This is a genomic window from Xanthomonas euvesicatoria (genome assembly GCF_013112235.1).
Classification (GTDB): domain Bacteria; phylum Pseudomonadota; class Gammaproteobacteria; order Xanthomonadales; family Xanthomonadaceae; genus Xanthomonas; species Xanthomonas euvesicatoria.
On the sequence record NZ_JABFFS010000001.1, the window covers coordinates 857908 to 973250 of the forward strand.

The following is a 115343-nucleotide window of genomic DNA, read 5'->3' on the forward strand; positions in this document are numbered from 1 at the left end:
CATGCCGATCGGCCTGCAGGTGCCAGATGGCGAAGATGGAAACGGGCGCCCGCGCTGGGAGGCGATTGCCAATGGCGACCCCGGCGTGCCACGTGGCCGCGAACAGGAAATCGCCACGCTGTTGCGCTTCATCAGCCGCGCACGCATCCGCAATACGGTGTGGCTCACCGCCGACGTGCATTACTGCGCGGCGCACTACTATCACCCCGATCGCGCCGCGTTTCAGCAGTTCGAACCGTTCTGGGAATTTGTCGGCGGCCCGCTCAATGCCGGCAGTTTCGGGCCCAATGCACTGGATGCCACGTTCGGCCCGAGCGTGGTGTTTCAAAAAGCGCCACCTGCGCCCAACACCTCGCCGCTGGCCGGTTACCAGTTCTTTGGCGAAGTGGACATTGATGGCCGCAGCGGCGTCCTCACGGTGACGTTGCGCGACCTGGATGGGGTGGCGCAGTTCCGTCAACCGATTCTGCCGCACGGCGTGGCGTAGGAACGCGGCGGACGGATTACGCGCCCGCCAACGGATGGAACGCCAATGCGGCGCGGCACTCTGGAGTGGCCCACCATTCGTGCAGCTGCCAGTGTTCGGCCTGGCCAAGTTCCGGATCGCACCACTGCAGGCGCAGTGCGCCGTCGGGCGCGGGCGCATACGCAAGCCGGTGCAAGCCGAACGACAGGCCATGCCCATGGGCCTTGAGCAAGGCTTCCTTGGCGCACCACAGCCGGAAGAACAACGCGTGCTGTGCGTCCGGCGCCAGCGCAGCGAGCAAGGCGATTTCATCGCGATGGAAGAAGCGTTGCGCGATCTCCAGCACACGCGGGCGCGCACGAATGCGCTCCAGATCCACGCCCAGTCGCACGCCCTGGCCCAGCCCTACCAGCAGATAGTCGCCGCTGTGGCTCCAACCGGTATCGCGGTCGGGCAGCGCCGGCTGCAACGAGGGACGCCCGCGTGCATCGCGCTGCAATGGCACCACTGCCGGGTCGATGCCCAAGGCCGGGCCGAGCAACTGACGCGCCTGCGGCTCGCCACGCTCGCCGGGGCGGTGCGGGCGTAGCCACAGCTGCACCGGGCCAACCTGCCAGCTCGCATGCGCTGTCACGCGCCGTGCACCAAGCCGAACATTCGGCCACACCGTTCATCGCGCTCGACAGCTGCTTCACGCGCAGCTGCGTCCAATGGCGCCCATGCACCACTTCCGGTGCACGCGAACATGGAGATCAGCAACATGGGCATCATCATCTGGTTGATCGTCGGCGGCATCGTGGGTTGGCTGGCCAGCATCATCATGCGCCGCGACGCGCAGCAGGGCATCATCCTCAATGTGGTGGTGGGCATCGTGGGCGCACTGATCGCCGGTTTCCTGTTTGGTGGCGGCATCAACCAGGCCATTACGCTGTGGACCTTCGTGTGGTCGCTGGTGGGTGCGGTGATCTTGCTGGCCATCGTCAATCTGGTGACCCGCGGCCGCCTGCGCTAACGCAGCGCCTCACACAGCTCTCGCGTCGCGCAACGCCCGGGCCTGCCCGGGCGTTGTCGTTTCAGCCTTTCGCGGCAATGCGATCGGCCGGGTGGTGCACGCCGTCTTCCACCGGCACGGCGATGTTCAACGCATACGGATTGACGCCTTCCAGGCAACCGACGTTATAGCCGTATTCGTTGGGATTGGAGCGGCGCCGGTGATGGGTGTAGATGCCGCACACGCCGCAGAAATAATGCGCTGCGGTCTGCGTGTTGAATTGATACAGCTGCAGCACTTCCTCGCCCTGCACTACATGCAGGCCATCGAGGGTGACCGACGCGACGATGGCGCCGCGCCGGCGGCACATCGAGCAATCGCAGCGGCGTGGATCGAGCAGGCCATGCGGCAGATCCAGATCGATTTGCACTGCACCGCAGTGGCAACTCAGGCGATGCACCGGCCCCAGCGTGACATCGCCCACCTTGTGCGTGCTACGACGCAGATGCCGCTCGCTCATGCGCCGACCTCCGCCAGCCGCACCCACGCCGGCGCATGGTCACTGGGCCGCTCCCAGGTCCGCGGTTCGCGGTCGATGCCCGATTCCACCGCGCGCGTGCGCAACGCGTCCGAGACCAGGGTCAGGTCGATACGCAAGCCCAGATTGCGGCGGAAACCGGCCTGGCGGTAATCCCACCAACTGAAGTGCTCGGCGTCCTGGTTGTGCAACCGGAATGCGTCGTGCAAGCCCAGCGCCAGCAGTTTGTCCAACGCGGCGCGCTCGTCGGTCGAGGTGAGGATGTGGTGCTCGTTCCACACCGTTGCATCGTGCACGTCGCGCGCGTCCGGGGCGATGTTGAAGTCGCCCAGCACCACCAGCTGCGGGTACCGCTGCAGCTCCTGCGCGATCCAGTCGTGCGCTGCGGCGAGCCAGCGCAACTTGTAGGCGTACTTGTCGGTGCCCACGTCCTGGCCATTGACCACATACAGATTGATGATGCGCACGCCATCCACCGTGGCGGCGATGACGCGCTGCTGCACATCGTCGAGCCCGGGGATGCCCATCTGCACGTCAACTGCCGGCGAGCGCGACAGGATCGCCACGCCGTTATAGGTTTTCTGCCCGCAGAACACGCTGCGGTAGCCCAGTGCCGCCAGCGCTGCATCGGGGAACTTGTGGTCTTCCAGCTTAGTTTCCTGGATGCCCACCACATCCGGCGCAAACGCGGCGAGCCACTGTTGCAGGTGCGGCAGGCGCACATTGAGCGAGTTGACGTTCCAGGAGGCAATCTTCATGGCGCGGACCGTGGTTCAAACCACCAATGGTACCGCGCCATGCGTCGCCCTCAGGACGGTGGAGCCCGGCGTGGCGGAACCGGGCTATTCCGCCACGCGCTGCCGTGCCGTGTGTGGGAAGGCGCGCGTGCCGGCCTGGCGTGCGTCATCGGCGCCACCCTGTGAGCTGGCGCACTGGATCAGCGCAACAGACGCGCTTGCCGCCGACCGTTGGCGAGCGGCCTGCGCCTATGCGCGGGCGCTGCCGGTCGGGCGCCGCCGCCCGTGAGCGAAGGCACGAGGCGGGCACCTGCACCGGACAGCCGCCATCATTCAATCACTTGGCGTGAAGCAACCCGCCCGGTCGAAGTGGATAAGTTGGCCTGACCCCCATGAGACCGCCGGCCATGCCGTCATCCGCCGCAGTCGCGTCGCCACCGCAGTCGCCTGCCTTCCCCGGCCTGAGCCTTGACGAGCGCGACATGCGCGACCGCCTGCGTCTGGCCGGCCTACTCACCCGTGCCGACCTCAGCCGTGGCACCGGAGTATGCGCGCACCACCGCGAACACGCGGCCACCTGGGCCAGGGCCGTGCGGGCATCTCGCACATGTCCCTGGCCGGGCCGCCCCAACAGCGGCGGCATCGCCAAAACGCAGAACGCCGGCACTGGGCCGGCGTTCTGCGATCACAGCAACCATCAACCCGTCGATCAGTGACCGGAGGCGCCACTGGCACCCAGGCCGGTTTCGGCACGGATCTGCTGCGCCTTGAAGGCAGCGCGTTCGTTGGCTGCCTGCGGGCTGCGATCCAGCACCGAGAACAACCAGATGCCGACAAAACCAATCGTCATCGAGAACAGCGCCGGCGAGGTGTACGGGAACGGCGCCGAGCCGGCCGCGTTGCCCAGCGTGTCCACCCACACCGACGGCGACAGGATCGTCAACACCAGCGAGGAGATCAGGCCGAGGAAACCACCGGTCACTGCACCACGGGTGGTGCAGTTCTTCCACAGCAACGACAGGATCAGCACCGGGAAGTTGGCCGAGGCGGCGATGGCGAAGGCCAGCGACACCATGAAGGCCACGTTCTGCTTCTCGAACACGATGCCCAGCAGCACCGCGATCACGCCCAGCACCAGGGTGGTGGCACGCGAGACCTTGAGCTCCGAACCAGGCGCCGGGTTGCCCTTCTTGATCACCGTGGCGTACAGGTCATGCGACACCGCCGAGGCGCCGGACAGGGTCAGGCCGGCCACCACCGCCAGGATGGTGGCGAAGGCCACCGCCGAGATGAAGCCCATGAACACGTTGCCGCCCACCGCGTTGCCGACCAGCACCGCCGCCATGTTGGCCGCGCCCTTGCCGCCGTGGATGGTGCCGGTGGCGACATCGGCGAACTGCGGGTTGGTCAACACCAGTGCGATCGCACCGAAGCCGATGATGAAGATCAGGATGTAGAAGTACCCGATCCAGGTGGTGGCCCACAGCACCGACTTGCGTGCCTGCTTGGCATCGGGAACGGTGAAGAAGCGCATCAGGATGTGCGGCAGGCCGGCGGTACCGAACATCAGCGCCATGCCGAAGGAAATGGCCGAAATCGGGTCCTTGACGAAACCGCCCGGCCCCATGATCGACAAGCCTGCTTTTGCTGCATCCTCGGGCGAAGCGCCACCGCTGGCCGCGACCGCGGTTTTCACCCGCACGCCTTCGGCAAACAGCGCCTCGAAGCTGAAGTTGAAATGCCACATGATCGCCACGGCCATGAAGGTCACGCCGGTCAGCAGCAGCACGGCCTTGATGATCTGCACCCAGGTCGTTGCGGTCATGCCGCCGAACAACACGTAGATCATCATCAGCACGCCGACCAGGGTCACCGCCACCCAGTAGTCCAGGCCGAACAGCAACTTGATCAGCGCACCGGCACCGACCATCTGTGCGATCAGATAGAACAGCACCACCACCAAGGTGCCCGACGCCGCAAAGCTGCGGATCGCTGTGGGCGCGAAGCGGTAACCGGCCACGTCGGCGAAGGTGTACTTGCCGAGGTTGCGCAGGCGTTCGGCCATCAGGAAGGTCAGGATGGGCCAGCCGACCAGAAAACCGATCGCATAGATCAGGCCGTCGTAGCCGTTGGCCATCACCGCAGCGGTGATGCCCAGGAACGAGGCCGCCGACATGAAGTCGCCAGCGATCGCCAGGCCGTTCTGGAAACCGGTGATGCCACCGCCAGCGGTATAGAAGTCGGCGGCCGACTTGGTCTTGGCCGCCGCCCATTTGGTGATCCACAGGGTGGCCAGCACGAAGAAGCCGAACATGGCAATCGCCACCCAGTTGGTGGGCTGCTTGTCGACCTGGCCCAGGTCGCCGCCGGCGGCCAGCGCGATGCCGGCAGGCACCAGGCCGGCCAGGATCAGGAGAAGGCGCGAAGTCTTGCTCATTTGCGGGCTTCCTCCAGGATCTGCGCGGTCAGCTGGTCGTAGGTGTTGTTGGCGCGACGCACGTAGATGGCGGTGATGACGATGGTGAACACCATCACTCCGATCGCGATCGGGATGCCGATCGAGGTCACGCCGGCACCGATCGGCTTGGCGAGGAATTCCTTGTCGAAGGCAATCAGGCCGATGTAGCCGTAATAGGCCAGCAACATCAGTATGGTGAGCGTCCAGCCCAGCGTGTTGCGCTGACGCTTGAGTGCGTGGTACTTCGGATTGGCATCGATCTTGGCGATCAACGCGTCATTCGAGACGGTCATGGTCTGTCTCCTGGTAGAGCGCTGGTAAGACATAAGGCGGCGATGCCCGCTCCACCGCAGTGGAGCAGGCCGCCAGTGGCAGAACGCTAGAAGCTGTACTTGGTGGTGAACTGCAGCCGCGAAATGTCGCCGCTGTCGCCGTTTTCGGCTTCGCGGCGGCCGTACATCAGCTCGGCGCCCACATCCACCTTCGGCAACGGCGAATAGAACACGTTGGCGCGAATGCTTTGCTGGGACTTGCTGGCAAGCCCACCGGTATTGGCCAGCGAATGGTCGTAATTCACGCGCGAGTACATGAGGGTGCTGCGCAGCTTGGCGTTGTAGTCGTGGCGCCAGGCCACCCAACCGGCAACCGTGGTGACGGTCTGGATATTGCCGTCGATGTCGATCTCCACATCCGAGCCGTTGCCCAGGCCCAGATAGCGTCCCAGGCCCTCGCCGTAGCTGAGCTGGTAACGCAGATCGTTCTTGGAGTTGATGATCCAGCGGCCGCCGCCGGCGATGGCACCGCCGAAGTCGGTGTCGTTGGTCAGCGCGCTGCGGGTGCGGTACTGGCGCGCAATGGCCGACAGACCGAAGGTGCCCCAGGTGCCCTTCCAGTTGTAGCGTGCAGTCAGGTCCGGCATCGCGCCATGGTCCGAGGCCAGGATGGTGTTGCCGCCCTGGTACGGGGTGGTCAGCGTCTCGGGGTTTTCGGCCGACACGCTGAAAGCGCCGCGGGTGTACCGGATCTGGGTCTGACGGCTGAACAACGCACCGTCGGTCGGCCCGACGATGTCGGCCGCTTCCGGCAGGATGGTGGGATCGATGAAGTTGGACCAGGTCTGACCGGCCAGCCAGTTGTTCCAGCTCATGTAGGCGTGCCGCAAGGTACCGCCATACAGATTGTTGACCTGGTTGGCCAGCGCGTTGCCGAAGAAATCCAGTTCGATGAAGGCGGTGAGCTTGTCGCCGTTTTCGGTGACGGTGTCCACGCCCAGATTGAAGCGCGAGAACTTGGCATGGAAGTCGGTATCGGTGCTGGACGCCTGCCCGCCGACCGGCGTCTGGGTCGGGATATACAGGTAACGCCCCACCGCACCCTCAGGCAATGCGCCGTCGCTGGTACGGGTGGTCATGAAGTCGGCCTTGATGAAACCACCGTAACGGAACGTTGTCCCCGGCAACGCGTTCGGCGTGATGCTGGTCAGCTGGATCGGCTTCTTGCCGGCCGGCACCGCCGGTGCAGGCGGCGTCTGCGCCTGCAAGGTGCGCACTTCGGTGACCTGCGTCTGCGTCTGCGCGATCTGGCCCTGCTGCTGTTGCTGCGCGGACACCAGCATCTGGACCTGACGCTCGAGCTCGGCGATGCGCGCTTCCAGTGCCTTTTCCTTGGACGTCTGGGCGAACGCAGCGCCCGGCAAAATGGTGGCCACGAACAAGGCGGCCGCCAACGGATGGCGCACCAGCGGTGCAATACGGTGTTTCATGGAACCCTCTCCCCAATGAAGGCCTCGCGCTTGATGGCGATGCTGTGCGGAGCGTGAGGCAGTCCGCGCTTCGGAGCCTATTCGCCTTTGGTCGTAGCTGCAACGCAGCATTGCGCAAGATGACCGATGGTCGCACCGCAGCACGTCTGGCATGTGCGTTGGCGCACTCACCCCGGTTACGACCATGGTCTAAGGCGCCGTTGACCGCCGGGACAGAATGGATGCGGCACACTGATTGTCTACCGAGGGCAGCCGCAACGCCCTCTTCCGACAAGTTCATCGCAAGTGAGGGTGCCATGGCTGATGTTTATCCCGTCGATCCCGCGTTCGCCGCCGATGCGCGCGTGACGCGCGAGCAGTACGCCGCGCTGTACCGCGAATCGATCGAACACCCCGAACAGTTCTGGGGCAAGGCCGCGCAGCGGCTCGAATGGTTCAAGCAACCCACCCAGATCAAGGACGTCAGCTACGCGCTGGACGACTTCCATATCCGCTGGTTCGGCGATGGCGAGCTCAACGCCAGCGTCAACTGCCTGGACCGCCAGCTGGCCACACGCGGCGACAAGACCGCACTGCTGTTCGAACCCGACAGCCCGGATGCGGCCTCCTACCCGGTCACCTACCGCGAGTTGTACGAGCGCGTCTGCAAGCTGGGCAATGCGCTGCGCAACCTGGGCGTCAAGAAGGGCGACCGGGTCACCATCTATCTGCCGATGATCGTCGACGCCGCTGTGGCCATGCTCGCCTGCGCGCGCATCGGTGCGGTGCATTCGGTGGTGTTCGGCGGCTTTGCTGCCAACTCGATCGCCGACCGCGTGATCGATTGCCAGAGCAAGCTGATCATCACCGCCGACGAAGGCCTGCGCGGCGGCAAGAAGATTCCGCTCAAGGCAAATGTCGATGCAGCGCTGAAGATTCCCGGCACCGATACGGTGGAAACCGTGCTGGTGGTGCGCCATACCGGTGGCGCAGTGGAGATGCAGGCACCGCGCGATCGCTGGTTCCACGATGTGGTCGACGGCCAGCCGGCCGAGTGCACACCCGAGCGCATGAACGCCGAAGACCCGCTCTTCATCCTCTACACCTCCGGCTCCACCGGCAAACCCAAGGGCGTGTTGCACACCACCGCCGGCTATCTGTTGTTTGCCAGCTACACGCATGAAGTGGTGTTCGACCTGCGCGAGGACGACATCTACTGGTGCACCGCCGACGTGGGCTGGGTCACCGGCCACAGCTACATCGTCTATGGCCCGCTCGCCAATGGCGCCACCGCGGTGATGTTCGAAGGCGTGCCCAATTACCCGAACGTGTCGCGCTTCTGGGAAGTGATCGACAAGCATCAGGTCACCATTTTCTACACCGCACCCACCGCGATTCGCGCGCTGATGCGCGACGGTGCGGAACCGGTCAAAAAGACCTCGCGCAAGAGCCTGCGCCTGCTTGGCAGCGTTGGCGAGCCGATCAATCCGGAAGCCTGGCGCTGGTATTACGAGGTGGTCGGTGACAGCCGTTGCCCGATCGTGGATACGTGGTGGCAGACCGAAACCGGCGGCATCCTGATTTCGCCGCTGGCCGGCGCGGTCGATCTCAAACCGGGCTCGGCCACCTTGCCGTTCTTCGGCGTGCAGCCGGCGCTGGTCGATGCCGAAGGCAAGATTCTGGAAGGCGCCACCGAAGGCAATCTGGTGCTGCTCGATTCCTGGCCGGGCCAGATGCGTAGCGTGTACGGCGACCACCAGCGTTTCATCGACACCTACTTCCGCACCTATCCGGGCAGCTACTTCACCGGCGACGGCTGCCGTCGCGATGCCGACGGCTACTACTGGATCACCGGCCGCGTGGACGATGTGATCAATGTTTCCGGGCACCGCATCGGCACCGCCGAAGTGGAAAGCGCGCTGGTTTCGCACCCCAAGGTCGCCGAAGCGGCCGTGGTGGGCTTCCCGCATGACGTCAAGGGCCAGGGCATCTATGCCTACGTCACCCTGATCGCCGGGCAGAGCCCGAGCGAAGACCTGCACAAGGAATTGGTCAGCTGGGTGCGCAAGGAGATCGGCCCGATCGCCTCGCCCGACCACTTGCAGTGGGCGCCCGGCCTGCCCAAAACCCGCTCGGGCAAGATCATGCGCCGCATCCTGCGCAAGATCGCCGAGAACGCGCCCGACCAGCTCGGCGACACCTCCACGCTGGCAGATCCGTCGGTAGTGGATTCGCTGGTCAACGAGCGCTTGGCGCGCTGACGCGCCGGGAATGGGGAATCGGGAGTAGGGAATCGGTAGAGCGGTTCCCTGATTGCCGAGAGGGGGATGGCGAGGGGGTTCGCAAGCGGCTCCGTTCTGCCAGCCCTCGCCATCGGCCGATGTCCTTCAACGCTGTCCAATTCGCTCCTGTGTTCTTTTGCTGTCGTTTGCTGCTCGTGCGGTTCGTTGCCCCTGCTTTCTTTGCTGCCTGCTTGCCACGTCTGGCGTTGCTGTTTCTGTTGCCTTTGCCATTCCCGATTCCCCACTCCCGATTCCCGGCCCCCCAATGACCACCCTGCTCATCGCCGACGACCATCCCCTGTTCCGTGAAGCCTTGCGCGGGGCGGTGCAGCGCGTGATGCCGGGGGTCGAACTGTTCGAAGCCGATAACGTGGATGCGCTGTACACCCTGGCCGATGCGCAGCCGGACGCCGATCTGCTGCTGATGGATCTCAACATGCCCGGCGCACAGGGATTCAGCGCGTTGGTGCACATGCGCTCGCTGCATCCGCAGTTGCCGGTGGTGGTGGTCTCCGCACGCGAAGAGCCCACGGTGATGCGGCGCGCGATCGACCACGGCGCGTTCGGCTTCATTCCCAAATCCGCCGATTCGGACACCATCGGGCGGGCGCTGGCCACCGTGCTCGATGGCGAGCGCTGGATCCCGGCCGAAGCGCAAAACCTGCCGCCGACCGACAGCGAGGAACGCGAGGTTGGCCAGCGTCTGCGCGATCTCACGCCACAGCAATTTCGCGTGTTGCAGATGCTGGGCGCGGGGCGCCTCAACAAACAGATCGCCTACGACCTGGGCGTATCCGAAGCCACCATCAAGGCCCATGTCACCGCAATCCTGCGCAAGCTCGGCGTCACCAATCGCACCCAGGCAGTGCTGATGGCCGGCAAGCTCGCCATCGATGCCGACGGCATCGTGCTGCCGCCGCCGGAAGAAGACTGACGCGCGCAGGTGTAGGACTGCGTGCGTTGGGGTTGATCGGTGAGGCTTGGTCGCGTCCGGGTGCGCTCGTGCCCGTGCTCCCGCCACCTCGGCCGTCATCGGTGGTGGGCAATCGACGGACGTGCCATGCAACGCAGCGTGGCACCAACGTAGAAGCGCACCTGGGCACGATGCGCGTTCTCGGCAACGCTTTACAGAAGACAACCGATGCGCGTTGGCGCATACGATCGTGGTGAGCGTTGCAGAACGCTTCGTCGCGCCCGGCTACCCTGCTGCTTGTCCGGTTTATTCCGGTGCGCGCACGAACAACACGTTCAAATCGCGCATCGGCACGAAGTTGGCCTGCTTGAACTGGAAGGTCAGCGGGTCGATCTTTTTCAGCTCGCCGTCGAAACACAGGCTCAGGATGTCGCTGGCCGCCTGCTTGCGGATGGTCAGCTGGAAGTCCTTGATCGGGCCGTTCCAGTTCTTGCCGGTCGTGAGCACGTAGCGCAGATTGGCCCATCCCAACCCGTACTTGCCCTCACGACGCTGCATGCTGGCTTTGGTCGCCGGTTCGATGCAGGTGTCTTTTGCATACGCCTTCAGCAAATAGCTGCTGGGCTGCGGGACGCCGGTAGACAGGCTGGGTGTATAGGTGTGGCGGATCTGCACGCTTGCCTTGGCAGGAAATTTCTGCTGCCAGACGAAGTAGGCGTTGAGCGTGAAACGCGGTTGCCCATCGCCATCGACCCAGCGCGCGGGCAGCGGCTTGCGCCCCTTCGGTGACGTGGCCGATTCGGTGAGCGCGGCGACATCGTCCTGGGTCCAGCCGGTGGCGGCGAACGCGGTGGAGATGTCGCTGCCGTCATCCAGCAACACCACCAGCTTGCGCGTGGTGGCAACCGGTTTGCCGTCGGCCCAGAGCTTGAAATCGCTCAGCGCATTATGGTCGGCCATGCCGAAGTACATCGGCGGCATCGGGAAGGCCACTGGCACGCTCAGGTCGCGCTCGCTGGTGTTGGTGAACACATAGTCCACTTGCACGCGTTCTTCGCTGAGCAACAGCGCTTCGCGGTCCATGCTGATGTCGGGCTGATGCAGCAGGCGGATGGTGCCATTGTCGTCGCCGAAACTGCTGTCATTGGCCTGTGCAGCACTGCAGGCACACAGTGCCAGCACACACAGCGGGACGGAAAACGCCATTGCACGCATGAGGTGATCCTTGAAAGGCCGGCGTACCCGCGCGCCGGGCCGCACAGCATGCCACGCGCGGGCTCGACCGGATGGTGGGCAGCGCGTCGCGCGACGCGTGCGGCAATGGCGCAGGGTCTGATGTGTTTGTGGTGCTGTCGTGCTTGCTGGTGGCGTTGGCCTGGCCTACGGATCAGCCTGCACGCGAGGCGACGCACCTCGACCGTCCGCATGCGCTCGCTCGCCTTGGTGGCGGCGTTGCTGTGGGGCCCGCTTAGCGTGCTGGGTGATTTGAACGCGCCAGTGCGCTCGCACCGTCATCCGGCCTTCCCTACGCTTGCCACGCCAATGCCGCATGCACGCTTCCATGGCGCGCTGATTGCGCAAATGCCAATCGCGACACCACGCGTCAGTGACAAGCCCAAGCGCGGGGGCGTGATCGCATCCACAACCGCAGACCGTGCGACATCGCAGTTGTCGATATCACCATTGACCATGAGCTGATGCCTGGGCAAGGCTCGAGCACCAAGGACGCTTTGGAGCTGGCATGGCGCGACGTTTCCCCTGGCTCTGGATGGGCCTGCTGGTGGCCTGTGCATTGATTGCGGTGCTGGCGTGGCAGAACCGGCAGCTACGCGTGCAGCAACACTGGCTGCAGACGCGCATCAGCACGCCGTATGACGGCATGTACGTGCCGCGTATCGAAGCGACCGATGGCGATGGCCGACGGCATCTGCTCGGTGCGCCGCATGGGCCGGCGCAGGTGCTGTTCTTTTTCACCACCACCTGCCCGTACTGCCAGCGCTCGGCACCGACCGTGCTGCGGGCAGCGCGGCAGCTGCAGGCCAACCTGCCCGGCCGGCCGCAGCTGCTGGGCGTGTGCCATTGCGATGCCGCGCAGGCTGCGCGCTACGCACATGTGCACGGTTTCGATTTCCCGGTGGTCACGTTGACCGATCGTCGCGCGTTGATGCTGTTCCGCGCACGCAACGTGCCGCTGCTGATGGCCATCGATGGGGAGGGGCGCGTGCGTCATTCGCATCTTGGCGTTTTCGATACCACGGAGCGGGTGCAGGATCTCGTTGCCGCCTTGCGCCGCACGGACGCGCCAGCGGCTTTTGCAACGGTGAAGGAGTAATGCATGAAGAAGCGTTGGGTAAGCTTGCGTAGTGCGTTGATGGCAGCGACCTTTCTGGCCAGCACCGGCTTCGGTGCCTTCCAGGTGATGGCGGTCGATAACGCACAGCCGAAAGTCGAATCGTGTAGTGCATGGGCCTGCAAAGCCGAGTGTCCGGAATTCGGCGGCGACCTGGGCCAGGGCAACGTCTGCTACTGCTGCGGTTAACTGCGATCGATAGAGCGGCTGCGTGGCTGCCAGATGGAGCGGGCCGGCGTACGGAATCGGCATGTACCGCGTATCCATGTCGATTCTTGACGCCGTCCGCATCCCGCTGACGCTGTGCGCAAGGCCTCGATGGTTGCTGTTACGCCTGACGGCGAGGTCCCCCCGGGCCTCGCCGTTTGACTGTCACGCTGGGTGGCGTGATGCGCGCTCAGCTCAGCGCGCGATAGCGGAAATCGCGCAATACCACCTCGCCTTGCTGCGCGGCATACACGCCAAGCTGCAGGCTGAGAAAACCGCCGAACACGTTGTGATGGAATCCGGACACTTCCATGCGGGTGGGGTGGCGCGTCCATTGCCGGCCCTCATCGACCGAATACTCGAACCCTACGACCTGGTGATCGTTGGTCAGCCGCACGCGAATGCGCCGATGCGTGTTGGGTGCGCGCGCCCACACCAGTTCTTCGGAATATTCGTAGGTCTTCATGCTGTCGGCAGTGAAGCCGATGCCGACGAAGGCCTTGTGGTTGTAGAACAACACCATGCCGCCTTCGGCATTGCCGACCAGTTCCAGCGTTACCTCTGCCATGTAGGCGCGATCGGGCACGCCGCAGGTCAGTGGCGTGCTGTCGATCGGCGAGCTGCCCGCACAGGCCAGCGTCAGCGCCTTGTTCGCGCGCCGCACCCGCGCCTGTTCGCCGGGCTTGGGCGCATGCAGGCTCCATTGGGTGCCGAACCTGTCGCTGGAAAAATCGTCGGACAACGCCAACCCCGTCGCCGGCACCATGCCGGCGGCAGGCACGCGTGCCGGTGTGCGTAGTGGTTTGGACAGATCGCCGCCAGTGGCGCGAAACCAGCCGTCGGCCGTCCACTCGATCGGCTCCAGCAAGGTCTGCCGCCCCAGCGTGCGAAAGCCGTTTTCGTAGCCGTGATAGACCATCCACCAGTCGCCGCGCGGCCCTTCCACCAGCGTGGCATGCCCACGCGACCACCACGGCTCCTGGTCCGATTGGGTGCGCACCAGCGGGTTGCGCGGGCAGTGTTCCCACGGCCCATGCACCGAGCGCGAACGCGCGGCGATGACCATGTGCCCGGTCACCGGCCCGGCAGTGCCGCCAACGGCGGTGACCAGGTACAGCCACCCATCGTGCCAGGTCAGCTTGGGGCCCTCGGGCGCGAAATTCTCCACCACCCAGTGGTCGGGATAGCGCCACGGCGCGTAGGCCGGTTCCAGCTGTCCGTCGGTGGCCAGGCCGTCATCGCGCAGGCGTACCTTGCGGATGCCGTTGACGAACAGATAGCGCTTGCCGTCTTCGCCGACCACGTGACCGGGATCGATGCAGCCGGCGATCTTCAGGTCGATCGGTGCGCTCCACCGCCCGCGGATGTCGTCGGCCCAGATCACGAAGATCGACCAGCCGGTGTCGTCCGGATTGGCCGGGATGTAGATGTAGTAGCGACCGTTGTGCTTGCACAGGTCCAGCGCCCAGATCGTGCCCAGCCCCTGATGCAACGCCGGGCCGATCGGGGTCCAGTTGACCAGATCGGTGGAATGCCACAGCACGATGCCCGGGTAGGAAAAGAACGACGAAAACGTCATGTAGTAGTCGTCGCCATCCTTGAGGATGGTGGGGTCGGGGTGATCGCCGGCCACGATGGGGTTGAGATAGGTGCCGTTGCCCAGATCCGCCTTGCGCTGCCCCTCCACACCGCGCGCCCACGGCGGGGTGCCTGCGCACTGTGGCGTCGACGCCTGGGCCGCGGCCGCCAGCGGTGCGACCAGTGCGCCGGCAGCCAGTCCCTTGAACAAGTCCCGCCGTGTCGTGTCTGCCATGCGTCAGCTTCGTCGAAGAAGGCAGGTATCTAGCCGCACCGGCTTTCATGCCGCAACCGCAGGCCGGGCGTTATAGGAACTGGTCATGCCAGTTGCGAAATCCGACATAGCGCCGCCGGCCTCACGACGGTGTGCAGACCCGGGCACCGCAATGCTGCACTGCAGCGTGATCTGTTCATTGATGATTGCCATATTCATATGCGAACAGTCCGGCACCTGCCGGATGGTGGACGTTGCAATGCTCAGCTTCTGCTCGACGGATTCTTCAAGCCCCCGCACCTGCGCCCTGCTCGCGGAGCGGCGCGCATGAGCGGCGTGGCGCGGCAGCGTCTGGGCGGCACGGACGTGCAGCTTTCTGCACTGGGCTTCGGTGCCGCCCCGATCGGCAACCTGTACACGGAAGTGGACGAAGCAGACGCACTGGCAGCGGTCGCAGGCGCGTTCGAGGCCGGCATTCGCCATTTCGATACCGCGCCCTACTACGGCTACGGGCTGAGCGAAGCGCGTCTGGGTCGTGGCCTGGCCGGTGTGCCGCGCGCGGACTACACGCTGTCGACCAAGGTTGGCCGTTGCGTCTACGACGACGCCCACGCCGTTGCCGGGCGCGACGGTTTTGCGGTGGCCGGGCGGCGTGCCGAGTTCGACTACAGCGCCGACGGCGTACGCCGGGCGTTCGACTCCAGCCTGCAGCGCCTGGGCACCGACTACATCGACGTGCTGCTGCTGCACGACATCGGCGCGCTGACCCACGGCGACAACCACGCCAACGTGCTGCGCCAGGCCTTGGAGGAGGCCTTGCCGGCGATGGCGGAGCTCAAGGCGGCCGGTGCCTGCGGGGCGATCGGGCTGGGCGTCAACGAGCAGGACGTAGCACTGGAGGTGTTGCCGCGTTTTCCGCTCGACTGCGTGATGCTGGCCGGCCGCTACACCCTGCTGGAACAGCACGGCGCGCGCGCGTTGCTGCAGCAGGCGCAGCAACGCGATGTGGCGATCCTGTCGGCCGGCCCGTACAGCTCCGGCCTGCTCAGCGACGCACGCGGCCCCGGCGCCACCTACAACTACGCCCCGGTCGATACCGCCACGCTGCAGCATGCGCAGCGGCTGTACGCGGCCTGCGCGGCGTTCGGGGTGGATATCGGCGCGGCCGCCTTGCAGTTCCCGCTGGCGCACCCGGCGGTGACCACGGTGGTGGCCGGCATGCGCACCGTGGCCGAAGTGCGATCGGCTGCCACGCGGCTTGCGGCTCCGGTGCCATCGGCACTGTGGCAACGCCTGCGCAATGAGGGCCTGCTCGCAGCGGAGTTGCCCACGCCATGAGCCGGGTCGACGCGCACCTGCATTTCTGGCACCTGGCCCGTGGCGATTACCACTGGCTGACGCCCGAGCTGGCACCGCTGTACCGCGACTTCGGCCCGGGTGACGTCAACGCTGCGCTGGACGCGGCCAATGTCGGTCAGGTGGTGGTGGTGCAGGCGGCCGCCACCGAAGCCGAGACCTGTTACCTGTTCGAGCTGGCCCGCGACGATGCGCGCATTGCCGGCGTGGTGGGTTGGGTGGACTTCGCTGCGCCCGATGCCGCTGCACGCATCGGCGCACTTGTGCATGCCGGCGGCGGCGTACTCAAGGGCCTGCGCCCGATGGTGCAGGACATCACCGACGTGCACTGGCTGGCCAGTCCCGCCCTGGATGCCGCCTTCGATGCACTGCTGGCGCACGATCTGGCCTTCGATGCGCTGATTCGTGCCGTGCATGTGCCGGCACTGCAGGCGCGCTTGAAGCGCCATCCGGGCTTGCGCGTGGTGGTCGATCACGGCGGCAAGCCGCAGATTGCGGCCGGCGAGTTCGTTGCCTGGGCCGCCGGCATGGCGGCCCTGGCGCAGCATCCCACTGTGCATTGCAAACTCTCCGGCCTGCTGACCGAAGCCGCGCGCGGCGCGGGCGTGGACGCGCTGGAGCCGTATGTGGCGCACCTGTTCGCCCGCTTCGGCGCGCAGCGGCTGCTATGGGGCAGCGACTGGCCGGTGCTGACCCTGCGCGCCGACTACGCGCACTGGTTCGCGCTCGCCCAGCAACTCGTCACCCGGCATGCCGCCGAGCACGCGGCAGCCATCTTCGGCGACAACGCACGCACGTTCTATCGTCTGCCACGGCCGGCGGCCCCCACCCACGGAACCTCATCGGTATGACTGTCTCGATCTCCACCACACCCAACACCCGCCTGCAGGGCAAGCGCTGCCTGATCACCGCCGCCGGCGCCGGCATCGGGCGCGAAAGCGCGCTGGCCTGTGCACGCGCCGGTGCACAGGTGATTGCCACCGACATCGACGCCGCGGCCTTGCAGGCGCTGGCCGCCGAATCCGATGCCATCACCACCCAGCTGCTCGACGTCACCGACGCCGCCGCGATCAACGCATTGATCGCCGCACACGGCCCGTTCGACGTGCTGTTCAACTGCGCCGGCTTCGTGCATCAGGGCAGCATTCTCGACTGCGACGAGCCGGCATGGCGCCGCTCGTTCTCGATCAATGTCGATGCGATGTACTACACCTGCAAGGCGGTGTTGCCGGGCATGCTCGAACGCGGCCGCGGCAGCATCATCAACATGTCCTCGGTGGCTTCCAGCATCAAGGGCGTGCCCAACCGCTTCGTGTACGGCGTGACCAAGGCCGCGGTGATCGGCCTGAGCAAGGCGATCGCGGCCGACTACGTTGCGCAGGGCGTGCGTTGCAACGCGATCTGCCCGGGCACCATCAAGACGCCGTCGCTGGGCGAACGCGTCAAGGCCCTGGGCGGCGACGAACAGGCGGTGTGGAAGAGCTTCACCGACCGCCAACCGATGGGCCGCCTGGGCGACCCACGCGAGATTGCGCAGCTGGTGGTGTACCTGGCTTCGGACGAATCGTCGTTCACCACCGGCCAGACCCACATCATCGATGGCGGCTGGTCCAACTGAGCACGGCAACGACGCATGCGGCCGCCCGCCACACACGCAGGCGCAGCGATCGCGTGACGCGATCTGTCGCATGTGTCTGCGTCAGGATGCGCACACCGTCCTTACCCACCCGATGCATGCGCGCTAGGTTTGCTAGCCGCTCCCCTTCTCATCTGCAAAGGAAGACCGCATGAAACTCGTACGCATTGGCGCCGAAGGCCACGAACGCCCTGGCCTGATCGACAGCGAAGGCCGCATCCGCGACCTCAGCGGTGTGATCGACGACGTGGCCGGCGAGCATCTCACCAACGCCGGATTGGACAAGCTGCGCGCGCTGGATGTCTCTGCGCTGCCGGTGATCGAAGGCGAGCAGCGTTACGGCGCCGCCGTGGGCCGCATCGGCAAGTTCATCTGCGTAGGCTTGAACTATGCCGACCACGCCGCCGAATCGGGCATGGAAGTGCCCAAGATGCCGATTCTTTTCATGAAAGCCACCACGGCGGTGTGCGGCCCCAATGACACGGTGATCATCCCGCGCGGCTCGGTGAAGAGCGATTGGGAAGTGGAGCTGGGCGTGGTGATCGGCGATGTGGCGCGCGATGTATCGGTGGAGCAAGCGCTGAACCATGTGGCTGGCTACGCGGTGATCAACGACCTGTCCGAGCGCGAGTTCCAGCTCGAACATGGCGGCCAGTGGGTCAAGGGCAAGAGCGCGGACACCTTCGGCCCGATCGGCCCGTGGCTGGTCACCCGCGACGAAATCGCCGACCCGCAGAACCTGTCGATGTGGCTGGAGGTCAACGGCCACCGCTACCAGAACGGCAGCACGCGCACGATGGTGTTCGGCGTGGCCGAACTGGTCAGCCACATCAGCCGCTATATGACGCTGATGCCGGGCGATGTGATCAGCACCGGCACGCCGCCGGGCGTGGGCCTGGGCCAGAAGCCGCCGGTCTACCTCAAGCCCGGCGATGTGATGGAGCTGGAGATCGAAGGCCTGGGTCGTCAGCGCCAGCCGGTGGTGGCGCACCCGCGCGATGCGGCTTGAGGTTCTCTAGAAGGATTGAGGTAGCACTGCACTACATTGCGTACCACCCCTAAGAATTTTTCTTGCGCGAAAGCCGAAGGACTCACGCAACTCGAATCGCACGACAACGCAAAGCCCCTCTCCCATCGGGGCGCCAAGGCACAGCTTGCGCGCCATTGGTGCGCGTGCCTTGAAGCGCCCGCGTTGCTGGCGCGGGCCGGGGCGCGGAGCGGGGGTTGGGGTGAGGGTACGTAGCCACGGAGTCGCGCAATTCGATGTCATGCCGTCTGTTGTTTGGTCTGACATGTAGACGCTCATGCTGACGCATCACAAGCACGTTGCTCTTGCGGAGTTTGCCGCCGCGTTGCATTTCAAAAACGGTGTAGCGCTTCGATGGCAATACACAGCTGGTTGTGCGATCGATTTATTGGGCTGCGTTGCAAAGGCATGAGTCACTGCAGCGCCTCCACATCCCTGGCGCTACGCATTCGTACCCTCACCCCAACCCCTCTCCCAGGTGGGAGAGGGGCTTAAACGCACTTCTCCGCTCACGTATTTCTTCGTCACTTAGTTCTTCCAGCCACTTTTTCCCATCCGTTCCATTTCCCGCCATCCACCGCCAGGACTTTCATGCGCACCATCATCGCCCTCGAAACCCATGACGTCCGCTTCCCCACCTCGCGCGAGCTCGATGGGTCGGACGCGATGAACCCGGATCCGGATTACTCGGCCGCCTATGTGGTGCTGCGCACCGATGCAGCCGATGACCTGGCCGGTTACGGCCTGGTGTTCACCATCGGCCGCGGCAACGACGTGCAGACCGCCGCGGTGGCGGCCCTGGCCGAGCATGTGGTTGGCCTGTCGGTCGACGAGGTCATCGCCGATCTGGGCGCATTCGCGCGCCGGCTCACCAACGACTCGCAGCTGCGCTGGCTGGGCCCGGAAAAGGGCGTGATGCACATGGCCATCGGCGCGGTGATCAACGCCGCCTGGGACCTGGCCGCACGCGCGGCGAAAAAGCCGCTGTGGCGCTTCATCGCCGAACTCACGCCCGAGCAGTTGGTCGACACCATCGACTTCCGCTACCTCACCGACGCGCTCACCCGCGACGAAGCGCTGGCCATCCTGCGCGCTGCGCAGCCGCAGCGCGCGCAGCGCATCGCGCGGCTGATTGAGCAAGGCTACCCCGCCTACACCACCTCGCCCGGCTGGCTCGGCTACTCGGACGAGAAGCTGGTGCGGCTGGCCAAGGAAGCGGTGGCCGACGGCTTCCGCACCATCAAGCTCAAGGTTGGCGCCAACGTGCGCGACGACATCCGTCGCTGCCGCCTGGCGCGCGAAGCGATCGGCCCGGATATCGCCATGGCGGTCGATGCCAATCAGCGCTGGGACGTGGGCCCTGCGATCGACTGGATGCGCCAGCTGGCCGAATTCGACATTGCCTGGATCGAAGAACCCACCAGCCCGGACGACGTGCTCGGCCATGCCGCCATCCGCCAGGGCATCGCTCCGGTGCCGGTGTCTACCGGCGAACACACGCAGAACCGCGTGGTGTTCAAGCAGTTGCTGCAGGCCGGTGCGGTGGACCTGATCCAGATCGATGCCGCGCGCGTGGGCGGGGTCAACGAGAATCTCGCCATCCTGCTGCTGGCCGCCAAGTTCAACGTGCGCGTGTTCCCGCATGCCGGCGGTGTCGGTCTGTGCGAGTTGGTGCAGCATCTGGCCATGGCCGATTTCGTGGCCATCACCGGCAAGATGGAAGACCGCGCCATCGAATTCGTCGACCACCTGCACCAACACTTCCTGGACCCGGTGCGCATTCGCCACGGCCGCTATCTCGCCCCGGAAGCGGCTGGTTTCTCCGCAGAAATGCACGCCGCCTCGATCGCGGAGTTCAGCTATCCGGGTGGACGGTTCTGGGTTGAGGATCTGGCGGCCAGCGCCAAGACCTGAGCCCGCGTTCCCTCATCCGCCCTTCGGGCACCTTCTCCCGCGCGCGGGAGAAGGAGCGGTCCGGGACCGCTCGGCAATTCGGATTGACACATCTCGGCCTGAGCTTTCGGCCATGCAGAACAGCCAACAGCTGGCTAAACCTGCCACGCCTGGATCAACGCGGAGCATGCCCTTCTCCCGCCTGCGGGAGAAGGTGCCCGCAGGGCGGATGAGGGCGCTCTTAGCGCTGCGCGTGGATCGCCTCGCCCAGCGCAAAGATCCGCCCGGCCTGCCGCCATTTCTCGCCTGGGGCGCTGCCGGGCAGCGGTTTCTGAAACCGCCACATCAACTGCTCCCACGCCTGGATGCGCGGGTCGGCGGCATCGCGCGCGGCTTTGGCGGCCGGGTCGTAGTCCTCGCTGACCTCCATCAGCATCACCAGCCGGTCGCCGCTGCGAAAGATCTCCAATTCCAGGATGCCGGCCTGCTGCAGCGAGGCCACTACCTCCGGCCACACCTCGGTGGGCTGATGCCAGCGCTCGTACTCGGCGATCAGCGCTGCATCGTCGTGTAGATCCAGCACATAACAAAGACGCGGCATGCTCAGGCTCCTGCAACGACGGGCGCCGCGCGACGTGCGCGCAACGCGAACGACAAAATCACCGCAAAGCACGCACCCGGCACCACCATCGCCCAGTGGATGCCGGCCATATCCGATACCGCGCCCATCGCCGCCGTAAGCAAGGCACCGCCGATGATGGACATCACCAGCATGGACGAGCCCAGCTTGCGGGCATCGTCGTGCATGCCGTCCAGGCCCAGCGCAAAAATGGTCGGGAACATCACCGACATGAACACGCTGGCCGCCACCAGCGCGTACAGCCCGGTCCAGCCGGGTAGCGCGATGGCCACCGCGCACAAGACCAGATTGATCACGGCAAAACTTGCCAACAGCTTCGCAGGCGCCAGGTAACGCAACAGCGCAGTGCCGATGAAGCGGCCGGCCATGAACAGCACCAGCGAGATGGTCAGATAGGTCGCAGCGGTTTTTTCCGGCGTGCCAGGCACTGCGTCCTGCAGATAGCGGATCAGATAACTCCAGATGCCGACCTGCGCGCCCACGTAAAAGAACTGCGCCACCACCGCAAACACGAACAAGCGGTTACGCAGCAGTTCGCCGAAGCGTGCGCGCCTGGGCGCAACGCCGGTGTCTGCCTCCGGCGCGCCGCTGGGAAAACGCACCAGCGCGATCAGGATCGCCCACAGCACCACCACCGCACCGATGATCAGGTAGGGCATCTGCACGGCCGCCGATTCGGTCGCGAAGAACGCCTCGCGCGCGGCCGGCGCCATCGCTGCCAGTTCGGCCGGGGTGTGCTCCACGCCAGAGAAGATGAAGTGCTGGCCGACCAGCACGCCGGTAATCGAGCCCAGCGGGTTGAACGCCTGCGCAAGATTCAGGCGTCGCGCCGCGCCATCGGCCGGACCGAGGACGGTCACCAGCGGGTTGGCCGTGGTTTCCAGGAACGCCAGGCCGCTGGCGATCACGAACAGCGCCAGCAGGAACAGCCAGTAGGTGTGCACCTGCGCGGCCGGATAGAACAGGAACGCACCGCAGGCGTACAGCAGCAGGCCCAGCACTACCGCGGCCTTGTAGCTGTAGCGGCGCATGAACATCGCCGCCGGCATCGCAAACACGAAATAGCCCATGTAGAACGCGCTCTGCACCAGCCCGGCCTGCAGGTCGGTCAGCTCGAACGCCTTCTTGAACTGCTTGATCAGGATGTCGTTGAGGTTGTTGGCCATGCCCCACAAAAAAAACAGGCTGACGATCAACAACAGCGGAACCATGGCGGTGCGCGCCAGGCTGCCGCGCGGCGACGCGGCAATGTCACTGTGATGCATGCGACCGTTCCCCTCCCAAGGCTGTGGCGCTTGCGTTGCAATCGGGCGAGCGTACTGCGCAGACCAGCGCCATGCAAATATAAAATCTTTGTTTATATTTGCACGAAGAGACCTCCACCGCCGCCGTGCCTGCGATGCCTGTACCCTGGCGCGCCGCACCTTGCCTGGACCCGCAAACGGATGAGCACCGAACCCGCCAAGTACCGCGCACCCGCCCTGGACAAGGGGCTGGACATCCTGGAATTGCTCGCCCGCCAGGCGCAGCCGATGAGCATGGGCGCGATCTCGCAGGGTATCGGGCGCTCGCGCGGGGAGATCTTTCGCATGCTGCAGGTGCTGGAAGAGCGCGGCTACCTCACGCGCGATGGCGAAGGCGATTACGTGCTGACCAACCGGCTGTTCATGCTCGGCATGCAGCAGCCGCACGTGCAGAGCATCAGCGAGGCCGCGTTGCCGGTGATGCGGCGGCTGTCCGATGCGATCTCCCAGCCCTGCCACCTGGTGGCGCCGTCCGGCGACCAGATCGTGGTGATCGCGCAAATGGACGTGCCCAGCGACCTGGGCCTGGTGGTGCGCCCGGGGCATCGTCGCCCGTTGACGCATTCCAGCTCCGGGCTGGTGCTGTTCGCCTTCCAGCAGCCGGAGGTGCAGGCGCGCTGGCTGGACATGCTCGAAGCCAGCGACGTGCCATTCGAGCGCGCGCAGTTCCTGGCCGCCGCCGCGCAGGCGCGCCGCGATGGCTATGCCATGCAGCCCAGCGAGGCAGTGGTGGGCGTGGTCGATCTGACTGCACCGATCCTGCAACGCGGCAGCGCCAGCTACACGCTCACGGTGCCCTTCATCGAACGGCGCCCTGCGCTGGTGAGCCCGCAAGCGGCGTTGCAGGCCCTGTGTGCGGCAACCGCCGAGATTTCCAGCGCGCTGCACTAGCCACTTGCACGCCCGGCGCACGCGCGCCGTCGCCTGCCATACGCGTTTCCAGGCGCCCGGCTCCTGCGCGATGCCGCATCGCCCGTGCTGCCACTGCGCCGCACGTCGATGCCTGCGATGTAAGAAATACACACTTGTTGGGCAGCTCGAAGAAGCGGGCAGGCCGCACGCATGGCGCCCGGATAGCCACGGCTATAAAGATCAGACCGACCTTCGCGTGCAGTGCAAACGCACCGAACGCGGCAATGCGTTGGTACACTGCGCGCCCCTTGGGGAGTAGCCTGCTTTCGTGCATCGAAAGCGCCTGCATCAACATACTCGGCCAGTGCGCCGTGGTGCAGGCAACCAGTTCGGTTTGGCGAGACCAGCGGCATGCGTGCACGACGACGGTTGGCGCGGGCGCATGCCGTTGTGACCGTGCCCAACCCGAGAGTGTCGATGTCTCCTTTTTCCATTGTGTTGATCGGTTTTGCGATGTCGACCGATGCGTTTGCCGCGGCGATCGGCAAGGGCGCGGCGATGCGCAAACCGCAGTGGCGCGATGCGCTACGCGCCGGCCTGATCTTCGGCTGCATCGAAGCCATCACTCCGGTGATCGGCTGGCTGCTGGGCCGTGCCGCATCCAGTTATGTGTCTGCCTACGATCACTGGATCGCCTTCGTGCTGCTGGGCGCATTGGGCACGCACATGATCGTTGCCGGCCTGCGCGACGGGCCGGATGATGCCGAAGACGCAGCCTCCGACACGCCAAAACGGCATGGCGTGCTGGGCTTGGCCACCACCGGCTTTGCCACCAGCATCGATGCGATGGCGGTCGGCGTCAGCCTAGCGTTTCTTGATGTGCATATCGGCGTGGTGGCGGTGGTGGTGGGCCTGTGCACCTTCAGCATGGTCACTGCCGGAGTGATGCTGGGCCGCGCGCTGGGCAATCTGATCGGCAAGCGCGCTGAAATGCTGGGTGGACTGATTCTGGTGATCGTCGGCAGCGTGATTCTCTACGAGCACCTGAGCGGCGCGGCGTAAGCACCTCTCCTCGTAGGAGCGTGCCTGCGCGCGACGGAGCGTTATCGGTAATGCCCAATCGCGCGCAGGCACGCTGCTACGCTGCAGTCGCACCTGTCAGCGTGTCTTTGCATCGTGGTAGGCGCTCAGGAACGCGCGTAACGAGGCCGGTTTCACCGGCTTGGTCAGCAGCCGGTAACCGCGTTCGCGCGCAAGCTGCTTGAGTTCGTCGCGGCCGTCGGCCGTGAGCAGGGCGCCGGCGATCGGCGCCGGTGCGGCGGCTTGCACGGCATCGAGCGTGTCCAGGCCATCCATGCGGTCGTGCAGGTGGTAATCCACCAGCATCAGGTCCGGCTGTTCGCGCGCACGTTCCAGTGCCTGGTCCACGGTGCTGGCGGTGATCACCTCCACCTGCCAGCGACCGAGCAGCGCGCGCATGCCATCGAGAATTTCGCGGTCGTTATCCACGCACAGCACGCGCAGGCCGGCCAGCGAATCGCCACTGGGCGATGCACGTGCGGCCGTCACCGGCAACAGCGGTGCCACCGGAACCGGCGCCACACGCGGCAACAGGATCGAGAACATGCTGCCTCGGCCGACCTGGCTACGCGCGCTCAGGTCGTGGTCGAGCAGGCGCGAGATGCGTTGGCAAATCGACAGACCCAAGCCCAGACCCTGCTCGCCCCAATCGAAGGGCTGCTGATAGCGGCGGAATTCTTCGAAGATCTGCCGCATGTGGTGCTCGGGAATGCCAGGGCCGGTGTCCCACACCTGCAGCTCCACCTGCTGCCCACGCCCGCGCATGCCCAGCACGATGCGGCCCTGGCGCGTGTAGCGCAGCGCATTGGCCAGGAAGTTCTGCATCACCCGGCGCAGCAGGCGGCGGTCGCTGCGCACCCAGATCGGGCGCACATGCACCTGTAGCTGAAGACCACGGCTGGCCGCCACCGGCGCGTATTGCGCGGCCAGCTCGTGCATCAGCGCGCTGGCGTCGAAATCCTCGACCGTGGGACGCAATCCACCGGCATCCAGGCGCGAGACGTCGAGCAAGCCGTCGAGCAATTCTTCGGCCGCACGCAGCGAGGCATCCACGCGTTCGGCCAGATGCCGCTGCTCTTCGTTGTTCTGATGGCTCTCGCGCAAGGCCGAGGCGAACAGGCGCGCGGCGTTGAGCGGCTGCAACACGTCATGGCTGATGGCCGCCAGAAAGCGGGTCTTGGATTGTTGCGCCAGCTCGGCTTCGCGCGAACGATCGGCCACGCGTTGTTCCAGGTTTTCGTTGGCGTCCAGCAACGCGCGTTCGGCGCGCTTGTAGTCGGTGATGTCGTTGTAGCTGGTGACGTAGCCACCGCCCGGCAGCGCCTGGCCACGCATCTCGATCACCTTGCCGTCGCTGCGGGTGCGTTCGAACACATGCGGCGAGCCGGCGCGCATATGCCGGATACGCCGGTCGATCTGGTCTTCGATATCGCCCTCGCCCAGTTCGCCGCGCTCGGCGTTGTAGCGGATCAGATCGGCCACCGGCCGGCCCACATACAACATGCCATCGGGATAGCCGAACAACTGCTGATAACGCCGGTTCCAGGCGGTCAGGCGCATGTCCGGGTCGACCACGCTGACCGCGGCGCTGATGTTTTCCAGCGTGGTGGACAAGATCTCGCGATTGAAGCGCAGCTCCTGGCCGGCTTCGTCCAGCACTGCCACCACTTCGCCCAGTTCCATGCCCGAACCGCGCAACAGGCTGGTCAGCACCAGGCGCGCGGAGGCGGCGCCGATGGAGGCCGCGAGCAGGCGTTCGGTGAACTGTACCCAGGCGCGGTCGGCCACCACGGTGGGCTGCAGCTCGCGTTCCAGCAGCACCGCCTGGTCGACGAAAGCGCGATGCGCGTGCCGCTCGCCCACCACACGCTCGGCCAGCGCCTGCAGATCGGCCACGCGCACATGCCCCGGCCAGTCGCCGGCCACCGCCGGGCGCTGCGCGTACGGGTCCAGGAACGGCGCTGCACGCAACCGTTCGTCCACGCCGGGACGCCAGCGCGCAGAGACGAGCATCATCGCGCCCACGTTGATCAGCAGCGACCAGAACGTGCCATGCGCCAACGGGTCCCAGCCGCGCATGCCGAACAGCTGCTGCGGCTGCAGCCAGGCGATACCGAACGGCCCGTCCACCAGCCAGTCGGTCTGCAGCCAGCCGGCGCGCGTGGCCGCCGGCAGCAGCAGCGTGTAGATCCAGGTCATGAAGCCGAGCGCCATGCCGGTCTCCACGCCCTTGCGGCTGGCACCGCGCCAATACAGCCCGCCGATCACACCGGGCGCAAACTGCGCCACCGCGGCAAATGCCATCAACCCGTACGCAGCCAGCGTGGTGTCGTTGGCCACGCTGCGGTGATACCCATAGGCAATGAGCGCCAGCAGCAAGATGGCAACACGTCGGATCCACAACACGCGCGAGGCCACCGCCGCGCGCGCATCGGCGCTGCCGCGGCGACGCAGCAGCACCGGCATCACCAGGTCGTTGCTGACCATGGTGGCCAGCGCGATGCTGGCCACGATCACCATGCCGGTGGCCGCCGAGAAACCGCCCACATACGCCACCAGCGCCAGCACCGTGTTGCCCTGGCTCAGTGGCAGGGCCAGCACCACCGCATCGTCGACCACCGCACTGCCCTTGCCGAACAATGCGATGCCTGCCGAGGCGATCGGCACCACCATCGCCGAGATGATCACCAGATAGGCGCCGAAGAACCAACGCGCACGGCGGATATCGCCAACGTCGCTGCATTCGACCACCGCCACATGGAACTGGCGCGGCAGGCAGATCACGGCCAGAAAACTCAGCAGCGTCTGCGAAATGAAGCCCACCGACGGCGTGTGCTCGAACAGCGTGCGCGCCGAATCGGCGATATGCAGTTGGTGCTCGCTCAACCATAGCCACGCGAACAGCCCCACCGCCACGATGGCGACCAGCTTGATCACCGACTCCAGCGCGATCGCCAGCATCATGCCGCGGTGGTGTTCGGTGGCGTCGACCTGGCGGGTGCCGAACAAGGTGGCGAACAAGGCCATCAGCAATGCCACATACAACGCCGGGTCGGCGAAGATGCCGCGCCCGGCGCTGCTATGCCCGGTCAGCACTTCCAGGCTCATCGCCACCGCTTTGTATTGCAGCGCCAGGTACGGAACGATGCCGATCAGTGCGATCACCGCCACCAACGCGGCCAGCCGGCGCGAACGGCCGTAGCGCGAGGAGATGAAATCGGCGATGGACACGGTATTTTCGGCGCGCGCGATCAGCGCCAAGCGCTCGATGATGCGCCAGCCGAACAGCAGCAACAGCAGCGGGCCCAGATAGATCGGCAGGTAGCCGATGCCATTGCGCACCGCCGAGCCAACCGCGCCGTAAAAGGTCCACGACGAGCAATACACCGCCAGCGCCAGGCTGTAGACCGCCGGCCGCAGCCACGGCCGCTCCGGATACAGCGGGCGGCGGTCGCCCCACCACGCCACCCCGAACAGCAGGGCTGCGTAACCCAGGGACACCAGCAGCAGGATCCAGCTCGAGACCAACATGTCCTCCGACGTGGCGCAGCGCCAGCGGTGGAGTTTACGCAGTCGCGCACATCGGCGTTGCAAGCGCGGCATCCGGGCCGGGCAGCTCTGCCGTGTGGGTGCATCGGCATGCGCGTTGCGTCCTGCCGGGCTGCGCAAGACCTTGGTGGCCTGCACTGCGCCCCGCCTTGCCGGGCATAGGCATCGCAGATTGCGCAAACATGCCCGCGCGGACTGGGGCATATCTGCGGTTGGTGTGCGGCCACCGGCACGGGGCCCGTGGCCCATTCACACATGCCGGCACGGTTGAGCCACACCGCGACCATCGCCGCGCTCGGCGAAACCATGGCCGCGCAAGACGTGACCTGCGCAGGGCTGCGGAGCGTCTACCGAGCAGCCGGGCTTGCCGGCGGGCTTGATGTTAGCGCTAACACAACATACTGTCTGTCCACCTTGAATCGGACGATGTACCCAAAGCATTTCGTTGCTCGATGGCGTCTTGCATGACAGCAATGCCAGGCACAAGGTCATCGCTTGCGTCACTGCGCCAGTGCGATCGACTGTTGCAGTGCAACGACGGCAGTCAACGCACCCAGTTGCGCGTTCATCACCACGCGATGGAACGCGACCCCTCGTGCAGGCGTGGCGCAGACCGGTGCGGTGCATCGGCCGCGCCCGCCGCTTGGCAGTGCCGTCGATCCGTGTGTCGCACCCATCCAGAAATCAGCACCGCATGTGTGGAGAGCCCATGTCCGTTCAAGCAAAAAGCCAGATCTCGTCTAGTGCGCCGTCGGGCGTGCGATCCCTGCTGCTCATCGTGGCCGGCCTTTTCGCCGCCGACGGTGTCTGGGCCTGTCGCACGCCGGTGTCGGTGTGCGAACGCGACAGCGCCGGTGCGCTTGCGCTCATCCGCTCGGACGTACCCGCCACGGTCGTGGTCGATGCCTCGGCCGATTCCGCCGTGCGATCGGTGGCCGACAATTTCGCAGCCGACCTGCAACGGGTTGCCTGCCGCACCAGTGGCGTGAGCACCGATCTGGCAGGCGTCCGCGGAACGGCCGTGATCGTGGGCACGCTCGGCCAGAGCCCGATCATCGATACGCTGATCGCCGCCGGGAAAATCGACAGGCGCGACTTGCTGCAACGCTGGGAGGCGTATACGCAGATTGTCGTCGATCGCCCCACGCCGCAGATCGATCGGGCGCTCGTCATCGTCGGCGCCGATCGCCGTGGCGCGGTCTTCGGTACCTACGATGTCTCCGAGAAGATTGGCGTGTCGCCGTGGTACTGGTTTGCCGACGTCGCAACGGCGCATCGATCCAGCCTGTTCATCACCCGCGGCAGCGTGTCCGATGCGCCGAAGGTGCGCTACCGCGGATTCTTCATCAACGACGAAGACCCTGCCTTGAAGGGCTGGGCGACGAAGAAATTCGGTGGCGTCAATGCGAAGATGTACGCGCATGTCTTCGAGCTGGGCCTGCGCATGAAGGCCAACTATCTGTGGCCGGCGATGTGGGGCAAGGCATTCAATGTCGATGATCCCAACAACATGGTGCTGGCCGATCAGATGGGCATCGTCATGGGCACCTCCCATCATGAGCCGATGATGCGCGCGCAGAAGGAGTGGCACCTCAAGAGCATCCCCAACAGCGGCGGCGCCTGGGACTACACCCGCAATGCCGCCAACCTGCGCGCCTTCTGGAAGGGCGGCATTGCGCGAATGATGTCCAAGGGCGGCGGCCAACGCTACGACAGCCTGGTGACCGTCGGCATGCGCGGCGATGGCGACGAACCGATGGCCGAGAGCACGGCCAGCCATTTGCTGGAACAGGTTGTGGCTGACCAGCGCGCCATCATTGCCGATGTGACGAAGGCGCCGGCCGCGCAAACGCCGCAGGTGTGGGCGCTCTACAAGGAAGTGCAGGACTACTACGACCACGGAATGCAGGTGCCCGACGATGTCACGCTGCTGTTTTCCGACGACAACTGGGGCCAGATCCGCCGCCTTCCGGTGACCGACCTGCAGCGCGCCGGTGGGTATGGCGTGTACTACCACTTCGATTATGTGGGAGTGCCGCGCAACTACAAATGGATCAATACCAATCAGGTCGAAAAGATCTGGCAGCAGATGGATCTGGCCTATCGGCGCGGCGCACGGCAACTGTGGGTGGTCAACGTCGGCGATATCAAGCCGATGGAATATCCACTGAGCTTTTTCCTGAAGATGGCCTGGAATCCGGAGGCGATGACGCCCGGCGCACTTGCGGCGTATCCGCAGCAATGGGCACAGGAATCGTTCGACGCGGCACATGCAGCACGCATCGGAGAGCTGATCACCCGCTACAGCATGCTGGTTGCACGGAGAAAGCCGGAATTGGTCGATCAGGACAGCTTCGCCCTGGGCGAAGGTGCGCCGGCCAAGCTGGATGGCGGCGAGTTCGGCGCAATCGTTGCGCAGTGGCAGGCGCTCGAGCAGCGCATGCTCGGCGTCAAGGCGAGCCTGCCTGCCGACCAGCAAGATGCCTATTACCAGTTGATCGAATACCCGATCGCGGCGGTTTCCAATCTCTACCAGCTCTATTACGCGGCCGCATGGAACAAGCGCCTGGCCGCTCGCAACGATGCACGTGCCAATTACTTCGCCGACATGGTCGAAACCACCTTCGAGCGCGACAAGGCCCTGACACAGCGCTACCACGCGATCAACGGCGGCAAATGGGACGGCATGATGAATCAGGTCCACATGAGCTATGTGATCTGGAACGACCCGACCCAACAGTCCATGCCCTCGATCAGCCGCGTTGGCGGCGATACGCCGCCCGACCGGATCGCGCGCTCGATCGCATTCGCCCCGCCTGCCCCGCAAACGCCAGGGGTGCTTGCGCTCGAAGCGCCCATGTTCTCGCGGGTCATCGCCAACAAGGGGCTGCAATGGACGGCGATCCCCGCGCTGGGACGAACGCAAGGCGCCCTGGTCGCGCTGCCGCAGGGACAGCCTGCCACCACGGCCGAAGACCGTGTCGCAGTGGAGTACGACGTGGTGGTCACCACGCCGGGCCCTGCGACGCTCGGCCTGTATCTTGCGCCCACACTGGATACGTCCAACCGCGGGCCGCTCCGCCTCGGCGTCTCCATCGACGACGGTCCGGTGACCACCGTCAATTGGGAGCTGCACCCGACCGGCGGGGCACAGAACACGCCCGCCGAAAAAGCCTGGGCAACCGCGGTACGGGACAATGCGGTGTTCGTCTCGGCGCAGATGGGCGCGTTGGCGAAGGGTCGGCACACGATCAAGGTCTTCAGGGATCGACGACAACATCGTCCTGGAGAAGCTCGTGCTGAGCACCGTGCCGGTGCCTGCCTCCTATCTGGGGCCAGCGCCGACACGCTGACGCAAGCCAGCTGGAGGGCGTCGCAAGCGCGCTCCAGCCGCTTCAGCCGTCCATTGCCGCCGCCAACGCCGAGGCGGCGACCGGCCCGCGGACTCATCCGGGCAACCGGACCTCGACCCGATACACCTGCCCGCGCGCGATGTTGCCGATGCGCTGCTCCGGACAGAGCGCGCCATCGACCAGTACCTCCATCGCGGTGCGACCCGGCTCGCGCGTCAGCGTGACGTCGAAGTCCGCACCACGGAACTGGCGCCTCGCACGCGCGTGCGGCCAATGCGACGGCAGCTGCGGACGGATCGCCAGCGTATCGCCCTGCCCGACCAGTCCGAACAAGCCCTCCAGCACGCAGCGATACACCCATGCCACCGTGCCGGTGTTGAACAGCTGGCTCGAACGCCCGGCCGTGCGCGGGTATTGATGCCACGCGCCACGGTAGTAGTTGGGCAGCGACACCGGCAGGTGGCCGCGTTGCAGCACATCCTCGCGGGTCGGCCCCGGCAGCAATGCGCGCAGGATTTCCCAGGCGCGGTCGGCCTCGCCAATCTGGTACAGGCTGTACAAATAGAATGCCGCTGCGTGGTTGTACACCGCGCCGTTTTCCGCCGCGCCCGGCCATTTCTGGGTCAGCCGCCCCACGTCATCGCGCATGTGCGTGTACGCCGGCGCCAGCATCACCGGGCCATACGGTGTGTGCAGCTGCTCGCGCACCGCCTCCAGCAGCGCCGCACGTTGCTGCGCATCGGCAGTGCCGGCCAGCAGCGCGAAACTCTGCGGATTGAGATAGATGCGCCCCTCCACATCGTCGGCGATGCCGAAGCGCACCCCGTCGTCGGTGATGCCGCGCGCGTACCAGTTGCCGTCCCACAGCTCACGGTTGGCGTCGGCGTTGATGACGGCAACCGCCTTGCCGAATGCCTGCGCCTGCGCGCTGCGCCCTTGCGCGGTGCAGATCTCCGACCACAGGCGCACTGCATACGCGGTGGCCACGGTAAGCCAGCCGGACACGCCCTTGCCGCGCCAGCCGACCATGTTCATCGGGTCGCACCAGTCGCCCTGCGCGATGAAGCTCAACCCACGTGCATCGCGCGCATCCAGTAGCCACTGCATGGCCGCATCCAGGCGCTCGGCCACGCTCAGGCGCTGCCCGTCATGGGTTTCCACGAGCGCGTCCAGGATGCTGGTATCGCCGGTTTCGGCCAGATAGGCGCTCAAAAAGATCGGCAACCACACGCAATGATCGGTATGCGGCACCTGGTTGATGTATTTCAGCTCGGCGCCTTCCACCAACAAGATGCCGTCCGGCATTGCGCCGCTGGGCTCCTGCTGCGACAGGGCGTGCAACAGCGCCGCGCGTGCGGTGGCGGGCTGCAGGTAGGCCATGCCCATATGGTCCTGCAGATAATTGCGCGTCTGCGGATCGGTGGTCAGGCGATTGACGTCGCCGTGATAGAACACCTGGCGCGGCAACCAATGGTTGACCAGATTGTCCAGCGCCGCATCGGGTGTTGCGATCTGCACGCAGCCACGACCGGCCTGCAGATACTCCGCATATTCACGCGCCGCCTGGGCGAAACCGGCTTCGGAGAGATAGCGCGCACGCAGCGCAGCGATTTCGGCATCATCCTTGGCCGGCCCGAATGCGAAGCGATACACGCTGGCCGCATCGGCGTCCAGTGTCAGCCGGTATTGCAACGCGGCGGCAGGCGTTTCGTAGTGCGCATCGTGGTTGCCCAGCTGCTCGGCCTGCACGGCCGAAGGCGCGTGCAACCCGCCCTCGCCTTCGAATGCCATCTGCTGCGCGTCCCAGGCCACCGGCGTCTGCTCGTGCAGCAGGAAGGTGCAGTCCTTGAAATCGCGCTGGCGGAAGTAATCGTCCACCTTTTGATACGGCGCCACGCTACGGCAGACGATTGCGCCCAAGGCCGGCTCGTAACCGCCGGACTGATGCATCCACGACATGTAGCCGACCGGGAAATAGGCATACAGGCTCAGCCTGCGTGCGCGCCCGGACAGGTTGTGCACACGACATTCCCACAGCTCCACCGCATCGTCGGTGGGTAGAGACACGCACAACTCCACCACGATGTCGTCGTGGCGCACCCGCCAGCGCACATCGTGCTTGCCTGCAGAGAATTCAAACGCTTGCGGCTGCGCGCGCACCGGTTCATGCGGCACCGAGTACAACGCGCCGGTGTCTTCGTCCTTGAGATAGAAAAAGCGACCGGGATGATGCGCGTAGTACGGCTGCTCGGGCATCATGAAATTGCGCGCTTCCAGCATCGGCGCATGCGCGTATTTCGATGGCTCCGGCTGCATGAACTGGCCGGTGGCATAACCGCGGCAGGTCAGCTGCACCATCATGCGGCGGTTCCACAGGAAGCCGCCGGCATTGGGCATTGCAGTAGGGCTGTAGAGCGCATAGCGCGCACCATCGGCGCTGGGCGCCATCAGGCTGGACAGCGCATCGGACGTGGCGGGGGGCGTTGCAGACACGGTCAGGGGTGCTCCGGTTCGTCGCGCTTGCGCGCGGCCAGTTCGAGCTGGATGCGGTTCAACAGCCCGTCGTCCAGCGGATAAAAGCGCATGGTCCAGGCCGCCAGCAGCGCAACCGCGCCCGGAATCACTGTCAGCAACAGCACGATGCCGGTCAACGACCCGGTGGACTGCGCGGTATTGGCAACATAGCCCATTGCAGCCAGCACCCAGGCAATGCCGGCCGAGGCCAACGCCCCGCCGAGCTTTTGCGAAAACGTCGCCGCGGCGAACGTCATCGCCGTGGCACGGCGGCCGGTGCGCCATTCGGTGTAGTCGGCGCTATCGGCATACATCGAAAACGCCAACGGCGATTTCGGCCCCAGCGCCAGGCCGATCAGCATGTTCAAGACAAACACCGCCCACACCGCATCGGCCGGCACGAAAAACATCGCACAACTCAGCAGGCCAACAAGCACCATCAGCCAGAACATCAGCTGGCGCTTGTCCCAGCGCCGCGTCAGCAGCGGCGTGATGGCCGCACCCACGCCCAGGGCCACCGAGTAGCTGCCCAGAAACAGGCCGACCAGATCCGGACGTTGTACGTAGTACTTGAGGTAGTACACGCCCGCACCGCCGCGCATGGTGATCGTGATCATGATGATCAACGACAGCACGAACAGTACGCACCACGGTTTGTTCTGCAGCAGGTCGGCGATGTCACGACGAATCGGCGTGCGTTGTTGCGGCGGCGGCTGCACGCGTTCGCGCGTGGTCAGCGCCACGGTGACGAACAACGCCAGCGCCACTGCGCCATACAGCAGCATCGTGCGTTGCCATCCCAGCGCATCGTTGCCTGCGCCGAACCAGCGCACCAGGTCCATCGTGAAGTAATTGACCAACGTGGTCCCTGCAAATGCACCGATGAAACGCAGGCTGATCAGACCGGTACGCTGCTGGCTGTCGGCGGTGATCACGCCGGATAGTGCCGAGTACGGAATGCTCACCACCGTGTAGGCCAGCATCATCACCAGGAAGGTGATCGTGGCCCACCACATACGCCCATGCTGGTCCAGATCCGGCGTGGTGTAGGCAAGCACGCCGGCAGCAGCCATCGGCAACGCACCCCACAACAGGTACGGGCGGAACTTGCCCAGCCGGCTGCGCGTACGGTCGGCCAATGCGCCCATCGCCGGGTCGGCGATCGCATCGGCGATCTTGGTCAACAGGATCATGGTGCCGACTGCAGCCGCCGGCAGGTGCATGGTGTCGGTGTAGAAGATCAGCAAGAACGCCGAGATGTTGGCCCAGTACAGATTCAGACCCAGATCGCCGGCACCATAGCCCAGCTTTTCGCGCCAGCGCAGGCGCGCCGATGCAGGAGACGTTGCGGGCGATGACGTCATCGACACACCTTCAAATGCGTTGTACCCGGCCGAGCACGCCGTTACGCTGGGTGCCCGCGCACCTGGCGAGGAGCGCCGACGCTACACCACGCATCGGCTGCCGCCAACGTGAAATCCATTCGAATGCCGAATCGATCCAGAGATATAACCTGACGTGATGGACACCGCCACACATGCCACGCCCGCGTCCGCTTCGCCGCTTGCCATCGTGGTGATGGGCGTGTCGGGCAGCGGCAAGACCACCATTGCACACGCGCTGGCAGCGCATTACCGCTTCCGTTTTCTGGATGCCGACGACTACCACAGCGTGGCAGCACGCGCGCAGATGGCGGCCGGCCAACCGCTCACCGACGCGATGCGCCTGCCCTGGGTAGAACTGCTATCGGCCACGCTGCGCGATTGCGTACAGGCCGGCGAATCGGTGGTGCTGGCCTTCTCCGGTTTGCGCAGCGCGCATCGCCAACTGCTGCGCAACAGCGGCGTGCCGATGCGCTTTGTGTTCCTGCATGCGGCCCCGCACGTGATCGCCGCCCGCCTGAGCAACCGCGCCGGCCACTTCATGCCACCCACATTGCTCGACAGCCAGCTGCAGACATTGGAGCTGCCGTTGGACGAAGCGGACGTGGTGTCGGTGGACGTGGACGCCAGCGTGCCAGCGGTTGTGCAGGATGCGATCGCACAGCTAGCCGCGATCGATCCCGCTGCAGTGCAACACGCTTCGCGCGCGTCGGAGCGGGTGTAAGCGGACGCAGACCATTTGCGTGATGCGTGCAGTGGGTGCCGTCTAGGCGTTGTGCGTCGTGCGTTGTGCGTTGTGCGTTGTGCGTTGTGCGTTGTGCGTCGCGAGGCTGCCGCTTCCGTGTCGAGATGGATAACCTGCAGCGATGCGCGGCGCGCAGCGTTACCGCAGTGCAGATCGGTGGTACCCATCACGGCGTAGCGCGCGAAACATCTGCTGTCGCGCTGGCTTGCGTATCCAGCGCGCAGCCGCACGGCCGCACGCCGCTGCGAAGTGCCCGCATCTGCAACGCGCCATGCCCTTCTCCCGCCGGAGAAGGTGTCCCGAAGCGACGGATGAGGGTACGGCCACCCGCATCGCGCATCCCGCCACCGCCGCACGCGGCACGACACGCAACGCGCAATGCAATCGGCCACAGCGCCGATCCCAAACGCCCCATTCGGTACATACCGCAGGACGCTGCCATCGACCGGAGACGCTGCGCACCGGGTTCTCCTCGCGCCCTTCCCCATCGCGTCCATCCGTTGCAAAGACCCACCACACAAGGTTGCGCAACATTTCCTGGTTACTTCTTGCAAACCGCCGTCATCGGCGCATCCTGGGCCAAGCCCGCATCAATCATTTTTTCTATCGCAACCCAGGAAATAGTGATGAATCATCACGATTGGTGCGAATAACGAACCGATTGAACGTAAATTTTTCAAGCTGGTCGCACCAGATGCAAACGGACCCGACCGCTGTCTGAATGCAGGGCCGCGCAGGTGTTGCGCAGTCACGTCAATCGTCCATCGTTCGGTCAGCAGATCCGGGGGGATCCAGCGCTTCCTTCCATCTAGGACATGCCGTGATGACCAATCCCAAACGCCGTTTGCGATTTTGCAGTTTGACGCTCGTTCCTTGCCTGCTCGTCAGTGCCGTGGCTTTCGCGCAGTCTGGCGCCACCACCGCGCAACAGCCGGTATCGTCCCTGGATACCGAGGCATTCGCACGCTCCGGCCAGGTCTGGCGCAGCTTCGGTCAAGACCTTCCCTTCGCCAGCCCCACCAACTGGACCACCGCCGGTGGCGGCTACTTGAACTCGCGTTTCGCACCGGGCGAGTGGAAGATCAATCGCACCACCGCCAAGACGCTCAAGCCGGCGTGGACGCTGACCACCACCGGCGACATCTCGGCCACGCCCAGCGTCGAAGGCGGCACCCTGTATGTGCCCGACTGGGGTGGCACGCTGTATAGCGTGGACACGCAAACCGGCAAGCCGAACTGGCAAGCCAAACTGTCCGATTACACCGGCAACGCCAACTCGGTGACGCGCAATACGCCGGCCATCAGCGCCAAGAGCATCATCGTTGGCGACCAGGTCGCCGGCACCTTGCTGGCGCTAGACAAGAAGACCGGCAAGCTGCTGTGGAAGACCACGGTGGAAGCCAACCCGCAGGCGCGCATCACCTCCTCGCCGGTCATCTACGGCAACCGCATCTACGTCGGCGTCTCCTCCGGCGACTGGGGCAACCTGGCGGCCAACCACACCTTCAGCTTCCGCGGCAGCGTGGTGGCGGTGGATCTGAACACCGGTAAGAAGGTATGGCAGTTTTACAACGTGCCCGAGGGTTACACCGGCGCATCGGTGTGGGGCCAGGTGGCCATCGATCCGATCAACCGTCGCCTGTATTTCGGCACCGGCAACAACTACAACATTCCGCAGGGCGTGGGTAACTGCATTTCAAACGCGCGCTCTTATCGCGGCAGCGAACTCACCGTGCAGGATGAGCTCAACTGCATGGCGCCGGACAACTACGTCGATTCGGTGATTTCATTGAATCTGGATACCGGCAAATTGATCTGGGCCAACCGTGCACAGGGGTACGATGCGTGGAACCTGTCCTGCATCGTGGCGCCAACCAACGGTCTGTGCCCCAACACGCAGGCAACCAACCTGACCGGCCCGGATTACGACTTTGGCGGTGCCGGCGTGCAACTGTTTGCCGTGCCGCGCAACGGCAGGTTGCAGCAGTTGGTCGGCGCTGGTCAGAAGAGCGGCATCTACTGGGCCTTCGACGCCAAGACCGGCGCCAAGGTCTGGTCGACCCAGGTCGGCCCCGGCGGCACCACCGGTGGCGTGGAATGGGGTACCGCGTTCGACCCGTACAAGTCGCAGATCTACGTGGCCATCAACAACAACTCCAACGCGACCTATACGTTGGGGCCGGCGAACGTGCAGACCCATAACGGCGGTTCATGGGCCGCGCTTGACGCGGCAACCGGCAAGATCAAATGGCAGGTCAAGGTGCCCGGCGTCAACCCGGTGAATCCGACCGTGCCGGCGGGCGGCCAGGGCTCGCTGACGGTGTCGCCGAACCTGCTGTATGCCGGCTCGATGGCCGGCAATATGGTGGCACTGGACGCCGACACCGGCGCCACCGTGTGGAACTACAACGCCAGCGGCTCGGTGATCAGTTCGCCGGCCATCGCAAACGGCGCGCTGTATTGGGGCGCCGGCTACGGCCGCTTCAACTTCGGCACCGCGGCCACCGGCAACCAGCTGACCAAGTTCGTGCCGGACAACGCAGCAGCCAAGTGAGCGGAGTTAGCAGGACGGCAGTGACGCGTCCTGTCTGCAACACGACACTGCCGCCTTCGGGCGGCAGTGTCTTTCAGTGATTGTTGTTGGGCTGGTATGGCTGCAAACGCTGCACGGTGTGAGCCGCAATGCGGTGCGGGATCGTCTGCAGCGATGACGCCGCGTCCACGCGCCAAACACAGCGCGGCAAACTAAACGTCGCCAGCGGTTGCCAGGCGAGTACGGACGGCGTGCAGCAACCGCAGCGTCCACAGGCCATGCCGGACGAGCAGAGGCCGCACCCGCCGAGTGGCTGCTAGTGGCTGCGCACACGCGGTTGTAGCTGCTCCAAGCTCCCAGCTACAACCGCGTGACCTGGCATAGGCGAATCTGCCCTGCTTCCAGGCCGTGCGCCTCGGCCGCACGGCGACGCAGCGCGCGCACCAGCGTGGCTGCGTCCAGTTCACCATCGGCCGGCACGTCCACGCTATGCGCCAGTTGCCCCCATAGCACCGGCCGACCATCGCAGTAGCCCTCGTAATCGGCGAAGTAATGCAGCTGGCGCCGCTCAGGTCCCGACGTGGACATCGCCTTGAATCTCCGTGCAGCCCAGATGTTCCAGCGCGATCTCCAGCCCCAACAGATAGCTCTGCGCGCAGTAGCCACGCACCGTGGCGATGCACTGCCCCAAACCGTGCGGCAGGCAGCGTTCCGGACGGTCCACGCTGTCGTCGTGCGTTTCGACATAGGGGTAAGGCAATTGGCTCAACACGCGATGCAACCGCGTACTGTCCACGCAGCTGCCCGGATCGATCAGCGCAATCTCCATCCGCGCCTGGCCGGCCACACGCAGCGCATCCAGCAGTTCCTGTTCCGAGCCACAGGCACGCAAGGCCACCGTCTTGCCCGCGTCCCCGGCACACGCCACCAATTGGCGAATGACGGCGCGCGGCAACGGCTGCGGCCCACGCACCGGCGGCATGGCCGCCTCCGGCCCACGCATGATCATGATCGACATGGCGACCTCCTCAGGCAGCAACGCGCAGTGGCGCGTGTATCGGCGGCAGACACCGCGCGGCAATGCCGAGCGACATCGCATATGCACGCGGCGCATCGTGCGGCGTGATCACCACTGCCAATGGCGCATGCTGCGCATGCAGCCACGGCTCCAGTTCCTGATCGGCATCGGTATGCAGCTCGATATACGGCGTAGGCAACGCGTCCACGGCAGCACGCAAGGCTCGCGCACAACTGCGCTCGGACAAGGGCAGATCGCCCGAATCCAGCAACACCAGCTCCACCTCGGCATCGCCACCGGCCGCATGCAGCTCGGCAATCAAGCGATCCACATCGGCACACGCCAACGTGCGCAACGCACGGCCAGCACACTCAGGCAACTGCATCGTCACCGACGGTGCCGGATCGGCCTGAGGACCGCGCAAAATCAGGATACACATCGTGTTCGACTCAACGCACCACAGTGCGGGAGTGCCAAGGTAGGCCCGGCGGGCATAAAGGAGCTATTCGCGCGCCGGGGCGCGAGCATAAAGAGTGCGTAATTGCCGGAATCACCTGGAAGGTAAGCCTCGCGTCACCTTTCACGTTATGGCAGCATGTTTCAAGCGCGTCCATATGGTGCGCCAAGCAAAGGCTGGGGAAGCAACTGAGATCAACACGTGCTGTCTTGTTCTTGGCCCTATCGCCGAGGTCTTACAGGACGGTCGCAATGAATGCCAAAGATATCTTTGTCGTATAAATAACTAAAACTAAGGGGAACTGATGATATGAAGTATATTTTATTGGCACTGACTCTTGTTAGCGCGAATAGCTTTGCGGCCGCTTACACGGTTGGAGGAAATACAATTAAGTCGCTTGCTACCGGCTGGGTCGGAGAGGGCTTCTTTGTAGACACGGAGGGCCCCCTGCCTACTGGCGCAAACTGTGGGGCTGGCAATCGCTTTCTGATACAACCAACTACACCTATGCAGAAAGAGATGGTTTCTCTTTTACTCGTCGCATTGCAGAATAAGTCACCGATCTTCCTGTATGTAGACGGTTGCGAAGGCAATATAATGAAGTTAAAATCTGTAACTATTTCTAGTCAATGAATATCTGTCTTTGTCTAGGCTCACCTGCCAATAAGGCTCGTCATAGTCTTCACTCCGACGCAATCTAGAGTTAGGGATGGCCTGATCGATGATACCTGATGACGCGGGACGTGCGTTTCTCCAGGGAGCTGCGTTTGGATCTTGGGAATCTGTGCCAATTTCGGCGCGATCCGCAGGTCATCTCCCAATCACAGGCGCACGCTAACCGCGGCGGACAGTAACTGCTTTGGCTTCATCCACAGGTTTGACAGCGCAGACAATGTCAGCACTTGCGCCGTGTTCTTGGCCAAGCCGCGATAGCGCACCTTGGTATAGACGAACTGGCGCTTGATCACGCGAAACGGATGTTCCACCTTTGCACGTACACTGGCTTTGAAGTGTTCCGTAAGCTCCCCCCGTCAAGCAGACACTCCAAAAGTGGACCTTCTGGCGTGTGGTTGCGGTATTCGGTCGTTAGGCCGCCGAGCGAGTCATGGGATCGCTCTTCGTTGTAATCGATCATCCACCAATGGGTGGCTTCGCGGATATCGTCGAGGCGGGTGAAAAGGTGCTGGTCGAGCACTTCTTCCCAGAAGGTACGGTTGAAACTTTCGATGAAGGCGTTCTGGTTCGGTTTGCCGGTTGGGTGTATTTTATCGCCACGCCATTGACTTTCAGCCAGGTGGTAAATGCTTCGCCCAGAAACTCTGACCCATTGTCGGAACGCACGACCTGCGGCAGGCCATGATCAGGCAACCTTGGGACATACAGCGCGACACGCTCGCGCTTGGGAAGACGCCGCTTCGCAGCGCGGCGCAGGTTGAGCGGCATGGCCTTGTACACGCGATAGATTCTCTTCGTGTTCCAGTCAATACGCGTCCTGCGCAGCCCGTCGCTGAATTCCCAGAAACCGCGACACGGTGTCTAGTTCACCTAAAAAGTCAACCTGACCCCATTCCGACCCCATTCCGTGCGGTGTCTGCGGATCGGGGGAGCTTACGTTTCCAGACGTAGTACGTCGCGTCGGAAATACCCAGTTGTCGACAAACATCCTTGACCTGTCTTCCGGCTTCAATGTCGTAACGATCGTGCTCTAGATGAATTTGCTCTTGCGCATCGGTTGACCCCTCGGGACTAGTTTGCCTGGAGACCTCTATTAATACATTGATCAAGGGTACGTACGGGCGACAAAAGCAAGCCGCCCTCATTTCACTAGTTCGGCTTCGACAAGATCGTCTAGCCCTTGTTAGGCTTGTTTGGCAAGCGCGTCCGCAACATTCATCTATAGCTAAAGGGCTTCTCTGGAAGCGGACAGTCAACGCAGTACTCAAAACCCGACTCCTACTCGGACGGCGGCCTCGGAACGATCGCCAATGTGGAGTGAATCGGAAGACCTGTCTCCGCTAGCGAGCGGATAATGGATGCGTCTGAAAAAAGCTCAAATGTTCCGCCACCAAATTCATCGGAATTTTTTACCAAAAAAATATCTAGAAACGCCTCAGTTACTCCAGGGATCGTGGAGCACGGAACAATACCCCTGACGGCGACTTCGCATACGCTCGCTATAATCTCGGAATATTCTTCAGCCGCTCCTCGCAATGAGAATTTCCAAAGACCTATTTTTTCAACAACCTTTTTACCGCTAGAAGTTAGCCAAATTTTTCCTTTTGAATGTGACTTAGTTGGTTCAACACCCAACACCTCAGTCACCACGCTTGGTTCAAGCTCATCACCTTTGAGGTAAAGAGCTACTTCAATAGAAAATTCATTTCCGTTCATATTTTACCCGTTTTCCAAGTTGCCGATGACCTCACCCTCGGGATTAACTATGTCACCGGTATCGGGATTTACCCCATAATTGTCTAGTCCCTTGCCGCCACCCTGGCCTTTATCCTTCTGCTTTATACCATGAAATATTCGCCGCCCCTCGATTGCTCCAACTCCCCTACGGCGTCCCCATTCCTCTGAACCTCGATCCGCAGGCCAATAGCCCGGCGGATGCCGACGAGACTCTTGCCAGCTCAGCTCACCACAGCGTGCTCCACCGCAAGCATCGGGCGACGCAAAATATAATACTGGCGCCAATACTATTGAGCCCATAATTGGCGAAACCCAGCTTACGGCAGCCGGCGCAGTCCTTTCCACCAGGACCGCACCCAAAGTTAATATAGCCGGCTGAAATGTAGGGGTTGGCGGAGGAGCAACAGCTGTTACTGGCTTCATATCCTGAACTACTTTTGACTCTCTACCGTCCAAATCATAAAATCTGTAAGGATTATTATCAGCGTACCAATATCGGTTAAAAGATTTTTCCGGACTATCATAGGCTTTGATAGGATCTACCGATAGAAATCTTCCAACGTCCGCATCGTAATATCTTTGTTGCATGTATGTCAGCCCGGTCACAGAGTCCATCACATGCCCTATATAGCCACTCCCACCTTTGGTCTCTCCTAAAGTCGTTCCATAAGGCTCGTACTCACGCCGCTCAAGAATATTACGATTCGCATCTGTCACTACTGAGACAGAACCAAGTCCGTCCGTGTGTATATAACGGATCACTTGAGCCGAAGCACTTGTGCAAAACAAAGTATACATAAAGAATACAAATAAAGTACGCAAATAAATACCATAAGCATCCGAACATTTATTCATTTCCCCGCCCCAGTGCAAATGTAAGCCGCGACTTAACTTCTGCCAAATCCACTACGTACAAATCAATTTTGTCGCAACAAAACTAGCTCATTAGCTATCATTAGATTATTTAAGATAGACCTCAACAATGTCGCATCCGGCAGCCTGATAATCCACTTTTCTTTTATTTATCAGTGCAGCGGTCAGTACCGCCATTAACGCTTTCCCACCTGGTTTCGCGTCATCGAAATACATTGTTGGGGAGCTCTTACATTCTTGAGAAAGAGATCCAAACCAGACGAAGTGTATTGTTGAGGCCTGATACGTACCGAGTTGCACAACCTCCACATCTCGCACCGATTCGTTCGCTGATGCCCGGGGCGACGCAAAAATGATTAGCGCCAACAGGCTAATTCGGTAAAACCTCATATCATCGCCTCTTATTAATATAGACCGCTTTCAGTCTCATCGCACTGTTTACGCATCCATCTACATAGAGGTCAACCGGAAAGTCATTCTGCATAGCCATCATTAATAAGGATGTCATCTCTTTATTCATCGAGCCTCCTTGCTCTATGAAAAATATATTGCCCGTACCACATCCTGTTGCGCTCTGGGAAGCTCCGGTTGTTTCGACATACAAACCCTCAGCACCCCAGCCTGTATTGAGACGGGTTACGATATTTCCCATGACAACGTAAGGTGCTGCGGACGCTTTAGCACATAGAAGTGGCAAAAAAATGCACAGCGTCATAAATAGCTTTTTTTGGCTAAATTGTGGATACCGCGTGTGAAGCACTATCATTGGGCGTTAGCTCTTTCGAAATGAAAAACTTGCGCTAGTCAGTTCAGCAAAAGCTGATAGAGCAGCGGAATGATATCTGCGGCAGAACGCTTGACATGCGAAACCCCCGGCAGCGCTGTGCATGTCCCGTCCTGTGTACAGGCAAGTACACGATAAGAATAGGCTCCAGAGGGGCGGGACAATGAGGTCCACGTGGTTTGATCACCTTCGTAAACGGACGTCCACGTCAGTCCGTCGATACTTTCCTCGACCACATAGCGCACGCTTCCAGAAGTGGCGGCCCAGGTCAAAGCGTCCTTCATTGCAGGTACTTGTCCAAACGTCCACTCAACTTCCGCAACGTTGCTGCCGCCCAGCAAAACATACTCCGTCATTCTGGAAAGGCGTTGATTTTTCTGAAAGCGCAAAACTCCAGCCTGGTCATACATCGACCCAACGCTGCCGCCCGACTGTATCGCTTGGGTTCGCCTGCCGTTACCGTCGTACCGGTAGCTTTCCTTATTTGTTGCTGCACGCAGACGATTCCCGAAGTCGAAGACGTACGCCTGCCCATTCTTGTTGGTGAGATTGCCCTGCAAATCGTAAGCGAGACCGACGACGGTGCTTCCTGAGCACTCATTGATCTTGATATTGGTAAGATGCCAATACGGATCGTAACAGTAGTAATGCTCCCGTCCTGGTGCTCTTACGTAGGTCAGATTATCCAGGGAGTCGTAGCGGTACTCCGCGGTGCCAAACATTGGAGATACCGTAGATCTCAAACGATCTAGCCCGTCATACGTCATCGTTCGGTTGCCGCGCTGATTGCGACCGCTTGCCCCGTCTGTTATGGCCGCAACATTACCGTTTGCGTCATAGTCATAACCATCGCTTAATACTGCAGTGCCACCGAAGGCATCTTCACTGGTGTCAGGCAGCTGGCGTGCGTTTTGCACCATGCTGTGCACAATGCCATTTCCATATGTAAACTGCCTGAGCGCTCCGTTCGGATAATAACTGGCGCCCGTCGCGTAGCCGCCGGCTTGCGTGGCTTGGCCCAGCGCGTTTGGCGCGTAGTCGACCGTCATCCCAGTTGGATAACGATGCATCGCCAAGTCACCGTTCGCGTTGTAGATGGAGTTGATCGCCCAGGTTTCTCCATCTGCTTGCCCTTGACTCTCGCCAACAAGAAGACGACGCTTGTTATAGGCATAGCTGTTGTAACTGGCTACACCGCTGTTGATCGTAGTTATTTGCTTGACTAAACCATCCGGCCAGTACGTCCAGCGCTGGTTTCCGTTGCCATCAGGGAAGAACAATGCATTTAAACGGTTGCGCGAATCATAAGCTCGATCCACGCGACGCGTTGCGATTGTCGCACTTGCGCCAGTCTGATCACACCCGATATCCGAGGCCAAGCCTGCAGCTGACCACTTCATGTTTCCGGCAGCGTCGTATCCCATCAAAGTAGCACCCGTTTCAGGCTCCACCGAACGACAAAGCTCCTGATTGCTGTTGTAAGCATAAGTACGAGTCAACGCCTGGGAAGCATTGGCGTTGCGGCGGGTTATCGATATTGGCTTGCCGAAAATATTTCTAGCTATATCAGTGTAGGTGCCTTCTGGATGTTGGATCCAGACAGGCGTGTCATACGCGGGTTGGTCGAATACCTGATAGCCAGTCACGGTGACCTGCCCACGCGGGTCAGTAACGCTAGTTTGATTTCCTGACAGATAGTTCGTGGTCGTGGTTAATGAGCCGAGCTCTGAATCTTGAGAAGAAGAAATCGATCGGCCTAGAACGTCATAACTGTTTCGATAACCTGTACTCAGCGAGCTGTTATTTCCCGGATAGGAAGAGAATGTTAGTTGACCCATGGTGTCGTAGGAAAGGCGCTGGAATCTCTGTGTCCCGGATTCATTTGCTACGTCATATTCGCGCGTCAGAAGCGGCTGCAACATTGCATCAAAGTACGTAATCTTACGAGCGTTTCCGTTGATCACTGTTTGGCGCCAATGATCTGCCGCAATATCGTATTCAGCATTGCCGACTCTCTCAAAAGATTGCGACTTTATATTCCAAGCCGTGCTGTCATTCGCAGGATACGCAATTGTTGAGAGACGGCCCATCTGATCATAACTATAGTTCGTTTGATAACCATTCTGATCCGTTACGGAACTAATCCAGCCATTGTCGTTGACATTTGCAGAAATTGAGGTCCCGTCCGCAAAACGAACAGATTGCGGCACGCCTCTCTTCCAGGAGCCAAGCGTAGTCGAGTTATTATTCGCGTCGGCAACATAAGCAACTGTCCCATCACTGTTATAACCAATGGTTTGTCTTAGCTTTCCGAAAGCCGTGATGGAGATTGGCTGGGCATTACTATTATAAGTAATCTGCCGCTCCATTAAACCGGTATCGCTGTTTGTAGAGCTTGCTTCTTGGCCCAGCACCCACTTTTGCGTATTGTCATAATACGAAGTAACATCGGTACGTCCATGCCACGGGGTATACCTCGCAACCGCTGTCGGTCTTGCAAAAGCGTCGTAGCTGCGTACCGAATATGTATATGCCGTACTGTCCTGACCTATCACTTGTGAGCTGAGTGGGGAGACACGTGTCGTCTGATCCGAATTTAGATTACTCGCAAAATTTAAACCGTAACGAGCAGGCCAAGGACCATTGGTAGCAGGAGCGTACGAGTTTTGCAGAGTTCTCACCAAGGTAGTTCCCACAGTTCCTGAGAACTGCTCAGACCTAAGCAGTTGGCTCTCGCTCACATCAAATCTATTGCTATACGTATAGCGGGTTGCGCTACCGTTAGGAGCCACAACATCGGTCCAAACTGTGGAGGCGCAGCCAGCACTACAGTCTTTACTCCAGCTATTGTTTGGCGGTGAGTAAGCGTATGACCAAACCCGAGATGCGACCCCCGGACCATAAAATTCTTTCCTTGCAAGGGTGCGAGAAGGGTAGACATTTGGATGGACGAGCGTTCTGCGATTAAATGAATTATCACAAACGTAAGGAACGTACGAACGGCCTCTGATTGTCGACCCTACTGTAAATATGCCTGTCAGCCCCGACGGGTGGCGCATGGTTCCTGTAGCGGTAACCGCGCTTGTATTCGTAACAAAGGAACATCCATTATCGGTTGGATACACGATGGCCGAGTATCCAGGCGCGGTGTTAAAGCCTCCGACATCAAATGCCCATGAGGAACCGTCAGGCTGTGTAAGCGCCACAAGATGCGTACGCCCATCTGCAAGCACGCCGTATCGGTATGACCACGTCCTAGGTGGGGTGTCTGTGGTCTGCAGCACCGCCGACGTGATGCGTGCCCCAGATTCGGTTGCACCAGATGCCAGTCGCTGGGACCACGACTCGTAATTTATGGAAAGTACTCGGCCGTCACTAGAGGAAATTCTGGTCAGATTTCCGGCAGCGTCGTATTGGTAAGTTAGCGCGTTGCCGAATTTATCTTCTATCCTGGAAACAAGCCGCATCGCCATATTTCGCGCAACGCCACCGAAGTTGGGTTGAGCGAAGCCGACGTTGTCGTACCGCCTGGTGACTGCCCAGTCCATCCAGTATTTCGTACCTTCCGGGGAAACCACGAAGAATCCGTCGCTTCCCGCCAGACCGTTAGAGGTTTTTTGGAGGCAACCGATCATCCATTGATTTTTTGTCAGGACCGGAAAATCGACGACGCCACCGTCCACACTCATGGGTTGCGGCGCAAGTCCGTTCGATGCATCGCGCTTTAATAAATCTTGGCGGCCACTTCCAGGAATGACCAGCTGATAGCCGCCCCACCACTGCTCAGGGGGATAGAAAATCGGACTAGAAGAGGCACTGCTATTCAACACTATAGTCGGTGCGCCTGAAATGTTCGCGCATCTCAAATTGAATCTATCAGCAATTATCGTTTCAATTCGCGGGACTTCCAGACGCCAGTCCGTAAAAGCACGCGAATCAGTTTGCGCGAAACTGCGATCATTGATTTCTAACGTTCTAGAAAGCTCAATGGGAAGACCCTGTCCTTCTAGAACTATGTCCACCTGCCTAAATGAGACTGCCCCCGTATAAAGATCAACCAGCTCGCCAAAGGGCTTATCGCCAAGTGGCTGCACCGATTGAGAGCTACGTACGCGTTTGTCGAACTCTGATTCGGGAGAAACCATCTGTGCCTGCAAGGGCAGCGCTGAAATCAAAAATATTAGCGCAACGACGCTTTTATAATTTACGCCCGACATATTTTCTTGGTCCCCCGGATACTTAGGCTGTATTGAAGACTGCAGGATAAAAATGCAATTATCTAAATTTTTCTAGGTTTTTTATTATGGAGCGATATCTTTGAGTCGCATGCTAGATTTGGATGCGCCTGTTAGTCTTCAAGATATAAGAAGCGCCCATTGCATGACACATCATTATCATCAATGATGAATGTTATTTTTTTGCCGGTCGTTAAAGAAGTTACTAAAGCTGCGTAAATTGCTTTGTTGTTATCCAAGTTGGGATTTGCCCAATAAACTGGCTTTCCAGCAGGGCATGCTGCATTGCCAGCCGTTAGAACAAAAGGGATTTGCGCAGGCATGTATGTCGCCTCGATAGATGTCACTCGCCCAGAAATGTACTGGAGTGCTTCAGCCTTGCCACAGAGGAATGCGAACCCAAACAGCGTTAGAGTTTTTGATATATTTCTCATTTTCGATTTATCTCCAGGCGCCTAAGATAGGCTCGGCTATCAAGCCATCTGCTAGAATATTTATTTGGATACTGGCTTATAGAGCGAAAGATTTTTAAGTGACTTCATTTACTGAGTCGCATCGCCAGTATCTTCGTGCGCCCACCAAATCCGCAGACGCCCGGCTCCACGATCAGCTTGACATCAAGTTCGCGGGTGTATGCGGTCAATGCGATCGCAAGCAACTCCTGGTAAGACGGATGGTTCTTATCGATGACGTAATTGTTTGCGCCACCGGTGCAGCCTGCTACGGGCGCGGAGTGTGCGAGGGACAGCCCCTCTCCATACCAACCGTTTTCCACGAAAGCGATTTTGCCGTTGGCGGTTACTTCAACAGCGCTGGCGCCGCCGCTGACCAACGTCGCTGTTAGCAACAGGTACCGCAAACCCGAGCGTCCTTGGTAAGACACTTTTCCTTCCCCTGATTGATTGGCGGCAGGCAACTCTCTTCAATCCCCTGAAGAAGCCTGCGTGACGGATACCACACTTGTCAGCCAGCATGAACAGCTGAGTCAGCTTTGTCAATCCGCTGTAGTTTGCCGATAGCCTACTTCTCCCGCCGCCAGTTCACCGACCCCTTGGTCTCGATGGTGCTGGATTCGGCTTCGATATCGAAGCCGCGGCTGAGCAGGTACTTGAGCGTCAGTACCGAGCCGCCGCCGACCATCGACACGCCGTAGCCGACGTAGAGTTTGGGCGAGAGATATTTGCCGAAACCCACCACCGAGCCCAGCGTGCTTGATTGACTGACGCCGGCTTCGTCCAGGCCGAGCTTGGCGCCGATCTGCGAGGCGATCAGGCTGCTGCCGGCCGACAGTGCCGCCGAGGCGGCGCTGACCTGCTGAGTTTCGTCGCTGCTGGCAGTGGACAGCCCGCGGCCGAGGACCAGGTACGAAAGCGCCTCCGATTGCGACATCGCCGGCTCGGACCACACATCGGCACGCGGCGATTCGGCGCGGCCGCTGACGTCGATGCCGGCGGTGACATCGCCGATCTTGCGTTCGGCGCGCAGGCTCACGCGCGGGTCGGAGACGATATTGTTGTTCCAGGTCAGCTGGCCACGGGTGATGGTCAGGTCCTGGCCATAGGCCTTGTAGCGCCCACGCACATCCAGCCCGCCATTGGCGGTCATTTCGCGGCCAGGGCGCGCGCGGATCTGCATCTGCCCGCTCAGTCCACCCTTGAGGCCGAAGCCGCTCATGTTGACCTTGTCGCCGAGCACGATGGCCAGGTCCATGTCCAATGGCGATGCGGGCGTTTGTTCCGGGTCCACCGGGTCCAGCACCACCACGTCTTCGGACACCGAGGTGCCACGGTCCAGGCGTTCCAGGTCGATGTCCGCTTCGGGCACGGTGACCTTGCCGCGCAACTGCATGGTGTTGTCGGTAATGCCGAACTGCATGTCCGGGTTGGCGATGATGCGCAACTCGCTGGTGTTGTAGGCCAGCACGTTGTCGCCGCGGATATTGAGCAGCAACGGGGTGCTGGTTCCGAACCACGACAACCCACCATCGACGGTGAGCGTGCCGGGGCCGGACTTGGCCGAGGCGGTGATCTTGGCCGAGCCGTCCGGCAGCGCATCGAAGCGGCCCTTGCCCTCGCTCAGCGTCAAACCCATCGACGGGTATTCGGCAGTGAAATCGCTCAAGGTGGCATCGCCGCCGAGCAGCGGTTTGTCGCGGGTGCCGCGCAGGCTCACGTGGCCCTCGACCAGCCCCTTCGGCCGCACCACGTCGGCAATCACCAGCTCCAGCCAGTACAGCCGCGACATGTTCAGATACAGCTCGCCGTTGAGCGGCGCGTACGCATCCCAGCCGGTATTGAACTTGGCATCGACAAAGCCGGCGCCCTGGAAACCGATACCGAGCTTGCCCTGGATCTGTTGCTGGGTGAAATCGGCCTGCACGCTGAATTGGTCGTAGCGCAGCAACTCGCCGCGATTGGGATTGCCGGCCACTGCCGCGTAGCGGGTTTCGCCCAAGCGAATGCCGCCTTCGGGCGAGGCGATGCGCAGGCTGCCTTCCCAGGCGTTGCCGCGCGGCTTGAAGCTGCCGTCCAGCGACAGTTCGCCGCGCAGATAGATCTGCCGACCTTCCTGCTTGGGCAGCCACGGCTGCACCAGCGACAGCGGCAACGCGTCGCCGTGCACCACCATGCCCTCGCGCGGCCAGTTGGCGCTGGCGCACAGCGCGCCGCCGGTGGCCGCGCCCAGGCAGGTGTCGGAGAAGGTAAACGCGGCGCCATCGGTGCTGAACTGCGCCGGTTTGCGCAGCGCCCAGGCATCGCCCTTGGCCGGTGCGATGCGCAGCGTGGCGACCTGCCCCTGCCAGCGCTCGCCGTTGCGCCGCACATCGCCCTGCAGGGCGACGCTGGCCATGCTGTTGGCGATGTCCGCATCCAGTCGCAAGGCCTCCACCGCGCCGCGCGCCTGCACGCGCACGCTATCCAGCACCACGCCGGCTTCGATGGCGGTGCCTTGCAGGGCCAGTTGCCCATCGCTGCCACGCCACGGCAGCCGGCCACGCAGGCTGATGCTCTGGGCGCTATAGGTGTCCCAACGCAGGCCGTTGCCGGCAATGTCGGCGGTGATGTCGGGTGCGTCGCGCTTGCCGCTGACCTGCAGTTGCCCGCGCACGATGCCGGTGGCGCCAGGCAGCACGTCGTCCAGCTGCAACGGCTGCAGCTGCGCGGCGATATCGAGCTGGTCGCCCACCTTGCCCTTGGCGTTGATGCGGCTATTGCCCAGCGCCAGTTGCAATTCGCCTTCGCCCTGTTCGCCGCGCAACGCGAACTTGCCGTTGCCCGACAGCGCGCGTTGACGCAGCTGCCCGGTCAGGCTGGGTATCTCTGCAGTGGCCTCGAACCCCGGCGAGACACCGCCGGCAGGTGCCGGCAATTGGCGACCCTTGGACGCGATCTTGCCGGACAGGTTGCCGTTCCAACCCGGCGCGAAATAGCCCGGGTCGAACTTGGCCAGTTGCGCGCTGACATCCCATTGCAGCTCCGGCGCCCAGGCCACTTCACCGGTGAGATCCAGCGCGCCGCCCGGCGTTTTTGCCTGCACCTGCTTGAGCTGTGCACGTTGGTCGTTGCCGCGGCTGTCGAAGACCAGCTCGGCCTGCTGACCATCGCGCTCCAGGGAGGCGCGGCCGATCGCGGCCCAGGCCTTCAAGGTGCCGGCCACGCCCAGGCGTGCGTCTTGCAACTCCACCGGCACCAGCGGGGCGTCCGGCGTGGCCGGATCCGCGGCCGGGGTGAAGCGCAGGCCGCTGGCGTTGACCGCAAACCGGAAACTCGGATTCTGGGTGTCGCGGAAATCGGCGGTGCCACGCAGTTGCGTGCGGCCTTCGAAGGTGTCGATCACCAACGGTTCGACAGTGAGGACCTGCTCGGCCAGGCGGACATGCGAGGGTTGCAGCGTGGCGCTCAGCTCTCCTTGCTTGAGGCTGCCGTGCAGATCGGCGTTGCCGCCCTTGCCGGACGCCTGCAGGTTCAGCGCGATCGGCGTGGCCGGCGGGTTGGCTTGCCCCTCCGCGGCCGGAATCAACAACGAGGTATCCAGCGCCTCGGTCACGGCCTTGAATGCCCAGGTCGGGTCGTCGCGGCCGGTGAACACCAGGCTGGCCTGCAGCGGCGCCGGCGCCCGGCCGGCAATGGCCACTTCCATCTTGTCCAGATCCCCGCGTGCCACCAGCCCCAGGCTGGCCGGGGTACGCCCGCGTGCGGCCGGCAGCACGGCAGTGGCAGTCAGATCGGCACGGTAGTCGTCGTTGGGCAGGTAATCGCCGTGCAGGCGGAAGTCGCCCATGTCGGTGTCGATCACCAGATCGCGCGTGCGCAGCTCGCCGGTGGCGACCTCGAGCCCGCCCTGCACCTTGTGCAGCACGATCATCGGCTGCTGCAGCTGGGTGATGCGCAGGTTCTGCACATCGATCCTGTCGGCCTGGATCGCCAGCGGCACGTTGATCTGCGGCAGCGACTCGGGCCAGCTGGGCAGGGTGAACGGTTCCTCGCTCTTGCCCAGGTTCAACGTGGCATTGCTGACCTGCACCGCGTCCAGCTGCAGCTTGCGCCCCAGCAGCGGGCGCAGGTCCGGTTCCAGATACACGCGTTCTGCAGTGAAGTGGATGTCCTGATAATGGAAATCCACATCGCGCAAGGTCAGCGGGCCGGCCACCGGGCCTTCGACGGTGCCGTAGGTAAACGTGGCGCCCACCGGCAGGCGCGCCACGACCTGCGCCAGCAACACGTCACGCCCGGCCACGGTCTGCAGCAGCCAATAGACCGCGATCAAGGCCAGCAACACCAGCCCGAGCACGGTCAGGCCCGAGCCCACCCAGAACCGGCGCCGGTGATAAAAGCGCGGACGCGGTGCCGGCGGCGTAGGGGAAGGTGCGCTCACAGGTTGGCCCCGATATCGATGTAGAGCTGAAACTGCGAGTCGGGATCGTTCAAGCCATGTGCGATATCCACCCGCACCGGGCCCACCGGCGAGCGCCAGCGCAGGCCGAAGCCGACGCCGGTATGCCAGTCGGGCCGGTCATCGAAGGCGCTGCCGCCATCGACGAACACTGCCCCGCCCCAGGGGCCGCCCTTGAGGTAATGCTCGTACTCGGCACTGGCGGTGACCACGTTCTTGGCACCCAGCGCGAATTCGTCGGGCTTGGGCGTACGCGGGCCGACTTCGCGAAACGCATAACCGCGGATGCTGTTCGCGCCACCGGCGAAAAAGCGCAGGCTCGGTGGCATCGCCACCAGGTCGCTGGTCCAGGTGGTGCCACCTTCGCCGCGCAGGATCAACCGGCTGTTGTCGCCGGCGCCCAGAAACCAGCGCAGCTGGCCATACAGCTGGCCGAAGTTGGTATCGGAGCCGGCACCTTCGGCGCCGCCGCGGATGAACATCTGCGCCGACACGCCGCTGCGCGGAAACAGCCGGTCGTCGACATTGACGTAGTTGGCCTGCAACTGCGGATAGATCAGGGTGGAGGTCTCGTACACTGCGCCTTCGAAATCGTCGCCGCTGCTGAAACGCCACCGCTCGCGCAAGGCGTTGATCGAGGCGATCGCGCTCCAACGCTCGTTGATCTGGCCGCTGCGGCTGCCGGTGAGTTTGACGTTGCGCAGGTCGATGTAATCGGTCTGCTCGTCGTACAGCCGCGCCGAGGCGGTGTACCAGCCATCCAGCCAACGGAACGCCGGCACGCGATAACTTGTCGTCAGGCTCTTGCGGTTCTGCGCGTAATCCAGCTGCGTGTCCATCTTGTGGCCGCGCGAGTTCACGTAACGCCGCTCCACGCCACCGCGCACACCGGCACCGCTTTCGCTGCCGTAGCTCAAGCCGGCGGTGTAGACCGTGCGCTTGGCGCGGGTAAGTTTGACGTCCACCGGCACGCGGCCCTGGTCGTCGGCTTCTTCGGGCTTGGGCTGGATATCTATGGTGCTGAAGTAATCCAGCTTGGTCAGCGACTCGCGTAGCCGATCCAGCTTGCCTTCGTGGTAGTAGCTGCCCTCCTCCCAGTACACCAGCGGGTCGAACAGGCCGTCGCGGAAGTAGTCGTAGTCGAAGCGCACCTTGCCCATGTCGTAGCGGCGGCCGCTGTCCCAGTTCAGATCGATGTCGGCCGCATGCTCGGCACGCGTGATCGCAACGCGGCGCTGGGTGAAGTCGGCATCGAAGTAGCCACGCTCGGCCAGGCGCCGGGTGATGCGCACCTTGCTGGCTTCGTATTGCGGATGGCTGAAGACCTGGCCCTCGCGCGGCTCGAACTGCTTGAGGTCCTGGCCCAGGTAGCGGTCCTGCTCGGCCCAGCCGGTGATCGAGATATGCGAGGTACGCACCCGCACCGGCTCGCCACGGTCCACCGTGATCACCACGGTCACCCTGTCGCCGGCGCGCGGTGCGGCCAGCGTAATGGTCGGCGAGTAATAGCCAAACGGCTCCAGCGCCTCACGCGTCTGCCGCTCGGCCTGTGCCAACAGATATTCCAGACGCGATTCGCCCTGCTCCTTGCCCACGGCCTCATACAGAGACAGGGAGACCTGGATGTTCTCGATCATCTCGGCGTCGTCGCCGCCGTCCAACCCCTTGATTTCGATCTTGTCGATGGTTGCCCGAGCAACCGCTTGCAGCGGAACGAACAGGGTGCACAGCAAGGAAAGAGCAAACGCGACTTTAAGCATCGTCAAAGGATACCCAGCCTCGGCGTGAAGGGACAAAAAATCTAGGCAAGCGCGACTATACGGGGGCCGAGTGAAGTGGTTACAGTCGGCGTGTTGTTAACGTTTCGTTGGCATCGATTGCGAGCGGCCCCCCAATTGCTGCTCGCCCGTTTACACCTTGAGAGAGAGGTCCGTTTCATGAAGCGTCGTTTGCTGGTTACCGCCGTATGCACCGCCCTGACGATGCCATCGCTTGCGATGGCACAGGAGCAAGGTGACGTGACCCAGTTGGACAAGGTCACCGTGACAGGTTCGTTGATCCCCCGCTCCCAGATCGAAACCGCGACCCCGGTGTTTTCGATCACTGCCCAGGACATCCAGCGCCGCGGCTTCAAGGACGTCTACGACGTGCTGCGCTCGCAGCCGATGGCCACTGGCTCCGTGCAGGACGGTCAGTTCAGCGGCGGCTTTACTCCGGGCGCCAAGTCGTTGAGCCTGCTCGGACTGGACCCGGGCTTCACCCTGGTGCTCATCGATGGCCGGCCCATGGCCGACTACCCGCTGCTCTATAACGGCCAAAGCAACTTCGTCGATCTGGCCAGCGTGCCGGTCGGCATGGTCGAGCGTATCGACGTGGCACCCGGCAACCAGTCCTCGATCTACGGTTCCAGCGCCATCGCCGGGGTGGTCAACATCATCCTGAAAAAGCGCATGGACGGCGTGCAGATGAACTACCGCATGGGCACCTACGATGGTGGCGGCGGCAACAACCAGCGCTTTCAGCTCACTGGCGGCAACGAGATCGGCGGCGCCAATATCGTGTGGGGGCTGCAGCTCAATAATCAGGACCCAATCTACGGTTTTCAGCGGCGCGATTTCGATTCCACCAACGACAACCCGGACCCGACCCTGCGCTACGGCTCGCGCATCGCGCTGCACAACACACCGCGCACCTACATCGACCCCGGTGCCGACAACTGCGCCGCGCTGGGCGCGCTGTTCAACGGTTCGGTGCAATACGACAACCGTGCCAACCGTGGCAATTTCTGCAGCAGCCGTGCCGAGCCTGGCTATGCCAGCATCCTCAACAAGGAGCGCAGCGCCAGCGGCTATGCCAACCTGAGCTATGCATTCAACGACAACACCGAGCTGTATTCGACCCTGCTGCTCAACCGCACCAAGGTCGAAGTCAACAGTGGCTCGCAGTTCTGGCAGACCTCTTCTGACACCGGCGGTCTGTTCTACAACCAGGACAGCCAGCAGCTGGAAAGCTATCAGCGCATCTTTGCGCCGGAAGAAACCGGCAATCTGAATTTCAACAATCAGCGCCAGACCGCCGATTCCTACAACATCGCAATTGGCCTGAAGGGCGGCCTGGGCGCCAGCAACTGGACCTACGACGCCTATTACGCCCGTTCGGAATACCGCATCGACAGCCGCCAGCAATGGCCGCTGGCCGATCGCATCGAAGACTTCTTCCGCGAACAATTCCTTGGCGCACCGCAAGGCGAGTACTACGGCTACCCGATCTACTCGCCCAACGACGCCAACTTCTATCGCGCGTTGACGCCGGCGCAGTACCGCAGCTTCAACGACGAAATCCGTACCAAGTCCAGAACCTGGACCCAGAACGTCAACCTGCAGCTGACCAACACCGAGCTGTTCAACCTGCCGGCCGGCGCTGTTGGCATCGCCGGCGTGTTGCAGGCAGGCAATCAGTACTGGACCAACCCGACCGACCCGCGTGTCATCGCCGGCGACTTCTATCAGCTGACCGGCACCCAAGGCAGCGGCAAGCGCGACAACTGGGCGGCCGCCTTCGAAACGCGGATCCCGATCCTGAGCACGTTGACCGCCAACCTGTCTGGTCGCTACGACGACTACAAGAACCAGGGGGGCGGTGGGGATTCCAAATTCACCTACAAGGCGGCACTGGAATTCCGCCCGATCGACTCGCTGCTGTTCCGCGGCAACTACGCCACCGCCTTCAAGGCGCCGGACATGGCCTTCAGCTTTGCCGGCGACAGCGGCTTCTTCCAGGGCGTCAACGATTACTACCGTTGCGCGGTGGAAGAACCGGGCGTGCCGATCGCCGATTGCACCTACGCTGGCACCACGATTTCAGGACGCCGCGCCGGCAATCGCGATCTGAAGTCGATCACGGCCAAGTCCTGGGGCGCCGGCGTGGTGTGGTCGCCAAGCGCACGCTTTAGCGTCAATGCCGACTACTACAACATCAAGATCGACCAGAAGGTCAGCGATCTGAGCACCGACAATCTGCTGCAGACCGAATCGGCGTGCCGCCTGGGAAGCCTGGACATCAATTCGCCTACCTGCGTGGACGCGCTTTCGCGGATCGATCGGACCGGGCCCGATGCACCGGTGCCCAATCGCCTGAGCAGCATCCGCATCAATCCGGTGAATATTTCCAACGAGGAAATCTCCGGTGTGCTCACCAAGGCGACGTACAACCTGGCGACCGAATCCTGGGGCCTGTTCGTGTTCGACGCGCAGTACAACGCGACCCTCAAGCACGAAAGCCAGCAATTCCCCCAGGACCCGGTACGCGACCTGCTCAGCGAACCGTTCTTCTCCTCCGAGTTCCGCACCATCGCCAATGCCTCGGTCACCTGGCAGAAGGATGCGTGGACGACCACCTTGTTCGGCCAGCGCTACGGCCGCACCCCGAACTTTCTGTCGCAGCAGAGTACCGACGGCTACGCAGTGGAAGGAGCACGCAAGGTCGGCGCGTGGACCACGTTCAATGCAACGCTGGACTACGCGATCAGCGACGATATCTCGCTGACGGCAACGGTCAACAATCTCGCCAATACCCGTCCGCCGCGTGACCGCACCTACACCAGCTACCCGTACTACAACATCTTCAACTACACCGGCTACGGCCGTTCCTACATGCTGGAATTGAACTGGCGCTTCGGCGCGCATTGATCCACAGCACTGTGCATGCGTACCTCCAGCGGCAGCCAATACGGCTGCCGCTGGCGTTTTTGGACTTGCGAGGCAGCTGCGGCACTGTTGCTCGCCTGCATGCCAGCGCATGCGGTGATGACGTTGCGCAAGCAGACCCGGCTGGCGCAACCGCTGTCCATCGGGGCGACTGCTTCGGCGCGCATCGAACTGGAGGCCGATGAAACGTGCTCGCAGCGCGTCTGATGCGCCGCCCAAGACCTAATGGCTGCTGTCAATGCACGCCAGCATCGAGCAGACCCGCCTGCGACAACGCCTGCCGCAAAGGCTCCAGCTGGACTGCATAGCGGCGCCATTCCTCCACGTTGCGGCTGTGCACGCCCTCGCGCACCTGCACGCTGCTCAGCGTGGCCGACGCTGCGGCATTGCGCGTGATGTCGATCTGCCCCGGCTCGATGTCCAGCCCGCAATATGCCATCAACTGCTGCAGCACCGTGGATGGATCGCGCACCATCCGCGCGTAGTCCACATCGATCACCCGACCCGGCAAGGCAGCGCGCCATTGCGCCATCAAGCCGTGATGCGCCCGATAGTGACGCGCCAGTGTGTGCAGGTCGTAACTGTAGGCATACGAATCGCCGAACAGCGCGCGGTAATTGGAAAAACATACCGCCATCGGCTCGCGCACCAGGTGCACGATCAGTGCACCCGGCAGTGCGCGCGCAATCGCGCCGATCGCCACCGCATTGGCCGGCAATTTATCGATATACCAGCGCGCCGATCCGGCACGCCACTGCGTTTGTTGCAGATACCGCGCGCCAATCTGCGCATAATCCAGCGTGGGCAGCGCCTGCAACAGCGGCGCGTCCAGCAGACTGCGCCCGGCCTGATCGGCGCCCCAACGCAACTGATGACCGAAGTCGTTCAATTCGCCGGCCGAAACGACCTGCGAATGATTGCCCAGCATGCGCTCCAGCACCGTGGTGCCCGAGCGCGGCAGGCCGAGCACGAAGATCGGCTGCGGACCTTGTAAGGCACCGGTGCCTTGCGCTGCGAACACGCCCCGCGCAGCCAGGTCACCCAGTTGCGCGTACAGCGCTGCCTCGGCATCGGCATCGTGGCGCAGACGTGCATGCATCACTGCATTGCCGTGCTGCAGCGCGTCCCAGGCGGCAGCGGTGTCGCCTAGGTCCTCCAGCTCCTTGTACAACGCGAAGGCCAGCCCGGCACGATCTTCACTGTCGGGTTTGGCGAGCTGCAATTGCTGACGTAATTGCGCGACATGGTTGCTGCCGGTGGTCTGACGGCGCAGCCGCGCACGCGTGAGCGCTGCACGGCCGTAGCCGGGCGACAGCGCCAGGGTCTGCTCCAGCGCCTGCGCGGCGTCATCCAGGCGCCCATTGAACTGCAGTTGCACCGCAAGAAAAAAACGGAAGTCCGGACCATCGAATCCGCACGCCTGTGCGCGCTGCATCATCGCCAGTGCCTCGACGTGTTCGCCCAAGGACTGGTGCACGTGTGCAAGCAAAGCCAAGGTCACGCCGTCGCGGCACTGCATCACCGAGGGATGCCGCAGCAGCGCATGCAGCGTGTGATGCTCGCCCACGCGCAACAGGGCCTGCGCCACACGGCAACGCATCGCCACATCGTCGCCCACATCGCGAGCGGCCAGCTGGAGTTGCGTCACGGCCTCGCGCATGCGGCCGTTGGCCAACACGGTGCCGGCCAGCAGCACGCGTGCAGCCACATGCGTCGGTTCCACCCCCAGCAGCGCCTGCAATGCAGACGCTGCCACGCCCAGGTCGCGCCGCGCCAACGCGGCCTGGGCGGCCTGCCAGTGCAGCGCGCCCGCCGACCTGGACATCAGCTGGACAGATGCTCGATGGCGGCGACGCTGCCGAGGCGGTCGCCGAGCTTCTTCAGCAGTGCGAGCCGGTTGGCGCGCAGCTGCGGGTCGTCGGCATTGACCATCACGCCGTCGAAGAACGCATCCACCTGCGGGCGCAGGCGCGCCAGGCGTGCGAGCACGGCGACATAGTCATGGCGGTGCAGCGCATCGCCGGTATCGCCGATGGCCGCTTCCACCGCTTCGGCCAGGGCTTGTTCGGCCGGTTCGCGCAGCAGGCTGGTGTCGATGTCACCGGGGATCTCGCCCTCGGCCTTGCGCAGGATATTGCGGATGCGCTTGTTCGCCGCGGCCAATGCGTCGGCTTCGGGCAACGTGGCGAAGATGCCGATGGCGTCGATGCGACGGTCGAAGTCGTAGAGGGAGGCGTGGGTCGCGCCCGGGTGCGCTCCTACGCTGGTCGGTGTCGGCACGGCTTCGGACGTGACGGAGAACAATGCGGCGACCGCGTTGAAATGCGTTGCAGGTACGCCCTTGTCGGCGTAATAGCCGCGTAGGCGGTCGAGGATGAAGTCGAAGATTTCGGCATCTTGGCCAGACTGTGCCAGCGCCGTGTGTGCTTCCTTCTCGACAGATTTCGGCAAAGCAGCTCCTGCGTCCTTGGCTTTACTTAGCGCAGCTTCTGTCTTGAGTGTTTGCCTGGCACTGGCCTGAACATTGATCTGATTTCTTGCCTCAACAAGCAGCTTCTTCAAATCCAGATCAAACCCACTCTCAATCACCGTCCGCGCCAATCCCAACGCATTGCGCCGCAGCGCGAACGGGTCCTTGTTGCCGGTCGGCTTCAACCCGGCCGCAAAGCCACCGGCCAAGGTATCCAGACGCTCGGCAATCGCCAGCACCTTGCCCAGCGGCGACAGTGCGATGTCGTCGCCGGCAAAACGCGGTTGGTAGGCCTCGTCGATGGCCAGCGAAATCTCGCTCGGTTCGCCGGCGGCCTTGGCGTAATGGCGGCCGGCAATGCCCTGCAATTCCGGGAATTCGTTGACCATGCGCGATTGCAGGTCGTTCTTGGCCAATTCCGCAGCACGCCGTGCCTGCGCCGGGTCGGCACCGACCTGCGGTGCAATCGCCTCGGCCAGCGCCGCCACGCGCGCGACCTTGTCGGCCACGCTGCCCAGCTTGGCCTGATACGTGACGCTGGACAGGCCTTCGCCCATCGCCTGCAGGCCCTGCTTGAGATCTTCGTCGAAGAAGAACTTGGCGTCGGCAAAGCGCGGACGGATCACGCGCTCGTAGCCCTTGGCCACTTCGGCCACGTCCTTGGATTGGATGTTGGCGATGCCGATGAACTGCTCGGTCAAGGTGCCGCCGTCGTCCAGCACCGGGAAGAATTTCTGGTTGATCTCCATGGTTTCGATCAGCGCTTCCTGCGGCACCGCCAGGAAATCGCGTTCGAAACTGCACAGCACCGCCGCCGGCCATTCGACCAGGTTGACCACCTGCTCCAGGTTGTCGTCGCTGATGCGTGCGCTGCCGCCGGCCTGCCTGGCGGCCGCCTGCACTTCGTCGACGATGCGGGCACGGCGCGCGTCCGGATCCACCAGCACGTGCGCCGCGCGCAGCGCATCGACGTAGTCGCCGGGTGCCGCCAGCGACACTGCGCCCTCATGCATGAAGCGGTGCCCGCGCGTGATGCGGTCGCCGCGTACGCCCAGCAACTCGGCCGGAATCACCTCGCTGCCGAACAACAGCACCAACCATTGCACCGGCCGTGCGAAGGCGTACTCGTGCGCGCCCCAGCGCATCGGCTTGGGGATGGGCATCGCGGCGATGGCCTCGCGCAAGATCTCCGACAACAAGTCGGCCGTGCGCGCGCCCGGCGTCACTGCGCGATGCACGAAACGCTCGCCCTTGGCGTCGCTGGTGCGTTCCAGCGCGGTCCAGTCGATACCGGCCTTGGCGGCGAAACCGGCCAATGCCTTGGTCGGTTGGCCTTCGGCGTCGAGGGCGATGTTGAGATACGGCCCCAGCACTTCCGAGCGCTGCTCCGGCTGCTCGGTGGCCACGCCCGGCAGCAGCACCGCCAGACGGCGCGGGGTGGACAGCGGCTTGGCATCGCCGCGGGTGACGGCAACGCCGCGCTTTTCCAGGCCGCTCAGCACGCCATCGAAAAAGGCCTGCGCCAGACCCGGCAGCGCCTTGACCGGCAGCTCTTCGGTGCCCAGTTCGATCAGCAGGGGAAGGTGTTCGCTCATATGACATGGACCTTTGCGTAGTCCCTTCTCCCTGCGGGAGAAGGTGCCCCGAAGGGGCGGATGAGGGGACGGGCGAAGCTCTGTGGAAGGTTGGGTGCATGAGGGCTACGCCCCGTCCCCTCACCCCAACCCCCTCCCGAGGGGAGAGGGGCTCGCTAGTCCCTTCTCCCACCGGGACATTGTCCCCCTTCATGGGGGAGAAGGTGCCCCGCAGGGGCGGATGAGGGGACGGGCGAAGCTCTGTGGAGGTTGGGTGCATGAGGGCTACGCCCCGTCCCCTCACCCCACCCCCTCTCCCGGTGGGAGAGGGGCTCTCGGTTATTTCTTCACACCAGGAAATCCCAGCTTCTCGCGTTGGGCGTAGTACGCCTGCGCCACGCCCTGGGCCAGCGCGCGCACGCGCAGGATGTAGCGCTGGCGTTCGGTTACGCTGATCGCGCGGCGCGCATCCAGCAGGTTGAAGGCGTGGCTGGCCTTGGTGACCTGCTCGTACGCCGGCAGCGGCAGGCCGACCTCGACCAGATGCCTGGCTTCGGCTTCGCAGGCGTCGAAGCGATGGAACAGCTCGGCCACATTGGCGTGTTCGAAGTTGTAGGTGCTCTGCTCCACCTCGTTCTGGTGGTACACATCGCCGTACGTGACCGCAGCCCCGTCCGGGCCGTAGGTCCACACCAGTTCATAGACGTTGTCGCAGCTCTGCAGATACATGCACAGCCGTTCCAGACCGTAGGTGATCTCGCCCAGCACCGGTTTGCACTCCAGTCCGCCGGCCTGCTGGAAGTAGGTGAACTGGGTCACTTCCATGCCATTGAGCCAGACTTCCCAGCCCAGGCCCCAGGCGCCGAGCGTGGGCGATTCCCAGTTGTCTTCGACAAAACGCAGGTCGTGCACCAACGGGTCGATGCCCAGCGCCTGCAACGAGCCCAGGTACAGGTCCTGGATGTTGTCCGGATTGGGCTTCATCGCCACCTGGTACTGGTAATAACGCTGCAGGCGATTGGGATTTTCGCCATAGCGGCCATCGGTGGGACGGCGCGAAGGCTGCACGTACGCCGCATTCCACGGCTCGGGCCCCAGCGCGCGCAGGAACGTGGCCGGATGGAACGTGCCCGCGCCCACTTCCAGGTCCAGCGGCTGGATCAGCACGCAGCCTTGCTCGGCCCAGTACTGGTTGAGGGTCTGGATCAGGCCCTGGAAAGTGATTGGAACGCGCCGGGAATCGGACATGCAGCAAAGGCCGTGCGGAAGGGGTGCGCTAGTATACCGGCCGACCCGCGGCGCTTTGCCGCGCAGCACCGCTGCTGGGGAAAACACGCATGGAACAGCGGCGCACCGCCGATCCGGATCACGCCGTGGCACTGCTGCCGCGCGGCCGGCTGATGTTCGACCCGGTGGCCGCGGCCCTGCTGGCCGACGGCATGGTGGTACCGCACGAACACGAGCGCGTGCAGTTCTCCGCCAGCGGCGCGCGCACCGCCAGCGATGTGCATCCGCTGGTGCTGCTGGCCAATCTGAAATTGCACGCCGCGCAGCCGCCGGCCGGCGAGCTGGGCCTGGAACGGCTGACCGAATGGCTGGCCACCCGCACCGGCCTGCGCTATCTGCGCATCGACCCCACCCGCATCGATGTGGCCGCGGTCACCGGCGTGGTCTCGCATGCGTATGCGCGCAGGCACCGCATCCTGCCGCTGGCGCTGGATGCCGAGCGCGTGCTGATCGCCACCAGCGAGCCGCTGGCGCTGGAGTGGCTGGCCGACGTGCAACACCTGAGCCGGCGCCGTATCGAGCTGGCGCTGATCAACCCGCTGGATCTGCATCGCTACACGATGGAGTTCTTCGGTGTCACCCAGTCGGTACGCGGCGCGCGCAGCGATGCGCGCAGCACCGAACCCAACGCCGGCCTGCCCAGCTTCGAGCAACTGGTGGAACTGGGCCGCGCCGGCGACGTCAATGCCGACGACCACCACATCGTGCACATTGTCGACTGGCTGCTGCAGTACGCCTACGAGCAGCGCGCCAGCGACATCCATCTGGAACCGCGGCGCGAGGCCGGACGCATGCGCTTCCGCATCGATGGCGTGCTGCACAAGGTGCTGGAAGTGCCGCCGTCGGTGATGACGGCGGTGGTCAGCCGCATCAAGGTGCTCGGGCGCATGGATCTGGCCGAACGCCGTCGCCCGCAGGATGGCCGCATCAAGACCCGCTCGCCGGGCGGGCGCGAGGTGGAAATGCGCCTGTCCACGATGCCCACCGCGTTCGGCGAGAAATGCGTGATGCGCATCTTCGACCCGGATTCGGCGTTCAAGAGCATCGAGCAGCTCGGCTTCAGTCCGGAAGAGGCCGCCGGCTGGAGCGCGCTGGTCGAGCGCCCGCACGGCATCGTGCTGGTCACCGGCCCCACCGGCTCGGGCAAGACCACCACGCTGTATTCCACGCTCAAGCGCCTGGCCACGCCGGACGTGAACGTGTGCAGCGTGGAAGACCCGATCGAGATGATCGCGCCGGAATTCAACCAGATGCAGGTGCAGCAGAACATCGACCTGGATTTCGCCAGCGGCGTGCGCACGCTGCTGCGCCAGGACCCGGACATCATCATGATCGGCGAAATCCGCGACCTGGAAACCGCGCAGATGGCGGTGCAGGCCTCGCTCACCGGGCATCTGGTGCTGTCCACGCTGCACACCAACGATGCCGCTTCGGCCATCACCCGTCTGCTCGACCTGGGCGTGCCGCATTACCTGGTGGCCTCCACCCTCAACGGCGTGCTGGCGCAGCGGCTGGTGCGCACGTTGTGCGTGCACTGCAAGCGCCCGCATACGCTCAGCGACGCCGACTGGGCGGCCATCCGCGAGCCCGGCGAAGCGCTGCCGGAACCGCTCAACGTGCACGCACCGGTCGGTTGCCTGGAATGCCGCCGCACCGGTTACCTGGGCCGGGTGGGCCTGTACGAACTGCTGCCGGTCAGCCCGCGCCTGCGTACCCTCATCCGCCCCGACACGGAGCTTGCCAGCTTCAGCCAGGCTGCCCGCGGCGAAGGCCTGCGCACGTTGCGCCGCACCGGCCTGGAGAAGGTCGCCGCCGGGCTGACCACCATCGAAGAAGTGCTGTCGGTGTTGCCGCCGCGGGAATAGACGCCTCCTTCGTTATGACGACCACGCCGCTTGCGCGCGCATGATCCGTAGGGACCTTCGACGCGGCGAGGGGTCGAGGGCAGTGGGATTCGGTTGAAAACTGCTGTGCTGGCGGCAGGACCGATCCCTGCCGGGTGCTCGTGTTCGCTCAGGTGCACGGTTGCGTGGCATGCATGCAGCAACGCCTCCGGAGTGCATGCCGGTCTCGCGCACGTCGCGGTCGATCGCCATGATGGCGATCGACGCGTTCGCCCGCGCCTGCGAGCCGCACGCGCGTGATTCCCGCCCCAGTGGCACTCGGCGCTCATGCCTTGAGGGCGGAGATATCGTCCGGCGCACAGCTAAACCGGCTTGAGAGCCGCAGATTCGCCAGGTCTTGCGCGTTGATGGGTGCTCATACGCGGCCTCCGAGGCGCTCGATGTGGGCGGGCTTGCTCACCCTGGCCGTCATCTCGTGCATCGCCTGTCTGTGCCCTGCGATTTCCTGCGTCAGTTTTGCCTGCCTGACCGGATCGGGCCGGGGTTTTTGCCGCTCCTTCTCGAGGCGTGTCTGCGCCAACTGCATCCGCTTGTAGGACAGATGCGTTTGCGCCTTGGCGTTGAAGCTCTCGGCCGTGTGGAACTGCACTTCGAACGCGTAGCCCTCGGCATCGGTGAAGCTGGCATTGATGCCCCGGTAGGTGCCATCTCCCGAGGTAAAGTAATTCTGCAGCTTCACGCACGTCATCCCGTGCCGACGCAGTTCGTCCTGGGCCGCCTGCACCTTCGCCACGAAACCCTCGGACGGCAACTCAAGCGCATAGCGCAGCGCATCGCCCACGCGTTGCGTGGCCTGTTCTGTTGTCATGCCGGCGCGCTGATGGCGCCGGATCTTGTCCTTGATCGAGGCGACCGATTTCTGGAACGGGTCGTGTTGCACCTGCTCGATCCGGCCCTGGCTGGCGTTGTAGCGCACGTTGCCCCAGAGCCGCGCGCCCAAGCCGTCGGCCAGCGTGTCGAGCACCGGCGTCAGCGACGCCTGCTTGCGTGTGGCGGCATGGAACACGCTGTGTGCCGGCGATGCGCCTGTATTGACGGGGGTCTGTTCGGAGCCGGGCGTCGGCGTCGCGCTTGCCAGCGCCGGCACGGTCTCTTCCTGCCAGTCGTCGATCTCCTCGCACCCCGGCGGCGAGGCCACACGCTTGAAGGCCTCCAGCGCAGGCGCCTGTAGCTTGCGCTGCTCGGACCGCGATGCGCCGCCAAGCGCCAGCGCATGGGCGCGCTTGTACAGGTCGTGGAAGCGCTCCTTGAGCGCGAAGGTCTCCGGGGTGTGGAACTGGATCTCCCACAGCGCGCCCTCAGGGCTGCGAAGCGTGACATTGATGGCCTTGAAGACTGGCGGGTAATCGGTGAATTGATTGGTCAGCTTGACCCGTGCATGGCCTTGGTCGTCCAGTGCAGCCAGCGTGGCGCGCAGACCGGCGGTAAAGCCCTGCGGTTCCAGCACCACGCTGTAGCGCAGCGCGTCGTTGACGCTGGCTGCCGCCTCGTCCAACGGCTGCTTCTTCAGCGCCATCCGCTGCTTGAGCTTGTCCTGCAACGAGCCGTAGGACTTCAGTTGATGCTGCGTGCCGGCCAGTTGCCCACCATGGCGCGCGGCGATGTTCTGCAGCATGTCGGTGACCTGCGGCTCCATCTGGCGAGCGCGCCTGAGCAAGGCCTGTGCCTTGAGCGCAATGTCCTGCGGCTGCACGTCGCGCAGACGCTCGGCCGGCGGCTGCGACCGGGCGATCCAGCCGGCCTGCTGTAGTGCCTCGAGCGCGTCTTCCATGACGCCGGCGGCCATCGACGGCATGCGCTGCAGCAGCAGCTTGGTCTGTTCGGGATCGAAGCGCCCGTCCTGCATGGCCCGGGCGGTTGCCCTGCTGTAGGGCACGTTGCGGACCCGCTCGGCGAAGCCCCGCTCGGCCCGTTCGCAGGCCTCCACGATCTTGGCGAACAGCGCCGTGCCGGTGTCGGACTTCAGCGCATCGGTGCCGACCTTGATCGCGATGGTGAACAGGTTGCGCATGGTCAGTTCCGGCTCGCCGGGGACGAGCCCGGGTTGCCCGTCCGGGAACTGCGCATGCGACAGCCGGCACACCGGGTAGTTGTCCAGGATGGCGTGGATGCGCGCCTCCACGCCAGCGGCGGACTCGTAGGCCTTGGCCAAACCGGGAAACGCCTCAGCCAGGGCCTCGGGCAACGCCGGCGCGGCGCTGTCGGCGGCCGGGTCCGTCTCAAGCGCAAGCAGCTGCGCGTGCAGCAACGCGGCAGCTTCACGCGCCTCGGGCAGGTGGGCGCGTTCGATCGCCTCGCGCGCCTGCACGCGCAGCGTGGCCAACACCACCGGATCGCGGACCGGCTCTTCGAGCAGCTCGCGCAAACCGTTGCGCAAGCCGCGCTCGATGCCATCGTAGGTGCCGAACATCATGTCGCGCGCCATCGCTTCGCGCAGTTCGTTCGGCTGCCCCATGAAGCGCGCCGCCAGCGTGGCGGCCGCCGAGGTGATGCGCTGACCGCGCTTGAGGGCCATGATTTCCGACAGCCGCCCTGGCTGGTAGTGGCCGCTGACCGGGTCGATGGCCGGCGTGGCCGTCTTCGGCGGCTTGAAGGACTTTTGCCGACCGAGCCTGGCCTTGCGATCCATCACCCGCGAAATCAGCGCAGCCAGCTTGGGATAGCCTGCGTAGATGAAGGCGTCGTCGCCGTCGGTGTCCATGTCGCGTTTGCGCAACTCGTCGATCGGCAATGCGCCCAGGCGCCCAGGCTCCACGATGTCCTTGAGCCGCAGGCTGCCGGTGCTGAGGATGTCGCGCGGCAAGGCACCGCGGTCACGGCCGTTTGTCCAGCACGACAGCGTCTTCAGATCTTCCTTGGAGCAGGCCAGGTCGGTGTCGCTGAACTCAGCCGGCCACTGCTGATCGGGCACCACCACCAGCATGCCCTTGCTGTGCAGCATCTGCGGATCGACGCCGGAGCGATCATCGAAACCGGTGTAGCTGTACTGGATGCCGAAGCACTGGGAGAGGAACGCGGCGGTGGCGTCGCCCTGGGCCACGGTGGCGATGCGCTGCTCCGGCACCGGCAGCAGATTCTCCTTGTCGTAGGGAGGCTTGCCGAGCAGCAACGGGCCGCCCGCGACGTCGAAGGCCTGGCTGCGCTGCTGCGGCAGATGCACCTTGTCGTCGGCCGACGGCACCGCCCGCACGCGCTGGCCCTGGTAGCCACCGCCGATGAGCGGCCTGTACACCCACAGCGGATCATCGCCTGTCGGCTCCAGTGTCCGCAGCCGGTCCTGCATCGCCGCGTGCGCCTCTTCCAGCGCCGCGGCATCGCGCGGGTAATGCTGCAGCGCCTGCGCCGGCATCATCGAAGGCCCCTTGTCCTTGGCCACCAGCTCGCGCTGCTCCTCGGTGGCCTGGTTTGCCTGCACCGCGTGCCAGGCCTCGTAATGCTTGCGGAAGGCCGGAATGGCCAAGGCCACCTCCAGTTTCAGGAAGCCGCAGCCATCGTTGGGGCACAACGCCAGGGCAGTGCCATCCACGGCCAACGGCTTGAACGGATGCGCAGGGCCCTCGACGTCATCGAATACGCCCAGGCGCAGCGTGCCTTCCACGACATGGTCACTGGGCACCATCTCCAGCAGCGAGCGCTGCATGCGCGACCAGTCCTCGCGTTGCGGAGCGAGCTTGGCCGCCAGATGCATCAGGCTGCTGCCCGGGGCGGTGTCGGCATAACGGAATGCAGGCAACAGCGACGCCGACTCCTTGCGTTGGGACAGCACCAGGCTGTGGCTACCGGATTTGCCGCGCGCCGCGCGGCTGCCGCCGAACATGTCGAAGCGCCAGGGCTCGCCGTTGTAGTTGAACGTCCGCGCGAGCATGAAGGTCGATAGCTCACCAGGCAATTGCACCTCCACCAGCGGCAGCCCGGTCAGGCGTGCAAACAGCGAATACGGCTTGTCCGATTCGGACCGGTTGGTCGACAGCTCCTTGCCCACCAGATCGACCACCACATGGGTCGTGCTGCCGTGGCCGGGCGCCGGCGCCACCGGCCGGCCGGGAACCGAGGCCATGCTCAAGCGCCCACTGTCCAGGTCGAAGCGGGTCGGTGGATGGGCCTGGGTAATGGCCGGCGCGTCCTTGGCCATGCGCAGGTCCAGGGCGTCGAACATCCGGTCGCCGGCCTCGATCTGCGCGATCAGGTTCCAGCTCATCTCGCCCAGGTCCGCCTCGATCGCCTCGCGCGTGCGCGCCAGCGTCAGGTCCACCCACTTCGACAGTTCATCGCGGCGCTGGCGCAGTTGCTTGCGCGGGCCGTCCAGATGGCGCGCTTTCCACTGCCGGCTCACCACCGCGTAGGCCTTGAGCACCTGGTAGAAGGTCAGCGCCGGGCAGCGCGTGGCATGCTGTTCGATGTCGGCCGACGCGCGCGCGCCGTCGCCGCGCAGGTACAGCTCGATCTTGCGCGCGACGATGGGCTGCAACGTATCGAACACGTGCAATGCCTGGCCCCGATGGCGAGGGGCCAACTCCGGACTGCGGATCAGCGGCAACAGTCCCATGCAGAGGCTGCCGATCCCCTCAAGGCTGGTCTGGCGTAATCCATCGTCCCCGATCAGGGCCGACACCCGTTCCAGCGCCGGTTGTCCCAGCGAACGCATCTGGCGCTGCAGCCGCGCCGAGGCAAAGGCCTTGAAGAGCACACCGATATCGCCGGCCGAAGCGGACGCAAAACGCTCGCGGTGCACATCCAGGTGCCCGGCCATCGCCTGCAGCTTGGCGATACCCAGGGTCTGGAACTGCTCATCGTCCTCTTCGTCCAGATGCGACAGCCGGGACATCGCGTTGGCCAACACCGCGATCCCCCGCATCTGGAACTGCCGCCAGGGCAGCTCGGCCGAGCCTGCACGCTCGGCGAGCAGCACGAATGCCGACTGGCACACCGGCCGGGCGAGGCATTTGCTCAGCGCGTTGAGCGCCACGGCCACGCCTTGCGGGTCCAGGGCCTTGCGCAAATCGGGATCGTTGGCCAGCGTCGCCGCCAGGACGTCGATGGCGGTCTCGCAGGCTGGCGTGCCGGGCCATTTGCTCAGGGCATTGAGCGCTTGGCTCACGTTGATAGGGTCGAAGGCACGACGCAAGCCGGCATCGTTGGTCAGCCGCTCGGCCAGCGCGCTGGCGGCGGCCGCGCAGACTGGCTTGTCGGGCCATTTGCTCAGGGCGTTGAGTGCGTTGCCAAGGCCCTGCGCTTCCAGATCCCTGCGCAACCCGGGATCGTTGGCCAGCCGCGCGGCTAGCGCGTCGACGGCGGCCGCACAGACCGGCATCTCGGGCCATTTGCTCATGGCGTTGAGCGCATTGGCCACCCCTAGCGCATCGAGGGCATTGCGCAACTCGGGGTCGTCGACCAATCGCTCGGCCAGCGCGTTGACCACCTCGCCACCGGCCGGCATGTCCGGCCATTTGCTCAGGGCATTGAGCACCTGGGGCAGGTTGGAAGCGTCCAGCGCCTTGCGCAGGTCGGGATCGTCGCTCAGCCACTCGGCCAGCGCACTGGCAGCGGCCGCGCAGACCGGCATGTCCGGCCATTTGCTCAGCGCGTTGAGCGCAGTGGCCACGCCATGCGCGGTCAGAGCGTGGCGTAACTCGGGTTCGTCGGCCAGCCGCTCGGCCAGCGCACCGGCGGCGGCCGCACAGACCGGCACGTTGGGCCACTTGCTCAGGGCGTTGAGCACGGTGGCCACGCCATGGGCGGTCAGGGCGTTGCGTAACTCGGGTTCGTCGGCCAAGCGCTCAGCCAGCGCGCCGGCGGCGGCCGCACAGGCCGCATTGTCGGGCCATTTGCTCAGGGCGTTGAGCACGGTGGCCACCTGCTGTACGTCGAAGGCCACGCGCAACCTGGGATCGTCGGCCACCCGTGCGGCCAGCGCGCTGGCGGCGCCCGCACAGGCCGGCGTGTCGGGCCATTTGCTCAGGGCGTTAAGCGCGTTGGTCATTTCTCGCGGCTTGAGCACGTCGCGCACGTCGGGCTCGCGTCTCAGTCGCTCGGCCAAGGTGTTGGCGGCCGCCGCACAGGCCTGGTTGTCGGGCCATTTGCACAAGGCGTTGAGCACGGTGGCCACTTGCTGCGCGTCGAAGGCCTTGCGCAACCTGGAATCGGCGCCCACCCGTGCGGCCAGTGCGCTGGCAGCGGCCGCACAGACCGGCGTGCCGGGCCATTTGCTCAGGGCATTGAGCGCATTGGCCACGTCCAATGGATTGAGATCCTTGCGTAACTGGGGATCGGCGGCCAGCCGCTCGGCCAGCGCACTGGCGGCGGCGGCACAGACCGGGGTGTCAGGCCATTTGCTCAGGGCATTGAGCGCGTTGGCCACGTCCAGTGCATTGAAGGCCTTGCGTAACAGGGGATCGCCGACCAGGCGCCCTGCCAGCATCCGTGCGGCTTCCGCGCAGACCTCGGTGTCCGGCCATTTACTCAAGGCATTCAGGACGTTGGTCACGTCGACCGGGCCAAGTTCCTTGCGCAGGTCGGGCTCGTCGACCAGCCGCTCGGCCAGCGCGGCGGCGGCCTCAGCACAAACCGCCGTGTCCGGCCATTTGCTCAACGCGTTGAGCACGATGACCACACCTTGCCGGTTCAGGTCCTTGGGCAACTGGGGCTCGTCGGCCAGCCGCTCGGCCAGCGCGCTGGCGGCAACCGCACAGACCGCCTTGTCAGGCCATTTGCTCAAGGCCTTGAGCGTGGTGACAACCTGGTGTGCGTCGAGCGCCTTGCGCAACTGGGGCTCGTCGACCAGCCGCTCGGCCAGCGCGCTGGCGGCCTCCGTGCAGATCGACGTGTCGGGCCATTTGCTCAGGGAATGGAGCGCGGTGACCAGTTCCTGCGGCTTGAGGGCCTTGCGCAGGCTCCTCTCATGGATCAGCCGCTTGGCCAGCGCATTGGCGGCCTGCCCACAGATCGGTGTATCGGGCCATTTGCTCAGCGCTTCCAGCACTTGGGTCACGTTGATCGGGTCCAGGGCCTTGCACAGCTCGGGATCGTGGGCCAGCCGCCGGGCCAGCGCGCTGGCGGCCTGCGCACAGCTCGGTATATCCGGCCATTTGCCCAGCGCGTTGAGCGCGTTGGCCACACCTTGCGGATCCAGATCCTCGCGCAATTGGAGATCGTCGACCACGCGTTCGGCCAGCGCACTGGCGGCGGCGGCACAGACCGGGGTGTCGGGCCATTTGCTCAGCGCGTTGAGCACGTTGGACACGCCCTGCGGGTCCAGGTTCTTGCGCAGCTCGGGGTCGTCGGCGACCCGCTCTGCCAGCGCACTGACGGCAGCCGCACAGACCTGGTCGTCGGGCCATTTGCTCAGGGCGTTGAGCGCATTGGACAGGCCTCGCGCATTCAGGGCCCGGCATAGCTTGGGGTCGTCGGCCAACCGCTCGGCCAGTGCGATGGCGGCGGCCGCACACACCGGTATATCGGCCCATTTGCTCAGCGCGTTGAGCGCCTGACTCACGTTGATCGGGTCCAGGGCCTTGCGCAAGCCGGGATCGTCCACCAACCGTTCGGCCAGCGCACTGGCGGCAGCCGCACAGACCGGGGTGTCGGCCCATTTGCTCAGGGCGTTGAGCGCGTTTCCCAGTTCTTGCGGTTTCAGTTCCTTGCGCAATCTGGACTCGTCGGCCAACCGTTCGGCGAGCGCGCTGACGGCATTCCCGCAGTCCGGCGTGTCGGGCCATTTGCACAGGGCGTTGAGCGCGGTCGCCACGCTCTGGGCATCCATGGCGCAACGCAGGCGCTTGTCGCTGGCGACAAGCGCGGCAAACCAGTGCGCCGTCGCCTGGCACTCCGGGTTATCGGACCACTTGCTGAAGGCATTGAGTGCCAGGCTGATGTTCTGCGCACTCAGCCCCTGTCGTGCGTGGTCGTCACGCCGCAGATGACGTGCCAGACGCGCCACCGCGCGTTCACACCGGCCGCTGTCGAGATTCTTCGAGAAGGCATTCAGAAGCAGAACTGACGGGTAGGCCCCCAGCCCCACCAGATCATCGGCCTGCGTGAGCTCTCCGGCGATCCACGCGATTGCCTCCATGCATGCGGGCTGATTCGGGTGCTTGCTCAGCTTGTTGCCCACATGCGCCAGCTGCGCCAGCGATGCCCCTTCGAACCATCCGGTCCCAAACAGGTATTGCGCCGCGAGCTCGGTGCAACGATCCAGATCGCCGGGTGTCACGCCTGCCCTGGCGCGCCGTGCAGTGGCAATCAACTGAAGATATTTGTCCAGCCGCTGCGCGTTGACTTGCGCGTTGACACTCTCCTCCAGGAAGGGCAACGCCATCCCGCCACGCATGCGATGCGCCAGCTCGTTGTCATATGCCATCGACACGCACCGGCCCGCGTTGTGGTTCCTCCCGATTCCATGGGGCTCGCTCAACTGTCGCTGCTGTTGCTGTCGCTGCGCCTGTAGCCGTTTTTTTGCCGCCCAGTCCAGCTGATGTTCGGCCCTACGCAGATCCTCGGTCGTCAGCCCCATGCCATGGAATGGCCGCTTTGGCTGCCGGGATGCCGCCTGCTCTTCACGTGGTCGCTTTCTGGCGGACCATTCGAACGGTTGTTCGCGCGGCCGAAATGCCCTTGCCTCCACACCATAATGCTGCGACGAGCGTTGTGGCCGATGCTGCGCTGACGACGTGCCGACGTCGTCAGTCGCCCTATCCGGGTAGCCCTCGGTTTTGATGCGCGCGTTTTTGACGGCAGCCGGCTGCCACGGCCGAAAGCGCCTGTCCCATGCGCCTTCGCTGGCATCGATTTCCTCTTTCTTTAAGGCGTTTGCCGTAAAGGGCTGCCTGTCGCGCGTCGAGGCCCTTGGGTCATCCGACTCCATCCTCTGCCGTTTTCTAGGCGGCCGTCCGAGCGGTTGCTGCGCGCCGCTGCTGCTGGCTGCTGCCTGATCCTCCGTTAGCCTGGGCTTTTCCTCATGAGCGTAAGACAGGTTTGTGCGTGTCGCGTTTGAATTGGTGGCATGGGTTTTCATGCCCGGAAATTTAGTCAATCTGCCCGCGAGCGACTTCTTCAATACGAAGCGCAGACGACATGTGCGACGCCCGCTGCGCGTTGGGCCAATGGCCCTACTACATTGCATGGATCGAACGCGTGGGATGCAGCACGCCGGCACGGCGACGTGCTCCGCTGGCGTCAAGCGCAGTGTTCTGAAGGGTATGCACGATTCGATGTTTTTCCACACCAATCCCGCCGAACCTTGCGTCAACCTGACCACGGCGACCGCGCAAAGGCACTGTCATTCCAGCCGTGCGTTTGTCTGCCGATATCCAGGACATGCACCAGTCGGCGACCACCGCTACCATCATCGGCATCCCGCCGCGAGGGAATCAGGACATGTCATTCGGCAATGACCCGCAGCGCGCGTCTTGGAGTGCCGCTTGAAAAAAACGCGTCGCTGCCGCCTACAATCGGGGGCATCTGTTGTGTCCGGATCTTTGCGCATGTCCGTCTTGCCGTTCCTGATCATCGAAACCGGGCAACCCGTGCCGGAGATGAAGCGATACGGCCGTTTTCCGCACTGGATCCGCGTGGCGGCCGGGCTGGCCGAGCAGGAAACGGTGGCCATCGACGTTGCCAATGGGGACGCGCTGCCCGACCCGGCCGACTTTGCCGGCATCATCGTCAGCGGTTCGGCCGCCTTCGTGACCGACCGCGCCGACTGGAGCGAACGCAGTGCCGAATGGCTGCGCCATGCCGCCCATCAGGGCATGCCGCTACTGGGCATCTGCTACGGGCACCAGTTGCTGGCGCACGCGCTGGGCGGCGAGGTCGACTACAACCCGGCCGGGCGCGAATCCGGCACCATCGCGCTGGAGCTGCACCCGCCGGCTGAGCAGGATCCTTTATTCGCAGGGCTTCCGCCGCAGTTCCCGGCCCATGCCACCCATCTGCAGACGGTCGTGCGTGCCCCGGACGGCGCCATCGTGCTAGCGCACTCCCGGCAGGACCGCTGCCATGCCTTCCGCTGGGGCCGGGCCACCTGGGGCGTCCAGTTCCACCCCGAATTCGCCACCCACCACATGCGCGGCTATGTGCAGGCGCGTGCCGACTGCATCGCCCGCCACGGACGTTGCGCCCGCACGGTCGCCCGCGAGGTCACCGCCGCCCCCATCGCCCGCAAGTTGTTGCGCCGCTTCGTGCATCACGCACGCCGGTTGCAAACCGTGAGCGCTCGTCCCGCCGCGCACACGTAAAAGCAGCGATAATCGCGTGACGCCGGATGGTCCGGCGCGCGTATCGATCCGGAATGGGAATGAGCGAAATTCGTAAGGTGCCGGCATCTGCCGGCGCAGAGTGGCTGTTGACCGGTTTCTCGCTGTTGAAGCGGGCGCCGCTGGCGCTTGGCTCGATGGGGGTGATCTGGAGCGTGGCCGCCTCGCTGGTGGTATCGCTGTCGGTCCTGGTGCCGCTGTTGGGCCCGGCTCTGCAGTTCCTGCTGGTGCTGGCCGGCCCGTTGTTCATGGGCGGCCTGCTGTGGGCCATCCGCGAAGTGGACGAAGGCCGCATCGCCAAACCGTCGCATCTGCTGCATGGCCTGCAGGACGGCCGCGCGCCGCACCTGCTGGTGTCGCTGCTGCCGCAGCTGATCGCCGGCCTGCTGCTGGGCGTGCTGCTGCTGGCGATGATCGGCGCCAGCGGGCTGCAGCAGTTGTCCGAGGTAATGGTGAAGATCAACCAGATCAGCCAGTCCGGCGCGCAGCCGGACCCGGTGCAGATCGAGCAACTGGCCGCCAGCCTGCCGGCCGGGCGCATTCTGCTGTGGCTGCTGCTGACCATCGCCACCTTCGCGGCGATGACGCTGGCGCTGTTCGTGATGCCGCCGCAGGTCATGTTCGACCGCAGCACCGGCGGCCACGCGCTGCGCGAGAGCCTGCGCGCCAGCCTGCACAACCTGCCGGCGATGCTGGTGTTCTTCGTCCTGGCCTTCATCGCCATTTTCGCGATCTATTTCGCGGTCATGATCGTGGCGCTGATCGTCGGCCTGATTGCCGGCCAGACCGTGGCGATGTGGCTGGCCCAACTGCTGTTGATGGCGGTGCTGATGCCGGTGTTCGCCGGTTCGGTCTACGCCGCGTGGAAGCAGATGTTCACCCACGCCGGCGCCGCCGCCCAACCAGCCCCGCCATCGCGACCGGATGTATTTGTTGCTTGAATTCGCTTAGCCGTAGGAGCGCACCTGGGCGCGACCGGGGCTTCTCGACATAGGCTTCGTCGCGCGCGGGCGCGCTCCTAACGTGGACCATGGCGTCCGGGGCGATGCCGCGCAGCGACCCATGTGCCCGAAGACCACCGCACCGCGCACCTGCATGGCGGCGCGCCTCGCTGCAGCGACGGCACTAGGCGCTCTTCGGCGCTACCGCACGCGAGGCCATGATGCCCAGCTCGTAGAGCAGGCACATCGGGATGGCCAGCATCAGCTGCGATACGACGTCTGGCGGGGTGAGCACGGCGGCCAGGATGAAGATGCCGACGATGGCGTAGCCACGGCCTTCGCTGAGCTGCTTGGGGCTGACCCAGCCCAGCAGCACCAGGATCACCAAGGCCACCGGCAGTTCGAAACTCGCGCCGAAGGCGAAGAAAATGGCCAGCACGAAATCCAGGTACGAATTGGCATCCGGGGTAATGGCGATCACGTCTGGCTTGAACGTGGTCAGGAAGTGGAACACCGCCGGCAACACCAGGAAATAGGCGAACGCGCAACCGATATAGAACAGCGCCACCGCCGACGCCAGCAGCGGGAATGCCAGCTTCTTTTCGCGCTGGTACAACCCCGGCGCCACGAACGCCCAGGCCTGATACAGCAGCCACGGCACGCTGAAGAACACCGCCACGAAGAAGGTCAGCTTGAGCGGGGCGAAGAACGCGCCGGCCGGATTCATCGCGATCATCGTCTGCCCCAGCGGCAGTTGCGAGATCAGCGGTGCGGCCAGCCACGAATAGATCGCCCGCGAAAACGGCAGCAGCGCCAGCAACACCACGCCCAGACCGATCAGTGCGCGGACCAGGCGGGCGCGTAATTCGACCAGATGCTCGATCAGACTGCTTTCGGCCTGTGCGTCGTCGAACAGGCTCACGGCTGTTTCTCCTGGAGTTTGGCTGGCGCGCCCGGCGTCCACGCGGCCGGTGTGCCCGCATCGACTGGCGCAACGGCGACCGGCTCGGGCGCGCTGGCAAGATGCGCGGCATGCGGCGCTGGCACTATCGTGTCGTGCGGAGCCGGAACCAGGGTTTGATGCGGCGCTGGCGCAATGGGTTGGGCCTGCGCAATCACCGGCGCGGTATGTGCAGCTCCAGCCGCATCGGTTACGCCGGCTGTTGCATCCACATCGGGGCTGGCAGACAAATCCGCATGGGCCAGTTCCAGCGGCGTTGCCACCGGCGTGGCGCTGGCGCGGATGTCGATATCGCGACTGACGTCGTCATGCAGCGTGCGGGCGCCCTGCTCGACCTGCTGCTGCGTGTTGCGCAGCTGGTCTTCGGCCTCGCGCAGCGAGGCCTGCACGTCCTGCAGGCTGCGCTTGAGCTCTTCGGCCTCGAGTTCGCGTTCGAGTTCCTGCTTGACAGAATCCCACTGCATTCGGGCGCGGCGCACCCACAATCCGGCAAATCGGGCCGCCTTGGGCAAACGCTCGGGGCCGAGCACCACCAGGGCGACGACCGCAATGAGCGTCAGTTCGCCAACACCTATGTCAAACACCGACGCCGCTCCGGATCAGCGCGCGTCGCGGTCGCGTTCGGCCTGCGCCTCACGCGCCTGCTCGGCAGTGCGGGAGTCGTCGCCGAGCTTGCCGGCCGGCTTGTCGTCGTCGTGCATGCCTTTCTTGAATTCCTTGACCGCGCTGCCGAGATCCTTGGCACCGCTGGTGAGCCGCTTGGTACCGAACACCAGCAACACGATCACCAGCACGATCAGCCAGTGCCAAATGCTGAAACCGCCCATGATCTGCTCGCTTGCTTGAAAGATGGAACGCGCAGGATACCCCAGCGCACCGCGCAGGGGGATGACAGTGCGTTAGCGGTTGCCGTCCAGTGATTCGGTGCGGATTTCGCCCTCCGATACCGGCTGAAAACCCTGCTGGGCGGGCGGCGTGGTGCTGGGCTGCATCGGCACGGTACTGGCTTCGCTGGCCGGCGGCGGCACATTGGCCGGTTGCTGTGCCTGCACCGGCGGCGGGGTCTGCGGACGCGGTGCCGGCGGCGCGCCATCGGCGGCGGCATCGGTGCTGCGATTGGCGCGCGCGGTGTAGGTCGCCTCTTCCAGCCGGTCGCGGAAAGCGATCACATCGGTGGATGGGCGTTCGTTGGTGCGGCCTTCGAAAATCATGCGCGGGGTTGCGCCGCTGCCGTAGGCATTGAGGTCGGCGGCATCGTCGATCTGCAGCACCGCACCATCCAGGGCGACGCCGGCGAACAGGCCACGGGCACGCGACCACGACCAGATTTCGGCCTTGAGCTGGCCGTCGGTCGCCGCGGCGGCGTTGCGCCCGACCGGACCTGCCGCCACGCCGGCGTCGGCGCCGAGGGTGAACTTGCCGTTGACGATGTTGTCCAGGCTGCGGTCGTTGCGGAACACCAGCACCACGTCGGAGGACTGCACCCCGGCCTGGAAGCCGATGCTGCCGCCGGTGAGCTTGACGAACACCGGTTGCGACCAGCTGCCGTCGGCATTCTTCATCGACATCAGGCCGTGGCCGCGACGGCCGCCGATCACCAGGCCGGCCTTGAGCGTGTCGGGAATGACCACGATGGCGCGCGCCTCGTCGAGCAGTTTGTCCGGAATGGCCTGCTCGGGGATCTTCATGATCTCGGTGAGCACCCGCACCGCATTGCGTGCGCGCTGGTCTTCTTCCGGGCCGGCGACGGCATGGCCGGCGACCAACGTCAGCGACAACAACAGGGCCAGGCGCGACAAACGAGGCATGACAAGCTCCAAGGAAGAATCCGACAAAGATAGCAATGCCGCGACGTTAGTGCCGGCGCAATGAATCGGTGGTGAGCGCAACCGGCGCGGAAGAGACGGCCGATCACAGCGATCGTTGCGCTGCTGTCGGCAGCGGTGCCCGGCTCTGCCAGAATGGTGCGCATGAACACGACACCCGATACCGCCCTGCTGGTCGTCAACCTGGGCACTCCCGAATCGCCGACCGCCCCGGCCGTGCGCCGCTACCTGGCCGAGTTCCTCAGCGACCGCCGCGTGGTCGCGATTCCGCCACTGTTCTGGAAGCCGCTGCTGTACGGGGTGATCCTGCCGATCCGCGGGCCGAAATCGGCCGAAAAATACGCCAAGGTGTGGTTGCCGGAGGGCTCGCCGCTGGCGGTCTACACGCGCCGCCTGGCCGACGGCCTGCAAGCGGTGATGCCCGACTGGCATGTGGAATGGGCCATGCGCTACGGCGAGCCGGCCTTGCGCAAGACGCTGGACGGGCTGCGCGCGCGCGGCATCAGGCGCATCGTGGTGCTGCCGCTGTATCCGCAGTATTCCACCACCACCACCGCCTCGATCCAGGATGTGGTGGAGGCATGGCGCACCAGCGCGCCGGAGATCGCGGTGGAGGTGATCCAGGACTACTGCGAGGACGCCGGCTGGGTGGCCGCGATCGCCGAGTCGATTCGCGCGCACTGGCAGGTGCATGGGCGCAGCGAAAAATTGATGTTTTCCTTCCACGGCCTGCCGCAGCGCGTGGCCAATGCCGGCGACCCGTATCCGCAGCAGTGCGAACGCAGCGCGCAGGCCATTGCGGCAGCGCTGGGGCTGGGCGCGGACGAGTGGCAGATGGGCTATCAGTCGCGCTTCGGCGCCGAACGCTGGCTGCAGCCGTACGCCGAACCCACGCTGTGGGCATTGGCCGAAGGCGGCGTGCGCAGCTTCGACCTGGTCTGCCCGGGCTTTGCCACCGACTGTCTGGAAACGCTGGAAGAAGTGGCGCTGGGTTTTGCCGAAACGTTGGCCGAGCGTGGTGCCACGCTCAGCTACATCCCCTGCCTCAACGCCAGCGATGCGCATGCGCACGCGCTGGCCGCCGTGGCGCGCCGCGCGTGAAGTTGGAGCCGTTTGCGTGCGACCTGGCCATCGGCCGGGTCACCGGATTGCGCAACCAAGATCGCGGCCCGCGCCGGGTGCTGGCCTTGCATGGCTGGCTGGATAACGCGGCCAGCTTCGTGCCGCTGAGCGCGCATCTGCACGCGCAGGAGCTGGATCTGGTGCTGCTGGATCTGCCCGGCCATGGCCACAGCGCTTGGCTGCCGACAGGCGCCGAATACACGCTCAGCAGCGCGATCGCCATGTTGTTGCAGGTCGCCGATGCTCTGGGCTGGGAGCGCTTCACCGTGCTCGGCCACTCGATGGGCGGCGGCATTGCCAGCCTGCTGGCCGCCGCTGCGCCCGAGCGCGTGGAGGCCTTGATCGCCATCGAGGCGCTAGGCGCCCTGGCCGAGCCCGTGGAAAGCACTGCCACACGCCTGCGCGATGCCGTTGCGTCGGCACGCACGCTGGCAGAGCGGCCGCTGCGGGTGTTTCCGTCGATGGAAATGCCGGTACGCGCGCGCATGATGGCCAACCAACTCACCGAACCGGCTGCACGGCTGCTGGTCGAACGCGGCGTACGCGTGGTGGAAGGTGGCTACAGCTGGTGCAGCGATCCGCGCCTGACCCTGCCCACCGCCATCCGCATGACCGAAGCGCAGATCGACGTGCTGCTGGCCTCCATCGCCTGCCCCGCCCAGGCGATCTTCGCCACGCCCGCACAGGCGTATTTCCCGGAAGCATTGCGCGACCACCGCGTGGCGATGATGCGCGACGCACGCCTGCAGCTGCTGCCCGGCACGCACCACGTGCATATGGAAGTGCCGGAAGCAGTCGCGGCGGTGATCAACGGCTTCTTGGATGGTTTGCGTCACGCGTGATACGCAGATGCCAATCGCGCAGGTGAACGTGGCAGATGCCGCCCGTGTCGTGGGCGCACTCGAATCCTTCGATCGGTGGCATGCGCCGTGGACCTTCATCCAGGCGGTGCGCGCCGCTGCCCACCTGGATGCGGGCGATCGCGTCCTGTTGGAGCAGGCATGGGCAGCGGCGTGTCACGCCGACCACTGGATGTCGGCGCGCACCCTGGACGCAGGCGCTGCGGCTGCAGAACACGTCGTGTCAAAACGCTTTGCCTGGCTGTCGCCGCTGGCCTGCCGGCAACTTGCCCGGGCTGCCTCCTACGCGTGGCGCTAGCGGCGTCTTCGCTGCAGCGTTGACCACTCGCCGGTGCCAGCCGCACCGATCGCCTGTTGCTGTTGCCGCACCCGTAGCTGCACCACTGTCGCGAAAGGCACGTCATCGCAGCCGCGCGCTACGCCTGCGTCACTGCACGTGCAGCAACCGGCGCAGTTGCGCCTTGAGCTGGCGGCCGTGTTCGTGGAAGTAACTGCGTTCCTCGCGCCAAGTGGGAAAACGTTGCTCCACTTCGGCCCAGAACGCAGGCGAGTGGTTGGCCTGCACCAGGTGGCAGAGCTCGTGCACCAGCACGTATTCGAACGCGGAAGGGCGACCAAGCACCAGCGCCAGGTCCAACGCCATCGAGCCATCCGGTGCGAGCGAGCCCCACTGCGAGGACATCACCTTCAGCCGCAGTCGCGCCGGTGCGCGCGGCAGGCCGGGCAGATAACCCGGCAACCAGCGGCCGACATCGGCGCGCGCCTGCGCTTCGTAGAATTCCTTCAAGGTGCGGCGCAGGCCGGCATCGCCCAGGCGGGTGGGCACATGGAACTGCGCCCCGTCGTCGGTGATATCGATGCGTGCATAGCGCCCTTCGTGCCAGCTCAACGGCAGCAACGCACCGCGCAATGGCAGCTGCCCGGGCACGCCACGCTCAAGCGCAGGAAACGCATCGACCTGCTGATACCGCGACAGCTGCGTGGTCAGCCAGTCCAGATGCGCATGCAGAAACCGTTCGCCGGACATCAGGCTTGCGCGCAGCGGCAAGGTCAGCCGTGCGCCGCGCTCGTCGACGCTGAGTTTGATGCGTCGCGCACGCGGATCGCGCACGCGCAGCACTGCGATGTCGCGGCCGTCCAGCTGCACGTGCACGCAGTCGCGTTCGACAACCTGCGAGGGCGGAACAATCAGGCGGCGGACGGGCTTGAACATGCGCACAGGATACCGCCGCGATGTGTCAGGCGGTGAGACGCATCGATTGCCGCACTCGGTGACTGCCAGACCGTGATCGGCGTCGTCCCTGGAAGCGATTGGCCAACCGATGGATCAGTGGTGGGGCAGCTGTTCTGCAACGTTGCTGCCGGGCCCTTGTCCGCCACCGCGCAGGACACATCGCACGTATGTCCTTCACGAGAGCAGCGGAAGAACGCTTTGGTGCGGTGTTCTCAACGCCTGCGGGACTTTTGGCGGCATGGATGCCGCCATCGAATCCCCAGCGACGGGTTCACGGCGTGTCCCGCGACGGCGGGCAGGCAAGGACTCGTCGAGTTGGCCGGTGTGCAGGGCCTTCACTAAAACGATCCGCACCTTGTCTGGTGCGGTGTCCTTGCCGCTTGCGGGACAGTTGGCGGCATGGATGCCGCCGCCGAGCCTCCACGGATGGATTCACGGCGTGTCCCGCGTGTGGCGAGGGCACCGCGCCCTCGACGCACCGAAAGCGTTTGATTCGCGCCACGCATCGCGCCTCGACACCGCCACCGTGAGACGTTCCGGTTACTCGGCCTTGCTCAACTTCAACGCGGTTTCTAGCAACAGGAACAGCCGGCGGATTTCCGCGCTCATCAACGCAAAGCGTGCGTCGAGTTCGGCACGTGCGCCATCGTCTTCGCTGTGTTCGAGCTGATCCAGGGCGCCGTCGAGGAACTTGAGCTTGCGGATCACCAGATCGTCGCCGAGCACGAACGACAGATTGTCGTCCAGCACCAGCGCCAGCTTGGTGACCTGCTTGCCGGCTTCCAGGTGTTTGTCGATCTCGTCGCCGCGCAGTTCCTGGTGCTGGCACTTGACCACCGCGCCGCCTTCGATGGGGTCCTTCATCTCGCACTCTTCGCCCAGGCTGAGGCCTTCGGGCAAGGGTTCGCCGGCGATCCAGCCGGTGAGGATGGCGCGCGGGGCCACTTCGGCATTGAGCGGCAGCGCCGGGAAGCTGCCGAGCGCGCCACGGATCTCGCTCATCACGTTCTCGCCGCTCTTGCGGCTGGAGCTGTTGACCGCGATGTAGCCATGCTGCAGGTCCAGGATGGCGTCGGTGCGCGAGCTCTTGACGAAGGCGCGCGGCAGCAGCTCATGGATCAAATCGTCCTTGAGGCGCTTGCGTGCCTTGCCACCGGGGCGGCGGCCTTCCTTTTCCTCGATCTCGGCCACCTTGCGCTCGAGCAGGTCGTTGACCACCGCGCCGGGCAGGATCTTGTCCTCGCCACCGACGGTGAGCCACAGAAAATCTTCCAGACGGTGCGAGAGCACTTCCTGCTCGTCGCGGCCGAACGGGGAAATGAAACCGCGCGAACTCATTTCCAGCGGCCCGACCGGCTTGAGCTGCACAGGCGGCAGCAAGGTGTCGATCTCGGAGAAGTCCAGGGTGGTGGGAAAGCGGAACAGGGTGAGGTTGCGAAAGAACATGCGTTGGACCGAATGAAGAAAAACGTGGAGGGTGGAAGACTGCCGGCAGCCGGAGCGGCGGCGTCAGTCGCTGTCGTGGGTGGCGTGGCTGGCGGACAGCCACGCGCTGGGATCGGGATCAACATCGCTCGGCGCATCGCCGCTGCGGCCCAGCGCCAGGAAATCGAACAACGTGCGATCGGCCAATTGCTCGGGGCGGACATCGCCCAAGGCGCGGGCGATCTGCTCCACGCGGCCGGGGAACTCGCGGTCCCATTGCTGCAACAGCTTGCCGACCTGCTGGCGCTGCAGGTTTTCCTGGCTGCCGCACAGGTTGCACGGAATGATCGGGAACTGCCGCGCCTGCGCGTACGCCGCGATGTCGGCTTCGCGCACATAGGCCAGCGGGCGGATCACCACATGCGCGCCGTCGTCGCTGCGTAGCTTGGGCGCCATCGCCGCCAGCCGCGCGTGGTGAAACAGGTTCATGAAGAAGGTGGCCACGATGTCGTCGCGGTGATGGCCGAGCGCGATCTTGGTCACGCCATGCGTCTGCGCGTAGGCATACAGCGCGCCGCGCCGCAGCCGCGAGCACAGCGAACACATCGTCTTGCCGGCCGGAATCACCCGGCTGACCACCGAATAGGTGTCCTGCTCGACGATATCGAACGGCACCCCCAGCCCGCGCAGGTAGGCCGGCAGCACATGGGCGGGAAAGTCGGGCTGTTTCTGGTCCAGGTTAACCGCCACCAGGCTGAACGGCACCGGCGCCTTGCGCTGCAACTGCAGCAGCATGTCCAACAAGGTGTAGCTGTCCTTGCCGCCCGACAGACAGACCATGACCTTGTCGCCGGGTGCGATCATGCCGAAATCGGCAATCGCCTGGCCGACCTGGCGCTGCAGGCGTTTGCCCAGGCGTAGCTGTTCGCGCTGCAACCGCTGGCGCGGGTCGCGCGGTGCGGGGTCGGCCAGGGGTTGCGGCAGCGGCAGGACAGCGGTCATAAGCCGGCCATTGTAGCTGCCGGGGGCTGGCAGGCGACGGGGTTGGCTGCGCGCGGGGGTGGCACGCCGACACGCAGCCCTTGTGACGCATTGGACGTTGACGCGGCAGCGGCACGGACGGCTGCAATGGCGCCGGTCGATGCAGACCTGTTGCCTGGACATGGTGTCCTGCGGCCGTTGCCAGGTAACCACTTGCCGGCAGTCCGGCTTTTTGTCCGCAGATGCATGCAGTCGTCAGCGTGCAATGCGCACGGTAGCTGCGCGCATTGTTACTTGCGGGCCGCCTCCATTGACCCGCGTTGCCTGGTGCGGTGCCACAGCACAGCTCGTATCTCGCAGCGCAGCAAGCCTTTCTGCGGCAGGCTCGGTACAGTCGGCAGGTCGCTTGACCCGGGACCGGCATGGCATCTTCAGCTTCGCTACAACGCGCGGCTTTTTTCAGTCGCAGGTGTGGTAGCGCTAACATTTTCTGGCTGGATGCCGATGGCAGTCGCGCGGACGCATCGGTTGCCGGTGCCATGCGCGCTGCGCAACGCGTACGTGGCCATGGCCTGTGCGCTGATGCCGATGTCCCGGTGTAACGCTTTCCCTCTCTTCCCTCCCCTGCTGCAGGAGTTCACCCCATGAGCAACACCGTGTACATCGGCGCGAAAGAATATTTCCCCGGCATCGGCAAGATCGGTTTCGAAGGCCGCGATTCGGACAACCCGCTCGCGTTCAAGGTCTACGACGCCAACAAAACCATCGGCGACAAGACCATGGCCGAGCATCTGCGCTTTGCCGTGGCCTACTGGCACAGCTTCTGCGGCAATGGCGCCGACCCGTTCGGCCCGGGCACGCGGGCGTATCCGTGGGATGCGGGCACTACCGCGTTGAACCGTGCCGAAGCCAAGGCCGATGCGGCGTTCGAGTTCTTCACCAAGCTCGGCGTGCCCTACTACTGCTTCCACGACATCGACCTGGCACCGGATGCCGACGACATCGGCGAGTACGAAAAGAATCTCAAACACATGGTGGGCATCGCCAAGCAGCGTCAGGCCGACACCGGCATCAAGCTGTTGTGGGGCACGGCCAACCTGTTCTCGCATCCGCGCTACATGAATGGTGCATCGACCAACCCGGACTTCAATGTCGTGGCGCGTGCGGCGGTGCAGGTCAAGGCCGCGATCGATGCGACCGTTGAACTCGGTGGCGAGAACTACGTGTTCTGGGGCGGCCGCGAAGGCTATGCCTGCCTGCACAACACGCAGATGAAGCGCGAGCAGGACAACATGGCGCGCTTCCTCACCCTGGCACGTGATTACGGCCGTGCGATTGGCTTCAAGGGCAATTTCCTGATCGAGCCCAAGCCCATGGAGCCGATGAAGCACCAGTACGATTTCGATAGCGCCACGGTGATCGGCTTCCTGCGCCAGCATGGCCTGGACAAAGACTTCAAGCTCAACATCGAGGCCAACCACGCCACGCTGTCGGGCCATAGCTTCGAGCATGACCTGCAGGTGGCATCCGATGCCGGCCTGCTCGGCAGCATCGATGCCAACCGCGGCAACCCGCAGAACGGCTGGGACACCGACCAGTTCCCGACCGATCTGTACGACACCGTCGGCGCCATGCTGGTGGTGCTGCGGCAGGGCGGGCTGGCACCGGGCGGACTGAATTTCGATGCCAAGGTGCGTCGCGAATCGTCCGACCCGCAGGACCTGTTCCTGGCCCACATCGGCGGCATGGATGCGTTCGCACGCGGGCTGGAAGTGGCCAACGCGCTGCTGACCGCCTCGCCGCTGGAACAGTGGCGCGCCGAGCGTTACGCCAGCTTCGACAGCGGCGCCGGCGCGGATTTTGCCGCAGGCAAGACCACGCTGGCCGATCTGGCCAAGCATGCGGCCGGCAATGCGCCCCAGCAGCTCAGCGGCCGCCAGGAAGCGTATGAAAACCTGATCAATCAGTATCTGACGCGTTGAGCATTGCCACTGCATGCGCCTCGCCTCACCTGGCGCGTGCAATGACCGTCTGCATTGCGACGGTGGGCCAGCTATCACTGCAGCGGCCAGCAATGGCTGCCAATGTGATGCGCGGTCACCAGAAACGTGAGCGCACACCGGCAATGCTGGTGTGTTGCATGCAAGCCTGCGAGGCGACCACATCCGGCTTGCGGCATGCAGGGGTCTGATCGCTACGTTGACTCGGCCGCATCGTCCGCTGTCGGTGCGGCCACCGAATCCCGCTTGACCAGCAGGTGCGCGACCACATGATCGACCATCCTTGCCGTACGCTCCTTGGCCCGAATCGTCTTCAGCAAGATGTCCAGCGCGGCATCGGCCATGGCGGCGATGGGCTGCTGCACGGTGGTGATTTCGGGCCACACCGCAGTGGCGGCAGAGGTGTCGTCGAACCCGACCACCGACAGATCGCGCGGCACATCCAGCCCACGCCGGTGCGCGACCGAGATTGCCGCGGCGGCCATGTCGTCGTTGCTGGCGAAGATGGCGCTGGGACGGCGTTTGCGCGCCAGCAATTTTTCCGCGGCAACCAGCCCGGATTTGTAGGTGTAGTCGCCCGGCTGCACCAAGTGCCGATCCAGGCGCAGACCGGCGTCGGCCAGCGCCGCCTGAAAGCCTTCGAAGCGCCGCGTGCTGGCCGACAGATTCGGATGCCCGGCGATGTAGCCGATGCGCGCATGCCCCTGTGCGATCAGATGTTCGGTGATCTCTTTGGCAGCAGCGAATTCGTCGATGCGCACACACGCCACATCCGGGCTGAAATGGTTGGAGGCGATCGCCACCACCGGCACCTTGGCGCGCACCAATTCCAGCACTGCGGCCCTGGATTCGCACAAGGGCGGCGGCAGGATCACACCGGCAACGCCTTTGGCGAGCTTGCGCGCGGCCTTGCGTTCGGCATCGGCGTCCAGGTCGTCCCAGCAGTCGATCACCAGCTGGATCGACGTACGCGATGCCACCCGCAGCACGCCCAGCAGCAACTCGCGCAGGTAGGCACCGCTGGGATCGCTGTAGATCAACGCAATCCGCGTGCTCTGCGCGGCCGCCAGTGCGCTGGCGGCAAGATTGGGCGTGTAGCCCAGCTTGTCGACCGCGCGCATGACCCGTTCGCGGGTGGCATCGCGCACGCTGCCGGTGTTGTTGACCACGCGCGAGACCGTCATCGGCGAGACCTTTGCCAGCGCTGCCACCTCGTCGATGGTGGTCGCGCGGCTGGTGCGGCGGACCGATTTCCTGACCTTCTCCAAGCGTGGCCTCTTCAAATGCGTGCGAAAGCTGCGGGATGCACGGGCGCTGCTGCGGTAACGCGGACGCCGGGTGCAGGTATGACGATGCGAGCCATGGTACCGGGAAGCAGGCAGAGCGGCGATATGCGCCTGCATGCGCCGGTGACGCTCGAGCATGCCGCATGAGCCGGTCTGCAATGCAGCAGCACGACACGGGTGTCGGCGCATTTACGCTGCAGGCAGTGATGTGGGCGGCGCTGTTATGCAGTGGCCTGTTGATCGGCGCCAACGCGCATGCGGAGGATGGCTACGATCTATGGTTGCGCTACCAACCGCTGGCCAATGCCGCGCAATTGCGTGACAGTGCCAGTCAATTGGTCGTCGTTGGCGATTCGCCCACCCTGCATGCAGCACGCGATGAACTGGCGCGCGGCCTGCAGGGATTATTGGGACGCACACCGCCGCGCGTGGACGCGGTAACGCAAGATGGCGCCATCGTCTTGGGCGCCGCCAGCGCGCCACAGATTGCCGCCCTGAAGCTCGATACAGGCCAGTTGGGCCGCGACGGCTATCTGATTCGGAGCGCCGAGGTACATGGGCATCGCATCACCGCCATTGTCGGCGGCAGCGATCTCGGGGTGCTATACGGCACCTTCCACCTGTTGCGCCTGCTGCAGACCGGGCAATCGCTCGCAGCGCTGGATGTGCGCGCGTCGCCACGCTTGCAGCTGCGCATGCTCAATCATTGGGACAATCTCGATGGCCTGGTGGAACGTGGCTATGCCGGTGCGTCGCTGTGGAACTGGCAGACGCTGCCTGGCTATCTGGATCCGCGTTACACCGACTACGCACGTGCCAATGCGTCGCTGGGCATCAATGGAACCGTGCTCAACAACGTCAACGCCAAGGCCTGGAGCCTGACGCCGCAATACCTCGACAAGGCGGCCGCCCTGGCGAAGGTGTTTCGTCCGTACGGGATTCGTGTGTTCCTCAGCGCGCGTTTCAGTGCACCGATCGAAATCGGTGGCCTGAAAACCGCCGACCCGCTGGACCCGCAGGTACGGCGCTGGTGGCGCGATACCGCCGACGCCATCTATGCGCGCATTCCGGATTTCGGCGGGTTCCTGGTCAAGGCCAACTCCGAAGGCCAGCCCGGCCCGCAGGACTATGGACGCAGCCACGCCGATGGCGCGAACCTGCTGGCCGATGCCCTGGCGCCGCACGGCGGGGTAGTGATGTGGCGCGCCTTCGTCTATTCGCATGAGCAGCCGGACGACCGCGCCAAGCAGGCCTACAGCGAGTTCGTGCCGCTGGATGGCGCGTTTGCCGACAACGTGATCGTGCAGGTGAAAAACGGGGCCATCGACTTCCAGCCACGCGAGCCGTTTCACCCATTGTTCGGCGCGATGGGCAAGACGCCATTGATGCCGGAGTTTCAGATCACCAAGGAATATCTGGGTTTTTCCACCCATCTGGCCTATCTGGGCCCGCTGTTTTCCGAGACCTTGCAAGCCGACACCTATGCGCGCGGCAAGGGCTCGACCGTTGCAAAGACAGTGGATGGCAGCTTGTTCGCCGAGAGCAAACGCACACGGCTGACCGGGATCGCCGGTGTGGCCAATATCGGCGCCGATCGCAGCTGGAGCGGCTCGATCTTCGATCAGGCCAACTGGTACGCGTACGGGCGGCTGGCGTGGGACCCGCAGCTGTCGCCGCAGGCCATTGCGCAGGAATGGACGCGCATGACCTTTTCCAACGATCCGGCAGTGGTCGAGCCGGTGGTCGGCATGATGCTGCGTTCGCGCGAGGCAGTGGTGGACTACATGACTCCGCTCGGTCTGCATCACCTGATGGGGCGCGGCCACCATTACGGCCCGGCGCCGTGGGATGCCGGCAGCGAACGTCCGGACTGGGATCCGGTGTATTACCACCGCGCCGACCGCAACGGGATCGGCTTCGACCGCAGCGCCAGCGGCAGCAATGCCGTTGCGCAATATGCGCCGCCGGTGGCGCGCGAGTTCGGCGATGTGCGGCGCGTGCCCGAGCCGTTGCTGCTGTGGTTCCATCATGTGCCGTGGGATCACCGCATGGCCTCCGGCAGACCGCTGTGGGACGAACTGGTGCGACGTTACGACCATGGCGTGGCCGAGGTCGCTGCGATGCGCACGACCTGGCAGCATCTGGCCGGCAAGATCGATGCACAGCGCTACCAGCAGGTCGCCGATTTTCTGGCGATCCAGCAAGGTGAGGCGCAGTGGTGGCGCGATGCCAGCATCGCCTATTTCCAGAGCGTGTCCGGGCGCCCGCTGCCTGCAGGCGTCAGCCCGCCGGCGCACCCGCTGGCGTATTACCAGGCACTGACATTTCCGTATGCACCGGGGAATCCGAAGTGAGCGCATGTCGCGTAAAGATATTGATCGGCACGCTGTCGGCGTTGCTGCTGCCGCAACTTGCGCGCGCCGCGGATGCGCCGCTGCTGCATCCGGTGTTTCAGGACCATGCGGTGCTGCAACGCGACGCGCCGATCCGCCTGTGGGGCGATGCGGCGCCGGGCACGCGTGTGACCGTGCAACTGGACAGTGCGCAGGTGCAGACGCGCGCAGACCGGCAAGGTCACTGGGAGGCGCGCTTGCCCGCGCACGCCGCCGGCGGCCCGTACAGCCTGAAGGCCAGCACTGCCAACGGTGCGATGCAGCAGATCGATGACGTGCTGATCGGCGATGTCTGGCTGTGTTCGGGGCAATCGAACATGGAACTGCAGGTACATCGCACGCTGGATTCGCGCAGCGAGATTGCCGATGCCGAGCACCCCAGCATCCGCATGTTCAAGGTGCCCGCGCAATCCAGCCCGACACCGCAACGCGGTTTCGGCGGCGCTGCAACCTGGCAGCGCACCACACCGGAGACGGTGAAGGACTTTTCGGCTGCCTGTTACTACTTCGCACGCGAGTTGCAGAAGCAGGTCGACGTGCCGATGGGGTTGATCAATGCGTCATGGGGCGGGTCGCAACTGCAGGCCTGGATCGGCGACAAGGCCCTGCGTGCGGCCGGCGACGATGGTCCGGCGCTGGATGTGCTGGCGCGCTATGCAACCGACCCGGTGGCGGCCGCACCGCGGTGGGCCGCGCTGTGGGAACGCTGGTGGCGTGCCCATGGCGAAGGCGAACCGTGGCAGCCGGATGCGCCCGGCCATTGGCAGGATGCGCCGCCGGCCTTGGGCGCATGGGACGACTGGGGCGTGCCGCAACTGGTCGGCTTCAACGGCATGGTCTGGTACCGCACCCGCGTCGAGCTGACCCCGGCACAGGCCGCACAGGACGCCACGTTGCGACTCGGGCCGGTGGACGAACTGGACCAGACCTGGGTCAACGGACGCGGCGTGGGCAGCAGCTATGGCGCCGATCAACCACGTCGCTATGCGCTACCGCGCGGACTGCTGCATGCCGGGCGCAACAGCATCGTGCTCAATGTGCTCAATACCTATCGCCGCGGCGGGCTGCTGGGCGACGCGCCATCGCGCGCACTGCAATTTGCCGATGGCAGCACCGTGGCGCTGGACGCGCCCTGGCAATACCGCATCGTGCCGCAGGCAGTGGGCACGCCACCGCGCGCACCGTGGTCGTCGGCCGCCGGGCTGACCACCTTGTACAACGGCATGATCGCGCCGCTGGAACACCTGGGCCTGCGCGGCGTGCTGTGGTACCAGGGCGAATCCAATACCGGCGATGCAGCGCGTTATCCGGCCTTGCTCACTGCCTGGCAGCGCGACTGGCGGCAGCGCTTCGGTGCAGGCCTGCCGTTGCTGGTGGTGCAGTTGGCCAATTACGGCGCACCGCCTACCCAGCCGACCGACAGCGGCTGGGCGCAATTGCGCGAGGCGCAGCGACGCTTTGTGGCCAGCGACGCGCACGCAGGATTGGCGGTGGCGATCGATATCGGCGACCGCTACGACATCCATCCGGCCAACAAGCAGGAGCTGGGCCGGCGCCTGGCGCGCGCGGCGCGGCATGTGGTGTATGGCGAGGCGATTGCGCCGTCCGGCCCGGTGCCGCGCAGCGTGCAGCGCGAGCGCGACAGCGTGCGCATCGGCTTCGACGATGTCGACACCACGCTACTGAGTTACGGCAACGACGCACCGATCGGCTTCGAGCTGTGCGGCGAGGCGTCCGGCACTTGCCGCTATGCCAGCGCCACACTGCAGGGCCACGATGTCAGCGTGCCCATTCCTTCCGGCATGACCGCAACGCGCGTGCGCTACTGCTGGGCCGACAGCCCGGTGTGCACCTTGTACGACCGCAGCGGCCTGCCGGCCGGCCCGTTCGAACTTCCCATCACTGCCACCTCTTCCCCCTGAGCGAGATCACGATGTCACAGACTTCCGACTCCCCTGCACCGCTGCAAGGCTCTGCCCGCGACCGCGAGATCGTCGAGGCGCGCGTCATCGTCACCTGCCCGGGCCGCAACTTCGTCACCTTGAAGATCCGCACTCGCTCAGGCATCACCGGGCTGGGCGATGCCACCCTCAACGGCCGCGAGCTGGCGGTGGCGGCGTATCTGCAGGAACACCTGGTGCCGAACCTGATCGGCCGCGATGCCGGGCGCATCGAGGACATCTGGCAGTTCTTCTACCGCGGTGCGTACTGGCGGCGTGGACCGGTGACGATGAGCGCGATCGCCGCGGTGGACGTGGCGTTGTGGGACATCCTGGGCAAGATGGCCGGCATGCCGTTGTACCAGCTGCTGGGCGGGCGCTCGCGCGAGGGTGCGTTGGTGTATGGCCATGCCAACGGCCGCGATATCGCCGAAACCAGCGACGAGGTGGGCCGCTTCCGCGAGATGGGCTTCATCGCGATTCGCGCGCAATGCGGCGTGCCCGGCATCAAGAAGACCTACGGCATTTCTGTCGGCGGCAAACCGTACGAACCGGCCGAAAGCGAGCTGCCCACCGAAACCGTGTGGTCCACGCCGCGCTATCTGGGCGTGGTGCCGAAGCTGTTCGAACAGCTGCGCAACGACCACGGCGACGCGATCGAGCTGCTGCACGACGCGCATCATCGGCTGACCCCGATCGAAGCCGCCCGGCTGGGTCGCGACCTGGAGCCGTACCGGCTGTTCTGGCTGGAAGATGCCACACCGGCGGAAAACCAGCGTGCGTTCGAGATCATTCGCCAGCACACCGTGACGCCGCTGGCAGTGGGTGAGGTATTCAACTCAATCTGGGACTGCAAGCACCTGATCGAGCAGCAGCTGATCGACTACATCCGCACCACGATCGTCCACGCTGGCGGCATCACCCATGTGCGCCGGCTGGCCGATTTCGCCGCGCTGCATCAGGTGCGCACCGGCTTCCACGGCGCCACCGACCTCTCGCCGGTGTGCATGGGCGCCGCCCTGCACTTCGACACCTGGGTGCCCAACTTCGGCATCCAGGAATACATGTTCCATTCCGACGAGGCCAATGCGGTGTTCCCGCACGACTACCAATTCCGCGATGGCCGCCTGCACTGCGGCGAGACACCGGGGCATGGCGTGGACATCGACGAAGCGCTTGCAGCGAAGTATCCCTACGTGCCCAAGCAGTTGCCGATCGCGCGACTGGAAGACGGCGCGATGTGGGATTGGTGATGCGCGCGTTTTCTGCCACGTGTGTGGCCCTGCTGATGGCCTTGGCGGTGCCTGCGAACACGCAGGCGCAGGCCGCTGCCGATGTTGCGTTCGACTGGTTCGAATACCGCGGCGACGATGCGGTGTTCGCCACGCCGCTGCCGGCCGGGCACTACCGCAATCCGGTGCTGGCCGGTTTCTATCCGGACCCCAGCATCACGCGTGTGGGAGAGCGCTATTACCTGGTCAATTCGACGTTTACCTACTTTCCGGCGATCCCGGTGCTGGAGAGCACCGATCTTGTGCATTGGACCCAGATCGGCAACGTGGTCGAACGCCGCGAGCAGCTCGACTACGACGGGCTGCGCATGTCGCGCGGCATGTATGCCGCCAGCATCCGCCATCACGACGGGCGTTTTTACGTGGTGGGTACCTCGGTCGACAGCGGTGGCAATTTCATCGCCAGTGCCAGCAATGCGGCGGGCCCATGGTCGGCATTGACATGGCTGCCCAGCATCGACGGCATCGACCCGTCCCTGTTCTTCGATACCGATGGCAGCGCGTACCTGCTCAACAACGGCCCGCCGGAAGGCACGCCGTTGTATGACGGGCATCGCGCGATCTGGATGCAGCGCTTCGATATCGCGAAGAATGCGACTGTCGGCCCGCGCAAGGTGCTGCTCAATGGCGGCGTGGATCTGGCCAGCAAGCCGATCTGGATCGAAGGCCCGCACCTGTATCAACGCGACGGGTGGTACTACCTCTCGTGTGCGGAGGGCGGCACCGGGCCGCAGCATTCGCAGGTGGTGTTGCGCAGCCGCAACGTGTGGGGGCCGTATGCACCGGCACCGAACAACCCCATCCTGACCCAACGCGATCTGCCGGCCGGGCGCGCGCATCCGGTCAGCAACGCCGGTCATGTGGACCTGGTCGACACACCCGATGGGCAGTGGTGGGCGGTGTTTCTCGCCAGCCGTCCGTATCGCGGCGATCACTACAACACCGGGCGCGAAACGTTTTTGCTGCCGGTGCAGTGGCGCGATGGCTGGCCCTCGATCCTGCCGGCGGGACAGCCGATTCCTTACATCGCCAAGGCGCCCGCAGGCATGAAGGCAGGTGCCACGCAGGCACCATTGTCAGGCAACTTCGTCTGGCACGACGATTTCGATCAGGCCACGCTACAACGCGAATGGCTGACCGTGCGCGTGCCAAAGCACGACGTGGCCGACCTGCGCACGCGGGCAGGCTGGTTGACGTTGCATGCCAGCAGCCAGGGGCTGGACGGTACCGGCACGCCCGCGTTTCTCGCACGCCGCCAGCAACATCTGCGTTTCACCGCCAGCACCGCACTGGAGGTCCCGACCCAGGCGGGCATCAGTGCAGGCTTGGCCGCATTTCAGAATTCGACCGCGTGGTATGCACTCGGCGCCCGTCGCGATGGCGATGCCGTCCAGGTATTTCTGGACAAGCGCGAGGGCGCGGCCACCACCACGCTGGCGCAGACCCGCATCCCGGCCACTGCACAGCTGCGGCTGCAGATCAGCGGCGATGGTGGTGCGTATAGCTTCGCCTTCGATGCCGATGGCCGCGGCTGGCAATGGCTACGCCGCAACGACGACGCCAGCTTTCTCAGCACCGAAAAGGCCGGCGGCTTCGTCGGCAGCGTGATCGGGCCATTCGCCCAATCGCATCCCGACCGCCCTTCACAGGACTGACCATGCCTTCGCATCCGCCCGCCCCGTTTCGTTCGCTCGCGCAGGGTGTCCTGCTCGCACTGGCATGTACCGCAGGCGCTGCCCATGCCGCGACACCGCCGCCGTATCTGGATACACAACGCAGTTTCGAACAACGCGCGGCCGATCTGGTCTCGCGCATGACGCTGGAAGAAAAGGCCGCGCAGATGCAGAACGCTGCGCCGGCGATTCCGCGCCTGGGGGTGCCGGCCTACGATTGGTGGAACGAGGCGCTGCATGGCGTGGCGCGCGCCGGCGGGGCGACGGTGTTCCCGCAGGCGATCGGCATGGCCGCCACCTTCGACCTGCCGCTGATGCACGAGGTCGCCACCGCCATCAGCGACGAGGCACGTGCCAAGCATCATCAGTTCCTGCGCCAGAACCAGCACGCGCGCTATCAGGGGCTGACCTTCTGGTCGCCGAACATCAATATCTTCCGCGATCCACGCTGGGGCCGCGGCCAGGAAACTTACGGCGAAGATCCCTTCCTCACCGCGCGCATGGGCGTGACCTTCGTGCAGGGCCTGCAGGGCGAAGGCGCCGACGCACCGAAGAACGCGCAAGGTGAGCCGTACCGCAAGCTTGACGCCACCGCCAAGCATTTCGCCGTGCACAGCGGCCCGGAAGCCGATCGTCACCACTTCGATGCGCGCCCCTCCCAGCGCGACCTGTACGAGACCTACCTGCCGGCGTTCGAGGCACTGGTCAAGGACGGCAAGGTGGATGCGGTGATGGGTGCCTACAACCGCGTGTACGGCGAGTCGGCCAGTGCCAGCAAGTTCCTGCTGCAGGATGTGCTGCGCCAGCAATGGGGCTTCAAGGGCTACGTGGTGTCCGATTGCTGGGCAATCGTGGATATCTGGAAGCACCACAAGATCGTCGCCACCCGCGAACAAGCCGCCGCGCTGGCGGTCAAGCATGGCACCGAACTGGAATGCGGGGAGGAGTATTCCACCCTGCCGGCGGCGGTCCGCCAGGGCCTGATCGACGAGGCGCAGATCGACACCGCGTTGACGACCTTGATGACCGCGCGCATGCGCCTGGGCATGTTCGATCCGCCCGGGCAGTTGCCGTGGTCGACGATTCCCGCCTCGGTCAACCAGTCGCCGGCGCACGATGCGCTGGCGCGGCGCACCGCGCGCGAATCGCTGGTGCTGCTGAAGAACGATGGCCTGTTGCCGTTGTCGCGGGCCAAGCTCAAGCGCATCGCGGTGATCGGCCCCACCGCCGATGACACCATGGCACTGCTCGGCAACTACTACGGCACGCCGGCCGCGCCGGTCACCGTGCTGCAAGGTATCCGCGCCGCGGCCCCGAATGCCCAGGTGCTGTACGCGCGCGGCGCCGACCTGGTCGAGGGGCGCGACGACCCCGCCGCCACGCCGCTGATCGAACCGCAATACCTGCGGCCGTCGGCCAACTCGCCCGAACGCGGTTTGCGGGGCGAGTATTTTCGCAACCGCGATTTGTCCGGCACGCCGGCCCTGGTGCGCGTGGATGCGCAAATCGGCTTCAAATGGGACCGCGGCTCGCCGACCGACAATCTGCTGGCGCGTGGCGAGGCTGGCCCGAGCGAGGCGGTGCCGGCGGACAACTTCAGCATCCGCTGGAGCGGCCAGCTGGTCCCGCCGACTACCGGCACCTACCACCTGGAAGCAGCCGCCGACGACGGCGTGCGCCTGTACCTGGACGGCAAGCCGGTGATCGACCGTTGGAGCACCAGCGACCGCCTGCACGCCGATGGCGTCGACGTGCAGCTGCAGGCCGGCCGTGCCTACCAGGTGCGGCTGGAATACTTCGAAGGCGAGCGCGATGCCGGCGTGCGCCTGGCCTGGCGCCAACCCGGGGCCAAGCCGCCTTTGCAGGAGGCGCTGGACGTGGCGCGCAGCGCCGATGTGGTGGTCTTCGTCGGCGGCCTGACCGGCGATGTCGAAGGCGAAGAGATGAAGGTGAACTACCCCGGATTTGCCGGCGGCGACCGCACCGACCTGCGCCTGCCCAAGCCGCAGCGCGACCTGCTCGAAGCCTTGCAGGCCACCGGCAAGCCGGTGGTGGCGGTGCTGACCACCGGCTCGGCGCTGGCCATCGATTGGGCGCAGCAGCACCTGCCGGCGATCCTGCTGGCCTGGTATCCCGGCCAGCGCGGCGGCACCGCGGTGGCCGACACGCTGTTCGGCGATGCCAACCCGGGCGGCCGCTTGCCGGTGACGTTCTACAAGGAAAGCGAAACCCTGCCGGCGTTCGACGACTACGCCATGCGCGGCCGCACCTACCGCTACTTCGGCGGCACGCCGTTGTATCCGTTCGGCCACGGCCTGTCGTACACGCAGTTCGCCTATTCCGGCCTGCGCCTGGACCGCACCACCATCGCAGCCGATGGCTCGCTCACTGCCACCGTCACGGTCAAGAACACCGGCCAACGCGCAGGCGATGAGGTGGTTCAGCTGTATCTGCATCCGCTCACCCCGCAACGCGAACGTGCCGGCAAGGAATTGCACGGATTTCAACGTATCGCCCTGCAGCCGGGCGAGCAGCGCGCGTTGCATTTCACCCTCGACGCAAAGAACGCGCTGCGCATCTACGACGCGCAGCGCAAGGCGTATGCGGTGGACCCAGGCGCCTATGAAGTGCAGATCGGCGCCTCCAGTGCAGATATCCGCGCCAGGCAGCGCTTTACCGTGACCGACAAGTAACAGCCGCCCACACTCTGGCCATGCGGCCGTGGATCGACAACTTCTTCGGCCACGATTGCTGCAAATCCCCTTTCCTTGCGGGAAAGGGGTTGGGGTGAGGGTTCGGCGCAGCCCTTCCTCCAAACACTCCTACCTCACAGGCGACACGATGCAAGCACCACGTCTTTCGCGCGACACCCTGGCCACATTGCCGCCGGTGGTTTCAAGGCCCAGCTATGACCTGGCAAGAACCACCATCGGCATCGTGCATCTCGGCGCAGGCGCCTTCCACCGTGCTCATCAGGCCGTCTATATCGACGACCTGCTTGCCGAAGACCCCAGCTGGGCCATCAGCGCCGTCTCGCTGCATCGCCCGCACGTGCGCGATGCCTTGCGCCCACAGCATGGTCTGTACACCCTCGCCCTGCTCGACGAACACCCGCAGCTGCGCGTCATCGGTGCCATCCGCGAAGTACTGTGCGCCGCAGACGAACACGCCGCCGTGCTCGCGCGCCTTGCCGACCCGGCAGTGCGCCTGGTCACGCTGACCATCACCGAGAAAGGCTATTGCCTGGCCGGCGACACGCTCGACCTCTCGCATCCGGACATCGCCCACGACATCGCCCATCCCGCGAGTCCACGCAGTGCCATCGGCTACCTCGTCACCGGCCTGCAGCGGCGCAGGCACAACGGCACCGCGCCGTTCACTGCGTTGAGCTGCGACAACCTCACCGACAACGGCACGCTGCTGCAGCGCGCGGTCGTGCGGCTTGCAGAACAGACCGACCCCGCGCTTGCGCAATGGATCACGCAGCATGCAGCGTTCCCGCGCTCGATGGTCGACAGCATCACGCCCGCCACCGATGACGCGCTGCGCACGCGCGTACACGACCAGCTTGGCGTGCACGATGCCTGGCCGATCCAGCGCGAGCGCTACAGCCAGTGGGTAATCGAAGACCGCTTCTGCAATGGTCGCCCCGCATTCGAGCGCGTGGGCGTCACCCTGAGCGAAGACATCGCCGGCTACGCGCGCGCCAAGCTGCGTCTGCTCAACGCGCCGCACTCGGCGCTGGCCTATCTCGGCAGCCTGCTGGACCTGGAAACCGTGGCCGAGGCCATGCGTCACCGCGAACTTGCCGCATACGTGGAAACGTTGATGCGCGCGGAGATCGCGCCCACCCTGCAGGCCATGCAGGGCTTCGATGCGCAACGCTACAGCGACGCCATCCTTGCCCGTTTTCGCAATCCCGCCATTGGTCACCTGCTCGCCCAGATCGCCTGGGACGGCTCGCAGAAACTCCCGGTGCGCCTGCTCGGCACGATCGGCGACGCACTCGCTACCGGCCGACCGATCCAGCGCCTATGCCTGGCCGTTGCGGCGTGGCTGCATTTCGTCCGCAGGCAGGCGCACAACGGCGTTCCGCTGACCGACCCGTTGAACGATGTCCTCAGCGCGCTTGGCCGCAACGCGACTGGCGATGCAGGTCATGATGTCGCTGATTTTCTGACATTGGAGGCGGTGTTCGGATCGTTGCCCGCAGACGCACGTTTTCGTGCGTCCTTGCAGGCGGCTTATGCAGCGCTCGGCATGGCCACCCCTGCTGAAGTGACACACGCCCTTGGGTCGATGGGTGACGTGTAAGACGGTGCACAGCACCATCTCATTGGCGAGCGGTGGAATCAGGCGGGGCGAGCAGTGCAGTCGCCTCGCCCACGCAATGCATCACCCGGACGCGATCACCTGCCCGATCCGCAGCAGATTGCCGCTCTCATCGACGATGGCGAACTCACGCATGCCCCAGGGCTTGTCGCCAACCGGGTCGAGCCCTGGAATGCCTTGCTCGGGCAAGGCGGCAAGCTTCATCGCTGCGTGGACGGCATCCACATCGCCTACCCTGATGTAACAGCCCGCATAACAGCCGGCCGGATCCAGGTCCGGATGCGCGAAGAAGTGCAGCTCCACATCGCCACGTCGCAGGATTGCGTAACCTGCATCATGCGGATGCGCATCGCCGACAAAGCCCAGCTGCCGATAAAACGCCACCGTCTGCGGAATCGAACGGCTCGGCAGGGTCGGGATGGTTTGCGTTTCTACATTGATGCCGGTGTCCATGACCAACCTCCGTGTGTCCAAGCTTCAGAAGCGCTTATGTGAGCAGCTCGATGGAAGTGACAGGCTCGCTCCCCACGCGCCTTAAAAGTCCTGGCGGCGGTTACGGTATCAAACCGTATTCGGTCGCGTGACGCCACGCGTCTCCGACAGACGCATCAGCACTACGATCACCAGGACCAGAAAGCTCAGCTCCCATACGTAGAAGGCTGCGCCTATCCGGTCGATCATCACTTCGTGTCCGGCTTCGTTTTTCAGATAGCGGGTGGCACGAAAGGTATCCATGCCGATCAGGCATGCCGACAGCAGCAGGCCCAATGCCGTCCTATCTGATTTGAAGAGGTAACAGAGCCACGCACTGAAGAACAGCAGGTTGCCTAACCAGGCGACGCATTGGCCGTCGAGCACCTGGATCCAGCCGAACAGGAGCAGGACAACGCCGCTCACGTGCTCGGCACCACCATGCAGTGCAGGAAGGCAGAGTGCGGCAACGTACAAAAGGGCCGACGCGACCAGCAACAATGTTTTCACGCACGTCCTTGTTTGAGAATGTGAGCGTGCCGCCTTGCGATGTCCGAGACATGCCGCCAAACCGCTTCCTGCGAACTATAACAAAGCGTGCGCGCCGGTCTCCCCGCCCATGTACTGCTGTGTTCTGGGCAGCTGCCTGCATGAAGTCCGAGACGGCATTTTGCAGTGGACCTCGCTATGACATGCTTGCATCCCGCTGCACCGACACGTGTCCCAGTCCTTCCAGCCTATGGCAACACGCAAAAAACAGGATCTACCGGAGAAGGTCTGCGTGCAATGCGGGCGGCCGTTTCGTTGGCGCAAGAAGTGGGAGCGTGTGTGGGACCAGGTGAAGTACTGCTCGGACCGATGCCGGGGCGACAGCAAGCGCCACCGCTCCACGGCTTAGTCGGCACTGCCTCGGACCGGGGGCATGCCGACAAGAGACGGGCCTGTGCCGCCGCACCTCCGAGCGCAGCACGCACAAACGCGCGTTAACGATACCGCTATTTCTTCCCTGCACGCTGTTTCGTGCCGCCGGACTTGGCCGCACGCTTGCTCGTGCTGCGCTTGCTGGCGACGGCCATGTTGTCCACCAGATTCGGATATGGGCGGCCTGCGGCTTTTGCGCGCTTGCGGGCCTGGGTCTTCTGCGATGCAGACAGTGGCTTGGAGCGCGAAGCGCTCTTTGGGCTGGACGTGCTCCAGGGCGCGGACGTCTTGCCTGCACGCTGTTTCGCAGCTGTGGAGGTGCTCTTCTTCTTGGCCGCAGTGCGCCTTGATGGCGCTTTCTTGGTCGCGCCTTTCTTCTCAGCCGCGCTGCTCCTTGCTGCAGCTTTCTTGCTTGCCTTGCTTGCCTTGCGTGCGACCTTGGACGATGCAGTCTTTCTGGCAGAGGCGCTTGCGGCCGCCGTTTTTTTCGTGGTGCGCTTATTCGGTGCGGTCTTTTTTGCGACTGTCTTTTTTGCTGACTTCTTGGTCGCCGTTTTTTTGGCTGCGGCTTGCCTGGTTGCACTCTTCTTTGCTTTAACCTTCTTTACAGCAGTCTTTTTCGAGCCATTTCCGCTGCTGGCGCCCTTGGTCGCGCTTGCCTGGTGCAGGCGCGCGTACACACGCGCTGCCCAGCGCTGGCCTGCATCGCCGCCCCAGAGCAGCCAGGCGATGTAGCCGGCCGATGGCGCCTTGGCATCCGCCCAGCCCTTGCCGCTCTTGTCCACGCTGTGTCGCGCGAAGTACGCATGCATGCGTCCAATGGTCTGTGCAGACAGCGACGTTTGCGCGGAGAGATCGCGCGCACGCGCCACACCAACGGCGGTACCGCCACGGCCGTGCTGCTCGCGCAGGCGCAGTCCACGCGCCGCTGCAGCGGCGACGCTCTTGGGCGGCGTTGTCGCCGAACGGGAAGTTGTCGGGGAACGCGTCACGCAGGTCTCCTGTCATTGCGGTCGCGGTAGTGTTTGCATACGCGGTGCTGTCGGACGTGAAGAGCCGGCGTCTCCCCTGGCACTTGCAAGCAGCAAAGGCACTGGGTTTGATGAAGTGCGCTGCGTATCCGGCTGCAACACCGCAATGCAGATGATCGACCACTGCCATCGTCAGCGTGGTGACAGCGCTGCACTGTCGCGGTCGCTACGCGCGTCGCGGCTCTGTCCGCTTTCTGCTATGGCGGTGCGTCGACAGGTAAGTAGACTGGCCGCTCTTTGCAACCAAGGAACACCGATGCATCGCTTGGCAACGTCTTTCTGCGCGGTGTTCCTGCTCGTGGTGACCGCAAGCATGCCTGTCAGCGGGCAGGCCAATGACCTCGAACCAGCCGGATCGACCAGCAAGCAGCAATGGCGCGCGGTGCAGGCGCAGGGCGAGCCGCACGCACGCCACGAAAACAGCATGGCCGCCATTGGCGAGCGCCTGTATTTGCTCGGCGGTCGCGGCGAACGCCCGCTGGATATCTTCGATACCCGCACCCGGCGCTGGTCGCGCGGCAGCGCACCGCCATTGGCGGTCAACCACGCCCAGGCGGCGGTCTGGGCAGGCAAGCTCTATCTGGTGGGCGGGTTTACCGGCGACTATCCCAACGAAGCGGCGTTGACGCATCTGCTGATCTACGACCCGGCCACCGACCGCTGGCAGACGGGCGCGGAGATTCCTGCCGATCGCCGCCGCGGTTCGGCCGGTACCGTCGCGCACGACGGAGTGCTGTATCTGGTGGGTGGCAATACGCGTGGCCACAACAGCGGCTATGTGCCCTGGCTGGACGCCTTCGACACGCGGACCCAGCGCTGGACGCGCCTGCCCGATGCGCCGCATGCGCGCGATCACTTCCAGGCCGTGGTGCTCGACGGCAAGCTCTACGCGGGCGGCGGGCGCCGGTCTTCGCACGACACCGGCGACACGCTGTCGCAAACGATCCCGCAGCTGGATATCTACGATCTGCGGCAGGCCACCTGGTCGGTGGCCGATGCCACGCTGCCCACCCCGCGCGCGGGCGCGGCAACCGTCGCGCATCACGGCCGGGTCATGCTGTTGGGCGGCGAAAGCACGACCCAGGTCGCCGGCCACGCCGAGGTGGAGTCCTACGACCCGGCCACCGCGCGGTGGGAGACCGGTCCGGCCTTGCCGCGCGGCAGGCACGGCACGCAGGCGGCACAGGTGGGCGAGGATCTGTACATCGCCGCAGGCAGCGGCAACCGCGGCGGCGGACCGGAACTGCAGGATCTGCTCATGCTGCCCTCAGTGCCCTGAGCGTTGCATGCGGCGCGGATGTGCTTGCGGCATTCAGCGCCTGCGAGCAGCCGCATTGCACCTGCCAGATGCCTCGGTGCAGGGAAGGCGCGTCCTTCGCAGGCTCTGACGACCGCGCCCGCTGCCGGCCCATCACCCAGCGCGGTTTGAACGCCGTGCCGGTGGCGAACCTCGCCGGCGCTCCACAGCGCTGCCTTTCGGCACATCGGCCGTTGCATCGCGCAACTGCTCGACGTGGCCGGCGATCATCGTGCCGACTGTCTCGGCCACCGCACGGCTGCTCAGTCGCACATCGAACAGCAGCTCCACGGTCGCATAGATCAGGTCCACCACGATGCGGCTGACCAGACGCAGTTGGCGCGGGTCTGCATCGGGAAAGAATTCGGCGAGCATGCGCACCTGCGCCTTGGTGACCTGCGCGTGCGAGTCCAGGCGCACCTGCTGCAAGGCCGGCACCGCACGCAGCGCGCGCAGGATCCAGACACCGCCCTCGGTGGCCTTGGTCACCCGGTAGGTCTCCAGCACCAGGCCGGTCAGCGCCTGCTGCACCTGTTCGCGCGAACCGGACATCGCCTGCGGCGTGATCCACTTGGGCACCAGCGCGTTCTGCCGCTGCATCAGGCGCGTGCCGAGCTCGGACAACAAGGCATATTTGTTGGGAAAGTAGCGGTACAGCGCCGGTGGCGTCAGTCCGGCATGCGCACAGACCAGATTGGTGGACAGCCGTTCCACGCCGACATCGCCGAGCAATTGCGCGGTCACCGTCAGGATATGTTCGTAGGTCTCGGTCGCGCGATGCTGGGCCGGGAGCTTGTTGCCGGTCAGCCTGGGCGCAGGCGCCTTGAGCGGCGCTCGCGGACGGGACTTGGTCGTGGACATGGGCGGGGGATTCCTCGAACACGGAGTGATGCGTCGGCCAGACCACCGCGACTGCACCTGCGCCGTTGCGTCGCTGCTGCATTGCGCCGGCCAGGCGGCGTCCATCGTCTGCAGTAGCGCCATGCCACCGCCAAGCCATGCGCCTGCACGGCCGGTGTTTGCCAGAGCCACATCATACGCGCTGCGTCGCGGGCGATCTGTGCCGCGCGCGTCATCGGCGGGCCAGCCAGGCGGTCAATGCGGTGGCCACGCGGTGCTGCCAGCCCCGATACGGCGGAAAGAAGGCCCGCGCGGTCAGCAGGCGGCCGCCGCGCAATACCGCACGTTCGTGCGAAAACGCCTTGAATCCATGCATGCCATGCGCGCTGCCGATCCCCGACTGGCCAATGCCGCCGAACGGCAAGCCGGTGTGCATGAATTGCTGCAGGCAGTGATTGACCACCACGCTGCCGGAGCTGCTGCGCGCCAGCACGCGGGCGACCTGTGCGGCATCGTTGCTCCACAGATACAGCGCCAACGGCTTGGCGGCGGCGTCGAGCCCGGCGAGCACGGTGTCGAGATGGTCGAAGGTCACCACCGGCAGCACCGGGCCGAAGATTTCTTCCTGCGCGATGCGCGCGTGTTCCGGAACATCGGCCAGTACCGTCGGGGCGATGAAACGCTGCGCCACGTCATGCTCGCCGCCGGCCACCAGCTCGGCACCGGCAGCGCGCGCTTCATCGATCAGGGCCGCCAGGCGCGCCGCATGGCCGACATGGATCATGCGCGCCAGGTCGGGGCTGGCAGCCACCGCCGCCGCGCTGCTGCCGTAGCGCTGCGCCAGCAGTTCGCGGCACCGCTGCAGCAGCGCCGTGCGGACCTCGCGATGCACGAACAGCGTATCGGGCGCGATGCAGGTCTGCCCGGCATTGACCAGCTTGCCCCACACCAGCACCTGCGCGGCGCGTTCCAGGTTGGCGCTGCGGTCGACGATGGCCGGCGATTTGCCGCCCAGCTCCAGCGTCACCGAGGCCAGCTGGGCGGCAGCGGCGGCCATGACCTGCCGCCCCACTGCCGGTGAGCCGGTGAAGAACACATGGTCGAACGGGCAGGCCAGCAAGCGCTGCGCAGTGGCCACCCCGCCCTGCACCATCGCCACTTCGGAAGGGTCGAACGCCTCGGCCAGCAGCTCGCGCAGCACCGCGTTGACCTGCGGGGTGAATTCGGACGGCTTGAGGATGGCGGTGTTGCCTGCCGCCAGCGCCGAGACCAGCGGCCCCAGCACGGTGGCAACCGGATAATTCCATGGTCCGATGATCAGGCAGCGGCCCTTGGGCTGATAGCCGATCTGCGCGTGCGTGCCCAGCGTCAGCAAGGTGGGCGACACCTTGCGCGGGCGCATCCAGCGCGGCAGCCCGGCGATGGCGGCGGCGATTTCGTCGACCACCGGCAACAGCTCGCTCAGCTCCACTTCCAGTGCCGGCTTGCCGAAGTCGCCGGCAAAGGCGGCATACAGGGCCTGCCGCCGCGCCAGCAGCGCGCTGCGCAACGCGCGCAGGCGCTCGCGCCGCTGCGCGGCGGTGGAACTGCGCCAGGCCGCGGCCACCGGCTGCTGGGCGGCGAACAGTGCCGCGATGTCCTCGGCGCAGACGTCCAGGTCAGCGTGCATGACGCGCACGCCCCTGCTGCAAGCGCACACACTGCAAACGCATCCGCGACCGGCGCGCCGGACGCGCCGGCACGCTGCGGCCCATTCCGCACACGCTGTCGCTCATCGATCCCCCCTGTTCTGCTGCGCTCCGGCCGGCGCCCGGCGGCGCTGGTCGCGGCCGGCTGCCGCCGCCAGGACCGCCGCCAGCAATGCGGCGGCCAGACTGAACGCCGGTACCGGAGCCGGATCATCGTGCTGTAGCAGCAGCGAAGCGAGCAAGGGGCCGGCTGCCGATCCCAGCAACTGCACCGCCGGCACCAGCACCGCCACCCGGCCATGCGCGTCGGCACCGAACGCCAGGCCCACGTGGAAGGGCATCAGGAACATCCAGACCAGGCCGAAGCCCACGCAGGCAACCGTGAACGCGGCAGTGCCGGCCGGCGCCGCACGCGCCATGATGGCCGCCACCGCTGCCAGCACCAGGCTGCCGACCACCAGGGTGCGCGCGTGACCGAGCCGGCGCACCCACCAGATCGCCGCCAGCGCGCCGACGATCTGCATCGCCAGCACCAGCGAGGTGTGCGCCTGCACCGCCCCGGCATCCAGGCCCGCGCGCAACCCCAACGGTTCCAGGTACGCCCACAGCGCGCCGGTCGCGGCCATCTGCACGAAGGCAATCAGCAAGGGCAACAGGGTTGTCGGCGACCAGCGCACGCGGCTGGCCGGCGCGGTTGCGCTCACCGCAGACAGGGTCGCCGGCAGCAACGGTGTCAGCAGGGCCGCGCACAGCGTCACCGCGCCCAGCGCCACGAAACCGCCTTTCCAGCCGGTGGACGGCAGCACCCACAATGCCAGCAGGTTCGCCAGTGCGATCTGCGCCACCGCCTGGGTCAGCATGAACACCGCGGTGACCCGATCCGGCTTGGCCGCGCGCACGATGGTCAGGGTCGCCACCCACAGCAGCAGCCCCTCCGCCAGGCCGGCAGCTGCGCGTACCAGCACGAATGCGGTGTCGCCGACCGCCTGGGTGGTAGCCAGGTCCAGCAGTGCCGCCAACAGCGCCGCCAGCACGGCGACCTGGCGCTGCCAGCGGTGCGGCAACAGCGCATCGCCCAGCGCCACGCCCAGGCCGAGCGCGACGATCTCCCCCATTGCCACGATGCCCACGCCGGAGAGCGTGATCAGCTTCTGCTCGACCAATGTTCCCAGCAGGATCGGCTGCACGCCCAGGATGAGCAGGGCGATCGAACCGATCAACAAACCGGACGGCAACCCCTGCGAGGCGGGAACGGCCACGGCGGACAACGCGGGTGGATGACTGCTGCGCATGCGATGCCCTCAGTAGGCCGTGCTTTCGGTGGGCAGGGCGCCATTGGCAAATGCGGCGCTCGCACGTACCTGGTCCTTGCGCAAACGCCCGTTGGCGATGCGACGCACCCACCACGGCAGCTGCCGGGTGGGTCCTCCGGTGGCCGCCGCCAGCACATACGCCTTGGCGCACTTTTCGAACAACGCGATGTTCAGCGCCAGGCGACGCGCACTGGTACCCAGGCACAGCGGCCGCCGTGCCACCAGCACGGCATTGCCGATCGCCCCGGCCAGCGTGGCCGCCGCGTCGGCCGCGCGCACCGGCGGCGGCATCGGCCCCAGATGCCGCGCCTGTTCGTCGAACACCTGCGGCAACGCGCCGCCGCAGTCGGCCAGGCAGTGGCCGAAGGCACCGGCCGACCACGCCACCGCCCCCACATCGCCACGCTGCGCATAGACCTGCGCATGCAGGCGCTGCGCCGCATCCAGCGCGGCATCCTCGCGCCAGTCCAGCAGCAGCGGCGTTGACGCGGTGGCGCTGCCGATCCACATCTGCGTGGCGCCCGGGCAACGCAACGACAAGGCCGCGTCATCGTCGCCGAGCAAGTGGGAGGCCTGCAGCCGTTCGCGGGTCTGCAGCCAGGTGTCGCGCAGGGCATCGGTGGCGTTCATCGGCTCAGACCAGTGCAAAGACATCGTCGAAACGGTTCAGGGCCTCGTCGATCACCGCATCGGTGTCGGCCATGCTGGTGTAGATGCGGCTACCGGCCAGGGTGATCAGGCCGTGCGCCGAATACGCCGCGCCCATCTCTTCCATCATGTGCTTGCGCGCCTTGGCTTCGTTGCGCACGCGCCAGAGTTTGTAGAGGTTGCCGGTGTCCAGCAGCAGCACGCCGGAGGTCTGCAGGTGCACGATCGAGCCCATGTTGTAGACCACGTACGGCAATCCGCGGCGCTGGATGATCGCCTCCAGACCCGCACGCAGGCGATCGCCGGCGCGACCGGCGCGGCCGGCGGCATCGTTCTGCTGCGCTTCCAGCAACGCGTAGTAGCCGGCCACGCAGGACAGCGGATTGGCCGAGAGCGTGCCGCCGACAAAGGCGCGCCGCGCGGTCGTGCCGATGCCGCCCACCAGGCTCATCATGACCTCGCGGCGGCCCCCGATCGCCCCGGCCATCGGATAGCCGCCGGCCAGGCACTTGCCCAGCACGGTGATGTCCGGCGCAACGCCGAAGTAGCCTTGCGCACCGCCGGGGCCCAACCGGAAACCGGTGACCACTTCGTCGAAGATCAGCAGCGCCCCGAACTCGTCGCACAGCGCGCGCACCTGGCGGTTGTAGTCCGCATGCACCGGGCGGGTGCCGCTCTCCGGCCCCAGCGGTTCCAGCAGCACCGCCGCGGTGCCGCCGCGCAGGCGATTGAATTGCAGCTTGCGGCGCAACGCGTCCAGATCGTTGGGCAGGCATTCCTGGGTATGCGCGGTCGCCCCACGCGGAATGCCGATCGCTTCCATGCGGCCGGTGCCGGGCAGGCGCAGGCCGTACACCAACTGGTCGCTCCAGCCGTGATACGCACCGCCGATCTTGATGATCCAGCGCTTGCGGGTATACGCGCGCGCCAGGCGCACCGCGCCCATCACCGCCTCGGTTCCCGAACCGAGCAGGCGCACCATCTCCACCGCCGGCATGCTGGCGCAGACCAGCTCGGCCAGTTTGACCTCGTATTCGTGCAGCAGTCCGGTCACCGGTCCGCACTGGTCCAGCACCTCGTTGACGCGTGCGCGCAACGCCGGCGGGTTGGAGCCGAGCAAGGTCGGTCCGCCGGCCTGCAGGAAATCGATGTAGCGGTTGTCGTCGACGTCGGTCAGGTAGGCGCCCTCGGCGCTGCGCATCGCCAGCGAGAACGGGTAATTGAAGGCCAGGTTGTGCTGCACGCCGCCGGGAATCACCCGCTGCGCGGCGTCGCCCAACTGCTTGGAGCCTTGGCAGCGCTGCTCGAAGTAGCGCATCACCTTGTCCATGCCTTCGCGCCGGACCGGCCGCATCGGCTGTTTGACCAACGCATCGAAGCGGCGATACAGCTGGTCCACATCGGGCCATTGCGAAATCGCGGAAGTCACGCTCATTGTCGGTGCCATCATGTCTGGGAAAGGGAGGACGCGCCGGACGTGTGCCGGCTGGAATCCAGCGCCGTCAGCACCCGCTGCAGGCCGGCCGCGAGGTCGGGCTCGCGCGCCGCACGCGCCTGGATCTGCGTCTGCAGGTGGCTGCGCGCGACCAGCTCCAACGCCTCGACCACGGTGACGGCCGCCTCCAGGTTGGTGCCGCAGCAGACCACGCCGTGATTGCGCAGCAGATAGGCGTTGACGGTGGGCTGCAGCTGCCGGGCCAGCAGGCGGGCCAGCAGGCCGGTGCCCGACGGCATGTAGCCGGCGATCGGAATCCGTGCGCCGAGCAGGCGGCGCAACGCCGGTTGCGTCACCTCCAGCGGCGCGCCCAGCAGGGTGCAGGCGCTGGCGACCGGCTGGTGGGTGTGGATGCTGCAGCCCACGTCCGGGCGCCGCCGCATCACCTGCGCATGCAGGCCGGTTTCGACCGACGGCGTGCGCGTGCCGTCGAGCTGGTGCAGGTCCTTGGTGCGGACGATGCAGATATCCTCGGCCTGCATGCTCAGGTAGTCGATCGCCGAAGGGGTGACCGCGAAACACTCCGCATCGATACGCAAGGCGACATTGCCGCCGGTGCCGGCCAGATAGCCGCGGCGCGACAGTTCGATGCACAGCGCCACCACGCGCTGGCGTTGTTCAAGGGCAAACATGCGCGGCGACCTCCGGGGCGGCGGCAGGCGTGGAGGGATTGAGCCGTCGGTAGATCGGCGCCAAGGTGCGCTGCAGATCCTTGAATACCGCGTAGCGGTCGTCGTACAGCGCACGCGTGCCCGCATCCGGCTCGTAGACCCGCCGGGGTCGCTGCAGTGCCGCCAGATCGCCGAAGCCGAGCCGGCCCAGGCCGACCCCGGCGATAAAGGCCGCGCCGACCGCATTGGCCTGGATCGGATTGTGCAATTGCCGGATCGGCCGGCCGCTGACATCGGCGATGATCTGGCACCACAGATCCGACTGCGCGCCGCCACCGACCGCGGCAATCGTGCCTGGGTCGCAGCCGAGCAGGCGCGCGAACGGCTCCATCATCCAGCGCGTGTTGAACGCCACCCCTTCCATCACCGCGCGGATCATGTCTTCGCGGCTGTGCATCAACGAGAGATTGATCAGACCCGCACGCAGGCTCGGGTCTTCCACCGGCGTGCGTTCGCCGAACAGCCAGGGCATGTAGATCAACCCGTTGGACCCTGCGGGCACGCGTGCGGCGATGCGATTGAGCACTTCATAGACGTCCGGGCGCTGCTCGTCGCTGAGCAGTTCGTCGGCATGGAACAGGATGCGGTCGCGCAGAAAGGACAGGTTGGCACCGGCGGTGGTCTGCAGGGCGATCGCCAGATAGCGCCCTTCCACCGCGCACGGCACCGCGGCGATCGTACTGCGCACGTCGGTTTTCATGCGCGGCACATGCGCGCCCAACCACGACGAGGTGCCCAGGTACAGGTGCGCGGCGTGGTCTTCCACCGCCGCGGCGACCGCCACGGCCGACGTGTCGATCGCGCCGGCCACCACAACGGTCTGCGGCGACAGGCCCAGCGCCTGGGCCACCTGCGGCAGCAGCGGACCCAGCACGGCAGTGGAAGGCACCAGGTCCGGCAACTTGTCGCGCTCCACGCCGACCATGTCCAGCAGGCCCGCGTCGTAGCGAATATGGTGCGGGTCGCGATTGTCGGTGACCCAGGTGGTCAGCATCGAATCGGGAGTGGCGCAGAACCGGCCGGTCAGGCGCAGGTTCATGTAATCGAGCACGTTGAGAAACTTGTGCGTGCGCTGGTAACGCACGGGCTGGTGATCGCGCAGATAGGCGATGTGGCCGGCGCAATCCTTGCCGCTGCGCGCAGGCGCGCCACCGCTCAGGCGCAACCATCGCCACAGGCGCAGGGGATCGTAGCCGCGCACATTGAGCCAACGCCCCTGCAGACGCCGGGCGATGGCCGCCTGGCCGCGCATGTCCAGCCACAGCATGGCGCGCCCGAGCGCCTGGCCGTTATGGTCCACGCAGACGGTGCCTTCGCCCTGGGTCGAGCAACACACGGCCACCACGCGTCGGCGCAGCGCCGCATCGCCCTGCACCACGGCAGCGGCGGTGGCGCTGAACGCGTCCCACCACGCGTGCGGGTCTTGTTCGGCAGCGACGCCCTGCACGTGCAGTTGCACCGGTTCGAACGCCCAGGCGAGCACCTTGCCGTCCAGCGTCACCAACGCGCATTTGCAGCCTGAGGTTCCCAGGTCCACCGCCAGCACCAGCGGCGCATTGCCGCCGGTGTCGTCTGCGAGCGTTTGGGTGCGCATCAGAACGTGTAGCCGATCGAGAACACCAGCGCATCGCCGTCGGTCTTGCGGATACGCTCGCCGTCCTGCACCCAGTACAACTGGTGCGCGTTGGTGTTGGTGGTCAGCCAGTCCAGGTTCCAGTCCAGGCCCCAACGCCGATGGGTGATGCCGATCTGGTAATCGGCGAAGTTGCCTTCGCGAAAGTTGGCCAGTTTCTGGTAGCCGGCATGCAGGCGCAGCGTCGTGGACGGCAGCAGCGAGGGCAGCAACGGCACCTGGGTATTGAGGTCGGCCAACACGGTGCCACGCGAATCCTGTTCGCCGCGCGCGTAGCACTGCAATGCGGCGGTCGGATCGATCGAGAAGCGCAGGATCTGCCCGCACACGCCGCCGGTATCGGCACCGCGGTAGGTCTTGGACACTACATACAACACGCGCCCTTCGACGATGCCGTAGCCCAGCTCCATCACGGCGAAGTCGCTGTTGTAGTTGGTCGTGCGCACGTCGGTCGGCGTGCCGGTTTCCAGGTCGATGCTGTGCGGCGCCATGAAGCGTGCGCCCGGGAATCGCTCGGTGGCCAAGCCCACGCCAGCGTGCCAGCCGTCCGGATTGCCGAAGCGATAGCCGCCCGCCAGGGTGACGCCCAGGCCGTCGCCATTGACGAACTGCTTCTTGCTGACCCCGGCCACTTCCAGCAAGGCGACCAGCCCGCTGGCATGCACGAACTGGGTGCTCCACTTGGCCGAGGGCCGCATCAACGAATCGGAGATGCCGCGCGTGCGCTGTTCGCTCATCAGCTTGACCTGGTTGTCGAACTGATAGGTCGCCACGCTGCCTTCGCTGGCCGGGTCGGCTTGCTGGGCCTGCGCCGGCAGGCAAGCCGCACCTTGCAGCAACGCACACGCGACAACCGCGCCGACATGGATCTTCGCCATCTGGATTCCCCCGGTGGATGTGAGTGAGAACCGCCGCGATCGCGGCGGCCGGTGCTGCGCGCGCATGTGGCGCTGGCCGCAGCTAGTGGCTGGCGCACACCGGCGTGGATGGCAGGGCCTGCACGCGGGTAAACAGCATGTTTTCGCCGAGCACTTCGGCGCCGATGAACGCGCGCAGGGTCAGGCTGTCGCCCTTGCTACGCAGCGTGGCCTTGTAGCGCTTGCCGCTGCGCGGATCGAATGCCCAACCCTCGCGCCAGGTGCCGTTGTCGTCGCGCTCCAGGCGCGCGATCTGCACACCGCAGGTGTCCTTCGGCGTGCCGGCGTCCTTGTCCCACACCACCTTTCCGCACATCGCGCTGGCGGCATCGGTACACGGCGCAAATGCGATGACGGCGTCCTTGGCCGCAGTCAGCCACAGGCCCTGTACCGGCGAGGACGCTGCCGCCAGCGCAGGCATCAGCGGCAGCGCCGCTACGACAACGCACGCCAGGGTGCGCAGCAACCGGGAAACGCAAGCTTCGTTCATTGCCGCAACCCCGCGGGCAACCCGCTCATGACAGTAGTGAAAACTACCGTATAGCGATGATTACCTTTTTGCAACAGGCTCAAGCGTGGCGATTGCCTGGACAGCTGCACGCCTTGGCGCAGCAGGCGTTGCGCGGTGCAAGAGCGATTCGGTGCACGCCTGTTTTGACGCGCCGCACCACGGTTGCGGTCGCCAACGTTGGTGCGGCGAGCCAGGTAAAAGGCCTGGCTCGCAGGCGCTGCGGCCGGCGGTCGGAGGTGCGGGCACCACGCTGCTCGGTAAGACCGGCAGCGGTGGCGCTACGGGCGAGGACGCGTCGTGCGGGCGCGCGTCATGGCCGCTGGCCTTGTCTGCAAGCAAGCGGCCTGTGGCGGCTGGACGATTGACCGAGGCAGTACACAAGGCAGCCGACACGGCGGCAGTACCAGGCGATTGGCGCTGCGGTCAGACACGCATGCGGCCAGACGTGCGTGTCCATCGCGAGGCGATGCAGCGGCATCGCCGCGATCGTCTAGCGCACGAACTGCAGGCCCAGCGACTTCACGCGCACGCGCGCCAGCATCGCGTGCGAGGTCATGTACAGCGTGTGGCCATCGTTGCCGAAGGCGCAGTTGGAGACGGCCTCGCCGGTGGCGATGCGACCCAGGCGTTGGCCGGCGGGATCGAAAACGATCACCCCGCCGGGGCCGGTGGCAAACAACGTACCGTCGGCGGCAACCGCCATGCCGTCGGGCAGGCCGGGAACATCCTTGGCGATCAGGTCGGACGCATCGGCGAACACGCGCTTGCCGGTGACGGCACCCTGTGCATCCAGTGCATACGCCATCCAGATCGGCCGTTGCGGATCGGAGTTGGAGACGTACAAGGTGCGCGCATCCGGCGACAGGGCAATGCCGTTGGGAAAGCTCAGGCTATCGTCCAGCAGATGCACGCTGCCATCGGTGTCCAGGCGATAGACGCCATTGAAGCGCAGCTCCTTGACCGGCGATTTATCCAGATCCTTCAACCCGTACGGCGGGTCGGTGAAGAACACCACGCCATCGCTGCGCCGCACGACATCGTTGGGGCTGTTGAAGCGGTGGCCCTCGAAGGCAGTCGCAAGCGGTGTCTTCTTGCGCGTGACCGGATCGAGCCTGGCCAGGATGCGCGTGCCGGAATCGGCTAGCAGCACCGTGCCGTCGGGCTCGGCGTACAGACCATTGGCGCCGGCTTCGCGCAGCGTGGGCAGTTCCGGGCCGGTGTAGCCGGAGGGCGAGAGCAGGACCGACAGGCCGGCCTGTTCGGACCAGCGATACAGCTTGTTTTCCGGCACATCCGTAAACAACAGATAGCCTCCCTTGCGTACCCATGCCGGGCCTTCGGACCAGGTGAAGCCTTCGGTGAGCTTCTCGATGCGCGCATCGCTTGCCACCACATCACCGAAGCGGCGGTCGAATGTCTGCAGCTGGCCGATGGCCGCAAAACGCGGCGTCGGTGGAGTCTGCTTGGTGCAGGCAGCAAGCACCGCCAGCAACGGCACGGCCAACAGCAGATAAGACGGCAAGCGCATCGGTCAGTCCTGTCTCATGGTTGGGGGCATGATGCCATCATGCGTGTGCAGGCGACTGCGCATAGCGGCCACCAATGCATCGCGCGCATGCATCTATGAGGTGCACGGCACGCAGGAATGCGGTGTTTCGAGCCATCCATGCCGCACCGAACATCGGCCGTGCTCGCCTGTGCCCGGGCTTGGTGGTCAGCAGCTCTTGGGCCGGCAGCCGCTAGCGTGCAGCGGTTGCGGTGGGCACGGCCAACACCGCATCCAACGCCGGCTTGGGTTGATGATTGCGATCGAACAGCAGCGGATAGTTGGTGCGCCCAGGTACCGGGTAATCGTTTTTCCACGACATGTCATCGCTGACGCCCCACACGCTGACGCGCGCAATCTTGTCGCGCTTGCGCCAGAACAGCGCGACCAGCTCGGCATACCGGTCGCGCAATTGCGCCTGCACGTCGGCAGGCAAACCATCGCGATAGGGGTCGAGAAAGCGCTTGAATTCCGGCAGCTGAAACTGCTTGTGCGCCATGCCGGTGCCGATGATCTGGCCTTCCTTGGTGAGCGGCAACACATCGATGTCCAGCTCGGTGATCATGACCTTGACGCCAAGCGCAGCGTACGCATCGATCGCGTCCTCGATGTCGCGCAAGCTGGGGTAGTTCAGCCCCCAATGGCCTTGCATGCCCACGCCATCGATACGGACACCGGCCTGCTGCAGCATCTTGACCATGCGCACGATGCCATCACGCTTGGCCGGCCGCCATGCATTGAAATCGTTGTAGTAGAGCTGCGCATCCGGTGCATAGCGCTGTGCGAAGGTGAAGGCATTGCGGACCACCGTGTCGCCGTCGCCCACGCGCTGTACCCAGTTGGTCGAACGGTAACTGCCGTCTTCGTCGATGATTTCGTTGACCACATCCCAG

81 protein-coding genes, 5 pseudogenes and 1 riboswitch (2 of these 87 only partly in view) are annotated in these 115343 nt (G+C 64.7%); of the genes and pseudogenes, 35 read left to right on the plus strand and 51 right to left on the minus strand.

The genetic code is table 11. The features are described from left to right. Nucleotides 1-487 carry the end of an alkaline phosphatase D family protein gene (locus tag HLH45_RS03675; RefSeq protein ID WP_008575967.1) on the plus strand. The gene continues 1085 nt to the left of window position 1, outside the view, so 487 of the gene's 1572 nt are visible here — the last part of the coding sequence; its start codon lies off the left edge, out of view; the stop codon is at nt 485-487. Nucleotides 488-503: 16 nt separating this feature from the next. On the opposite strand, the gene HLH45_RS03680 is transcribed toward HLH45_RS03675, so the two are convergent. Beyond that, nucleotides 504-1100, minus strand: a complete 597-nt coding sequence (locus HLH45_RS03680; RefSeq protein WP_008575969.1) for a 4'-phosphopantetheinyl transferase family protein — start codon at nt 1098-1100, stop codon at nt 504-506. Between the two features lie 126 nt (nt 1101-1226). Between HLH45_RS03680 and HLH45_RS03685 the strand changes: the two genes are divergently transcribed. After that, nucleotides 1227-1478 (plus strand): GlsB/YeaQ/YmgE family stress response membrane protein, encoded by a 252-nt coding sequence (locus HLH45_RS03685; RefSeq protein ID WP_005914591.1) that lies wholly within the window; start codon nt 1227-1229, stop codon nt 1476-1478. A gap of 61 nt (nt 1479-1539) precedes the next feature. On the opposite strand, the gene HLH45_RS03690 is transcribed toward HLH45_RS03685, so the two are convergent. The 5 genes from HLH45_RS03690 to HLH45_RS03715 form a co-directional block, all read right to left on the minus strand. Continuing rightward, entirely contained in the window at nt 1540-1977 is a 438-nt protein-coding gene (locus HLH45_RS03690) for a GFA family protein (protein ID WP_008575974.1), read from the minus strand. Beyond that, a complete protein-coding gene (gene xth / locus HLH45_RS03695) occupies nt 1974-2753 on the minus strand; it encodes an exodeoxyribonuclease III (protein WP_008575976.1) in 780 nt (259 codons plus the stop codon). Before xth ends, HLH45_RS03690 begins: the two co-directional genes overlap by 4 nt. Before the next feature lie 688 nt (nt 2754-3441). After that, nucleotides 3442-5169: a cation acetate symporter gene (locus tag HLH45_RS03705; RefSeq protein ID WP_008575981.1), complete on the minus strand. Its 1728-nt coding sequence runs from the start codon at nt 5167-5169 to the stop codon at nt 3442-3444. Further along, nucleotides 5166-5483, minus strand: a complete 318-nt coding sequence (locus HLH45_RS03710; protein ID WP_008575982.1) for a DUF485 domain-containing protein — start codon at nt 5481-5483, stop codon at nt 5166-5168. The genes HLH45_RS03705 and HLH45_RS03710 overlap by 4 nt, the downstream gene beginning before the upstream one ends. Before the next feature lie 86 nt (nt 5484-5569). Further along, a complete protein-coding gene (locus HLH45_RS03715; protein WP_008575984.1) occupies nt 5570-6952 on the minus strand; it encodes a DcaP family trimeric outer membrane transporter in 1383 nt (460 codons plus the stop codon). Nucleotides 6953-7248: 296 nt separating this feature from the next. On the opposite strand from HLH45_RS03715, the gene acs reads away from it, so the two are divergent. Both acs and HLH45_RS03725 read left to right on the plus strand, forming a co-directional pair. Then, the gene (gene acs / locus HLH45_RS03720; RefSeq protein ID WP_008575986.1) at nt 7249-9192 is read left to right on the plus strand and encodes an acetate--CoA ligase; all 1944 of its coding nucleotides are present in this window, start codon (nt 7249-7251) and stop codon (nt 9190-9192) included. A 286-nt stretch (nt 9193-9478) separates the two neighbouring features. Beyond that, nucleotides 9479-10147: a response regulator transcription factor gene (locus HLH45_RS03725; protein ID WP_008575987.1), complete on the plus strand. Its 669-nt coding sequence runs from the start codon at nt 9479-9481 to the stop codon at nt 10145-10147. Between the two features lie 285 nt (nt 10148-10432). On the opposite strand, the gene HLH45_RS03730 is transcribed toward HLH45_RS03725, so the two are convergent. Further along, entirely contained in the window at nt 10433-11341 is a 909-nt protein-coding gene (locus tag HLH45_RS03730; RefSeq protein WP_033479032.1) for a DUF4424 domain-containing protein, read from the minus strand. Nucleotides 11342-11894: 553 nt separating this feature from the next. Between HLH45_RS03730 and HLH45_RS03735 the strand changes: the two genes are divergently transcribed. Beyond that, complete coding sequence (locus HLH45_RS03735) at nt 11895-12458, plus strand: peroxiredoxin family protein (protein WP_008575992.1); 564 nt, start codon at nt 11895-11897, stop codon at nt 12456-12458. A 3-nt stretch (nt 12459-12461) separates the two neighbouring features. Further along, nucleotides 12462-12665 carry a hypothetical protein gene (locus HLH45_RS03740; protein ID WP_005922076.1) on the plus strand — a complete coding sequence of 68 codons (204 nt, stop codon included), beginning with the start codon at nt 12462-12464 and terminating at the stop codon, nt 12663-12665. Between the two features lie 208 nt (nt 12666-12873). On the opposite strand, the gene HLH45_RS03745 is transcribed toward HLH45_RS03740, so the two are convergent. Next, nucleotides 12874-14496 (minus strand): family 43 glycosylhydrolase, encoded by a 1623-nt coding sequence (locus HLH45_RS03745; protein ID WP_014091441.1) that lies wholly within the window; start codon nt 14494-14496, stop codon nt 12874-12876. A gap of 72 nt (nt 14497-14568) precedes the next feature. On the opposite strand from HLH45_RS03745, the pseudogene HLH45_RS03750 reads away from it, so the two are divergent. The 6 genes and pseudogenes from HLH45_RS03750 (at nt 14569) to HLH45_RS03775 (ending at nt 20408) form a co-directional block, all read left to right on the plus strand. After that, nucleotides 14569-14806: pseudogene (locus HLH45_RS03750) on the plus strand (hypothetical protein). Next, entirely contained in the window at nt 14803-15813 is a 1011-nt protein-coding gene (locus HLH45_RS03755; protein WP_008576000.1) for an aldo/keto reductase, read from the plus strand. Before HLH45_RS03750 ends, HLH45_RS03755 begins: the two are co-directional and overlap by 4 nt. Continuing rightward, complete coding sequence (locus HLH45_RS03760) at nt 15810-16682, plus strand: amidohydrolase family protein (protein WP_008576002.1); 873 nt, start codon at nt 15810-15812, stop codon at nt 16680-16682. Before HLH45_RS03755 ends, HLH45_RS03760 begins: the two co-directional genes overlap by 4 nt. Then, a complete protein-coding gene (locus tag HLH45_RS03765; protein ID WP_008576004.1) occupies nt 16679-17449 on the plus strand; it encodes an SDR family oxidoreductase in 771 nt (256 codons plus the stop codon). Before HLH45_RS03760 ends, HLH45_RS03765 begins: the two co-directional genes overlap by 4 nt. Nucleotides 17450-17618: 169 nt before the next feature. After that, entirely contained in the window at nt 17619-18476 is an 858-nt protein-coding gene (locus tag HLH45_RS03770; RefSeq protein WP_008576006.1) for a fumarylacetoacetate hydrolase family protein, read from the plus strand. A 609-nt stretch (nt 18477-19085) separates the two neighbouring features. Next, nucleotides 19086-20408: an L-fuconate dehydratase gene (locus HLH45_RS03775; RefSeq protein ID WP_008576008.1), complete on the plus strand. Its 1323-nt coding sequence runs from the start codon at nt 19086-19088 to the stop codon at nt 20406-20408. 220 nt (nt 20409-20628) lie between these two features. Here HLH45_RS03775 and HLH45_RS03780 read toward each other — a convergent pair whose 3' ends face one another. Both HLH45_RS03780 and fucP read right to left on the minus strand, forming a co-directional pair. After that, complete coding sequence (locus HLH45_RS03780; protein ID WP_008571727.1) at nt 20629-20988, minus strand: L-fucose mutarotase; 360 nt, start codon at nt 20986-20988, stop codon at nt 20629-20631. Between the two features lie 2 nt (nt 20989-20990). Then, the gene (fucP, locus tag HLH45_RS03785; RefSeq protein ID WP_008571728.1) at nt 20991-22292 is read right to left on the minus strand and encodes an L-fucose:H+ symporter permease; all 1302 of its coding nucleotides are present in this window, start codon (nt 22290-22292) and stop codon (nt 20991-20993) included. Nucleotides 22293-22472: 180 nt separating this feature from the next. On the opposite strand from fucP, the gene HLH45_RS03790 reads away from it, so the two are divergent. Then, nucleotides 22473-23222 carry an IclR family transcriptional regulator gene (locus HLH45_RS03790; RefSeq protein WP_008571729.1) on the plus strand — a complete coding sequence of 250 codons (750 nt, stop codon included), beginning with the start codon at nt 22473-22475 and terminating at the stop codon, nt 23220-23222. 265 nt (nt 23223-23487) lie between these two features. Next, nucleotides 23488-23648, plus strand: a riboswitch (yybP-ykoY riboswitch). Nucleotides 23649-23660: 12 nt separating this feature from the next. After that, nucleotides 23661-24245, plus strand: a complete 585-nt coding sequence (locus HLH45_RS03795; protein ID WP_008571731.1) for a manganese efflux pump MntP — start codon at nt 23661-23663, stop codon at nt 24243-24245. Nucleotides 24246-24341: 96 nt separating this feature from the next. On the opposite strand, the gene HLH45_RS03800 is transcribed toward HLH45_RS03795, so the two are convergent. Continuing rightward, complete coding sequence (locus tag HLH45_RS03800; protein WP_008571732.1) at nt 24342-27794, minus strand: hybrid sensor histidine kinase/response regulator; 3453 nt, start codon at nt 27792-27794, stop codon at nt 24342-24344. Nucleotides 27795-28521: 727 nt separating this feature from the next. On the opposite strand from HLH45_RS03800, the pseudogene HLH45_RS03805 reads away from it, so the two are divergent. Further along, nucleotides 28522-31165, plus strand: a pseudogene (locus HLH45_RS03805) (glycosyl hydrolase 115 family protein). A 93-nt stretch (nt 31166-31258) separates the two neighbouring features. On the opposite strand, the gene HLH45_RS03810 reads toward HLH45_RS03805, so the two are convergent. Both HLH45_RS03810 and HLH45_RS03815 read right to left on the minus strand, forming a co-directional pair. Then, entirely contained in the window at nt 31259-33658 is a 2400-nt protein-coding gene (locus tag HLH45_RS03810) for a GH36-type glycosyl hydrolase domain-containing protein (protein WP_033478542.1), read from the minus strand. Nucleotides 33659-33660: 2 nt separating this feature from the next. Beyond that, the gene (locus HLH45_RS03815; RefSeq protein ID WP_008571735.1) at nt 33661-35043 is read right to left on the minus strand and encodes an MFS transporter; all 1383 of its coding nucleotides are present in this window, start codon (nt 35041-35043) and stop codon (nt 33661-33663) included. 157 nt (nt 35044-35200) lie between these two features. On the opposite strand from HLH45_RS03815, the gene HLH45_RS03820 reads away from it, so the two are divergent. Together HLH45_RS03820 and HLH45_RS03825 are read left to right on the plus strand one after the other, a co-directional pair. After that, nucleotides 35201-35785 (plus strand): gluconokinase, encoded by a 585-nt coding sequence (locus HLH45_RS03820; RefSeq protein WP_008571736.1) that lies wholly within the window; start codon nt 35201-35203, stop codon nt 35783-35785. 844 nt (nt 35786-36629) lie between these two features. After that, nucleotides 36630-38360 carry a BamB-related PQQ repeat family beta-propellar protein gene (locus HLH45_RS03825; protein ID WP_008571737.1) on the plus strand — a complete coding sequence of 577 codons (1731 nt, stop codon included), beginning with the start codon at nt 36630-36632 and terminating at the stop codon, nt 38358-38360. A 339-nt stretch (nt 38361-38699) separates the two neighbouring features. On the opposite strand, the gene HLH45_RS03830 is transcribed toward HLH45_RS03825, so the two are convergent. The 3 genes from HLH45_RS03830 to HLH45_RS03840 are packed head-to-tail and all read right to left on the minus strand — an operon-like array spanning nt 38700 to nt 39796. Then, the gene (locus HLH45_RS03830; RefSeq protein WP_008571738.1) at nt 38700-38927 is read right to left on the minus strand and encodes a hypothetical protein; all 228 of its coding nucleotides are present in this window, start codon (nt 38925-38927) and stop codon (nt 38700-38702) included. Next, nucleotides 38908-39357 (minus strand): type II 3-dehydroquinate dehydratase, encoded by a 450-nt coding sequence (locus HLH45_RS03835; protein ID WP_033478543.1) that lies wholly within the window; start codon nt 39355-39357, stop codon nt 38908-38910. The genes HLH45_RS03830 and HLH45_RS03835 overlap by 20 nt, the downstream gene beginning before the upstream one ends. 10 nt (nt 39358-39367) lie before the next feature. Continuing rightward, entirely contained in the window at nt 39368-39796 is a 429-nt protein-coding gene (locus HLH45_RS03840; RefSeq protein WP_008571740.1) for a hypothetical protein, read from the minus strand. 327 nt (nt 39797-40123) lie between these two features. On the opposite strand from HLH45_RS03840, the gene HLH45_RS03845 reads away from it, so the two are divergent. After that, the gene (locus tag HLH45_RS03845) at nt 40124-40447 is read left to right on the plus strand and encodes a hypothetical protein (RefSeq protein WP_126952638.1); all 324 of its coding nucleotides are present in this window, start codon (nt 40124-40126) and stop codon (nt 40445-40447) included. Between the two features lie 188 nt (nt 40448-40635). Here HLH45_RS03845 and HLH45_RS03850 read toward each other — a convergent pair. The 10 genes and pseudogenes from HLH45_RS03850 to HLH45_RS03890 all read right to left on the minus strand — a co-directional run. Beyond that, nucleotides 40636-40830: pseudogene (locus HLH45_RS03850) on the minus strand (transposase); the annotation flags it as partial. 15 nt (nt 40831-40845) lie between these two features. Further along, a pseudogene (locus HLH45_RS03855) lies at nt 40846-41347 on the minus strand (integrase core domain-containing protein); the annotation flags it as partial. Between the two features lie 74 nt (nt 41348-41421). Beyond that, nucleotides 41422-41529 (minus strand): annotated as a pseudogene (locus HLH45_RS22055) (transposase); the annotation flags it as partial. A gap of 238 nt (nt 41530-41767) precedes the next feature. Further along, complete coding sequence (locus HLH45_RS03860) at nt 41768-42205, minus strand: DUF4279 domain-containing protein (RefSeq protein WP_008571744.1); 438 nt, start codon at nt 42203-42205, stop codon at nt 41768-41770. A 3-nt stretch (nt 42206-42208) separates the two neighbouring features. Beyond that, a complete protein-coding gene (locus HLH45_RS03865) occupies nt 42209-43081 on the minus strand; it encodes an RHS repeat domain-containing protein (protein ID WP_008571746.1) in 873 nt (290 codons plus the stop codon). An 822-nt stretch (nt 43082-43903) separates the two neighbouring features. After that, nucleotides 43904-48100: an RHS repeat domain-containing protein gene (locus tag HLH45_RS03870; RefSeq protein ID WP_008571749.1), complete on the minus strand. Its 4197-nt coding sequence runs from the start codon at nt 48098-48100 to the stop codon at nt 43904-43906. Between the two features lie 131 nt (nt 48101-48231). Beyond that, a complete protein-coding gene (locus tag HLH45_RS03875) occupies nt 48232-48441 on the minus strand; it encodes a hypothetical protein (RefSeq protein ID WP_223866297.1) in 210 nt (69 codons plus the stop codon). 215 nt (nt 48442-48656) lie between these two features. Then, nucleotides 48657-49034: a hypothetical protein gene (locus HLH45_RS03880; protein ID WP_126952637.1), complete on the minus strand. Its 378-nt coding sequence runs from the start codon at nt 49032-49034 to the stop codon at nt 48657-48659. Between the two features lie 104 nt (nt 49035-49138). Continuing rightward, nucleotides 49139-52993 carry a translocation/assembly module TamB domain-containing protein gene (locus HLH45_RS03885; RefSeq protein ID WP_033478545.1) on the minus strand — a complete coding sequence of 1285 codons (3855 nt, stop codon included), beginning with the start codon at nt 52991-52993 and terminating at the stop codon, nt 49139-49141. Next, entirely contained in the window at nt 52990-54771 is a 1782-nt protein-coding gene (locus HLH45_RS03890; protein ID WP_008571752.1) for an autotransporter assembly complex protein TamA, read from the minus strand. The genes HLH45_RS03885 and HLH45_RS03890 overlap by 4 nt, the downstream gene beginning before the upstream one ends. A 237-nt stretch (nt 54772-55008) precedes the next feature. On the opposite strand from HLH45_RS03890, the gene HLH45_RS03895 reads away from it, so the two are divergent. Beyond that, nucleotides 55009-57699 (plus strand): TonB-dependent receptor domain-containing protein, encoded by a 2691-nt coding sequence (locus tag HLH45_RS03895; protein ID WP_171309863.1) that lies wholly within the window; start codon nt 55009-55011, stop codon nt 57697-57699. 253 nt (nt 57700-57952) lie between these two features. Here HLH45_RS03895 and HLH45_RS03900 read toward each other — a convergent pair whose 3' ends face one another. The 3 genes from HLH45_RS03900 to glyQ form a co-directional block, all read right to left on the minus strand. Then, nucleotides 57953-59542, minus strand: coding sequence for a tetratricopeptide repeat-containing sulfotransferase family protein (locus tag HLH45_RS03900; protein WP_008571755.1), 1590 nt, complete (start codon nt 59540-59542; stop codon nt 57953-57955). Then, on the minus strand, nt 59542-61782 hold the full coding sequence (gene glyS / locus HLH45_RS03905; protein ID WP_008571756.1) for a glycine--tRNA ligase subunit beta: 2241 nt from the start codon (nt 61780-61782) through the stop codon (nt 59542-59544). Before glyS ends, HLH45_RS03900 begins: the two co-directional genes overlap by 1 nt. A 318-nt stretch (nt 61783-62100) precedes the next feature. Next, nucleotides 62101-63009 (minus strand): glycine--tRNA ligase subunit alpha, encoded by a 909-nt coding sequence (glyQ, locus tag HLH45_RS03910; protein ID WP_008577775.1) that lies wholly within the window; start codon nt 63007-63009, stop codon nt 62101-62103. An 89-nt stretch (nt 63010-63098) separates the two neighbouring features. Between glyQ and HLH45_RS03915 the strand changes: the two genes are divergently transcribed. Beyond that, nucleotides 63099-64913, plus strand: coding sequence for a GspE/PulE family protein (locus HLH45_RS03915; protein ID WP_046932711.1), 1815 nt, complete (start codon nt 63099-63101; stop codon nt 64911-64913). A 394-nt stretch (nt 64914-65307) separates the two neighbouring features. Here the strand turns inward: HLH45_RS03915 and HLH45_RS03920 are convergent, their stop codons facing one another. Continuing rightward, the gene (locus tag HLH45_RS03920) at nt 65308-73962 is read right to left on the minus strand and encodes a type III secretion system effector XopAD (RefSeq protein ID WP_033479384.1); all 8655 of its coding nucleotides are present in this window, start codon (nt 73960-73962) and stop codon (nt 65308-65310) included. A gap of 469 nt (nt 73963-74431) precedes the next feature. Between HLH45_RS03920 and HLH45_RS03925 the strand changes: the two genes are divergently transcribed. Further along, nucleotides 74432-75184 (plus strand): glutamine amidotransferase, encoded by a 753-nt coding sequence (locus HLH45_RS03925; RefSeq protein WP_003484963.1) that lies wholly within the window; start codon nt 74432-74434, stop codon nt 75182-75184. Nucleotides 75185-75243: 59 nt separating this feature from the next. Further along, nucleotides 75244-76143 (plus strand): BPSS1780 family membrane protein, encoded by a 900-nt coding sequence (locus HLH45_RS03930; protein WP_014091465.1) that lies wholly within the window; start codon nt 75244-75246, stop codon nt 76141-76143. Nucleotides 76144-76327: 184 nt separating this feature from the next. Here the strand turns inward: HLH45_RS03930 and tatC are convergent, their stop codons facing one another. The 4 genes from tatC to HLH45_RS03950 all read right to left on the minus strand — a co-directional run bounded on the left by tatC (nt 76328) and on the right by HLH45_RS03950 (nt 78912). Beyond that, nucleotides 76328-77065 (minus strand): twin-arginine translocase subunit TatC, encoded by a 738-nt coding sequence (gene tatC, locus HLH45_RS03935; RefSeq protein WP_005923115.1) that lies wholly within the window; start codon nt 77063-77065, stop codon nt 76328-76330. Then, nucleotides 77062-77688, minus strand: a complete 627-nt coding sequence (tatB, locus tag HLH45_RS03940) for a Sec-independent protein translocase protein TatB (RefSeq protein WP_008577765.1) — start codon at nt 77686-77688, stop codon at nt 77062-77064. Before tatB ends, tatC begins: the two co-directional genes overlap by 4 nt. 15 nt (nt 77689-77703) lie before the next feature. Then, entirely contained in the window at nt 77704-77931 is a 228-nt protein-coding gene (tatA, locus tag HLH45_RS03945) for a Sec-independent protein translocase subunit TatA (protein WP_003484969.1), read from the minus strand. Between the two features lie 72 nt (nt 77932-78003). Next, nucleotides 78004-78912 carry a lipid-binding SYLF domain-containing protein gene (locus HLH45_RS03950; protein ID WP_008577761.1) on the minus strand — a complete coding sequence of 303 codons (909 nt, stop codon included), beginning with the start codon at nt 78910-78912 and terminating at the stop codon, nt 78004-78006. Between the two features lie 153 nt (nt 78913-79065). Here HLH45_RS03950 and hemH point away from each other — a divergent pair, with 153 nt between their 5' ends. Genes hemH through HLH45_RS03965 form a run of 3 tightly spaced genes read left to right on the plus strand, consistent with a single transcriptional unit; the run spans nt 79066 to nt 81210 of the window. Beyond that, nucleotides 79066-80031: a ferrochelatase gene (gene hemH, locus HLH45_RS03955; protein WP_008577760.1), complete on the plus strand. Its 966-nt coding sequence runs from the start codon at nt 79066-79068 to the stop codon at nt 80029-80031. Nucleotides 80032-80033: 2 nt separating this feature from the next. Next, nucleotides 80034-80894: an alpha/beta fold hydrolase gene (locus HLH45_RS03960; protein ID WP_033479388.1), complete on the plus strand. Its 861-nt coding sequence runs from the start codon at nt 80034-80036 to the stop codon at nt 80892-80894. Nucleotides 80895-80901: 7 nt separating this feature from the next. Then, nucleotides 80902-81210 carry a hypothetical protein gene (locus HLH45_RS03965; RefSeq protein ID WP_008577756.1) on the plus strand — a complete coding sequence of 103 codons (309 nt, stop codon included), beginning with the start codon at nt 80902-80904 and terminating at the stop codon, nt 81208-81210. Nucleotides 81211-81339: 129 nt separating this feature from the next. Here the strand turns inward: HLH45_RS03965 and HLH45_RS03970 are convergent, their stop codons facing one another. From HLH45_RS03970 to ttcA, 3 genes are all read right to left on the minus strand, one after another. Beyond that, nucleotides 81340-82125: a YgjP family zinc-dependent metalloprotease gene (locus HLH45_RS03970; protein WP_008577754.1), complete on the minus strand. Its 786-nt coding sequence runs from the start codon at nt 82123-82125 to the stop codon at nt 81340-81342. A gap of 561 nt (nt 82126-82686) precedes the next feature. Next, nucleotides 82687-83592 (minus strand): recombination-associated protein RdgC, encoded by a 906-nt coding sequence (locus HLH45_RS03975; protein ID WP_008577753.1) that lies wholly within the window; start codon nt 83590-83592, stop codon nt 82687-82689. A 63-nt stretch (nt 83593-83655) separates the two neighbouring features. Beyond that, nucleotides 83656-84573, minus strand: coding sequence for a tRNA 2-thiocytidine(32) synthetase TtcA (gene ttcA / locus HLH45_RS03980; RefSeq protein ID WP_046932716.1), 918 nt, complete (start codon nt 84571-84573; stop codon nt 83656-83658). A 623-nt stretch (nt 84574-85196) separates the two neighbouring features. Between ttcA and xylA the strand changes: the two genes are divergently transcribed. After that, on the plus strand, nt 85197-86534 hold the full coding sequence (gene xylA / locus HLH45_RS03985) for a xylose isomerase (RefSeq protein WP_014091471.1): 1338 nt from the start codon (nt 85197-85199) through the stop codon (nt 86532-86534). A gap of 212 nt (nt 86535-86746) precedes the next feature. On the opposite strand, the gene HLH45_RS03990 is transcribed toward xylA, so the two are convergent. After that, a complete protein-coding gene (locus HLH45_RS03990) occupies nt 86747-87820 on the minus strand; it encodes a LacI family DNA-binding transcriptional regulator (protein WP_011349086.1) in 1074 nt (357 codons plus the stop codon). Between the two features lie 176 nt (nt 87821-87996). Between HLH45_RS03990 and HLH45_RS03995 the strand changes: the two genes are divergently transcribed. From HLH45_RS03995 to HLH45_RS04020, 6 genes are all read left to right on the plus strand, one after another. Continuing rightward, complete coding sequence (locus HLH45_RS03995; protein WP_008577821.1) at nt 87997-90192, plus strand: alpha-glucuronidase family glycosyl hydrolase; 2196 nt, start codon at nt 87997-87999, stop codon at nt 90190-90192. Then, the gene (locus tag HLH45_RS04000) at nt 90189-92153 is read left to right on the plus strand and encodes a sialate O-acetylesterase (protein WP_033479409.1); all 1965 of its coding nucleotides are present in this window, start codon (nt 90189-90191) and stop codon (nt 92151-92153) included. The genes HLH45_RS03995 and HLH45_RS04000 overlap by 4 nt, the downstream gene beginning before the upstream one ends. Nucleotides 92154-92164: 11 nt before the next feature. Continuing rightward, on the plus strand, nt 92165-93424 hold the full coding sequence (manD, locus tag HLH45_RS04005; protein ID WP_008577819.1) for a D-mannonate dehydratase ManD: 1260 nt from the start codon (nt 92165-92167) through the stop codon (nt 93422-93424). 23 nt (nt 93425-93447) lie between these two features. After that, nucleotides 93448-95118, plus strand: a complete 1671-nt coding sequence (locus HLH45_RS04010; RefSeq protein WP_033479414.1) for a glycoside hydrolase family 43 protein — start codon at nt 93448-93450, stop codon at nt 95116-95118. 2 nt (nt 95119-95120) lie between these two features. Then, nucleotides 95121-97829 (plus strand): glycoside hydrolase family 3 protein, encoded by a 2709-nt coding sequence (locus tag HLH45_RS04015; protein WP_033479407.1) that lies wholly within the window; start codon nt 95121-95123, stop codon nt 97827-97829. A gap of 148 nt (nt 97830-97977) precedes the next feature. Continuing rightward, nucleotides 97978-99450, plus strand: a complete 1473-nt coding sequence (locus tag HLH45_RS04020; protein WP_033479405.1) for a mannitol dehydrogenase family protein — start codon at nt 97978-97980, stop codon at nt 99448-99450. Between the two features lie 81 nt (nt 99451-99531). On the opposite strand, the gene HLH45_RS04025 is transcribed toward HLH45_RS04020, so the two are convergent. Further along, nucleotides 99532-99921, minus strand: a complete 390-nt coding sequence (locus tag HLH45_RS04025) for a bleomycin resistance protein (RefSeq protein ID WP_008577813.1) — start codon at nt 99919-99921, stop codon at nt 99532-99534. Between the two features lie 108 nt (nt 99922-100029). Continuing rightward, complete coding sequence (locus HLH45_RS04030) at nt 100030-100440, minus strand: hypothetical protein (RefSeq protein ID WP_008577812.1); 411 nt, start codon at nt 100438-100440, stop codon at nt 100030-100032. A gap of 238 nt (nt 100441-100678) precedes the next feature. Between HLH45_RS04030 and HLH45_RS04035 the strand changes: the two genes are divergently transcribed. The 3 genes from HLH45_RS04035 to HLH45_RS04050 all read left to right on the plus strand — a co-directional run bounded on the left by HLH45_RS04035 (nt 100679) and on the right by HLH45_RS04050 (nt 103170). Next, entirely contained in the window at nt 100679-100837 is a 159-nt protein-coding gene (locus tag HLH45_RS04035) for a DUF2256 domain-containing protein (protein WP_011349095.1), read from the plus strand. Between the two features lie 224 nt (nt 100838-101061). After that, the gene (locus HLH45_RS04040) at nt 101062-101595 is read left to right on the plus strand and encodes a hypothetical protein (protein WP_033479412.1); all 534 of its coding nucleotides are present in this window, start codon (nt 101062-101064) and stop codon (nt 101593-101595) included. 552 nt (nt 101596-102147) lie between these two features. Further along, the gene (locus HLH45_RS04050; RefSeq protein ID WP_008577993.1) at nt 102148-103170 is read left to right on the plus strand and encodes a Kelch repeat-containing protein; all 1023 of its coding nucleotides are present in this window, start codon (nt 102148-102150) and stop codon (nt 103168-103170) included. A gap of 132 nt (nt 103171-103302) precedes the next feature. Here HLH45_RS04050 and HLH45_RS04055 read toward each other — a convergent pair whose 3' ends face one another. The 11 genes from HLH45_RS04055 to HLH45_RS04105 all read right to left on the minus strand — a co-directional run. Further along, entirely contained in the window at nt 103303-104049 is a 747-nt protein-coding gene (locus HLH45_RS04055) for a TetR/AcrR family transcriptional regulator (protein ID WP_008577994.1), read from the minus strand. A gap of 211 nt (nt 104050-104260) precedes the next feature. Beyond that, entirely contained in the window at nt 104261-105697 is a 1437-nt protein-coding gene (locus HLH45_RS04060; protein WP_046932446.1) for an aldehyde dehydrogenase family protein, read from the minus strand. A gap of 102 nt (nt 105698-105799) precedes the next feature. Further along, nucleotides 105800-106939 (minus strand): MFS transporter, encoded by a 1140-nt coding sequence (locus HLH45_RS04065; RefSeq protein WP_033478785.1) that lies wholly within the window; start codon nt 106937-106939, stop codon nt 105800-105802. Nucleotides 106940-107017: 78 nt separating this feature from the next. Continuing rightward, complete coding sequence (locus HLH45_RS04070) at nt 107018-107659, minus strand: hypothetical protein (RefSeq protein ID WP_008573857.1); 642 nt, start codon at nt 107657-107659, stop codon at nt 107018-107020. A 4-nt stretch (nt 107660-107663) separates the two neighbouring features. Continuing rightward, nucleotides 107664-109112, minus strand: a complete 1449-nt coding sequence (locus HLH45_RS04075; RefSeq protein WP_029820780.1) for an aspartate aminotransferase family protein — start codon at nt 109110-109112, stop codon at nt 107664-107666. Between the two features lie 11 nt (nt 109113-109123). After that, nucleotides 109124-109804 carry a class II aldolase/adducin family protein gene (locus tag HLH45_RS04080; protein ID WP_008573853.1) on the minus strand — a complete coding sequence of 227 codons (681 nt, stop codon included), beginning with the start codon at nt 109802-109804 and terminating at the stop codon, nt 109124-109126. Continuing rightward, nucleotides 109791-111437, minus strand: coding sequence for a xylulokinase (locus HLH45_RS04085; protein ID WP_008573852.1), 1647 nt, complete (start codon nt 111435-111437; stop codon nt 109791-109793). Before HLH45_RS04085 ends, HLH45_RS04080 begins: the two co-directional genes overlap by 14 nt. Next, nucleotides 111437-112354, minus strand: coding sequence for a TorF family putative porin (locus tag HLH45_RS04090; RefSeq protein WP_008573851.1), 918 nt, complete (start codon nt 112352-112354; stop codon nt 111437-111439). The genes HLH45_RS04085 and HLH45_RS04090 overlap by 1 nt, the downstream gene beginning before the upstream one ends. A gap of 82 nt (nt 112355-112436) precedes the next feature. Beyond that, nucleotides 112437-112883, minus strand: coding sequence for a DUF2147 domain-containing protein (locus tag HLH45_RS04095; protein ID WP_008573850.1), 447 nt, complete (start codon nt 112881-112883; stop codon nt 112437-112439). 511 nt (nt 112884-113394) lie between these two features. Beyond that, nucleotides 113395-114432 carry an SMP-30/gluconolactonase/LRE family protein gene (locus tag HLH45_RS04100; protein ID WP_008573847.1) on the minus strand — a complete coding sequence of 346 codons (1038 nt, stop codon included), beginning with the start codon at nt 114430-114432 and terminating at the stop codon, nt 113395-113397. A gap of 211 nt (nt 114433-114643) precedes the next feature. After that, a protein-coding gene (locus HLH45_RS04105; RefSeq protein WP_033478784.1) for an endo-1,4-beta-xylanase crosses the window boundary here: on the minus strand, nt 114644-115343 show its 3' portion. It continues 485 nt past the right edge of the window; 700 of the gene's 1185 nt are visible here — the last part of the coding sequence; its start codon lies beyond the right edge, outside the window — the gene reads right to left on this strand; its stop codon occupies nt 114644-114646.

Coding starts and splice junctions, on each gene's coding strand:
- HLH45_RS03685 (WP_005914591.1), top strand. CDS start 1,227: ATGGGCATCATCATCTGGTTGATCGTCGGCGGCATCGTGGGTTGGCTG.
- HLH45_RS03690 (WP_008575974.1), bottom strand. CDS start 1,977: ATGAGCGAGCGGCATCTGCGTCGTAGCACGCACAAGGTGGGCGATGTC.
- xth (WP_008575976.1), bottom strand. CDS start 2,753: ATGAAGATTGCCTCCTGGAACGTCAACTCGCTCAATGTGCGCCTGCCG.
- HLH45_RS03705 (WP_008575981.1), bottom strand. CDS start 5,169: ATGAGCAAGACTTCGCGCCTTCTCCTGATCCTGGCCGGCCTGGTGCCT.
- HLH45_RS03710 (WP_008575982.1), bottom strand. CDS start 5,483: ATGACCGTCTCGAATGACGCGTTGATCGCCAAGATCGATGCCAATCCG.
- HLH45_RS03715 (WP_008575984.1), bottom strand. CDS start 6,952: ATGAAACACCGTATTGCACCGCTGGTGCGCCATCCGTTGGCGGCCGCC.
- acs (WP_008575986.1), top strand. CDS start 7,249: ATGGCTGATGTTTATCCCGTCGATCCCGCGTTCGCCGCCGATGCGCGC.
- HLH45_RS03725 (WP_008575987.1), top strand. CDS start 9,479: ATGACCACCCTGCTCATCGCCGACGACCATCCCCTGTTCCGTGAAGCC.
- HLH45_RS03730 (WP_033479032.1), bottom strand. CDS start 11,341: ATGCGTGCAATGGCGTTTTCCGTCCCGCTGTGTGTGCTGGCACTGTGT.
- HLH45_RS03735 (WP_008575992.1), top strand. CDS start 11,895: ATGGGCCTGCTGGTGGCCTGTGCATTGATTGCGGTGCTGGCGTGGCAG.
- HLH45_RS03740 (WP_005922076.1), top strand. CDS start 12,462: ATGAAGAAGCGTTGGGTAAGCTTGCGTAGTGCGTTGATGGCAGCGACC.
- HLH45_RS03745 (WP_014091441.1), bottom strand. CDS start 14,496: ATGGCAGACACGACACGGCGGGACTTGTTCAAGGGACTGGCTGCCGGC.
- HLH45_RS03755 (WP_008576000.1), top strand. CDS start 14,803: ATGAGCGGCGTGGCGCGGCAGCGTCTGGGCGGCACGGACGTGCAGCTT.
- HLH45_RS03760 (WP_008576002.1), top strand. CDS start 15,810: ATGAGCCGGGTCGACGCGCACCTGCATTTCTGGCACCTGGCCCGTGGC.
- HLH45_RS03765 (WP_008576004.1), top strand. CDS start 16,679: ATGACTGTCTCGATCTCCACCACACCCAACACCCGCCTGCAGGGCAAG.
- HLH45_RS03770 (WP_008576006.1), top strand. CDS start 17,619: ATGAAACTCGTACGCATTGGCGCCGAAGGCCACGAACGCCCTGGCCTG.
- HLH45_RS03775 (WP_008576008.1), top strand. CDS start 19,086: ATGCGCACCATCATCGCCCTCGAAACCCATGACGTCCGCTTCCCCACC.
- HLH45_RS03780 (WP_008571727.1), bottom strand. CDS start 20,988: ATGCCGCGTCTTTGTTATGTGCTGGATCTACACGACGATGCAGCGCTG.
- fucP (WP_008571728.1), bottom strand. CDS start 22,292: ATGCATCACAGTGACATTGCCGCGTCGCCGCGCGGCAGCCTGGCGCGC.
- HLH45_RS03790 (WP_008571729.1), top strand. CDS start 22,473: ATGAGCACCGAACCCGCCAAGTACCGCGCACCCGCCCTGGACAAGGGG.
- HLH45_RS03795 (WP_008571731.1), top strand. CDS start 23,661: ATGTCTCCTTTTTCCATTGTGTTGATCGGTTTTGCGATGTCGACCGAT.
- HLH45_RS03800 (WP_008571732.1), bottom strand. CDS start 27,794: ATGTTGGTCTCGAGCTGGATCCTGCTGCTGGTGTCCCTGGGTTACGCA.
- HLH45_RS03815 (WP_008571735.1), bottom strand. CDS start 35,043: ATGACGTCATCGCCCGCAACGTCTCCTGCATCGGCGCGCCTGCGCTGG.
- HLH45_RS03820 (WP_008571736.1), top strand. CDS start 35,201: ATGGACACCGCCACACATGCCACGCCCGCGTCCGCTTCGCCGCTTGCC.
- HLH45_RS03825 (WP_008571737.1), top strand. CDS start 36,630: ATGACCAATCCCAAACGCCGTTTGCGATTTTGCAGTTTGACGCTCGTT.
- HLH45_RS03830 (WP_008571738.1), bottom strand. CDS start 38,927: ATGTCCACGTCGGGACCTGAGCGGCGCCAGCTGCATTACTTCGCCGAT.
- HLH45_RS03835 (WP_033478543.1), bottom strand. CDS start 39,357: ATGTCGATCATGATCATGCGTGGGCCGGAGGCGGCCATGCCGCCGGTG.
- HLH45_RS03840 (WP_008571740.1), bottom strand. CDS start 39,796: ATGTGTATCCTGATTTTGCGCGGTCCTCAGGCCGATCCGGCACCGTCG.
- HLH45_RS03845 (WP_126952638.1), top strand. CDS start 40,124: ATGAAGTATATTTTATTGGCACTGACTCTTGTTAGCGCGAATAGCTTT.
- HLH45_RS03860 (WP_008571744.1), bottom strand. CDS start 42,205: ATGAACGGAAATGAATTTTCTATTGAAGTAGCTCTTTACCTCAAAGGT.
- HLH45_RS03865 (WP_008571746.1), bottom strand. CDS start 43,081: ATGAATAAATGTTCGGATGCTTATGGTATTTATTTGCGTACTTTATTT.
- HLH45_RS03870 (WP_008571749.1), bottom strand. CDS start 48,100: ATGTCGGGCGTAAATTATAAAAGCGTCGTTGCGCTAATATTTTTGATT.
- HLH45_RS03875 (WP_223866297.1), bottom strand. CDS start 48,441: ATGCCTGCGCAAATCCCTTTTGTTCTAACGGCTGGCAATGCAGCATGC.
- HLH45_RS03890 (WP_008571752.1), bottom strand. CDS start 54,771: ATGCTTAAAGTCGCGTTTGCTCTTTCCTTGCTGTGCACCCTGTTCGTT.
- HLH45_RS03895 (WP_171309863.1), top strand. CDS start 55,009: ATGGCACAGGAGCAAGGTGACGTGACCCAGTTGGACAAGGTCACCGTG.
- HLH45_RS03900 (WP_008571755.1), bottom strand. CDS start 59,542: ATGTCCAGGTCGGCGGGCGCGCTGCACTGGCAGGCCGCCCAGGCCGCG.
- glyS (WP_008571756.1), bottom strand. CDS start 61,782: ATGAGCGAACACCTTCCCCTGCTGATCGAACTGGGCACCGAAGAGCTG.
- glyQ (WP_008577775.1), bottom strand. CDS start 63,009: ATGTCCGATTCCCGGCGCGTTCCAATCACTTTCCAGGGCCTGATCCAG.
- HLH45_RS03915 (WP_046932711.1), top strand. CDS start 63,099: ATGGAACAGCGGCGCACCGCCGATCCGGATCACGCCGTGGCACTGCTG.
- HLH45_RS03920 (WP_033479384.1), bottom strand. CDS start 73,962: ATGAAAACCCATGCCACCAATTCAAACGCGACACGCACAAACCTGTCT.
- HLH45_RS03925 (WP_003484963.1), top strand. CDS start 74,432: ATGTCCGTCTTGCCGTTCCTGATCATCGAAACCGGGCAACCCGTGCCG.
- HLH45_RS03930 (WP_014091465.1), top strand. CDS start 75,244: ATGAGCGAAATTCGTAAGGTGCCGGCATCTGCCGGCGCAGAGTGGCTG.
- tatA (WP_003484969.1), bottom strand. CDS start 77,931: ATGGGCGGTTTCAGCATTTGGCACTGGCTGATCGTGCTGGTGATCGTG.
- HLH45_RS03950 (WP_008577761.1), bottom strand. CDS start 78,912: ATGCCTCGTTTGTCGCGCCTGGCCCTGTTGTTGTCGCTGACGTTGGTC.
- hemH (WP_008577760.1), top strand. CDS start 79,066: ATGGTGCGCATGAACACGACACCCGATACCGCCCTGCTGGTCGTCAAC.
- HLH45_RS03965 (WP_008577756.1), top strand. CDS start 80,902: ATGCCAATCGCGCAGGTGAACGTGGCAGATGCCGCCCGTGTCGTGGGC.
- HLH45_RS03970 (WP_008577754.1), bottom strand. CDS start 82,125: ATGTTCAAGCCCGTCCGCCGCCTGATTGTTCCGCCCTCGCAGGTTGTC.
- HLH45_RS03975 (WP_008577753.1), bottom strand. CDS start 83,592: ATGTTCTTTCGCAACCTCACCCTGTTCCGCTTTCCCACCACCCTGGAC.
- ttcA (WP_046932716.1), bottom strand. CDS start 84,573: ATGACCGCTGTCCTGCCGCTGCCGCAACCCCTGGCCGACCCCGCACCG.
- xylA (WP_014091471.1), top strand. CDS start 85,197: ATGAGCAACACCGTGTACATCGGCGCGAAAGAATATTTCCCCGGCATC.
- HLH45_RS03995 (WP_008577821.1), top strand. CDS start 87,997: ATGCAGCAGCACGACACGGGTGTCGGCGCATTTACGCTGCAGGCAGTG.
- manD (WP_008577819.1), top strand. CDS start 92,165: ATGTCACAGACTTCCGACTCCCCTGCACCGCTGCAAGGCTCTGCCCGC.
- HLH45_RS04015 (WP_033479407.1), top strand. CDS start 95,121: ATGCCTTCGCATCCGCCCGCCCCGTTTCGTTCGCTCGCGCAGGGTGTC.
- HLH45_RS04020 (WP_033479405.1), top strand. CDS start 97,978: ATGCAAGCACCACGTCTTTCGCGCGACACCCTGGCCACATTGCCGCCG.
- HLH45_RS04025 (WP_008577813.1), bottom strand. CDS start 99,921: ATGGACACCGGCATCAATGTAGAAACGCAAACCATCCCGACCCTGCCG.
- HLH45_RS04035 (WP_011349095.1), top strand. CDS start 100,679: ATGGCAACACGCAAAAAACAGGATCTACCGGAGAAGGTCTGCGTGCAA.
- HLH45_RS04050 (WP_008577993.1), top strand. CDS start 102,148: ATGCATCGCTTGGCAACGTCTTTCTGCGCGGTGTTCCTGCTCGTGGTG.
- HLH45_RS04055 (WP_008577994.1), bottom strand. CDS start 104,049: ATGTCCACGACCAAGTCCCGTCCGCGAGCGCCGCTCAAGGCGCCTGCG.
- HLH45_RS04060 (WP_046932446.1), bottom strand. CDS start 105,697: ATGCACGCTGACCTGGACGTCTGCGCCGAGGACATCGCGGCACTGTTC.
- HLH45_RS04070 (WP_008573857.1), bottom strand. CDS start 107,659: ATGAACGCCACCGATGCCCTGCGCGACACCTGGCTGCAGACCCGCGAA.
- HLH45_RS04075 (WP_029820780.1), bottom strand. CDS start 109,112: ATGAGCGTGACTTCCGCGATTTCGCAATGGCCCGATGTGGACCAGCTG.
- HLH45_RS04080 (WP_008573853.1), bottom strand. CDS start 109,804: ATGTTTGCCCTTGAACAACGCCAGCGCGTGGTGGCGCTGTGCATCGAA.
- HLH45_RS04085 (WP_008573852.1), bottom strand. CDS start 111,437: ATGCGCACCCAAACGCTCGCAGACGACACCGGCGGCAATGCGCCGCTG.
- HLH45_RS04090 (WP_008573851.1), bottom strand. CDS start 112,354: ATGGCGAAGATCCATGTCGGCGCGGTTGTCGCGTGTGCGTTGCTGCAA.
- HLH45_RS04095 (WP_008573850.1), bottom strand. CDS start 112,883: ATGAACGAAGCTTGCGTTTCCCGGTTGCTGCGCACCCTGGCGTGCGTT.
- HLH45_RS04100 (WP_008573847.1), bottom strand. CDS start 114,432: ATGCGCTTGCCGTCTTATCTGCTGTTGGCCGTGCCGTTGCTGGCGGTG.